The sequence below is a fragment of the Microbacterium sp. C5A9 genome (genome assembly GCF_022627955.1).
Lineage (GTDB): Bacteria > Actinomycetota > Actinomycetes > Actinomycetales > Microbacteriaceae > Microbacterium.
The window spans coordinates 112841-226894 of sequence record NZ_JABXGD010000002.1 but is presented as its reverse complement, the minus strand read 5'-3'; the positions used below and the strand labels follow the sequence as shown (position 1 = coordinate 226894).

Genomic DNA, 114054 nt, shown 5'->3' with positions numbered 1-114054 from the left:
AGCCACCTCAACGTGAATGCCGTCGTCCCCGGCATCACCGCAGAGGTGTTCCAGGAGCTCGCGGCGGACGCCAAGGCGGGGTGCCCGGTGTCGCAGGCACTGGCGGGCATCGAGATCACGCTCGAAGCGACGCTCGCCTGACCCCGGTCAGCGTCGGGAGAGGCGGATCGCCTCACGGATGCTGGCGCGGGCATCCTTGCGACGCCCCGCCGCATCCTGGACCACACCCAGCCGATAGCGCGCTCGCCAGTCATCGGGCGAGGCAGCGGAGTCTTCCGCATACCGCGCGATCAGCGGATCCGCGTCCGAGCGCGCGATCCGGCCGCTCGGGGTGAGCTCGGTCTCGGCTTCGGGCATGCCCCCCTCGGCGTCGAGCTCACGACCGAGCCGATCGGCGGCGAAGCCGAACTGCATCTCGCGGAGGAGCGCCCACCCCCCGATCGGGGCGAGCACGATCAGCGCGATCCCCATCCCGATAGAGATCGGCGTGCCGACGGCGAAGAACATCACCGCGAGCCAGACGCATACGGCGAGGTAGACGAGCAGTGCGCCCGCCATGAGGCCGACGCCGATCCTCGACATCACGAGCGGATGCCGATGTCGATCATGTTCTCCAGCCCGACGACCACACCGGTCGCTGTCGCGGCGAAGGGAACGGCGATCCGGATTCCCGGCGCATAGGCCAGAGCGGGCTCCACCGTGTCGTGCGTGAAGGTCAGCGACTCCCCCGGCCCCGAGAGGATGACCTCCTGCTTGGCGATGACGCCGGGGCGGCGGAGTGAGTGGATCGGCACACTCCCCACCTGCTGTCCGCGGGCACGCTGATCGGCGTGCGGTGCGCTGACGGGCCCCTGGTCAGCCCGCGCGGCCGCGATCAGCTCGGCGGTGCGCACGGCGGTGCCGCTGGGTGAGTCGACCTTCTTCTCGTGGTGGGCCTCGACGATCTCGGCCGAGCCGAAGAACGGGGCCGCGGCAGCAGACAGGGCGGAGCCCAGCACCGAACCGAGCGAGAAGTTCGGGATGAACACGATTCCCGTGCCCGATTCCTCGACCAGAGGCCGCACCAGAGCGATGCGCTCCGCGGACCATCCGGAGGTCGCGACGAGGACGTTGATGCCGCGCTCGACCGCCGCGCGGACGACGTCGACGCTCACCTGCGGCGTGGTCGCATCGATCACGAGATCCGCACCGTCGAGCTCGGCGAGGTCGCTGCGAGACGTGAGCACACGGCTCACCTCGAAGCCGTCGAGGTCATCGACCACTGTGCGGATGATCGAGCCGAGCTTCCCGGTGCCGCCGACGAGTGCTACCTGAGTGGTCATGCGTTCAGTCTATTTCTCGACGACACCCAGCTCTCGCTCCCGCGCGGCGCGGCGGCACGAGCCGGCGCGAGCCGGCGAAGCGGCTCAGACCGGCATGTGGTCGGGAATCCCCGTGCGCAACTCGACAGGCAGATGACCGGTGTCGTTGTGCGTGAGCAGCGTCCACGGGCGGCCCTGCTTCTGGGCGATCACGGTCAGACCGCAGTGCGCCTGGTTCAGAGTCATCCATCGCCACTCCGGTGCCCCGAGCACCTCCCGCACGAACCAGGAGATCACGAAGTTGTGGGTGATGAGGACTTCATGGACATCACCGGGCTTGCGGACGAGGAACTCGTTCACCGCGTCGAACATCTGGGCGCGTCCGGCCTCGATCTCCGCGTCCGTGACCGAGCCGAAGAAGGGCTCGTATGCCGCCGGGGTCTCTTCTGTCATCCCGGTCGGCACGCAGTCGAACAGCAGAGCCGTCGGCTCTGGATCGACCGAGGGCAGCCGTTCGGCGATGGCGCGCGCCGTCTCGTTCGCGCGCAGGAGCGGCGAATGCCACACAGCATCGAGAGGAAGACCCGAGAGGCGGTCGGCGATCAGTTCCGCCTGGCGCTGACCTCGCGGCGAGAGCGGACCGTCGGTGAGGCCGTGCTCGGCATCCTGATGCTCCCCATGCCTGACCAGATATATGTAATGCGTCACTTGCTCGCTCGCTTCATCGACAGCGTCCTCCGGAATCCACTCCACCCTATGCCAGGTATGTGACGGGGATGTGTCGACGCTCAGTTGCCCGCTCGTGTCAGGTCGGCGATCTGTGCGCGCGACAATGCGACCCCTGCGCCCTGCATGAGCTCGTCGACGTGCTCGGCGGCGAAGGTGTTGACGATGGGAGCGACGACGGTCCGCTGGGCGAGCAGCCACGCGATCGACACGGCCGCGACCGGGAGGTCGAGTTCGGCGGCGACCTGGTCGAGTGCCTTGAGGACCTTCGTGCCGCGCCGGTTCAGGTTGCCCCGGAGCTGTTCGCCCCGCACTCCGCGCGAGGCCACGGACTTGCTCCGGTGACGACCGGACAGGAACCCGTGCTCGAGGGCGTGCGACGGTGTGACCGCGAGGTTCTGGGCGCCGGCGACGAGTCGCAGGTCGCCTTCGAAGGCCTGCCGGCGGATGAGGTTGTACGGCGAGTCGATCACCTGGACGCGCGGATACCCGGCGGAAGCGAGGATCCGCGCCTCGACGAGGCGCTCGGGGGCGAAACCGTAGGCGCCGAGAGCACCGACCTTGCCCGCCTCGACGAGCCACTCGACGGTGGCGAGCGTGTCTTCGAGGTTGGTCGTCGCGTCGAGAGTCGCATCGAGGTAGAGGACGTCGACGCGCTCCACACCGAGCCTCGTGAGGGATCCTTCGACGGCTCGGACGAGGTTGGTGGAACCGAGACCCGGGTTGTCGGCGTGGGCGCCGATCCGGACGCTCAGCAGCGCGTTGTCGCGGCGGCCGCGAGAGCGCAGCCACTGCCCGATGATGTGCTCGCTCCGTCCGCCGGAGAAGCCGTCGGCCGTGTGGATCGCATTGCCGCCGAATTCGATGTAGCGATCGAGGATGCCGTGACTGGTCTCGAGATCGACGTTCCAGCCGAACTCGGCGGCCCCGAGCATCAGCGGGAACGTGTCGAAGCCGGTCTCGCCGAGAGGGACGCGGATGCCCTCGCCGACGCCGGGACCGACGATCGGGATGGGAGCGGAAGGGTGCTCTGCGGGCTGCGCCTGCGCGCGCTCGGGTGGCGTCCCTGCGCCTACGCTGAACAACCGCATTTCCTCACCCCCGCGTCGATCGGTGCGAGCCGATCTGCGTCACTGCTCTGGATGCACCCCCCGGTGCGTACTTCGAGGGTATTCGAGAACCGCGAACGCTCCGACCAATCCGTGGAACGGCGGGAAAACTTCCAATAACGGTTTGGTCACATCGGATACGACGAGGCCCGGGTCGTCGTACGGGACGACCCGGGCCTCGTGTGCGGAGCGCTGGCGATTACTCGGCTGCGGCCTCGTCAGCCGGAGCTGCGTCGGCTGCCGGAGCGTCGTCGAGCACGGGCTCGAGCGACAGCTTGCCGCGGTCGTCGATCTTCGTGATCTTGACGAGGATCTTCTGACCGACCGACAGGACGTCGTCGACGTTCTCGACGCGCTTGCCACCGGCGAGCTTGCGCACCTCGGTGACGTGGAGCAGACCGTCCTTGCCCGGGAGCAGCGAGACGAACGCACCGAACGTCGCGATCTTCACGACGGTTCCGAGGAACTGCTCGCCGACCTCGGGGTTGGTCGGGTTGGCGATCGCGTTGACCTGGGCGCGGGCGGCCTCGGCCGAGGGGCCGTCGGTCGCGCCGATGTAGACGGTGCCGTCCTCCTCGATGGAGATCTGCGCACCGGTCTCGTCCTGGATCGCGTTGATCGTCTTGCCCTTCGGGCCGATCAGCTCGCCGATCTTGTCGACCGGGATCTGCACGCTGATGACGCGCGGCGCGGTCGGCGCCATCTCGTCGGGAGCGTCGATCGCGGCGTTCAGGACGTTGAGGATCGTCAGACGCGCGTCGCGGGCCTGGGTCAGCGCGCCGGCGAGCACCGACGACGGGATGCCGTCGAGCTTCGTGTCGAGCTGGATCGCGGTGACGAACTCGCTGGTGCCGGCGACCTTGAAGTCCATGTCGCCGAGAGCGTCCTCCGCGCCGAGGATGTCGGTGAGGGCGGCGTAGCGCGTCTCACCGTCGACCTCGTCGGAGACGAGCCCCATCGCGATACCGGCGACGGCTGCGCGCAGCGGCACACCCGCGTTCAGGAGCGAGAGGGTCGAGGCGCAGACGGAACCCATCGAGGTCGAGCCGTTGGAGCTCAGCGCCTCGGAGACCTGACGGATCGCGTAGGGGAACTCCTCGCGGCTCGGCAGCACCGGCACGAGGGCGCGCTCGGCGAGGAAGCCGTGCCCGATCTCGCGACGCTTCGGCGAACCAACACGGCCGGTCTCACCGGTCGAGTAGGGCGGGAAGTTGTAGTGGTGCATGTAGCGCTTGCTCGTGGTGGGCGACAGCGAGTCGATCTGCTGCTCCATCTTGAGCATGTTCAGCGTGGTGACACCCATGATCTGGGTCTCGCCGCGCTGGAAGATCGCCGATCCGTGGACGCGCGGGATGACCTGCACCTCGGCGTCGAGCGGACGGATGTCCGCCAGACCACGGCCGTCCATGCGCACGCTCTCCGTGAGGATGCGGCCGCGGACGATCTTCTTCGTGACGGACTTGTACGCCGCGGAGAACTCGAGCGGGGCTCCGGCCGGCAGGTTGCCGGCCTCGACGGCTTCGATGAGCTGCGCCTTGACGCGGTCCTTGACCTCGTCGTCCTTGCCCTGACGCTCGAGCTTGTCGGCGATCTGGTAGACGTTCACCAGGTCGTCGTAGGAGCGCTCGGCGACGAAGTCGTAGACCTCGCTGGAGTACGGCGGGAAGACCGGGTACACGCCCGGCTCCTTCGCCGCGGTGGCGGCGAGCTCGGCCTGAGCCTTGACGAGCTGCGCGATGAAGGGCTTCGACGCTTCGAGACCCTGCGCGACGATGGCCTCGTCGGGCTTCGTGGCGCCGGCCTTGATCAGGTTCCAGCTGCCCTCGGTCGCCTCAGCCTCGACCATCATGATCGCGACGTCTTCGGTGCCGTCGGCCTTGGTGACGACACGACCGGCGACGATCAGGTCGAACACGGCTTCGCTGACCTGCTCAGCGGTCGGGAACGCGACCCACTGGTCGGCGTGCTCGCCCTGGCCGGGGATGAACGCGAGACGCACACCGGCGACGGGACCCGAGAACGGGAGACCCGAGATCTGCGTCGACGCGGAAGCCGCGTTGATCGCGAGAGCGTCGTAGAACTCGCCCGGAGCGATCGAGAGAACGGTGATGACGATCTGGACCTCGTTGCGCAGGCCGTCGACGAACGACGGACGCAGCGGACGGTCGATGAGACGGCAGACGAGGATCGCCTCGGTCGAGGGACGACCCTCGCGACGGAAGAACGAGCCGGGGATCTTGCCGGCAGCGTACGAACGCTCTTCGACGTCGACCGTCAGCGGGAAGAAGTCGAAGCCCTCGCGCGGGTGCTTGCCTGCGCTGGTGGCCGAGAGGAGCATGGTCTCGCCGTCGAGGTACGCGGCGACTGCGCCCTGAGCCTGCTGCGCGAGGCGGCCGGTCTCGAAGCGGATGGTGCGGGTGCCGAAGCGGCCGTTGTCGAGAACGGCCTCGGTGGCGGTGATTTCAGGACCTTCCAAGAGGTCTCTCCTTCTTTGTTTAGACTCGCGAATCCGTATGACGCGCGAGCGTGTTCGTGAAGGAGCGGATGCAGCCGGATACGGGCGCGCGGGCAATCCCGCGAATGTCACCTGCGCTGGCCACCAGTAGAAAGCCACCCGACGACCGCGCCGAGGAACCCACCACAGGGGACCAGCTCTCCGCCGATCGCTCCATGAGTCGATATGAAGTTGTGCAGTCGACAGACGTCGACCTCGACCAGCCTACCAGCGGCGCCACAGAATCCCCCCGCGATCGCGCCATCCGGGTGTTCGGTCACGCCACGGCCACGCGGCGTTCACCGGCCGGACGCCGGCGCGTGAGGAGCATCCGGTGTCCTGACACCATGCGCATGTCAGTGATCGGGTGCGGGTACCTCGGTGCCGTGCACGCCGCAGCGATGGCCTCGATCGGACACGACGTCATCGGGATCGACGTCGACGCGCAGAAGGTCGCCGCGCTGGCGAGCGGCACCGCGCCGTTCTTCGAGCCGGAGCTCGGCGAGCTCCTGCAGGAGGGCCTCGCGTCCGGGCGCCTGCGATTCAGCACCGAGATGTCTGACGCGGCCGGGGCGGCGATCCACTTCATCGCCGTCGGAACCCCGCAGATCCCGGGCGGACACAGCGCAGATCTGCGGTTCGTCGACGCCGCAGTGGCCGCGCTGCTCCCCCACCTGAGCCCGGGGGACGTGGTCGCCGGGAAATCCACCGTGCCCGTGGGGACGGCCGAGCGACTCGGCTCGGTCGTCGCCGACACCGGCGCGACCCTGGTGTGGAACCCCGAGTTCCTCCGCGAGGGGTGGGCCGTGCATGACACGATCTCGCCCGATCGCCTCGTGGTGGGCGTGCCGTCGGGCGCCGACGGCGAGCGGGCAACCGCTGCGCTGCACGAGGCGTATCGCCCCGCAGTGGAGGCCGGCACGCCGTTCCTCGTGACGGATCTGGCGACGGCCGAGCTTGTCAAGGGCGCGGCGAACGCCTTCCTCGCCACCAAGATCTCGTTCATCAACGCGATGGCCGAGATCGCCGAGGCGGCAGGCGCCGACGTCGCACTCCTCGCGGATGCACTCGGACACGACACCCGCATCGGACGCCGCTATCTGGGATCTGGCATCGGGTTCGGCGGCGGCTGCCTCCCGAAGGACATCCGCGCGTTCGCGGCCCGCGCCGAGGAGCTCGGACGCGGAGAGGCCGTGGGGTTCCTCCGCGAGGTCGACTCGATCAACCTCCGACGACGCGACAGAGCCGTGCAGCTCGTGGTGGACGCCCTCGGCGGCCTGGTGTTCGGACGGCGCATCGCGGTGCTCGGCGCCGCGTTCAAGCCCTTCAGCGACGACATCCGCGACTCCCCCGCCCTCGACGTCGCTGTACGGTTGCGCGGCCTCGGCGCGGACGTGATCGTCACCGACCCCGCGGCCCTCGACAACGCCGCGGCGGCGCATCCCCAGCTCGGATACGCGACCGAGCGCGACGACGCGCTCCGCGACGCCGACGCCGTGGTGATCGTCACGGAGTGGGACCTGTACCGTCGCGAGATGACGCCCGAGCACGCCGGGTCACTCGTCGCAGGGCGTGTCATCGTCGACGGCCGGAACTGCCTCGACGCCGCCGCCTGGCGGGCCGCCGGCTGGACGTACCACGGCATGGGACGCCGCTGATCGGACGCGCGTCGCACGGGCGAGGTGGTCCCCCGCCCCGCGCCACCCGAGCTGACCGGGCAGGCACCGAATCGTGTCAGCTCACCCGTGCCCCGCTGCGCGAGGGGGATCTGCCCAGGAAGACGTAGTCGTCGTGCTTCGCGCTGCGCCCGTCGCCCGCAGCGCGACCGTGCAGTCGACGCCACACCCAGGGCAGAGCGTGCCGCCGCCACCACAGGCCCGCGCCGATCGGCTCGTGCTCGTGCAATGCGGCGTCGAGAGCGCCGAGCGCGTCCGCGTGCGGGACGGCCAGCACCTCGCCCGCCCGGTACGCGAGGAAGCGGTGACCGCGGCTGCTGAGATGCACGAGATCCTCCCCCCAGTTCGGCCGGTCGGGAAGGGAGGGATGCAGATCGGTGTCGATCAGGATCGCGCCCGTGCGCGCGGCGATGCCCGCGAGCGCTGTGGCGAAGGCCGCGAACCGGCGGGTGTAGATCGCCGCCGCCCGTCGGCGAGGGAGGAACGGCGTGACCAGCACGACATCCGCCCCGATGCCACGGAGTCGCCGCACCGCTTCCTCGAGCTCTGCGGCGAGCGCGGGCACATCGACGGTCGGCTTCACGAGGTCGTTCGCGCCGATGAGGATGGACACGAGATCGGGCTCCAGCGCAAGGGCGCGTGGGAGCTGAACCTCGCAGACGTCCCTGACCCTCTTCGATCGGATCGCGAGGTTCGCGTAGTGCAGACCGCCCTGGGCGGCGAGCAGAAGTGCGAGGCGGTCCGCCCATCCGCGCAGGGCTCCGTCCGGCGCCGGGTCGCACAGACCCTCGGTGAGAGAGTCGCCCAGCGCGATGTAGCGGCGCCAGCGACGGGTGTCGACCGGGGCCGCGATCTCGGGGCGGGTCAGGCGCCGCGCGCGGAGTCCTGCGTCCACGGCGCGGAGAGTCCGCGCCTCGTCGAAGTGGCCGAGCAGCTGGTCGCAGACGCTCGACCAGCTGCGCCCCTGGACGGCCCGGTGTCCCGCGTCGCCGAACGCCCTGCGCTTGCGCCCGTCTCCGGCGAGGTCGGCGACGCGCATGCGCAGGTCGGCCAGGTCGCCCGGACGGTACAGCCATCCGTCGATGCCCATCCGCACGAGGTCCAGCGGACCGCCACGCCCGGTGGCGACGACGGGGACTCCGCTCGCGTGCGCCTCCTGCAGGGTCTGGCCGAACGTCTCGCTCTCCCCCGGGTGCACGAAGACGTCGAAGGATGCCGTGGCCGCAGCGAGCGCGTCTCCGTCGAGGTGGCCGAGGAAGACCGCGTCCGGCATCATCGCCTGGAGCCTCGGACGGCTGGGACCGTCGCCGACGATCACCAGACGCACACCGGGGATCGACCGCAGCACGGCGAGGTCCTCCACCTGCTTCTCGGGGGCGAGGCGGCCGACGTAGCCGACGATGACGCCTCCACCCCAGGCTGCCCGAAGCTGCTCGCTCCGCCGCGAGGGCCGGAATCGATCGGCGTCCACTCCACGCCCCCACCGGCGCACGCGGTCGACGCCGAGTGACGCGAGCTGCCGCGCGGACTCCGCGGATGGTGCGAGCGTGAGAGTGGACCGTCGATGCAGGCGGGCGATGTGCGTCTGCGCGATGCCGGTGGTCGCGGCGATGCGGTACCTCTCCGTGTACGCGGCGACATCGGTCTGATACGCGGCGACCGCGGCGACGTCGAGACGCTCTGCGGCGAGCGCTCCCCGCCAGCCGAGCGCGAAGGGCGACGCGAGGTGCACGACATCGGGACCGAAGCGATGCAGTGAGGCAGCGACGCGGAAGGCGGGTGAGGTCCCCACGCGGACGTTGCGGTACCCCGGGAGAGGAAGACTGGGGATCGCTTCCACCGTGGCTCCGTGCATGTGTGCGGGGATCCCGTCGGCATGCGGCGCGATCACGTGCGCCTCGTGCCCCGTGCGTTCGAGGTGCTTCAGGATCTGCAGGACGGATCCGGTGACACCGTTCATGTGCGGAAGGAAGGACTCTGTCACGATCGCGACTCTCACACGCCCAGGATGCCGTCGACAGCACGGCCGGATGCGCGAAAAGCCCCGGGAGCACCAGAAGTTCACCCGATGCTGGATGACGCGTCACCGGCTATCCCTATGGTGGTTGCCGTTGACCCGCGCCGACCCGTCTGGACCCGTTCCCATCGATCTGCTCACCGGCCCCTGGGCCCTCACCGTCATGAGCGTCCTGGTGCTCGGCGACGCCTTCTTCGTGATCGTGCCCGGCGAGATCGCGGTCACCGCTCTCGGAGCGATCGCATCGGACACCGGAGCCCCACCGCTGTGGGCGGTGGTCGTCTACGCCGGTGTCGCGGCGGCTGCCGGCGACGCGGCGTGTTACCTGATCGGCCGCACTGTGGGCACCGAGCGCTGGCGATGGATGCGAGCACCCCGTGTACGCCGGGCTCTCGAGTGGGCAGGGCGTCGCCTCGACGGGGGCACGGCCGCGGTTCTGTTCACGGCCCGTTTCGTGCCGTTCGCCCGCCTGGCGGTCAACCTGGTCGCCGGCGCCTCCCGCATCCCTGCCGGGCGGTACCTGTGCCTGGTCACGGTGGCGGCATTCGGGTGGGCGGCGTACCAGGCCTCGGTGGGCGCCGTCGTCGCGGTGCTCGTCCCGGGTGGCCCGGTCGTCGCGGTCATGGTGTCGGTGCTGATCGCCGTCGGCCTGGGTGCCGTGATCGATCTCGTCTCCCGCAGGGCGCGGAGGTGATCTCCCGCGTGTCCGAAGCGTGCCCTAGGCTGGCGAACATGAGCACCGAAGAAGGCGCCTCCTCCAGCGAGGAGATGAAGCGCAAGTTCAAGGAAGCGCTCGAGAAGAAGAACGCGCACCACCGGCAGGGTGAGGCCCACCTGGACGGCGACTCCGCCGTCCACGGCGCGCCTGCCCCGCAGACGCGGCGCGAGTTCCGACGCAAGAGCGGTTGACCGCACGGATGCGGGAGCCGACGCCCGTCGGCTCCCGCATCCCTCTTCCGGCCCTGATGCTCAGTTCTGTGCGGCGCGTGCGCGCGCCCGCTCCTCCTTCGCCGCCATCTCGTCCAGTGCGGACTCCTTGAGTCCCTGCACATCGACGGCCTTCTGCTCGTCGGCCATCCCGTGCTCGTCGACCCCGTCGAGCTGCGATTCTTCGAAGGGGAGCGCACCGCTCAGCACCTGCTGCACCCGATCGCGATCGATCTGACGGGTCCAGGTGCCGATGAGCAGCGTGGCGACCGCGTTGCCGGTGAAGTTCGTCAGCGCGCGTCCCTCGGACATGAAGCGATCGATCCCGACGATCACCCCCACGCCGTCGACGAGGTCGGGACGGTAGGCCTGGAGGCCGCCCGCGAGCGTCGCGAGACCTGCGCCGGTCACGCCGGCCGCTCCCTTGCTGGCGATGATCATGAACACCAGGAGGCCGATCTGCTCGCCGATCGACATCGGCTGCCCCATCCCTGTGGCGATGAACAGCGAGGCCATCGTCAGGTAGATCGCCGTCCCGTCGAGGTTGAACGAGTACCCGGTCGGGACCGTGATCCCGACGACCGGCTTCGAGACGCCGATGTGCTCCATCTTCGCGATGAGGCGCGGCAGCGCGGATTCCGACGAGGAGGTGCCGACGATCAGCAGGTATTCGCGGGCCAGGTACTTGACGAGGCTGAAGATGTTCACCCGGGTGACGGCGAACAGCAACGTTCCGAGCACCACGACGATGAACAGGAAGCAGGTGATGTAGAAAGCGATCATGAGCACGCCCAGGCTCCAGATCGCCGCGACACCCGTCTTGCCCACGACTGCCGCGATCGCTCCGAATGCGCCGAGCGGGGCGAGCCACAGGATCATGCCGAGGATGCGGAACACCAGCTTCTGGAGGTTCTTGACCGCATCCATGATCGGGGCGCCCTTGTCACCGAGTCCCTGCAGGGCGAAGCCCACGAGAAGCGCGATGAAGAGCACCTGGAGGACGCTCTCACCGGTGAAGGCCGAGAAGAAGGTCGTCGGGATGATCCCGAGGATGAACTCGGTCGTCGTCTTCGCCTCGGTGTCGGTGGTGTCGTAGTTGGCATTCGCCATGTCGAGACCCGCACCCGGGTGGATGATGTTGCCGACGACCAGGCCGATCGCGAGCGCGAACGTCGACATGACCATGAAGTAGAGCAGCGCGAGGCCGCCGATCTTGCCGACCGTCGCCGCCTTCGCGATCGACCCCACGCCGACGACGATCGTGCAGAAGATGATCGGCGCGATCATCATCTTGATGAGCGAGACGAAACCTTTGCCGATCGGCTCGAGGCTCTGACCGACCTCGGGCCAGATCAGACCGACCGCCGCGCCGAGCACGACGGCGATGATCACCGACACGTACAGCCAGGTGTGCCGGTCCCAGGCCTGCTTGCCTCGCCGCCAGTGGAAACCGGGAAGCGAGAACCCTGTCGTGATGGCCATGTTTTCCTCCTTGATCATGAACGTCGTCGTCTCATGCCCGCAGGCTCCCTCGCCTTCGGTAAGCTCACCGTCGCGGACTTCCTCCGGCAGCACCATTTGTGGTCGTATTGGTCGCCACCGATATCCGGACTCCGCGATCACCGACGATCGAAAGGACGCGATGAGACACGCGCGCGACACGAGGAGCACGGCGTCTCGCGTCTTCCTGGTGCTCCTGGCCGCCGCAGTGGTGGTCGGCGCCATGGTCGCCGTCTTCCTCGTCGTGGATGCACAGCGCGCCACCCATGCCGAGGCGGAGCGGGTGACGGCGGCCACCGCGGTGACACTCGCGTCGTCCCCTCTCGTCATGGACGCGCTCGCGACCGAGGAGCAGGCCGACGCGACCCGCGCACTCGAGCCCTACGCGCTCGATGTGATCGCGGACGCCGATCTCGACTTCGTGACGATCATGACTCCCGACGGCACGCGCCTCACGCACCCCGACGTCGATCAGATCGGCGGAGCGTACCTCGGCACCATCCCCGATGCGCCGCGCACGCTCACCGAGGTCTTCACCGGCACCCTGGGCCCGTCGGTCCGAACCATCGTGCCGGTGGTCGCCTCAGACGGCGAACTGCTCGGCTGGGTGTCGTCCGGTGTGACGATCGAATCCATCTCCGAGACCCTCGTGCGCCGACTGCCGCTCTCGATCGGCATCACCGTCGGACTCGTGGCCCTCGGCGCTCTCGGCGCGTGGATCGCTCGGCGGTTCACCCGCGGCATCGCGGGAGATCTCCCACCCGGCCAGGTGAGAGATGCCGTGTCCTCCTACGAGTCGCTGCGCACCCTGGGCGATGCGCTGCGCGCTCAGACGCACGAGCACGGGAACCGCATGCACACGGCGGTCGCCCTTCTCGAGCTGGGACGCAACGACGAGGCGATCGAGATCCTGACCGAGACCTCGCGCCAGAGCCAGTCACTCGTCGATCAGGTCACCGCACGGCAGGCGGGCGACCCCGCCGTCGGCGCGCTGCTTCTCGGCAAGGCGTCGCAGGCCAGGGAGCGCGGGATCGACTGGCGGGTCCGCATCGACCCTGACACGCCTGCCTCCCCCCTCTCCCCCGTCGACAGCGTCGCCGTGCTCGGCAACCTGATCGACAACGCCATGGATGCCGCGGCCACCGGCACCGAGCGCTGGGTCGAGGTCTCTCTGCGCCCCTCGGACGATGGCGGAATCGTCCTCGAAGTGTCGGATGGCGGCGACGGCATCCCCTCCGAGTTGCACGAGCGTGTCTTCACCCGAGGATTCTCGACGAAGCCGGCAGGGGCACAGGGCCGAGGTGTCGGCCTCGCGCTCGTCAGAGCGGTGGTGGTCGGCGCGGGCGGTACCGTGGACCTCTCCGCTCACCCCACCACGTTCACCGTCGTCCTCCCGCCGACGAGAGGACGAAGGACCCCATGATCCGCACCCTGATCGTCGACGACGACGCACTGACGCTCGAGCTCCACCGCTCGTATCTCGAGAGGATCGACGGCTTCGTCGTCGGCGGGGTGTGCACCGGTGCCCGGGCCGCGCTCACCGCCGTGCTCGAGCAGCCGTACGACGAGGCGTTCGATCTCGTCCTCCTCGACATCACGATGCCCGACGGCTCGGGCATCGATGTGCTCCGCGGGCTCCGCTCCCGCGCCGCGGCTGTGGACGTGATCGCGATCACCGGTGTGCGCGATGCGGACGCCGTCAGGCAGATGGCTGCCCTGGGCGTGTACCAGTACCTCGTCAAGCCGTTCCCCTTCGCGGTGTTCCACGAGCGACTCACCGCGTATCGCACGTACCGTGACCAGGCACGGTCGACGGCAGGCGAGGCGACCCAGTCCGAGATCGACGCGCTTCTCGGACGCACGACAGGGACGATCCCGATTCCGAAGGGGCTGTCGGCCGCGACGCTGCAGAAGGTGACCGCCGAGCTGCGTTCATCCGGCACCGCCGTGTCGGCGACCGAAGCGGCCGCGCGGCTCGGGATGTCACGGGTGTCCGTGCGGAGGTATCTGGAGCATCTCACCGAGTCGGGCATCATCACCCGCAGCGCCCGCTACGGCGCACGAGGACGCCCCGAGACGGAGTACCGCTGGACGCGACGCGCAGGCGCAGACGACTGACGTCAGCGCGGCAGCCGCCCCGCGTGGATCAGCGATTCCGGGTCGGCGGCAGTCCTCATGGAGCGCAATCGATCGAGCGCCGCCGGATCGCCGCAGCGCTCGAGAGTCTCGCCGGGCCCCAGGAAGGTCGGGACCGTGTGCGGGGCGATCGCGTGATCCAGAACCCCGCGGAAGCCCGCCATACTGGCCTCGCCCGGTTCGCTCGGCACCCCGGGGAAGACGGGCACCAGCGCGTGGAGCAGCCAGTCGACGTTCTGAAGCGTCGCGAACCCCGCACGTCGAGGTTCGTCCAGCGCGCCCCCGAGCATCCGGATGTCGATGCCCATGATCGGCCACTGCTCCGGCAGCTCGCGGAAGCGGAACAGGTCGTCGATCGTCGCATCGTCGAGCGATGAGAGCGCGGCAGACACGCCCCTGCCCGGCGTCGGTTCGGTGGGTTCACCGCTCGACGCCGCGACGGTCTTCGGCGACGTGGCGCCCGATACCTCACGATGGACAGTGCCCGCTCGCCTGACGCGCTCGATCAGTTCGTCGGCGGCTCCGACCGTGGACAGTGCCTGCACGGTGAGGAAGCTGCGTCCACGGATCTCGTCGGGAAGCTGAGGAGAATCGGGCATACGCATCGAATTCACGAACAGGTTGAGCGATGCCGGGGCCGCTGCGGAAATGTCTCGGACCGCCCGCATCACCGAACCGGCGTCCGCGGCGTCGAAGGTGAGCTCGGTGCCCCACAGAGTGGGCGCGGGAACCAGATCGATCTCGAGGTCTGTCACGATTCCGACGATGCCGCCTGCGCCGCGCAGCGCCCACATCAGATCCGGGTCGCTCTCGTCGTCGACCCGCTCGTGGGTCCCGTCGCTCCGCAGCACCCACGCGGCCCTGAGGTTGTCGGACCCGAGCCCCGCCGTGCGACTGAACCAGGAATGACCGCCGCCCAGGGTGTAGCCCGCGACGGCGACGGCCGGGCTCGTGCCGGCCGGAGCGACCCAGCCGGTGCCCTCGAGTGCCTCGACGACGGCGCCCCAGCGGACTCCGCTGCCGACGCGCACCACACCGGAACCGAGGTCGACGGACATCTCGTCGAACGCCGCCATGCGGACGATGACGGCGTCGGCCAGGTCCCCGTCGGCGCCATGACCGGTGGGCTGCACGGCGAGCGTCGCACCCGCGTCGCGCGCCGCCTCGAGAAGAGTGCGCAGGTCACGCAGATCGGCCGGAGCGGCCACGGCCGCCGGATGCTGGTCGATCGCCAGGTTCCACGGGCGGCGCGCCCTGTCGAAGGTGTCGTCACCGGGGAGGATGAGGGTGCCGCTCAGGGCATCCCGCGCGGATTCGAGCGCAGAGCGAAGGGCCATGAGGTCACCGTACGACGCCCGTCGGACATCGTCTACGGCCTCATGGCCCTGCATGCGTCCCGGTCAGGGGCGCGGAACGGTCATTCCCCGGCGAGGCCGCCGAGCATGTGACCGAACGACCGCCCCTCGCCCAGGTAGGTGGCCGGATCGTACGGGTCGGCGATCGCGGTCGTCTCGCGCCGCGCGATGGCCTCGGCCAGTTCGCGGGCGCCCCTCTCGACCCGCTTCGCGAGCGGCGCGACGTCGTCTCCGGCCCCACCCCAATCGCTGGATGCCGCGAACACACCGGTCGAGACCGCCTCGGCGTGCAGGTAGGCGAACAGCGGACGGATCGCGTAGTCGATCGCGAGCGAGTGCCGCGCCGTGCCGGCGTTGGCGCCGATGAGCACCGGCTTGCCGGTGAGCGCGTCGGGATCGAGCACGTCGATGAACGACTTGAACAGACCGTTGTAGCTCGTGGAGAAGATCGGCGTGACAGCGATCAGGGCGTCCGCCGACACCACGGTGTTGATTGCAGTCTCCAGAGCGGGCGGGGCGAACCCCGTCAGCAGATTGTTCGTGATGTCATGCGCGTAGTCGCGCAGCTCGATCACGTCGACGGTGGCGTCGATGTCGTGCGCGGCGAGCGCCTTCACGGTCTCGGCCGCGAGACGATCCGCGAGCATCCGCGTCGACGAGGGGTTCGAGAGCCCCGCGGAGACCACGGCGATCCGACGAGTGGCCATCTCAGGCCTCCTTGCGGCTGAGTCCGAAGGCGGCCCCGGCAGGAGCCGGGGTGTCCTGATACGGAGAGTCTCCTGTCAGGTTGTCGCCGCGGTTCGCGCCGGGACGAGCCTGACGCGTGGGGCCGTCGCCGAACTCGGCCCGCACACGCGCGGCGTGCGTCGGCGCGTCGGGGACCGATGCCGGGCGGTCCTTCGCCAGCTCCTTGCGGAGCACCGGCACGACCTCGGAGCCCAGGATGTCGAGCTGCTCGAGCACCGTCTTCAGCGGCAGCCCGGCATGATCGATCAGGAACAGCTGACGCTGGTAGTCCCCGTAGTGCTCGCGCATCGCGGCGTACCGGTCGATGACCTGCTGAGGCGAGCCGACCGTGAGCGGGGTCATCTCGGTGAAGTCCTCCATGCTCGGACCGTGCCCGTAGACCGGGGCGTTGTCGAAGTACGGCCGAAACTGGTTCACGGCGTCCTGCGACTTCGCCGCCATGAACACCTGTCCGCCGAGGCCGACGATCGCCTGCTCGGGCGTGCCGTGACCGTAGTGCGCGTAGCGCTGACGGTACAGCTCGATCAGCCGCTGGTAGTGCTCCTTGGGCCAGAAGATGTTGTTGGCGAAGAACCCGTCACCGTAGTAGGCCGCCTGCTCGGCGATCTCCGGCGTGCGGATGGAGCCGTGCCAGACGAACGGCGCGATGCCGTCGAGCGGGCGCGGAGTCGAGGTGAAGCCCTGGAGCGGCGTGCGGAACTTGCCCTCCCAGTCGACCACGTCCTCCCGCCACAGCTTGTGCAGCAGAGCATAGTTCTCGATCGCGAGCGGCAGACCCTGACGGATGTCCTTGCCGAACCACGGATACACGGGCCCCGTGTTGCCGCGGCCGAGCATGAGGTCCATGCGGCCATCGGAGATGTGCTGCAGCATCGCGTAGTCCTCGGCGATGCGCACCGGGTCGTTGGTCGTGATGAGCGTCGTCGACGTGGAGAGGATCAGACGGTCGGTCTGAGCGGCGAGCGCAGCCAGGAAGGTCGTCGGGCTCGAGGACCAGAACGGCGGGTTGTGGTGCTCGCCGATCGCGAAGACGTCGAGACCGACCTCTTCGCTGTGCGTGGCGATCGCCATCGTCGCCTTGATGCGTTCCTGCTCGCTCGGAGTCACTCCCGTGGTCGGATCGCGCGTGATGTCGCTGACCGACATGATGCCGAACTGCACCGGGACGCCTGACTGCTCGCTCATGATGATTGCTCCGTCTTCTCCGAATCGGGTGTCATCCATCCGGTTCTATTCATTTGAATGTATCTGAGTCAACGCGGTCAGACCAACTTTATTCCCGGCGGTAGCCTCGGAACATGAACAGCGCCGGCGCCGCACCGACGAGCCCTCCTTCCGGCTCCATCCCGAAGCCTCGTCGGCGGGTCCCGTTCTGGGACAACGCCCGGTTCGCCTGCATCGTCCTCGTGGTGCTCGGCCACGCCATCCAGCGCCTCACGTACGACTCGGACATCGCGCTCGCCGCCTACCTGGCGCTCTACGCGTTCCACATGCCCGCGTTCGCGATCATCTCCGGATACTTCTCGAAGTCAGGATCCCCGACGCGGGTGCAGATGGCACGCGTCATCACGGACATCCTGCTGCCGTACGTCATCTTCGAGACGCTGTGGACCGTCACGAAGTGGCTCGTCGAGGGTCAGACCGACCCCAACTTCACGAAGCCGTCGTGGACGCTGTGGTTCCTGCTCGCGCTCGGCATCTTCCGTCTCGTACTGCCCTACCTCGCGCTGTTGCGCTGGCCCCTGCTCTGGACCGTCATCATCTCGATCGGAGTCGGCTACCTGCCGAACGTCGACAGCACGTTCTCCCTGTCGCGCACGCTGGGGCTCCTCCCGTTCTTCACCCTCGGATGGTGGCTCCGCGAGCACGACATCGTCTCGCGGTTCCGACTCCTCGACTTCCGCCCCTGGTGGGTCAGGACCCTCGCGGCGCTCGTGCTGGCGGTCGCGGGGTTCGCGTCGTGGCGCTGGGTCGATGTGTGGGAACAGCTCGACCTGCGCCATTGGCTCTTCTATGAGGACGCCTACGTCGACCTCGGCGGAGGACAGTGGTGGGCCGGAGGCGTCCGCATCACCCTGATGGTGCTCGCGGTGATCCTCAGCGCGGCATTCTTCGTGCTGGTGCCGCGGGGCACGCACTGGTGGACGACCTTCGGCCAGTACACGATGTACGTCTTCCTGCTGCATTCGTTCGTGCTCTATCCGTTCCGGGAGTCGGGCGCGCTGCGCGACCTGGACCCGACCTGGATCTGGCTTCCGCTCGTGACCGCACTGTCGGTGCTCCTCGCGCTCGCACTCGCGACGAAGCCGGTGCGCAGGCTTCTGCGACCGCTCGTCGAACCCCGGCCCCGCTGGCTGTTCGTCGATCCCGCACTCGCGAGCCGTGAAGGGCACCGGAGCGATCCGACCGGATCGCGTCGTCCGCGCCAGAGCACCGCAGAGGGGTCGACCCGGTGACTCCGGCCGCAGAGGTCCGCGATCTGATCGTGCAGCGGACGGAGGAGACGGGCTTCGGCGCCCACGGCCTGCATGTGCTGATCGGCGATGAGATCGCCGAGCACCGGTGGGCACCCGACGATCGCGAGGAGATCCACTCCGTCGCGAAGGCGCTGTGCGTGCTCGCCGCCGGGATCGCCGCGGACGAGGGTGTCGTGTCGCTCGACGACCGCGTCGTGGATCTGCTTCCGATCCCGCGCCCCGGCGCCGATGTGGACCGGGTCACATTGCGACACCTGCTGACGATGTCGAGCGGCGTCGATCTCCCCTACTCGGAGACGATGATGACCGAGTGGCCCGATCTCGCGGAGGAGTTCCTCAGCCGCCCCTCGCGGGGTCGCGTCTTCCAATACTCGAACGCCAGCACGTACACCGCCATGGCAGCACTCGCCGCGCGGGTGGGCGATGTCGCCGACTACCTCGCTCCCCGTCTGTTCACACCGCTGGGCCTCGACGGGATCAGTTGGGAGCGGAGCCCGCGCGGACGCGTCATCGCCGGCGCGGGTGTCTCGTTGCGCACCGAGGAGATGTCCCGGCTGGGACGCCTGATCCGCGACCGCGGCGAATGGCACGGCGAGCGCCTCGTGTCCGCCGCGGTGATCGACGCGATGCACTCCGCGTGGGTCGTCGCGGGCTCCAGTCCCGGATACGATCGCTACGCGCTCGCGGGGTGGGGCGGACCCGGAGACGGCTGGCGCCTACACGGGGCCTACGGTCAGCTCATCGTGTTCGCGGGTGACGGCGTCGTGACCATCAGCGCCGACGACCACTTCGGCGCTGACGCGATGGCGGCCTACGTCGTCGAGTGCCTCACCCGCTGACGACTCCGCACGAGATCAGGCGAAGAGCGCGGCTCCGACGTACGACCCCGGCGCCGCACCCGGCGGGATCGCCCAGATGCCCGAGCCGACGTGGCGGATGTACTCGTTCATCCGGTCGGTGGCCAGCCGACGCTGCAGGGCGATGAATTGCGCCGGATCGCGCTGATACGACAGGAAGAAGAGGCCGGCATCGAGACGGCCGAGCTCATTGTTGCCGTTGACGTAGTTGAAGCCGCGGCGGAGGATGCGGATGCCGTCGTTCTGATCCGGGTGAGCGAGCCGCACATGCGAGTCGGGGTCGATGCGCGACGATGCGAAGTCCGGCGCGGTGAACTCATCGCCCCCGGACAGCGGGGCCCCTTCACCCTTGTCGCGCCCGATGATGGTGTCCTGCTCCGAGAGCCGGACACGATCCCACGTCTCGATCAGCATCGCGATCTTGCGCGCGACGAGGTACGAGCCACCCGCCATCCAGTCCGGCTCGTCGGATGCCGCCACCCACACATGCTCGTCGAGTGCGGCGACGTCATCGGCGAGGATGTTCGCCGTGCCGTCCTTGAAGCCGAACAGGTTCCGCGGGGTCGCCTGGGCCGAGGTGGTGCGCGAGGTCTTGCCGAAGCCCAGCTGCGACCAGCGGAGCTTGGCACGGCCGAACGCGATCCGGCTCAGATTGCGGATCGCGTGCACCGCCACCTGAGGATCGTCCGCGCAGGCTTGGATGCACAGGTCCCCGTGCGAGGCCTCCGGCACCAGGTCGTCGCCGAGGAAGGGCGGCAGCCGCTCGAGTCCGGCCGGACGGAGCGCGGCGATTCCGTAGCGATCGCCCTCGTCGTTCTCGAACAGACCGGGACCGAACCCGAAGGTGATCGTGAGTCCCGATGCCGGCAGTCCGAAGGCCTCCCCCGTGTCATCCGGCGGCACCTCCGGATCACCGCCGACGGCTCCTGTCGCACTCACCTCGAGCCCCTGCACCATGCGCGAGGCGGCGTACGCCCAATCCTGAAGCAGCGTCACGAGATCGTCGCGATCGGTGCGAGGCATCATGTCGAACGAGGCGAAGTGCAGGTGCTCCTGAACAGGGGTCGTGATGCCTGCCTGGTGAGCGCCGAAGAAGTCGTAGGCGGTGTGCGCATCCGCCTCGGCCCTGGCCCGCCCTATCGCGACTCCCCCGGTGATGCCTGCACCGACGCCGACGGCGAGCGAGGCGACACCCCCGCCGAGAGCAAGTCCGAGCAGGCCGCGTCGGCTGAGTCCGGACGGTGCGGCTGACGCCGACTCCTCGGAGGAGCCGGCGTCAGCGCTGGTCGAGCTTTCGTCCACTGCGTGATCGTCCCGTTCCGGTCAGTCGAGAACCGTGCCGGTGAGCTGCGAGAGCGGTTCGGCGAGCGCGTTGATCAGGTCGGTGAACTCGCGCTTGTCGGCATCCGTGAGGTCGGAGTAGCCGACGAACCCGGCGCTGAGCGATCCGTGCGCAGCCAGCGACGCCTCGAGCGCGGTGTAGCCGCCCTCGATCTCGGTGACGAGAGCCTCACCCTCATCGCCCTGGGCGGAGGCGAAGTCCTGCACCAGCGAGAACGCCATCTTGGATCCTTCGACATTCGCCGCGAAATCGTAGAGATCGGTCCCGGACCACCAGTCCTCCTCGCCCGAGATCTTGCCGGTCGCCACCTCATCGAGCAGCGCGATCGCGCCGTTGGAGATGCCTGCGATCCCCTGATCGTCGAGTGCGGTCGTGAAGTCGTCCGAGTGGACGTAGTCGTAGAGCTCCTGCACGTCGGCGAGAAGCTGGTCGCCGTAGCCGACGCGCTCGTCGGCGGTCGACGGCGCCCAGTCCTGCCACGCCGGAGTCTCGCCGTCGGCGTTCAGCGCGTCCTGCGCCGGAACCCACAGGTCCTTCTCGATGCGGTGGAAGCCCGTCCAGTCGAGCTCCTCGGCCACGGCGTCGACCTCGCGGTAGTCGATGCGCGGGTCGAGCGTGCCGAGGGCCTCGGCAACCGGCTCGATGCGCTCGTAGAAGGCGCGCGTCTGCGGGAAGAGCGCGCGGGCGGCCTCATCGTCGCCCGCCTCATACGCGGCGACGAAGTCCTCGACCGAGGGGACCAGCTGGCCGACCTGATCTTTCACGAATGCGGCGTACAGGTCGACGGCCTGCTGCTTCTGCTCGGCGTCCTCCCCCGCGACGGCGACCCTGTCTCCGGTGACCGTGAACTCCGACTTTCCGACGCCCTCGCCGATCATCCCCGGCTTGCACAGCGTGTAATAGGTGCCGGGCTGGGCGACCACGGTGAGAGTGCGCGAGGCCGACGGGGCGATGTTCTCGACCTCGCCGACGATGCGGAGTCCGTCTTCGGCGAGCAGATAGAACTCCGAGGTCTGGCCGCTGTCGTTCACGACGTCGAACGTGAGGGTCCCGCTCTTCGCGGTGGCACCCGAGACGTCGCATGCGGAGTCGGTCGACGAGACGTCGAACGCGGCGCCGGCGGCGACGTCGCTCTTGGCGACGCAGCCGCTCAGGACGAGCGCGGCTGCCCCCGTGGCTGCGACGACACCGAGGATTCGGCGAGAGGTGTTCATGCTGCTCCTTGCTGGGTGAGTGCGGATGCCGACGGGCTCTGCCCTGACGAGGCCGGCTTCGGCGATGTGGGGGTCCGACGGGCACGGAGCCCCCGGACGAAGAAGAACCCGACGACGACCAGGTACAGCGTCCACGCCGTCACCTGCAGCCAGGTCATGCGCGGCATGAAGCCGAGCGTCGCCTGAAGGATCGTCGCGAGAGCCCCGTCGGGGGCGATGGCGCTCGTCACGTCGAAGGCCCAGCCGAAGGGGAACGCGGCCCAGCCCAGCGCCACCGCGCCCGTGGCGGCGTCGAGGGGGGCGGCGGTCGTGAACGGTCCGGGAAGCGCTCCGGCCTCCTGGAGGTCCATGATCGCGTAGGCGAGCACTCCGGCGGCGACGATCACGAGGAAGCCGCTCGTCCAGGCGAAGAAGCGACGGAGGTCCAGCCGCACCGCCCCGCGGGCGAGCAGCCATCCGATGACGACGGCCGCGAGAAGACCGAGAACCGCCCCGAGCAGAGCCGAGGGGGCGTCCCCGAACGACTGCACCATCGACCAGAGCAGGAGCGTCGTCTCGATGCCCTCGCGGGCCACGGAGACGAAACCGATCGCGATCAGCGCCCAGATGCCGCCGTCGGTGAGCGCCCGATCGAGACCCCCTTCGAGGGTCGCCTTCATCGTGCGTCCGGCCTTCTGCATCCAGAAGATCATCCACGTGACCATGCCGACGGCCAGCAGCGACAGCAGACCGCCGATCAGCTCCTGCGCCTCGAACGTGAGCGAATAGGCGCCGAAGGTGAGGACCGCGCCGATGCCGAGCGCGAGCACGACGGCGAGGGCGACGCCCGTCCAGAGCCGGGGCAGCGCATCACGCCGCCCCAGTCGTCGCAGATATGCCACGAGGATGCCGACGACGAGCGCGGCTTCGAGGCCTTCGCGGAGACCGATGAGGAAAGTGGCGAGCACGGACCGAAACTCTCTGAGTGCGACTGAGGTAAGGCATTCCTTACCTCCGAGAGATTACCACCAGATCGACGACGTTCCGGAATACGCGCAGCGGAAGCGGCAGCGGTAATCCGACGCAACACTCGGCCACGCGGCGCCGGAGTCGATCTACGCTCGGTGAATGGCTGATCTCTCGCTCCCCATCCTCGACCTGTCCCAGCTCGACGCCGGCCCCGAGGCCGCCGCGCGGTTCCGCGACGAACTGCGGGCAGCCACGCACGACGTCGGCTTCTTCTACCTGACCGGCACCGGCATCTCCCCCGAGCTCGAAGCCCGCCTGCACCGCGCGGCGCTGGACTTCTTCGCCCTCCCCGAGGAGGACAAGCTGGCGATCGAGAACGTCAACAGCCCGCACTTCCGCGGTTACACCCGCATCGGAGGCGAGCGGACACAGGGCAAGGTCGACTGGCGCGAGCAGATCGACATCGGCCCCGAGCGCGAGCCGATCGACGGCGGCCCCGCATTCAACCGACTCGTCGGCCCCAACCTCTGGCCCGCCGCGCAGCCCGAGCTCAAGGCCGTCGTCACCGAGTGGCATGACACCCTGACCGAGATCGCACGCAAACTCCTGCGCGCGTGGGCGCTCACGCTCGGCGCACAGGAGTCGTACTTCGACGAGCCTTTCCGCGATCCGTCGACCCTGATCAAGATCGTCCGCTACCCGGGCACCCACGAGCCGGAGCCCCAGCAGGGTGTCGGCGCGCACAAGGACTCGGGCGTGCTGACCCTTCTCTGGGTCGAGCCGGGCAAGGGCGGCCTGCAGGTGGAGCGCAACGGCGAGTGGGTGTCGGCTCCGCCCGTCCCCGGAGCCTTCGTGGTCAACATCGGCGAGCTGCTGGAGTACGCGACCGGCGGCTACCTCAAGGCCACCAATCACCGGGTGATCTCCCCCCAGGCACCGGACGAGCGCATCTCGATCCCGTTCTTCTTCAACCCGGCGCTCGACCAGCAGCTTCCTCTGCTCGAGCTTCCTGCGGACCTGGCAGCCGAGGCGACCGGCATCACCGAGGACCCGAGCAACCCCATCCACGCGACCTACGGCGAGAACGCGATGAAGTCGCGCCTTCGGGCCCACCCCGATGTGGCTGCGATCCACCACCCGGACCTGGTCGGCGCGACCGCCTGACTCGAGTCACAACGCCGGGCCGCCTCCGAGCGCGACGATCTCGCGCAGCGCCTGGAGGTGGCCGGCGAAGGCCGCGCGACCGGCCGCGGTCGAGTGGACCCACGTGCGCGGGCGACTCCCGAGGCTGCCTTTCCGTGCGACGACGTAGCCTGCGGCCTGGAGATGCGCGATGGCCTTGCTCAGCGGCGAGTCACCGCACTGGAGGATCTCGCGCAGAGTCGCGAAGTCCAGCTCGATCCCCTCGCCGAGCGATGCCAGGACGGAGAACCGGATCGGCGATGCGAAGTTGTCGTCGAGCCGCGTGCGCGGGTGCGGAACGGACGGAGTGTCAGTCACGCAGATCACGTCCGGGGACGAACGAGACCGCGGTGAGCAGAGCGACGATCCCCAGACCGCTGAGCGCGCCGACGACGACCGGAACCTCGTCGAGCAGCACGACCAGCGATAGCGCGCAGGCCGATGCGGCGAAGGCGGTGACGTGAGGCCAGCGCCATGACGCGCCGACCGTGGGAAGGCCCATCTCCGTGCGCGCGGCCGCGATCCACGCGACCAGCATCAACACGACGAGCAGGGCCAGGACGCTGGTGAGCACGCCGTCCGGTGCGGCACCGAGCGCGGTCAGCACGCCGACGGCGACACCGACGAGGACGGTCCCCCAGCGCGCGCCGCGCGGAAGCGGAACGGGATGCGGTCGTGGAGGGCGTGTGCCTCCGGATGCCCGAGCGAGCTGCACCACTCCGTAGCCGCCGAACCCGATGAGCACGAGCGCGCCCGGGAGCCACATGCCGGCCGCCGGGAATTCCGGATCCCAGACCACGAAGCCGAACACGACGATCGCCGTGACCGTCAGCACGCCGCCGGCGAGCAGCAGCGGCCATCGGGACGCCGTCAGGCGCCACTGCATCCCGTTGCGCTGAGCCATGCCGCTCGCCAGCTGCCCCCACAGGAGGAAGCTGAAGAGGATGACCTGACTCGTCCCCGCGCCGTCGCCGCGCAGGGCCGCAACCATCGCGACGAGGTATGCGGCGGTGATCACGGCATTCGCGATGTGCAGCCTCGCCAGCGCCCGTCGGTCGACGACATGACCGCGGCGACTCACCACGGCATCCGCCTCGTCGAGATAGCGCTGGGCGATGTCAGCGCTCGGCGGCGCGAGCGCCTCCTGTCCGTGGACCGGCTTCTGCTCCATCGTCTGACCTCCGATCACTTTCCTTTAGGAAAGCTCATTACTTTCCTAATGGAAAGCGAGCAGAAGATCAACCCCCGGACATGATGAAGGCCGCCCCACACCTGGGACGGCCTTCTCAAGAATGTTTTGCGCGATTGTACGCTGGGGCGCTCTGCGTTATCGGCGGAGACCCAGGCGTGCGATCAGCGAGCGGTAACGCTCGATGTCGACGCTCTGGAGGTAGCCGAGCAGACGACGGCGCTGACCCACGAGCAGGAACAGCCCACGACGCGAGTGGTGGTCGTGCTTGTGCTGCTTCAGGTGCTCGGTGAGGTCCTTGATGCGCTGCGTCAGCATCGCGGCCTGCACCTCGGGGGATCCGGTGTCACCGGGGTGCGTCGCGTACTCTTCGATGATCGCCTTCTTGACGTCTGCTTCCAGTGCCATAGATTCGATCCCCTCTCTGCTTGTTGCGCGGCGCCCGACGCCTGATGCGAGGGCTCTCTTTATCCGCGGCCGATCAAACGGCAACCTGACGAGTCTACCAGGCACTCACGGGCTCGGGTGACACAGAGAACCCCGAGCCCGTGAGGGCCCGGGGTTCTCGAGAAGCGGAGCCGATCAGTCCTGCTGCAGAGCGCCCTGCAGGTCGAGGCTGATGGTGACGTCCTTGCCGACGAGCACGCCGCCGGTCTCGAGCGCGGCGTTCCACGTCAGACCGAAGTCCTCACGGTTGATGACGGTCTTCGCCGACGCGCCGGCCTTGTAGTTGCCCCACGGGTCGGACCCGAAACCGCCGAAGTCGAGCTCGAAGCTGACAGGCTTGGTGATGCCGCGGATGGTCAGGTCGCCATCGACGAAGAGTTCGCCGTTCTCGGCACGGGCGCCGGTCGACACGAACTCCATGGTCGGGAAGTTCTCGGTGTCGAAGAAGTCACCCGACCGCAGGTGCTGATCGCGCCCCTCGTCCTTCGTGTCGATGGACGTGACGTCGACGCTCGCCTCGACGCGAGCCTCGAGCGGGTTCTCCGGGGCGATCAGCGTGGCGCTCTTGACACCGAAGGTGCCGCGCACCTTCGAGATCATCATGTGGCGCACGCTGAACGTGACCTCGCTGTGGGAGGGGTCGAGAACCCAGGTGCCTGCGCGGTAGCCGGGAATGTCGATGCTGGTCATTGTTTCTCCTCTGGAGAGATCAGCCGCATGTGCGGCGACGGATGAGGGGCCGTGTTCACGGCGTCACACGGAACAACTTACATGCACACGCATATATTCCCCTGAGCGCCTCTTTTCTTCCCCGGGGACGACGAAGGCGCCGAGCCTCATCGGCTCGGCGCCTTCCCGGTGGATCCGCTCAGCCGACCGCGACGAGGTCGATGATGAAGATCAGGGTCTTTCCGGAGAGGAAGTGGCCGCCACCGACGGGGCCGTAGGCGAGGTGCGGCGGGATGACGAGCTCACGGCGTCCGCCGACCTTCATGCCGGGGATGCCGTCCTGCCACCCCTGGATCAGGCCGCGGAGCGGGAACTGGATGGTCTCGCCGCGCCCCCACGAGGAGTCGAACTCCTCGCCGGACTCGAACTCGACACCGGCGTAGTGCACGGTCACGGTGTCGCCGGGCTTCGCCTCGGTGCCGTCTCCCTCGATGATGTCGCGGATCACGAGCTCCGCGGGAGCGGGGCCGGCGGGGGCGTCGAACTCAGGCTTTGTGCGATCAGTCATGTCTTCCATCCAACCGGAGCCCGGTACCTCGGTCAACGCGGGCACGCCTGCTCACAGCGAACACGTCACCCCGTCTGCGGGCAGCGCCCGTCGCGAGAAAGTCTTGACAGAGGGAAGAGCCAGGTGCACCCTGTTCTTAGACCAACTCAGCGCCCGGTAGACATGCAGGCATCGCCGCAGCACCGGGCGCTGAGTCTGTCTTCGGGTGGGTCTGTCCCCCGTCGGTGGCCCCGCTTCCGGGGTCAGTAAGCGAGCAGCGCTGCCCTCGTCGCGCGCGTACGCGCCAGCAGCGCCTGCTCATCGGCGGGAGCCATCGGGTCTCGCCCCGTGACGGCACGCTGGCGGACGGACGCGAGCATCGTCGCATCCTTGATGAACTCGCGCATGAGCGGTCGACGGTCGCCACGCAGCTGCGACGCCCAGCGGAGCCCCGTCTTGCGACCGGACGGTGTCGCGAGCATGACGACCTCTTCGGGAGTGAACCAGCCCGCGGCCGCGTACTCCCCGAGCCGGGCCCGCGTCAGTCGAGCCTCCTCGCGCCGCAGCGCGACGATGCCGAGGATGAAGCCGACGAACAGCGGGACCTGCAGCACGAAGTACAGCAGGAAGAAGTTGGCGAACGACGATCCGTTCCAGAGCGCGTGCAGGACGATCGCGCCGAGCAGGCCGACCAGCCCCGCTCCCAGAACACGACCGGTCGATGCATGACGCCGCGCTGCGAGCCCGATCGCGAGACCCGTGAGCGAGGTGAACATCGCATGGGCGAACGGCGACATGATGGCTCGGAGGATGAAGGTGACGGTGAGCTGCCCGCTGCCGCCCTCGATCAGGCTGATCGCGAAGTACTGGATGTTCTCGGTGAACGCGAAGCCCGCCCCCACCAGCGCGCCGTAGACGACGCCGTCGACCGGACCGTTGAACGACCGGCGGGCGATCAGGAAGACGATGAAGACGCCGACGCCCTTCCAGAGCTCCTCCACGATGGGAGCCTGGATGACGGCGCTCGCCACCTCGCCCCGGTAGCCGAGCACGAGCGTGAGACCGAGATCGACGAGGAGCGTGAGACCGACGGCGGCGATCGCCCCCCAGGCGACCGCGAAGAACACGAGCGACTTGGGCTCCGGCTCCCACCTGTCGATCATGCGGACGACGAGGAACACGATCGCGAGCGGCACCAGTGCCAGGACCAGACCGACGACGGAGGCGAAGGTGCCGAGGAACAGACCGAAGTACGCGATCAGTCCGAGCATCAGCAGCCCGAGGACGGCGAAGAGCACGTACAGGGTGACACGGCCGCCGCGGTGACCGGCGGGCAGGGCGGGAAGTCCCGGAGACGGTGCGGGTGCCACGGGGGCGGGCGGCGAGTACGCCGTCGGCTGCGCGAGCATCGACGCGTATCCGGGGTGCGAGGAGTACTGGGACGGCGTGTAGCTCGAGCGGGCGTACTGCTCGGCCGAGTACTGCGGCGGCTGTTGAGCGGGCGGGGGCGTGTACGGCGACGGCTGGGACGGACCTCCGGAACTCATAGGAACGAGCATATTGGCTAGACGCCCGATCGCAGAGGTCAGGCCGCTTCCTCCCGCCATAACCTCGCGGCACCGGATAGCGTAGGAGCATGCGGTTCGCTCATCTGCGTCGTGCCGACTCCACCGTTGCGAATCTCGCAGTGGTGGAGGGCGCCGACGCCATCCTCGTCTCCGATCTCCTCTCCGACCCACCTGCGACTCTCCAGCAGCTGATCGAGGGCGGCGAGCCGATGCTCGACGCCCTGCGCTCGGCACTGTCGGAGGGAGCCGCGCCGCGGCACCCGCTCGACGGCTGGACCTTCGCCTCGGCGGTCATCGCTCCCCCGGCCGTGCTGGCCGTCGGCCTCAACTACGCGGCGCACTCCAGCGAGCTGGGCCTGAAGACCGACACGGCCCCGACGGTGTTCACGCTCTGGCCGAACTCGCTCACCGGGCACGAGCAGACCACGTCGTGGCCGCGGTCGCTCAGCGAGGCCGTCGACTACGAAGCCGAACTGGGCGTGCTGATCGGCGCGCCCGCGAAGGACGTCACCGAAGACGACGCCCTGTCGCATGTCTGGGGCTATACCGTCGTCAACGACATCACCGCTCGCAACGTGCAGTTCTCCGAGGCTCAGTGGTCGCGATGCAAATCGTTCGACGGATTCAGCCCGACGGGACCTTTCGCCGTCACCGCCGATGAGATCGTCGACCCGCAGGATCTGCACATCTGGGCCGTCGTCGACGGGCAGACCGTGCAGGACGCCAGCACGGGCCAGATGGTGCGATCGGTCGCGACACTGATCGCCCACCTCTCCCAGTCGCTCACGCTGCTTCCGGGAACGCTGATCTCGACGGGCAGCCCCGGAGGCGCCGGGTACTCCCGCGACCCGCAGATCTTCCTCCGCGACCATTCCACAGTCACCGTGGGGATCGACGGCATCGGAGAGCTCACCACCCACTGCCGGGTGCTCGACTGACCCGCACCCTCATCGACGACGACGGCCCCGGCGAAGATCGCCGGGGCCGTCGTGGTGTTCCGATCAGATCTCGATGAGATCCTCCGAGGCGATCACCGGAATCGCCGCCGTGACGGCTTCGAGTCCCGACAGGCGGGCGGGCGAGAGCTGCTTGCTGACCTCGTCGCGCGACATCAGGCCGGCCTCGACGACGAGGTCTGCGACGTTCCGGTTGGTCAGGAGAGCGGTCTTCGCCAGTGCGGCCGCCGCCGCGTAGCCGATGAACGGCGTCAGAGCGGTGATGACTCCGACCGAGGCGCCGACCATCGCGCCCAGACGGTCGCGGTTCGCCGTGATCCCGTCGACGCAGTTGACGCGCAGGGTCCACATGGCCTGACGCATCCACGTGATCGACTGGAAGATCGAGTGCGCGATGACCGGCTCGAAGGCGTTCAGCTGCAGCTGCCCCGCCTCGGCCGCCATCGTCACGGTCATGTCCGCACCTGCGACCGCGAAGGCGACCTGGTTCACGACCTCGGGGATGACAGGGTTGACCTTGCCGGGCATGATGCTGGAGCCCGCCTGCATGGCCGGGAGGTTGATCTCGCCGAAGCCTGCCTGCGGCCCCGACGACAGCAGACGGAGGTCGTTGCAGATCTTCGACAGCTTCATCGCGTTGCGCTTGAGCGTCGAGGAGAACGACATGAAGGACCCGGTGTCGCTGGTCGCCTCGACGAGGTCGCCGGCGGTGACCAGGTCGAGCTGTGTGATCTCCCGGAGGTGCTTGAGCACGGCGGGAGCGTAGTCGATGTGGGTCGTGATGCCCGTACCGATCGCGGTCGCGCCCATGTTGATCTCGAACATCAGGGACGCGTTCTCGGTGAGGCGGGTGTGGTCGTATCCGAGAGTCGTCGCGAAGCCGTGGAACTCCTGACCGAGGGTCATCGGCACGGCGTCCTGCAGCTGGGTGCGGCCGACCTTGAGCACGTCGTGGAACTCGTGCGACTTGTGCAGGAAGGAGATCCGCAGAAGGTCGAGCTCCTCGAGCAGGGAGCGGAGAGTGAGCGAGAGACCGATCTTCACCGCGGTCGGGTAGACGTCGTTGGTCGACTGGCTGCGGTTCGTGTGATCGATCGGCGACAGGTAGGCGTAGTCGCCCTTCTCCCGCCCGGCCATCTCGAGCGCGATGTTGGTGATGACCTCGTTCGCGTTCATGTTCGTCGAGGTACCCGCGCCGCCCTGGATGACGCCGACCGTGAACTGGTCGTGGAACTCGCCGTCGATCACGCGCTGCGCGGCACGATCGATGAGATCGGCCCGCGCGGGGTCGAGCACGCCGATCTCGCGGTTCGCTCTGGCGCTCGCCTGCTTGACCATCGCGAGCGCGATGACGAGATCCGGATAGACGGAGATCGGACGCTTCGTGATGGGGAAGTTCGCGTCGGCGCGGGCGGTGTGGATACCCCAGTACGCGTCGGCGGGGATCTCCATACTCCCGAGAGAATCGGTCTCGGTGCGGGTGGGAGCGGGCGCGGCAGAAGCCATGTCACATCCTTGTGGGTAGTGGCGAGTGTGGACTGCGGGGGATGCCAACAGTCTACGCCCGGGCGCATGCACCGCCGGGGATACGACCGCGCGTCACCGTTTGCGCGAGAACGCCTCGAGCCGCTGCTCGGGACTCAGCGCGGCCATCCGGTCGATCCATTCCTGCGAGAAATGATCGCCGGTGGGCGCGTCGACCACCGGCACCACCGTGTGCGTGATCGTGTCCGGTCGGACGTGCACGAGCTGGAACGCCTGAGCCGCGTCCATGCCGTTCACGTCCGCCGCCGGACGTGCGACGTTCATCGTGTAGCAGGTCGCGGATGCCACACTCACGGGGATGCCCGCGAACATGCCGTGCGCGGAGTAGTGCAGATGCCCGGCGAGGATGCCGCGGACGTCCGTGCCGCGGATCACGGCGGCGAGCTCGTCCTGGTGCTGCAGCTCGAGGATGTCGAACAGCGGCACATGGCTGGGGACGGGTGGGTGGTGCATCGCGAGCAGGGTGCCGTGCGGAGCGGGCTGGCTGAGCACCTCCGCGAGCCACCCGAGCTGGTCGTGGTCGAGGTCTCCGTGATGCCACCCCGGCACGCTCGTGTCGAGGGCGATCAGGCGCAAGCCAGCGAGATCCCACACACCGGTCACGGGTTCGTGAGTCGGCGCCTGATCGAGGAGCTCCTGTCGCAGCGCTGGCCGCTCGTCATGATTGCCCGCCACCCACACGATGGTCGTGCCGAGCGCCTCGACGACCGGTTCGACAGCCGAACGAAGGCGTCGGTAGGCGTCGGGCTCCCCCAGGTCGGCGAGGTCGCCGGTGACGACGATCGCGTCAGGATCCGGGTGCACCGAGGTGATGGCCTCGAGCGTGCGGGCGAAGGTGGATTCGACGTCGTAGCGACCGCCGAGCTTCGCTCCGCCGGCGAGGTAGTGCGGATCGCTGACGTGGATGATGACATGGGACGGCGACTCGTGACGGCCGAAGACGGGAGAACTGCCGGGGGTGGCTGGCATGGCTCCAGCCTAGAGCGCGATGCGCGACCCCGTGCAGCCCCGGCTCAGTGACCGACCACGATGATCAGGATGCCGATGACGACCGCCACCGCGCACAGCGCGAAGCAGCCGTAGGCGCCGAACAGAGCGAGCCGCTTCTGCGCGTCGGTGAGAGGACTCTTCCGCGCGGCTTTCGCGGCCTGCTTGGCCGCGCGCTTGAGCTCCTTCTCGGTGATCACGGTGATCGCATCCGTGAACTCCGCGGGGCTCACGACCGGCGCATGGCCGCTGCGCACCAGGAGCCGCAGGCCGAACGCATAGAAGGTCACTACCGCGCATGCGCCGAGCAGGGCAGCGATGAAGACCTGGACGAACGCGCCCCAGTCGATGTCGACGCTCACTTGGAACCCTCGCTGCTCGTCGTGTCGGAATCCGCAGGCGCGGTGGAGCCGGCCGAACCGTCGCCCGACTGCTTCTTGGTGCCCTTGCCGCTCTTCGCAGCGGACTTCGCCTCGGCCTCTGCCCTGGTGCGCGCCTTCGCCTCTTCACGAGCGGCCGCACGCGCCTTGGCCTCGGCCTTGGCCTGCGCGACCCGCTGCTGACGACGCGTGGGCGGCGGGCTGTCGGGCAGGTCGATCGCCAGACCCGATTCCGCGACATCGCTCATCGCGTTGGCGGAGGTCACCGCATCCTTGCGCGAGCGCAGGAAGAGCCCGATGATCACCGCGAGCGCGAGGACCGCGTCGATCGCGATGCCCCAGAGTCCGAGCCACGTGATGAGCAGCGCCGCGAACGCGCCGACGGCGCCGGCCGCGGGCAGCGTCAGGAGCCAGCCGATCGCGATGCGCCCGGCTGTCCGCCAGCGGACCGTCGATCCCCGACGCCCGAGACCGGAACCGATCACCGAGCCGGAGGCCACCTGCGTCGTCGACAGCGCGAAGCCGAAGGCGCTCGAGGCGAGGATGGTCGCGGCCGTCGAGCTCTCGGCGGAGAAGCCCTGTGCGGGCTTGACCTCGGTCAGACCCTTGCCCAGCGTGCGGATGATGCGCCATCCGCCGAGATACGTGCCGAGTGCGATCGTGACCGCACACGCGATGATCACCCAGAGATAAGGATCGGCCTGCTCGCTGTTCTGCCACCCCACGGTGATGAGCGCGAGCGTGATGACGCCCATCGTCTTCTGCGCGTCGTTCGTTCCGTGCGCGAGCGCCACGAGCGACGACGTGAAGATCTGTCCCCAGCGGAACCCGTCGCGACCGTCGGGCTTGCCGTCGTATCGCCTGGTGATCGAATAGGCGAGCTTGGTGGCGGCGAAGGCGATGATGCCGGCGGTCAGCGGGGCGATGAGCGCGGGCAGGATGATCTTCGAGAGCACCATGCCGAAATCGATGCCGGCGACTCCGACGCCGACCAGCGTCGCGCCGATGAGTCCGCCGAACAGGGCGTGGGACGAGCTCGAGGGCAGACCGAGCAGCCAGGTCAGCATGTTCCAGGTGATCGCGCCGATGAGCCCGGCGAAGATCATCGGCAGGAACGCATCGCCTTGGATCGTGTCCTCGCGGATGATGCCGTGCGAGACGGTCTTGGACACCTCGGTCGAGAGGAACGCCCCGACGAGGTTCAGGACGGCTGCGAGCAGAACCGCCGTCTTGGGCTTGAGCGCGCCGGTGGCGATGGGAGTGGCCATCGCGTTCGCCGTGTCATGGAACCCGTTGGTGAAATCGAAGAAGAGTGCCAGGAGAATAACCAGCACGACGATGAGGGCTGCGGTTTCCACCGTTCGCTTTCGGTCGTTGAGGAAAAGGAAGGTGTCGACGGGATCGACGTGACGAACGAAGAGTTCACCGTGGGTTTGACTTCCGTTAACCGGCCCCGGTAAATCCTCCCACCCGGCCGGGTGCCGGTCAACTCGACCTCGACTAGCGTGGGATGCGTGACTGATGCCCCGATCGCTGCACGACGTTCGACCCTCCGCACCCACCACGGCGACACCTTCGACGATCCGTACGAATGGCTGCGCGACAAGGAATCCGCCGAGGTGATCGCGCACCTCGAGGCCGAGAATGCGCACACAGAGGCCGAGCTCGACCACCTCGCCGATCTCAGGGAGACGCTGTTCCAGGAGATCAAGGGTCGCGTGCAGGAGACCGACCTCTCCGTCCCCACCCGGCGCGGCGACTGGTGGTACTACAGCCGCACCGAGGAGGGCGCGCAGTACGGCATCCACTGCCGCACTGCAGCCGCCGCAGAGGACTGGACTCCCCCGGTACTGGAACCCGGCGTCCCGGTCCCCGGTGAGGTCGTGCTGCTCGACGGCAACGCCGAGGCCGAGGGGCACGAGTTCTTCTCGCTCGGCGCATTCGACACCTCCGACGACGCGACGAAGCTGCTCTGGTCGACCGACTTCGAGGGCGACGAGCTCTACACCGTGCACGTGCGCGACCTCTCGACCGGTGAGGCTCTCGCCGATGAGATCCCGAACACGGCAGGCGCGTTCTTCACACCCGACGGAACAGGAATCCTGTACACGACGCGCGACGACGCGTGGCGTCCGGAGACTCTCTGGCTCCACCGCCTCGGAACCCCCGTCTCCGAGGACGTGAAGCTGTTCCACGAGCCCGATGAGAAGTTCTGGCTCGGCGCCGGGATCACCCGCAGCCGCCGCTACCTGGTGATCGCGGTCGGGTCGAGCATCACCAGCGAGGAGTACCTGGTCGATCTGACCGGAGACCTCACCGTGACTCCCCAGGTCGTCTGGCCGCGGCGCGAGGGCGTCGAGTACTCCCTCGAGCATGCCGTGGTCGACGGCGAGGATCGCCTGTACATCCTGCACAACGACGACGCGCTCGACTTCGAGCTCGTGTCGGTCTCCGCATCAGACCCCCAGGGTCCGCGTCGCGTGGTGCTTCCGCACGAGCCCGGACGCCGACTGCTCGGCATGGATGCGTTCCGTGATTTCGCCACGGTCGAGTACCGTCGCGAAGGGCTCGAACGCGTCGGGATGCTCGACTACGCGACGGATGCCGTCGAGGACATCGTCTTCGACGAGCCCCTGTACTCGGCCGGCGTCAGCGGCAACCCGGAATGGCACTCGCCGTTCCTGCGCCTCGGCTACACGTCGTTCGTGACCCCCGGCACCGTGTACGAGCTCGATCTCGCCACTCGCGAGCTCGTGCTGCGCAAGCAGGTCGCGGTGCTCGGCGGATACGATCCCCAGGAGTACGGCCAGGAGCGCGCCTGGGCCACAGCATCCGACGGCACCCGCGTGCCGATCTCGCTCGTCTGGAAGCGCTCGTTCGGCGCCCCCGGTGCCGCACCCCGCCCGGTGCACCTCTACGGCTACGGGTCGTACGAGCACTCGATCGACCCCGGCTTCTCGGTCGCACGTCTCTCCGAGCTCGACCGCGGCATCGTGTTCGCCGTCGCCCACGTGCGCGGCGGTGGGGAGATGGGCCGCCAGTGGTACGAGGACGGCAAGCTGCTCCACAAGCGCAACACCTTCACCGACTTCATCGCCTGCGGCGAGCACCTCGTCGAAACCGGCGTGACGACGCCTGAGCTCCTCGTCGCCGAGGGAGGCAGCGCCGGCGGGCTGCTCATGGGAGCGGTGACCAACCTCGCGCCCGAGCTGTTCGCCGGGGTCCTCGCGGCCGTCCCGTTCGTCGACGCACTCACCACGATCCTCGACCCGTCGCTTCCGCTCACCGTGGTGGAGTGGGATGAATGGGGCGACCCGCTGCACGGCGCGGACGTCTACGAGTACATGAAGTCCTACTCCCCCTACGAGAACGTGCGCGACGGCGTCGAGTACCCGCGCATCCTCGCCGTCACGTCGCTCAACGACTCCCGTGTCATGTACGTCGAGCCCGCCAAGTGGGTCGCCGCGCTGCGCGTCGCGGGCGCGAAGGACGTGCTGCTGAAGTGCGAGATGGTCGCCGGTCACGGTGGCGTCAGCGGGCGCTACAACTCGTGGAAGGAACGCGCCTTCGAACTCGCGTGGCTGCTCGACACGGTCGGGCTCGCCGAGAGCTGATCCGGCGCGCCGGACGCCAGGTGCCGGTGAGCACCCGTGGCACTGGCGATCCGGGAGTCGGCGCTCGAGCATCGGCTGCCCGATGCGGAGATTGGTGAGCGCGTCACCTGGCAGGGGTCACGCGCTCACCGACTCACGGATGTCGCATCGCGTCTGTCGCATACCGGCCGGACGACCGAATTCGTTCTTCTGATGCGAGCGATCGGAGTGGTGCAGCGAGACTCAGCCGAAGAGCGCGGCGGCCTCGTCGTAGCGGCTGCGCGGAACGGTGTTCAGCTCCCCGAGAGCCTCCGCGAACGGCACGCGCACGATGTCGGTGCCCTGCATCGCCACCATCTGCCCCCACGCGCGGTCCATGATCGCGTCGGCGGCGTGGAGTCCCAGTCGCGTCGCGAGCACGCGGTCGAACGCCGACGGCGAGCCGCCGCGCTGGATGTGACCGAGGATGGTGGCCCGCGTCTCGATGCCGGTGATGCGCTCGATCTCGGGAGCGAGCTGGTCGCCGATGCCGCCGAGACGGGGGCGGTTGAAGGCGTCGAGCCCCTTGTCGCTGTACGCCTCGTCCATTCCCTGAAGAGTGAACCCCTCGGACACGACCACGAGCGGTGCGCGTCCTCGGTCATGGGCGCTGGTGACCAGCGCCGCGATCTCGTCGAGCGTCTGAGGCACTTCGGGGATCAGGATGGCGTGCGCGCCCGCGGCCATGCCCGCGTGCAGAGCGATCCATCCGACATGCCGGCCCATCACCTCGGCGACCATGCAGCGCTGGTGCGAGTCGCCCGTGGTGCGCAGCCGGTCCATGGCATCGGTGGCGATGTTGACGGCCGTGTCGAAACCGAACGAGTAGTCCGTGGCGCGCAGGTCGTTGTCGATCGTCTTGGGGACGCCGATGACGTTGATGCCGTCCTTCGCGAGGCGGTCGGCGGCGGCCAGTGTGCCCTCGCCGCCGATAGCGATGATCCCGTCGATCCGGTGGCCGTACAGCGTCTTGGCGATGTTCTCGGCTCCTCCGCGCTCACCCTCGTAGGGGTTGGTGCGGCTCGTACCGAGAATCGTTCCGCCGACCTTCGACAGGCCCTTCACCTCGTGACGCGTCAGCGGGAAGAAATCCCCGTCGACCACGCCGCGCCAGCCGTCGCGGATTCCCACGAACTCGACGTCGTAGGTGGTGGTGCCCTTCAGCACGATTCCGCGGATGACCGCGTTGAGTCCGGGGCAGTCGCCGCCGCTCGTCAGGATGCCGATCTTCATGCTTGCCTCAGACGGTCAGGGAAAAGGGGGAACAGGCGACACTGCCTGCGATCGACACTAGCGCCCGGGCCGAGCGGGCGCCATTCGAGACGACGAAAATCGCGGATCTTGCGATCGATCGGCGACGATTCGCCGGTTGTTCAGGAAATCGACCTCCTCACGCAGAAATCGGCGTCAAGAACACAGGTTCTTAACGCCGATTCCGGATCCGATGTCAGGCCGTGCCGAGCGCTTCCCGCAGCAGATGCATCAGTGCGCCGAGCTGCACCGGCTCGGCGGCGACCTCGTCGAGGGCTTCGCCGTCGAGCGCCCGAGCCGCAAGGCCCTGCTTCTGATCGATGAGCTCGGCGATCTTCGCGTCGACCGTGTGAGCGGCGATGATGCGCCACGCGGTGACGGGCTCGTCCTGTCCGATGCGATGCACGCGGTCGATCGCCTGCGTCTGCTCGGCCGCGGTCCAGGAGAGCTCCGCGAGCACCACGTTGGATGCCGCCTGGAGGTTGAGCCCGACTCCGGCCGCCGTGAGCGAGCAGACGGCGATGCCGACGCCGGGGTCACCGTTGAAGTCGTCGATCGCCTGCTGCCGGGCTGTCGAGGACTGATCGCCCCTGATCGAGACCGAGCGGATGCCCGCCGAGGCGAAGTGCGCCTCGGCCTGGTCCATGACGTCGATGTGCTTGGCGAAGAAGACGACCTTGCCGACCGAGCGCTGCAGCTGAGCCGCGTAGTCGGCGGCGAGGTGGGCTTTGGCCTGACCGATGCGACGCACCATGGTGAAGACGTTGTCTCCGCCGGTGCCTGCGGCCTTCGACTCCTCGAGCTCGTTCTGCGCCACGAGACGAACGATGTCCTCATCGATCTCGCCCGCAGCGACGCGCGAGGATCCTGTCGAGGCCGAACGGGCATCGACGATGCGGCGGTAGCGAGCGGCGAGCCGCTCGCCCAGCTCGCGTTCCGCCTGGCGGATGCCGCGACCGAACTCGTCGTCCAGCTGCACCGGCAGATCGGCGATGAGCTTGTCAGGCAGGTCGGCGGCGACATCCTTCTTCTTGCGCCGCACGATCCCCATGGAGATCACCGCATCCCGTGCCTCGGGATAGAACGCCTTGTCGGCGGGCGTGAGGCCGGTCGCATCGAGCTTCTCCATGAGCTCGGGGCCCGGCTTCTCCCCCGTCGTCCAGTCGAGGAAGCGCCAGATCGCGTCGAAGTCCTCGACATCGTTGATCAGCGGCGTCCCCGTGAGCGCGAGCAGCAGCGGCTTGCCGCCGGGAGTGCGCTCTCGCACCCGCGAGGCGAGCGTGAGCACGTTCTGCGAGCGCTGAGAGTTCAGGTTCTTGATGAAGTGCGCCTCATCGACGACCATTCCGCGCAGACCGATCGAGGCGAGCCACGACATGTGCCGGTCGAGGATCTCGTAGTTCACGATGAAGACGTCGGCGAAGGCGTCGATGTCGCTGCCGTCGCCCTGGATCACAGTCGCCCGACGCTGCGGCGTCCACCGCTCCACCTCGCGCGCCCAGTTCATCTTCACGACGTTCGGCACGACGACGAGCAGCGGGTAGGCCTCTGCGACCGAGGCGGCGAGCACCGACTGCGCGGTCTTGCCGAGTCCGGGCTCGTCAGCGAGGAGGAAGCTCCGGTGACCGGCGCGGACCGCTTCGAGGAAGCGGGACTGGTGCACCATGATCTCGAGGCCCTTGGGCGACAGGTGGTCGTACTCGGGCGCGGGCGGCAGATCCATGCTCGCCGCCGAGCCCCCTGCGCCGGTCTCGAACGCCTTGTACAGGGGGCCCATCAGCTCCCAGCCGTCCAGACGACGGCGAGGAGTGGTGGCCGCCCGCGGGGTGAGGTCAGGGGCGAGGAACGGGTTGGCCAGCTGACGCGCCTCGACCGAGGGGGGCGTGACCTGACGCTCGGCGATCGCCGCCGGAACCACGGGCATCTGGACCGGCGCGATGTCGGCGATGATCAGCTCCTCGGGAGCGAGCTCCGCGCCGGATTCCAGCAGCCAGTCGCGCCGCATGCGCTTCGCGACCGGCGACGTGGCCTGGTCGGCCTCGAGGAGCTGGATCAGCGAGGTGTCGCGCGCCGCAGTCTTGGCGAGGATCGTCGCCACGCCGTCGAGGCGCTTGAGCAGTTCCGCCCGCGCGCCGTCCGCGATCTCGGAGTCCGCCTTCACGCGTGCGCGCTCCTCGCGGACGAGGAAAGCGATCACCTGGAACTTCACGCGATTGGTCGGCCCCAGCTTGCCTCGCTGCGACTTCGCCTCGATCTCGCGGACCTTGCGCGCGAGGATCGGGATCAGCGGTGCCTCGTCGTCGCGACGAGATGTCTTCTTGCGCCGTGTGGCGGCGGTTGCCGTGGTCGGCATGCTCCTCCTGAGCGTGAAGGCCGGGGCATCCCTGGGATGCGACGACCGTTCTCGATGTCCGCGTGTGGCGTGAGCCAGGACCGTACGAACAGTGGTTCCGGTTCCCGACGATGCGCGAAACGACGCGCGAAGATCATCGGCAACCGTTGCTCATACTACGCCATGGCGCCGAAAGGACGCTGAATCCGTCGCGGAGAGTTGGGACGTTGTTCAGGCGCCACGCGGCGCGAGGACGCGCTCGGCATCGGTGACGTCGGCCGCCATCTGCGACATCAGCTTCTCGACGCCCTCGAACGCGACCATGCCGCGCAGGCGCTCGACGAACTCCACGGTGACGTCGTGGCCGTAGAGATCCAGCTCGGTCTCGCCCAGCACATGCGCCTCGACCTGACGCTCGAGCACGTCGTCGAACGTGGGGTTCGTGCCGACGGAGATGGCCGCGGGGTGCCGGAGCCCGGTCGCATGATCGTCCAGCCATCCGGCGTACACGCCGTCGGCAGGGACGAAGGAGTCGACGGAGGCGGAGAGATTCGCGGTCGGGAACCCGAGCTCCCTCCCCCGCTTCAGTCCGTGCACGACCTCGCCGCGGACGTCGACGTTCCTGCCCAGGACGCGGGCAGCGGTGGTCACGTCGCCGGCGATCAGCAGTTCACGGATCCATGTGGAGGAGACTCGTCGGTCCGAGCCGTCGAGGAAGACGTCGTCGACGACCTCGACCTCGAAACCGTGGAGCGGCCCGAGCTCGCGGAGCAGCGCAGGGGTGCCCGCCCCGCCACGCCCGAAGCGGAAGTCCTCGCCCACGAGGACCGTCGACACGTGCAGGGCGCCGACCAGGATGTCGGCGACGAAGTCCTCGGCGCTTCGCGACGCGAGCTCCGCATCGAAGGTGAGGACCAGCGTGGCATCGAGCTCGAGCTCGCCGAGGAGTTCGAGCTTGCGCTCGACCGTGACCACGTTCTCCGGGCAGCGGTTCGGGCGGAGCACGGCGAGCGGGTTGCGGTCGAAGGTCACGGCCACGGAACGCTCACCGGTCTCGGCAGCCTTCTCTCTCAGCCTGCGGATCACTGCACGGTGGCCCGCATGGACCCCGTCGAACTTGCCGATCGCGACGACCGAGGGACCGAAATCGGCCGGAACATCGCGCGGATCGCGGAAGACGATCACGCCTTCACCTCGATGCGCTCTCCGGCGGGTTCGGAGCGCGCGGGCCGGTGGGTGCGAAGCCACCAGATGCCGAACACCGGAAGCACGAGCGGGATGAACAGATAGCCGCGGCCGAACATCGACCACACGGTGTCGTGCGGGAAGAGCTCGGGGAGGAAGATGCTGAGCGCCCCGACGACGACGACGCCCGTGAGCTCGAACACGATCGCGATCCACGCGACCGTGTACCACCCTCTCTTCGACGCGAGCACCAGCGCGAGCGTGGCGAGCACGTACACCGCGGCGGCGAGGGCCGACAGCGAGTACGCGAGCGGCGCCTCGTCGAACTGGCGGAAGATCTGCACGAAGCTTCGCCCTGTCGCGGCGAGGGCCATGACGGCGTAGACAATCACGAGGACACGGCCGATGCCGGTCATCCGAGAGGAGGAGACGGAGGTGCTCATAGCTCCATACATTCTAGGCGCGGCCCGAGCGTGGCGGATCCGCCCTGCCCGGTGACGGTCACGCGATCTGGACGGTCCAGATGACGTGCATGCGCCACACCATGATCGCCACCGCCACCGCCGCAACCCCCAGGATCACCGTGCTCCATCTGCTGCGTTCCATGAGCGCCCAGAGCACGGCGCCGACGGGCAGCAGCACCGCGGAGACCAGATACACCCAGTACTCGAGGAGGTCGCCGGTGGGCGGGTTGCCGGCGAACGGTGCCACGATCGCCGCGACGACCTGCACGATCAGAAGGAGCTCGACGAGCGCGAGCGCACCCACCGAGTAGTCGCTCGGGCGGCGCCCGACGAGTCCGAGCACGAGGCAAAACAGCCCCGCGGCGACGGCGACGGAGACCTGCACGATGGTCAGCCACAGGATCATCGCGACGACTCCGGCATGTTCATGGCGCTCTTGAGGTCCGCCCCGCGCTTCTCGACGACGCCGACCAGGACCCCGTCCTCGTCGACCGCGGCGGCATGTGCGCCGTGCAGACGAGTGGCCTGCCCCTCGAGGCGCTTGCCGTGCCGCAGATCGGTGGCCTCCGCTGCCGAGACGTCGAGGACATCCAGCACACGGGCAGCCGCCTGTGCAGGAGTCATCAGCGCCGCGTCCACGAGCTCGTCGATGTCGACGGCATCCGCCACGTCGAAATTCCCGACCCGTGATCGTCGGAGTGCGGTGAGGTGACCCCCGACGCCGAGATCTGCGCCGAGGTCACGAGCGAGCGAGCGGATGTAGGTGCCCGAGGAGCAGTCGACGACGACGTCGAGATCGATGAAGCCGGAGCCCTGTCGCTGAGCGAGCACGTCGAACCGCGAGACGGTGACCTCACGCGCGGCGAGCACGACCTCCTCCCCCTCGCGAACCCTGTCATAGGCACGGCGTCCGTCGACCTTGATCGCCGAGACCGAGCTCGGCACCTGCGAGATCACCCCGGTGAGCGCGCTCACACCCGCGGCGATGCCGTCCGCGGTCACCGCGCTCCAGGCGTCGTCCGAGGCGCGGGTCAGGATCTCTCCGTCTGCATCATCGGTGTGGGTGGTCTGTCCCAGTCGGATCGTCGCCTGGTAGGTCTTGTCCGCTCCGACGACATACGTGAGCAGACGGGTCGCGCCTTCGACGCCGATCACGAGCAGCCCCGTGGCCATCGGGTCGAGCGTTCCGGCGTGACCGACCTTCCTGGTGCCGAGCGCTCGACGGGTGCGAGCGACCACATCGTGGCTGGTGAGTCCAGCCGGCTTGTCGACGAGAAGGATGCCGGGTGAGACCATCTCTCCAGCCTACGGTGCCGTCGCCGGTGCCATCGAACGCCGATGGCGGCTCCGAGTTCGCCTAGGCTGGCGTCTGTGCCCTCGAACACGCGTCCCGCCGGTGCGCCGGCTCCGCCGCTGATCGACTGGTACCGGCGAACGGCCAGGGACCTGCCGTGGCGCCGCGCCGAGTTCCACTCGCACTACGGCGCCTGGGGAACCCTCGTCAGCGAGTTCATGCTGCAGCAGACGCCGGTGACGCGGGTGATCCCGCATCTCGAGGCGTGGCTCGAGCGGTGGCCCACGCCGGCCGCACTCGCCTCCGCGACCCCGGCCGAGGTCGTGCAGCAGTGGGCGAACCTCGGCTACCCCCGCCGAGCGCTGTGGCTGCATCGAGCAGCCGTCGAGATCACCGACAGACACGGCGGCGTCGTGCCGCGCGACGTCGAGGCGCTGCTCCGGCTCTCGGGCATCGGCGACTACACCGCCCGAGCCGTGGCCGTGTTCTCGTACGGCGACCGCCATCCCGTCGTCGACACGAACACGCGGCGGGTACTGGCTCGTGCGGTGCTCGGGCAGGCGCATCCGGGCTCGCCCTCACGTCGAGACCTCGACCTCATGGACTCTCTGCTCCCGGAGGCCGACAGCGAATCGGCCGTCTTCAACGCCGCGGCGATGGAGCTGGGTGCCACGGTGTGCACGGCACGGTCGCCTCGGTGCGAGTCCTGCCCGCTGCTCGACACCTGCGCCTGGGTCGCCGCAGGGCGCCCCGACACCGGTGACACGCGACGACGCCAGGCCGCCTTCGAAGGCTCCGACCGTCAGGCCAGAGGCGCGGTTCTGCGCGTGCTCCGTGAGGCGTCGCCCCGGTCGGTCCTGCTCGACAGCGTGATCCCGGACTGGGCCGACCCGCTGCAGCGGGACAGGGCCATCGACTCGCTCATCGCGGACGGCCTGGCAGAAGCCGATGGAGAGCTGCTGTCGCTCCCCCGATGAATGCTGCTCGCGCGGACCGCTCAGACGTACGGGCCGATCCGATGGGCGAGAACCGTCAGCTCGACGCGGGTGCGCACCCGGAGCTTCGAGAAGACTCTGCCGAGGTGGACCTCGACGGTCCGCACCGAGACGTGCAGCGACTCGGCGATGTCGCGGTTCGACGATCCGGCCACAGTGAGCATCGCCACTTCCAACTCGCGAGTCGTCAGCATCGGTTCCCAGATCCGACGAGACGTCGCAAGAGGGTCGGCGCCCGCATCCCGGCCCTCCGCGTCCGCGTGCAGCCGTGCGAGCCGCACGGACACCGCGGACGCCCACGCCGCCGCTCCCGACACCTCCAGCAGACTCCGGGCCGCCTCGAGGTGCTCTCTCGCACGCGCGATGTCGCCCGTGATCACGCACCGACTGCCGATCATCGCCTCGACGCGGCCACGTGTGAACGGCGACGGCAGGGTCCTGGCTGACGCGATGATCGTGTCTCGCTCGTTCCGCCACTCCTCGTCCGAGCAGCTGAGCATGCGCGCCCGAAGGTCCTGCGCGAGCGAGATACCCGGAGGTTCGAGCCGGCGCCGGTGCGACGGACCGTGGTCTCCGACGAGGACGGCTTCTTCGAGTCCCGGCACCGAGAGCGTCGTCTGCGGAGCCCCGGCGTCGCGCCAGAGACGCATGAAGGCGGCTGCCTGCTCGACGGACCCCGCGAGGAACGCCTCGATGCCCCGGTCGACGAGATCGTCGATGCGCATCGCCGGCGGGAGTGTGGCGGTGAGCGACCGTGCGAACGGGCCCAGGTGCCCGAGCACGGCGAGATCGAGCCTGCGTGCGATGACCGCGCCGAGCCCCGCGAACGGGACGACGATCGGCAGGTCGAGCGACGCGCGCATCAGGGTGGTCCTGGCCGTCGCGATGTCTCCGCTCCACATGAGCAGCAGCACCTGGACGATCACCCGATAGGCGCCCACCAACGGACTCCGCTCGAAGCCGGCGACGAAGGGATCGATCTCGGCGCCGATCCCGGACTCGCCCGCCGCGAGCAGCCGGAGGCCGGTGTCGATGTCGCCGTCCATCGCCGCGCGCAGCGCTCGCAGCATCCCGCCGGTGAGCGGACCTGTGCCCCTGGCGTCCGCGTCGACGTCGCGTTCCCCCGCGATCACCCATGCGAGCGCCACGACGGGATCCCGCAGCTCCGCCTCTGCAGCCGTCTTGGCGGCGCCCTCCCGAAGGGCTTCGATCCACGAGCGCATGCCCGCACGGTCGTCACGTTCCGCACAGAGCACCGCAGCGAGGGCCGAAGCCCGGGTCCAGAAGTGCCAGTCGTCCTGCCCGTCCCCGCGCGGGCGGAGCATCTCGGGGTCGATCCGAGGCACCGAGCCCTGCAGGTGCGCCTGCGCGATGAGAAGCGCACCGAGCGACCGCAGACGGGGATTCTCCGCTCCCGCGGGGAACAGCCCGCTCAGACGACTCGCCGCATCGGCGGCGAACCCCGCCGCCATCGCCGACGCCCCGGCGACAGCGGTCGCCTCATCATGCGCGACGCCCGTCGCATGCGCCGCGGCCTCGGACGCGAGCCGCATGGCTCTCTCGTTCGCTCCGGATTCGGCGAGCTCGCGCGCGGCCCTCGTGAGCTCGCCTGCTGTCCCGGGGATCTCGCGCGACGACGCGCGCGCACGGTGCCAGACGGCGTCCACGCGTTCTCCACGTGAACGGAACACCTGAGCGAGGCGCGCGTGCACACGCGCCCTCTCCACCGGCAACGCGGTGGCATGCAGCCAGATGGCGAGGCGCGGATCGACGAGCCTCACCCGTCCTGCATGGATGTCGAGAAGATCCGACACGGCGCAGGCAGCGAGGTCATTCGCGGAGCGCCCGTCGAAGTCGAGCAGCGGCTCGAGGCGGTCGTCCAACCGCATCGTCGCCGCGAGCAGGAGGTCGCGGTCGCGAGGCTCGACCACCACATCGACGAACATCGAGGCGATGGAGTCGACCAGGGGCAAGGGAGACGGCAATGCTCGGAGCCCGTGACGCTGAGGCTGATCGAGTCTCTGCGCGACCGCACGGACGATCGAGGCGTCGGCGGTCACCTCCGCCACGATGCGCGACACCACATGCGGGGCGCACGCGAGACCGTGGGCAAGAAGATCATCGAGGATCCCCTCGATGACAGCCGTCGTCACGGAAGGCGCGATGCGCGCACCAAGAACGTCTATTCCGACCCCCCACAGTCCGACGAGCTTTCACCCGTCAGGCCGAGGGTAGCAAGGCACGCGACCCGATCAGTCGACGTGCTGGTATATCACGCGGAGGTGTCGTCGTCTTCCTGACGCAGGTACGGATCCGCGTCTCCCGCGTGCGATGCCGAGGACGCGAGCTTCGCCACTTCGGCGTCACGCTCCTGCGCCTCACGAAGCAGCGCCGAGATGTGATCGGCGTTCTCCGGCAGGGCGTCGGGGATGAACTCCAGCGTCGGCACCAGGCGGGTGCTCAGCTGGCGGCCCACCTCACTGCGCAGCATTCCCGTCGCCGAGGTCAGGGCGGCCCCGCTCGATACGCGCTCCTCTTCGGTGCCGAGCACCGTGTAGAACACCGATGCATGCTGCAGATCTCCGCTCACGCGGACGTCGGTGATCGTGACGAAGCCGAGGCGCGGGTCTCGCAGCCCCTTCTCGAGTCGCTCAGCGAGGATCACGCGGATGCGGTCAGCCAGACGTGCCTGTCGTTCACCAGCCATTGTTCTCTCCCTCTACGTACCCTTCGGGCGAGGATGCATGACGCACCCTCGCCCGAAGATATCGAACTCGATCAGCCGCGAGGCTTCTCGACCAGCTCAGTGGTCTCGATCTCGTCACCGATCTGGATGTCGTTGTACTTGCCGAGGCCGATACCGGCCTCGTAGTCCGTACGAACCTCGGTGACGTCGTCCTTGAAGCGGCGCAGCGACTCGATGGCGAGGCCATCGGCCAGCACGACGCCGTCGCGGATGACGCGAGCCTTGGCGTTTCGCGTGATCGTTCCCGACCGCACGATGACACCGGCGATGTTGCCGAACTTCGAGGAGCGGAACACCTCGCGGATCTCGGCGACACCCGACTGGACCTCTTCGTACTCCGGCTTGAGCATGCCCTTGAGCGAGCTCTCGATCTCGTCGATCGCGTTGTAGATGACGGAGTAGAACCGGATGTCCACGCCCTCACGCTGAGCACGCTCGCGCGCCTTCGTGTCGGGGCGGACGTTGAAGCCCACGATGATCGCGTTGTCGATCGTCGCGAGGTTGACGTCGGACTCCGTGATCGCACCCACACCGCGGTGGATGATGCGGAGCTGGACCGAGTCGTCGACCTCGATCTTGAGGAGCGACTCCTCGAGCGCCTCGACGGCACCGGAGACGTCACCCTTGATGATGAGGTTGAGCGACTCGACCTTGCCCTCTTCGAGAGCACGGGTGAAGTCCTCGAGCGAGATGCGCTTGCGGGCCTTGGCCAGCTGGGCGTTGCGCTCGACCGCCTCACGCTTCTCAGCGATCTGACGTGCCATGCGGTCCTCTTCGGTGACGATGAAGACATCGCCGGCACGCGGCACCGAGTTGAGACCCTGCACCTGCACCGGACGCGACGGGTAGGCCTCGAGGACCTGCTCGCCGTTCTCATCCGCCATCGCACGAACGCGGCCGTAGGCCGTGCCGGCGACGATCGCATCGCCGATGCGGAGCGTTCCGGACTGGATCAGCACGGTGGCGACCGAACCGCGGCCCTTGTCGAGCTTCGCCTCGATGGCGACACCGCGAGCGGCCTTGTTCGGGTTGGCCGTGAGGTCGAGACCCGCATCTGCCGTCAGCAGCACCGCGTCCAGGAGGTCCTGGATTCCGGTGCCGGCACGAGCCGAGACGTCGACGAACATGACGTCTCCGCCATACTCCTCTGCGACCAGACCGTACTCGGTGAGCTGCTGGCGGACCTTGCCGGGGTTGGCCTCGGGCTTGTCGACCTTGTTCACCGCGACCACGATCGGCACGTTCGCCGCCTGTGCGTGGTTCAGGGCCTCGACCGTCTGCGGCATGATGCCGTCGTCGGCCGCGACCACGAGGATCGCGAGGTCGGTCACCTGCGCACCTCGGGCACGCATGGCGGTGAACGCCTCGTGACCCGGGGTGTCGATGAAGGTGATGGCGCGCTCGATGCCCTCGTGCTCGGTCCAGACCTGGTAGGCACCGATGTGCTGGGTGATGCCGCCGGCCTCGCCCTCGATGACGTTGGTCTGACGGATCGCGTCGAGCAGTCGGGTCTTACCGTGGTCGACGTGACCCATGACGGTGACCACAGGGGGACGGATCTCGAGGTCGTCCTCGCTCTCCGCCTCCAGCTCGGCCTCGAGGTCGAGACCGAAGCCCTCGAGGAGCTCCTTGTCCTCGTCCTCGGGCGAGACCATCTGGATCTTGTAGCCGAGCTCGGCGCCCAGGACCTCGAAGGTCGCCTCGTCCAGCGACTCGGTGGCCGTGGCCATCTCGCCGAGGTTGAAGAGGATCGTCACGAGGGTTCCGGGCTGGACCGTGTATCCGGTCAGCGTCTCGATCTTGTCGGCGAAGTCGGCGATCGATGCGCCGCGACGCATGCGGATGATCTCTCCGTTACCGCGGGTGACGTTGACGCCACCGACGACCGGAGCACTCCGCATCTCGAACTCTTGCCGCTTCGCCCGACGCGACTTGCGCTGCTTGCTCTTGCCGCCGCCCTTGCCGAAGGCACCTGCGGTACCTCCACCGGGACCGCGACCACGGCCGCCTCCGCCACCGGGACGGCCGGCGAAACCGCCGCCGCCGGGACGAGCACCGGGGCCTGCACCGGGTCCACCGGCACCGCCGGGACGACCGGGTCCACCCGGACGCTGCTGGAACGGTGCACCGGGACGACCACCCTGACCGCCGCGCGGAGCGCCGGGACGGGGGGAACCGGGACGAGGAGCACCCGGGCGGGGAGCGCCCGGACGGGGGGCCTGCGGACGCGGGATGTTGCCCGGCGTCGGGCGCTGGCCCATGCCCTGTGCAGATGCGAACGGATTGTTACCCGGACGCGGCCCCGCCGGACGCTGGCCCATGCCCTGCGCCGACGAGAACGGGTTGTTGCCGGGACGCGGAGCGCCCGGCTTCGGAGCAGCGTCGCCGGACGGCTTCGCAGCCGCGCCGTCGTCTGCCTTCGATGCGGCGGGGGCGGCAGGGGCGGCGGGTGCCGGCGTCTCAGCCGGAGCCTCTGCGGGGGCCGCCTCGGCGACCGGCTTGGGGCCGGGCTTCGGGCCGGGCACGGGAGCGCCGGGCTTCGGGGCACGACCGGGTGCGGCCGGCTTCGCGCCGGGGGTCGCCGCCTTGGGGGCGGAGGCCGAGGGCTTCGCTGCCGGAGCAGCGTCGCCGGAGGACTTCAGCGAGGCATCGGACTCGATGGCTGCGCGCAGCTTGCGCGCCACCGGCGGTTCGATGGTCGAAGAGGGGCTCTTGACGAACTCTCCGAGTTCCTTGAGCTTTGCAAGTGCGATCTTGCTGTCGACGCCGAGTTCAGCGGCGATCTCATGTACGCGTGGTTTACCAGCCACAATTCTCCTGTCTGGGGTCGGTCCACCCAGACAGGGCAGACCACTAGTCGCGGACGGGTCTCATTTCGAGCCGTTCACTTTGTTTCCATAGCCGTTCAGCCTTTGTTTCTTGGTGGGTGCTGTTCGATGTTCCGCGTGTCCAGATCGCTGGAGACGCGCAGTGCTCTCCCGAAAGCCCGACGCCGCAGAGCGGCATCCATGCATTCCGGTGTCGGATGGACCCACGCGCCTCTCCCTGGCAGGACGGCTCTCTCATCGATGATGAGTGTGTCGTTCTGGGACACCACTCTGAGAAGAGCGGCGCGGGGAGCACGCGTGCGACAGCCGACGCACATTCGTACGGGTTCCATCTTACACCTGTGTTCCCATACGACTCGCGCCCGGGGGCGCGAGTCGTATGTCACGAGCGGTCAGTCGAGGACGCTGTCCGGCTGGATGTCGATCTTCGCTCCGGTGAGCTTGGCGGCGAGTCGGGCGTTCTGCCCCTCCTTGCCGATCGCGAGCGAGAGCTGGTAATCGGGCACGAGTGCGCGCACCGCCTTGGTGTTCGCGTCGAGGATGAACGAGCTCGTCACCTTGGCGGGCGAGAGCGCGTTCGCGACGAACGCCGCGAGCTCGGGGTCGTGGTCGACGATGTCGATCTTCTCCCCCGCGAGTTCCTCGGTGACGGCACGGACACGGCGGCCCATCTCGCCGATGCACGCGCCCTTGGCGTTGATCGCGGGGTCGTTCGCCCTGACCGCGATCTTCGTGCGGTGACCTGCCTCGCGGGCGAGCGAGACGATCTCGACCAGGCCTGCGGCGATCTCGGGGACCTCCAGCGCGAACAGCCTGCGCACCAGACCCGGGTGCGTGCGCGAGACCGTGATCTGCGGGCCCTTGAGGCCCTTGGCCACGCTGGTGACGTACACGCGAAGGCGCGAACCGTGCGTGTACTCCTCCCCGGGCACCTGCTCCTCGGGGGGCAGGATCGCCTCGACCGAGCCGAGGTCGACATGGATCATGCGGGGGTTCGGTCCCTGCTGGATCACACCGGCGACGATGTCGCCTTCCTTGTCCTTGAAGTCGCCGAGGACGACGTCGTCCGCGATGTCGCGCAGACGCTGGCTGATGACCTGCTTGGCGGCGAAGGCGGCGATGCGACCGAAATCGTCCGGCATCGCGTCCTCCTCGCCGATGATGGCACCCTCTTCATCGGTGACGGCCTGCAGCACGGCGACGTGGCCGGTGCGGCGGTCGAGCTCGACGCGCACGCCCTCGGGGGTCGCGCCATCCGCGGAGATGTGCTTCGAGTAGGCGGTCAGGATCGCCTGTTCGATGATCGCGACGAGTTCGTCGAAGGGGATCGCCTTCTCCTTCTCGATCCCACGCAGCAGGCTCAGTTCGATATCCATGACGGCTCCCTATTCAGCTCTCGTCGCGCAGGTTCTCACGCGCGACATCCGTACCACGATACCCTGTGCCCACCGCCCCCTGCCACGGCGGCCGCCGCGAGTGCGGCGCACGATGCTCAGGAGGATCCCGTGACCACCTACGACACGATAGTCATCGGCGCCGGCATGTCGGGCGTCACCGCTGCGCGCATGCTCGCGGATGAGGGAAGACACGTCGTCGTAATCGAGGCACGGGATCGCATCGGCGGTCGGATGAACACGGACCGATCCGCGGGCTTCCCCGTCGATCTCGGCGCCTCGTGGGTCCACGGCATCGATGACTCGCCTCTATGGGAGCTGGTCCAGGCGCTCGGCATCCCCACGATCGAGTACACGGTCGGGAGCTTCCAGGTCGGCGGGCGACCGATCGAGAACTTCGACCGGGAGGCCACCCGGATGGATTCCGCCGGCGCGGCGCAGTGGGTCTCCGACGTCGAGAGGGTCGACGATCTGCTCGGCGAGGAGATCGCCGCGTCGTCCCCCGGAGACACCTATCGGGATGTGACCGAGCGTGCGCTCGACCGCTCCGGTCTCGCCCCGGAGCGCATCGACGAGATCCGTGAGTTCTTCCGGCACCGGGTGGAGGAGCAGTGCGGGGCATGGATCGGCGACCTCGACGCGCACGGACTCGACGAGGACGCGATCGAGGGCGACGAGGTCATCTTCCCCCGCGGCTACGACGAGGTGCCGCGGCGTATCGCCGCGGGGCTCGACATCCGGCTGAACGAGATCGTGACCCGTGTCGCACGGACGACGAGCGGAGTCACCGTGTCGACCGACCAGGGCGACTACTCCGCGCGGACCGCAGTGGTCACCGTCCCCCTCGGCGTGCTGAAGGCCGGTTCGATCGAGTTCTCCCCCGCCCTCCCCGATCGCATCGCCGGTGCGGTGGACAGACTCGGGATGGGGGTCTTCAACAAGATCTTCCTCCAGTTCCCCGAGCGGTTCTGGGCGGAGGAGAGCTACGTGCTCCGTGCACTCGGCGAAGCCGGCGAGCACTGGCACTCGTGGTACGACGTGTCAGCGGTGAGCGGCCTCCCGACCCTGCTCACGTTCGCGGCGGGCCCGTTCGGACGACGGATGCAGGAGCTGCCCGACGACGAGATCGTCGCGGACGCGCTGGCGGCGCTGCGTGCGCTGTACGGGGATGAGGTCTCCGAGCCGACAGCGCACTGGGTCACGCGCTGGGGGCAGGACCCGTTCGCGAACGGGTCGTACTCGTACCTGGCGACCGGATCGTCGCATCACGACCACGACGACCTCGCCGGCCCCGCAGACGGCGTGCTGCACTTCGCGGGTGAGGCGACCTGGGGCGACGAGCCGGCGACGGTGGGAGCCGCCTACGACTCCGGACGCCGAGCCGCTGAGCGGATCCTCGGACAGGAGGTCGACCTGGCCGCTTTCGCCGCCGCGATCACGCGACGGGAGCAGACTCCAGAGCGTTGATCCCGCCGATGAGCCGGAACAGGTTGCCGACCTGTCGCTGGTCGAGATGCAGCGCCAGACGGGGCAGATGCAGGACGTCGTCGTCGGCGACCTCAGGCGAGCGCGGCGCGGACCGCTCGATCCGGCCGCTCGCCAGCATGCCGGCGAACTGCTCGTTGAGCTGCTCGAGCTCGACATCGGTCGGCGCGACGCGCAACCGCAGCACGAGTGTGTCGCCCACCCAGCGCAGCGAATCGTAGTTCCGCCAGAAGCCCGCGATGACCGCTGCGGCAGACTCGACCGAGTCGGTGATGGTGACCCTGTCGAAGTCGCCCTCCGAGATCACACCCGTCGGGGCGAGATCCTCATCGATGAAGCGCTTGAGTCCGTTCCAGAACGTCCCCCCGGGCTCGTCGAGCAGCACGATCGGGGTCGGCTCGGCCTTGCCCGTCTGCTGCAGGGTCAGCAACTCGAACATCTCGTCGAGGGTGCCGAAGCCTCCGGGAAGGCAGATGAACCCGATCGACTCCTTGATGAGCATCAGCTTGCGGGTGAAGAAGTACTTCATGGCCACGACGTGGTCGCTGCCGGCGACGAGGCTGTTGGCCTTCTCCTCGAACGGGAGCCTGATCGAGACGCCGAGCGACAGCGCCGGCCCCGCACCCTCCGCCGCCGCCTGCATGATGCCGGGGCCGGCCCCCGTGACGACCATCCAGCCATCGGCCGCCAGCGCCTCGGCCACGGCACGGGCCTGGACGTACAGCGGATCGTCCTGACGGGTGCGAGCCGATCCGAACACGGTCACCTTGGGGACGCCCTCGAACGGGGCGAACAGCCGGAAGGCATCGCGCATCTCGGCCAGAGCGGCCGAGGCGATCTTGAGATCGAGCCGGTTCGTGCCGTCCTCTCCGAGCAGGACCGCCGTGCGCATCATGCGCATGACGAGTCGACGATCGGTTCTGACCCCGGCCTCGTCGAGGACGGCGTTGATCTCGGCACTGAGCGATTCCGGCAGCGGTTCGTCGGTCATGCCCCCAGCCTGACATGCACCGCCCGACCGCGGGGCCGCGCAACGCCGCCCCATCATGCGACGGCTGCGCTGTCAATGCCCGTGCGTCGAGACGGCTCCCGCAGCAGAGTGAGGACATGACAGAGATCACAGGCCCCGAAGCACTCGCACGCGTCGCCGAACTCGTGGAGGACATCGATTTCACGATGCTGACGACCATCGACGATGACGGCAACCTCGTGAGCAGACCGATGTCCACCCGGCAGATGGACGACGCCGGAGACATCTGGTTCTTCACCGCCGAGGACACCGAGAAGGTCGAAGAGGCGCGGGAACACCACCACGTCAACCTCTCGTACTGCGACGCGAAGGGCATGCGATACGTGTCGGTCGCCGGCACCGCGTCGATCGTGCACGACCGCGCCAAGATGGAGGAGCTCTACTCCCCCTCACTCGAGGTGTGGTTCGCCGACGGACTCGACACACCCGGAATCACGCTCCTGAAAGTCACTCCCACCGTGACCGAGTTCTGGGAGCCCGCCAAGGGCAAGATCGCCATGGCAGCGGGGGCGCTCAAGGCGCTCGTCACCAAGGACACACCCGATGACGACATCATGAATCACGGACGAATCGTCTGCTGACGGGAACGAACGCGACACGGAGAACGCCGCACCTCATACTCGAGGCGCGGCGTTCTCGGTGTTCTGTTCAGCGGTGTGCGAGTCGGGCGATCGCGTCGGAGATCGAGACGGCGTCGCGGTCGCCGGTGCTGCGGTCCCACAGCTCGACCTGGCCCTCGGCGGCGCCGCGTCCGACGATGACGATCTTCGGGACTCCGACGAGCTCGGCATCTCCGAACTTGACTCCGGGCGAGACCTTCGGACGGTCGTCGTAGAGCACGTCGAGGCCGGCGGATTCGAGCTGTGCCGACAGGTCCGCCGCCACGTCGAAGGCGACCTGGTCGCGACCGGCGGCGACGACCTGCACATCGAACGGAGCGACGGATGCGGGCCAGATGAGGCCCTTCTCGTCGTTGTTCAGCTCGGCGATGATCGCGAGGATGCGCGTCACGCCGATGCCGTACGAACCCATCGTGACGGTGACGAGCTTGCCGTTCTCGTTGAGCACCTTGAGGCCGAGGGCCTCGGCGTACTTCCGGCCGAGCTGGAAGACATGACCGATCTCCATGCCGCGCGCGAGCTCGACAGGGCCTGACCCGTCGGGCGCCGGGTCACCCGCACGGACGTTGGCGATCTCGACGATGCCGTCGGCGAAGAAGTCGCGGCCGGCGACCACCGAGTGCGCGTGCTTCTCATCGAGGTTCGCACCGGTGATCCAGCTCGTGCCCTCGCTCACGCGGGGATCGACCAGGTAGCGGATGCCGGTGGCGGATTCCTCGCCGAGCACGGCCCCCGTGGGCGACCACGGACCGATGTAGCCCTTGACGAGCAGCGGGTTCTTCTCGAAGTCATCGGCCGTGGCGGTCTCGACCTCGGCGGGCGCGAATGCGACCTCGGCGCGCTTCTCGTCGACCTCGCGGTCGCCGGGGATGCCGACGACGACGAGCTCGCGGGTGCCGTCGAGGTGCGTGAGCGCGAGCACGACGTTCTTGAGGGTGTCGGCGGCCGTGTAGTCGCCGTCGAGATGCGCGTTGGAATGCGCCACGAGCGTCTCGATCGTGGGCGTGTTCGGCGAGTCGAAGACCACCGGCGCAGCGTCGGCGTCGAACGCGATCGCGTCGGGAACCGCCGTCGTGAACGCCTCGACATTGGCCGCGTAGCCCCCGGCGCTGCGGACGAACGTGTCCTCTCCGACGGGGGTCGGGTGCAGGAACTCCTCGCTTCGCGAGCCGCCCATCGCCCCGGCATCCGCCTGGACGATGACGTACTCGAGGCCGAGGCGCTGGAAGATGCGCTCGTACGCGTCGCGCTGTGCCTGATAGCTCGCGTCGAGCCCCTCGTCGGAGGCGTCGAACGAATACGCATCCTTCATCGTGAACTCACGTCCACGGAGCAGACCGGCGCGAGGGCGAGCTTCGTCGCGGTACTTGTCCTGGATCTGATAGATCGTCAGGGGCAGGTCCTTGTACGACGAGTACAGGTCCTTCACGAGCAGCGTGAACGCCTCTTCGTGGGTCGGGGCGAGGAGGTAGTCGCCGCCCTTGCGGTCCTGGAGGCGGAACAGCAGGTCGCCGTACTCCTCCCAGCGACCGGTCGCCTCGTACGACTCGCGCGGCATGAGCGCCGGGAAGTGGACTTCCTGGGCGCCCGCGGCCGACATCTCCTCACGGACGACGGTCTCGATCTTGGCCTTGACCCGGAGACCGAGCGGCAGCCACGCGAAGATGCCCGCCGCCTGCGGTCGGATGTACCCGGCGCGGATCAGCAGCTTGTGGCTCGCGACCTCTGCGCCTGCAGGGTCTTCGCGGAGCGTACGGAGGAAGAAGTTCGATAGACGAGTGACCACCGGGCAAGTCTACTGATCGGTGGTCACTCGTTTCGCGATGGGTCAGTTGAGCGCGGGAAGCCCGTTCGGGATCACACCACCTGCATAGAGGCTGGCGGCGAGCTCCTGGACAGCCGTCAGTGCCACACGCTGGGGCAGCGGACCGTACGAGATACGCGAGACACCGAGCTTCTCGTACTCCGATGCGGCGAGGGTTCCGGGCAGTCCGATCACGCTGAGCTTGCCCTCGCCGAGCCCCTCGACGAGCTGACGCGTGGTGTTCGCGTCGAGCATCCCTGGCACGAAGACCGCGGTGGCGCCGGCGTCGAGGAACGCCCGCCCACGCTGGATCGCATCGGCGACGCTCTCGGCGACGGGACGGTGTCCGGCACGCACGAACGCGTCGGTGCGCGCGTTCAGCGCGAACGGCACGCCCTCGGCCTCCGCTGCCTTGACGATCGCCTCGACCGCGGCGACGGACTCGTCGAACGGCTTGAGCCGGTCCTCGACGTTGGCGCCGACGACACCGGCGCCGATAGCCAGGCGCGTGGTCTCGCCCGCGTCGCCGTATCCGTCATCCAGGTCCGCGGTCACCGGCACGGACACGGATGCCGCGATGCGCCCGACCATGTCGATCATGACGTCGCGAGGGATCGTGCCGTCCTCGTATCCGAAGGAGGCGGCGATGCCGTGTCCTGCGGTGGCGATCGCCTTCGTCTCGGGAAGCATCGCGACCGCGCGCGCGGAGACGACATCCCACACATTCACCACCCGGAGGATCTCCGGGGCTTCGTAGAGTCCGATCAGGGTCTGGGCTTTCGCAGCAGAGGTCATGCTCACCACGCTAACGCGCGCGCCTGCGGTCGGGGCCGGACGGACACGGAAATCACAGGTTTTGGAGCGGATGACACGCGCACCGAGACGACCGATCGCTCGCGACGGAGACGTGCGGACACCGTCTCCACGCTCTCGAGCGACATAGTGTGGGGGCATGCCTCAGCGTCGACCCCACGTTGCTCCCTCCGCTGCGCAGACCGAACTCGCTGCAGCGCTGGCCGCACTCCGCGAGTCGGTGGAGGTCCCGATCGATTTCCCCGCCGAGGTGCTCGCCGAGGCCGACGCGGCGACGGCGCTGACTCCGGGGCTCGATCTGCGTGACATCCCGTTCGTCACGCTCGATCCGCTCGGCTCCCGCGATCTCGACCAGGCGTTCCACCTCGAGCGTCGGGGTCACGGATACACGGTGCGCTATGCGATCGCGGACGTGCCCGGATTCGTGCTCCCGGGGGGTGCCGTCGATCTGGAGGCACGGCGCCGCGGACAGACCCTCTACGCGGCGGACGGCACGATCCCCCTGCATCCGCGGGTGCTGAGCGAGGACCGCGCGTCCCTGCTGCCCGACGCGGATCGTCCTGCACTCGTCTGGACCTTCTCCCTCGATGAAGCCGGCGCCGTCGAGGACTTCCGGCTGGAACGAGCGATGATCAGGTCGCGTGCCCGACTCGATTACGCCGACACCCAGGCCGCGCTCGATCGCGGCGAGGGCGGCCCTGCCGCCCTGCTTCCGGAGATCGGCGCGCTCCGGATCGAGCAGGAGCGGCTGCGCGGGGGCGCGAGCCTGAACATGCCGGACGAAGAGGTGATCCGCACGGACGACGGCGCTTACGCGATCGAGCGCCGGCATCCCCTGTCCGTCGAGGAGTGGAACGCCCAGCTCTCGCTCATGACCGGGATGGCGGCGGCATCGCTCATGCTGGACGCGGGCGTCGGCATCCTGCGCACGATGCCGCAACCCGATGAGAAGGCGTTCGACGCGTTCCGGCATCAGACCGAAGCCCTGGGCCGCCCCTGGACGACCGGGCGGTACGGAGACTACCTGCGGGATCTCGACCGGGCCGATCCGCTGACGCTCCCGGTGCTCGAAGCGGCCGCGACGCTCTTCCGCGGAGCGGGCTATGTCGTGTTCGACGGCACCGCCCCGGAGGACACCGTGCAGGCCGCGATCGCGGCGCCCTACGCGCACGCGACCGCTCCGCTCCGCCGACTGGTCGACCGCTGGTCGCTCGAGATCTGTCTTGCTTCGTCGGAGAAGCGCGACGTTCCCGCCTGGGTGCGCGAGTCCCTGCGAGACGTGCCCGCTCTCATGCAGGCATCGGGCCAGCGCGCATCGAGGCTCGACTCTGCGACGATCAACTGCGTCGAGGCCGCTCTTCTGGCACCCCTGGTCGGCACGACGATCGAGGCCACCGTGATCGAGGTACGCGGTGAGCGCGCTGCCGTGCAGATCGCGGAACCCGCCGTGACGGCATCCGCACCGATCCCCGCCGGTGCCGCGCCGGGTGCGGTCGTGCGCCTGCGAGTCATGCGCGCCGACATCGGTCGTGGTGAGGTCGAGTTCGCCGTCTGACATACGCTGGGCCCGTGAGCCATCTCGCTGTCGCCGAACGATTCGTCGCCGCCCACTACCCGGGCGCCGCCGTCGCCGTCGTGGCCGGGAGCACCGCACGGGATGAGCGGACGGCGACCAGCGACATCGATCTCCTCCTCATCGGCGGCCCGCTCTTCGATGTCGACGGACAGACCGGCGAAGCGGCGACGGTCGAGTTCGACGGCGAGATCTTCGAGGTGTTCGCCTACACACCGGCAGGCTTCGCCGAGTGGGCCGATCGCAGCGTCGCCCAGCATCGGCCCGTCATCGTGCACATGCTCCTCGAAGGCATCCCTCTGCGCGACGACGGCAGTCTCCCCGCCCTTCGACAGGAGTGGCAGCAGGTCATCGATGCGGGGCCGAGCCTGAGTGCGCACGAGTCCGCCTTCCGGCGCTATGTCATCACCGACGTGCTCGATGATCTCCGTGACGCCTCAGATCCGGTCGAGCAGCATGTCGAGGCATCCGTCCTGTTCGAGCGCATCGCGGAGCTCATGCTCCTCACCGCGGGGTGGTGGATCGCGACGGGCAAATGGCTGCCCCGGCGCCTTCGCGCGCTCAGTCCCGCGCGGGCCGACCTGCTCACCGCGCCTCTGCTCGCCCAGGATTACGCGACGTTTGCCGATCGAGTGACCGCCGAACTCGAGCTCGCGGGAGGGCGGGTCCAGAGCGGCTTCGTGCGCTGAGCGAGCCCCTCAGGCCGCGGGAACGGCCGTCGTGGTCATCACGAGAAGCTGTGGGTCGGTCAGATCCAACGTCACCGAGATCGAGACGAACTCCGACAGGGATGCGACGTGGGTCCCCCCGCACAGGATCTCCGCCGTGCCGTCCGGGAGCTCGCAGTGCCAGCTGCGGCGGTCCACGATCGTCGGTCCGTCGGTGATCACCCGGCTCGTCGCGCGCGAGGCGACCCAGTCGGCCAATCGCGCGTTGATCGCCTCCTCGCGTGCCGCGAGTGTCGAGGCGAAGCCCTCTGTGTCGAAGCCTGCTCTGCGCAGGCTCTTGCCGAGCCGGTACTCGTCGACGGCGCCGTCCTCATGGATGCGGCTGGACTGATTCGCTCGGGACTCGAAGTTCGGGTTGCCGAGAGCATCGGACCCCGGGTCCTTTCGCCACAGGTCGGCGAGGGCGAGATCGAGAGCCAGGGACGCGAGGTGGCAGGCCGTGTGTCCTCGGCTGAGGCCGGCACGCCGCGGACCGTCGACCGAGAGCTCGACCCGAGCGCCGTCGACGAGCCAGCTCGGCGCGTCACCGTCGATCGGATGCCCGACGAGCCAGGTCCATCCCTCACCACCGCGCTTCACGGGGATGTCCGATCCGACCGCGAACTCGCCCTCGGCAGACACCGCGGCCATCACGGCCTCCGAGACGCGGATGCGCTCTCCGTCGCGGGCGATCTCGCCGCTGTCGCCGGGCTGATCGGGCCATGTGTGGTCCACCGGATGGAACGGGGTCGCGTCCACGATCACGACGGTTCCCCTCGGGGTCGACTCGACACGGGAGACCGTGCTCGAGCCGGTGACGTCGCCTCCCGGGAAGGACACGACCGTCGACGATGTCGTGGGGGTCGTCACGCGCTCAGACCGTGACGACCTGAGCGGTGCCGAGCGGCGCCTCAGGTCCCATCTCGGCTGCGATGCGGTTCGCCTCTTCGATCAGCGTCGCGACGATGTCGGCCTCGGGCACCGTCTTGATGACCTCGCCCTTGACGAAGATCTGCCCCTTGCCGTTGCCCGAGGCGACGCCCAGGTCCGCCTCGCGTGCTTCACCGGGACCGTTCACGACACAGCCCATGACGGCGACGCGCAGCGGCACGGTCATGTCCTTGAGTCCCTCGGTCACGTTCTCGGCGAGCGTGTACACATCGACCTGCGCACGTCCGCACGACGGGCACGAGACGATCTCGAGCTTGCGCTCGCGGAGGTTCAGCGACTGGAGGATCTGGTGCCCGACCTTGACCTCTTCGGCAGGGGGCGCCGAGAGCGACACGCGGATCGTGTCGCCGATGCCCTCGCCGAGGAGGATGCCGAACGCGGTCGCGCTCTTGATCGTGCCCTGGAAGGCGGGGCCGGCCTCGGTCACCCCGAGGTGCAGGGGCCAGTCGCCGCGCTCGGCGAGCTGACGGTACGCCTTCACCATGACGATCGGATCGTTGTGCTTGACCGAGATCTTGAAGTCGTGGAAGTCGTGCTCCTCGAACAGCGACGCCTCCCAGACGGCGCTCTCGACGAGCGCCTCCGCCGTCGCCTTGCCGTACTTGCTGAGAATGCGGCGGTCAAGGGATCCCGCGTTCACACCGATGCGCAGCGAGACACCTGCCGCTTTGGCCGCCTCGGCGATCTTGCCGACATTGCCGTCGAACTCGCGGATGTTGCCGGGGTTCACCCGCACGGCGCCGCATCCGGCGTCGATCGCGGTGTAGATGTACCGCGGCTGGAAGTGGATGTCGGCGATCACCGGGATCTGGCTCTTCATCGCGATGATCTTGAGCGCGTCGGCATCGTCCTGGTGCGGGACGGCCACGCGGACGATCTCGCATCCCGATGCGGTCAGCTCGGCGATCTGCTGGAGCGTGGCGTTGATGTCGGTCGTCTTCGTGGTCGTCATCGACTGCACCGTCACCGGGGCGTCGCCACCGACGAGCACCTTGCCCACCTTGATCTGGCGGGACTTGCGTCGCGGGGCGAGGACTTCGGGGACCTTCGGCATCCCAAGATTCACTGCTGGCACACCCCCAGCCTACGCCGCCTGGATGCACGAGGGCTGGATGCCGTGCGGGGCGCATCGCACCGTCATGCGACCGGGCGGGCACCCGCCGGTGTGATAGTTTTCAGCCCATGCTCGCGAACTTCACCTGGTGGCCCGCCTTCTAGGCGGTGTGTTCGCGTTCCCACGAATCCAGACCGCCTCCGGGGCGGTCTTTTCGTTGAGCCGAGCCGGAGCCACGCACAGGAGACACCGATGACCCTCTCACGTCTTGCCGAGCTCGCAGCAGATCCCACGGCGTCGTTCGTGCTGATCGCACGCGACGGCGCCGACACCGTCGAGCTGCTCACCGGCGAGGTCGTCGACGTCGATCTGCTCGCCGACATCCCGCTCACCGTCGACGGCGCACCGCGCGAGGTGTTCGCGATGGTGCCGTACCGCCAGGTCCGCGAACGGGGGTTCGTCGCACAGGACGACGGCGCCCCGCTGCGCTGCGTCGTGGTGGAGGAGCACCTCGCGCTTCCGACCCCCGCACTCCTCGAGGCGCTTCCGTCGACCCCGGTCCCCCTGCGCGACGGCGGCTTCGACATCGCCGACGACGAGTACGCCTCGATCGTCGAGACAGTGATCGCCGAGGAGATCGGTCGTGGTGAGGGTGCCAACTTCGTGATCCGCCGCGACTACACCGCAGAGATCGACGTGGATGACCGCGTGGCCGCGCTCACCTGGTTCCGTGCTCTGCTCACGCACGAGCGCGGTGCGTACTGGACCTTCGCGGTCGTGACACCAGGGCACATCGCGGTCGGCGCCAGCCCCGAGGCGCACGTCGTCGCCCGAGGCGGCATCGTGACGATGAACCCGATCTCCGGCACCTTCCGCCACCCCGCGGGCGGAGCGACGAAGGAGACTCTCGTCGACTTCCTCTCCTCCACGAAGGAGACCGAGGAGCTGTTCATGGTCGTCGACGAGGAGCTCAAGATGATGAGCGCCGTCTGCTCGGACGGCGGACGCATCACGGGCCCGCGTCTGAAGGAGATGTCGCGTCTCACGCATACCGAGTACATGCTCCGCGGGCGCAGCGCGCTGGATCCCCGTGACATCCTCCGCGAGACGATGTTCGCTCCGACAGTCACCGGCTCCCCCATGCAGAACGCGTGCGCGGTGATCCGCCGTCACGAGACCAAGCCGCGCGGGTACTACTCCGGCGTCGCCGCGCTCTTCACGCCCAACGACGAGGGTGGTCACGATCTCGACGCGCCGATCCTCATCCGCACCGTGTATCTCCGCGACGGATCACTGAACGTTCCCGTCGGCGCGACGCTCGTGCGCCACTCCGATCCGCACGGCGAGGTGTCGGAGACGCACGGCAAGGCCGCAGGCGTGCTCGGAGCCATCGGGGCGATCGACCGCGACAGCGCTGCCGAGGCGCGCGAGGACGCGGATGCGCCCGCTGCGCCCCAGTCGCTCGCCGACGACCCCACTGTCGAGGCGCTGCTGGCCTCACGCAACTCGCGCCTCGCCGAGTTCTGGCTGAACCCACAGGGCGAGGACTTCACCGGTCCCTTCGCCGGGCGCTCGGCCGTGGTCGTCGATGCGGAGGACCGCTTCACGACGATGCTCGCCCACCAGCTCCGGCACCTGGGCCTCGACGTCACGATCAGGCCGTGGAAGGAGACGGCCGATGCCGAGCTCGACGCCGCCGACCTGGTCGTCGCCGGACCGGGCCCCGGCGACCCGCGGGATGCCACCAGCGAGCGCATCGAGCGGATGCGGCAGGTCGTGGCGCGACGCGTCGACGCGGGGGCACCCCTGCTCGCGGTCTGTCTGAGCCACCAGATCCTCAGCCACCGCCTCGGGATCGACCTCGCTCCGCTGGACGCGCCGCACCAGGGCCTGCAGAAGGGCGTGCCGGTGTTCAGCGAGGACGCATCGATCGGCTTCTACAACACGTTCACCGCCCGCGTCGCACCAGGCACGGTGTCGGTCGGATCCGCCGAGGTGTCCGCCGACCCGACGACCGGCGATGTGTACGCACTGCGGGGCGAGCACTTCGCGTCGATTCAGGGCCACCTCGAGTCGATCCTGTCCCGCGACGGCATCCGCACCCTCGAGCGCCTGGTCACCCACGCGCTCGCCTGAAGGCGGGCGGAGAGCCCCGGGCTCGGCCTCAGAAGATGTCGACCGGATTGAACAGGTCGGCGAGCAGCAGCAGCGCCCCCATCGCGATCAGCAGCGTCGCGACGACGACGGTGAGCGGAACGAGCTTGGTGGCATCGACCGGCGCGGGCGGCGGACGACGGAACAGCTTCGCCCACGCTCTGCGGATGCCGTCCCACAGCGCGACGACGATGTGGCCGCCGTCGAGAGGCAGCAGCGGGATCAGGTTGAACACGAACAGCGCGACGTTCAGTGAGCCGAGCAGTCCGAGAAGCACCGAGAAGCGATTCAGCACCGGAGCATCGGTGGCGGCGACCTCGCCAGCGATCCGCCCGACGCCCACGACGCTCAGCGGCCCGTTCGGATCCCGTTCGCTCCCGGTGACCAACGACACGCCCACGTCCCAGATGCGCACCGGGAGAGTCAGGATCATCGACCCGACGCGGGCGACGGTATCGCCCGCCATCTGGGGTCCGGCGGAGAGAGGCTGCGGGACGAAGCCCATCTGCGCGGCCATCCCGACGTAGCCGACCTGCTTCACGACCGGCTCGCCGTCGTCGTCGAGGAGCGGCTGCCCGCTGGCATCCGTCAGCGTGCGCTCGGCCTCGACGGGGGTGATGGTCAGATCCGTGTCCACCCCGTCACGGCGCACGACGAGGTCGAGCTCCTCGCCCGGAGCCGCCTGGACGATGGCGGTCGCCTCGGCGAACGTCGCGACCGGTCGACCGTCGATCGACACCAGCACGTCGCCGGGCTCGATCCCGGCTGCGGCAGCCGGCGTGAGCGGGTCATCGGCAGCGCACTCCGTGGCCGTGGAGTCCGCCGGGAGAACGCACTCGTTGACCGCCGCGATCGTCGTGGTGCCCTGTTGCACTCCGATCCCGGACACGAGCACCGTGAAGATGACCACCGCCAGGATGAGGTTCATGAGCGGTCCGCCGAGCATGACGATCACACGCTTCCACACGGGGAGACGGTAGAAGACCCTGTCCTCCGCGCCCTCCGCGATCGTCTCGTCGTTGGCTGCCCGCGCATCCTGCACGAGCGAGCGGAAGACGCCGCTCGCGGGGCCCGCCCCCTTCGAGGCGGGGTACATGCCCGACATCGAGATGAAGCCGCCCAGCGGCAGCATCTTGAATCCGTACTCCGTCTCGCCGATGCGCTTCGACCACAGTCTCGGCCCGAAGCCGATCATGTACTGGCCGACGCGCACGCCGAAGAGCTTCGCGGGCAGGAGATGACCGACCTCGTGCAGGCCGATCGAGATACCGAGGCCGATCAGCATGAAGAGGATGCCGGCCAGGTAGAGCAGGATTTCCACTCCCCCACGCTAGTGCTCGCCGCCTAGGAATACGCCCCATGGCGGGCCGGGGGCATCCGCGCCCGACCAGTAGGCTGGATCGGTGACCTCCCGCCAGCTGCGACTCCTGCGCGCGGCCTCGGCATCGGCGGTGGCCACGACCCTCGCCGCGGTGTCGCACACGGTGGCGGGCGGGCCCGCTCCGCACCCCCTCCTGGTCGTGGCGATGGCATCGTTCCTCGTGCCGCTCGCCGCGGTTCTCCTCGGAGGGCGAGCATCGCGCTTCCGGGTCGCTGCGACCGTGGCGGTGAGCCAGACGCTATTCCACACGGCGTTCCAGGCGCTGGGCGCCCCCACCGGCGGGACCGTGGTGTCGGGACACCAGCATCATCTCGATCTCAGTGCGCTCGGCACCGTCGCCGCCTCCGCCACGGCGCCGGACGCGGTGATGCTGCTCGGGCACCTGGTCGCCGCTGTACTGACGACCGCAGCACTCTGGCACGGCGAGTCCATGGTGCGTGCCGTCGCGGGGTGGGTCGAGGCGTACCTCCGCCGCGCGACCTCGCCGTTCCGCCCGACGCATGACCCCCTCGCGCTCCCTGTCTTCTCCGCACCGCGGCCCGTCGCCCACGCTCTCTCCTCGTCGGTCTCGCGGCGCGGCCCTCCTGCCCTGGTCTGATTTCTCGCGTCGCCTCCCCATCGAGGCTGCCCCCCTTACCCGCGGACGCCGCGCACACATGCGCGCCCGCACATCAGACACCAGGAGTTCCCCATGCGTTCCACCACCCGTCGCACCCTGACCACCGGCATCGTCGGCGGCGCGATCCTCGCGCTTGCCGTGCCTGCCATGGCCAGCGCTCACGTGAGCGTCACCCCCGACGCACTCGCTGCCGGAGAGCACGGCGTGCTCACCTTCTCGTTCGCCCACGGCTGCGATGGCTCCCCCACCACGGCCCTGACGATCATGATGCCCGACGGACTCGCCTCGGTGGCACCGACCATGGACAGCGACTGGACGATCGGCATCGAACGGGGTGCGGACGGACTCGTCGACACCGTGACCTACACCGCCGTCGCTCCGGTCCCGACCGACCTCCGCGGCGCGGTGAGCATGTCGGTGGGCCTCGACGAGAGCACTCCCGCCACGCTCGCCTTCCCCGTGATCCAGACCTGCGCCGAGGGCAGCACCGAATGGACCCAGCTGGCCGAGGACGGCGAGGACCCGCATGATCTGGAGTCCCCGGCCCCCGTCGTGACCGTCGGAGCCGCAGGCGAGGAGCACGCGGCCCACACCGACGACACGAGCGACGAGTCCACTGCAGCCGACGCGACGGCACCCGACGTCCTGCCCACCGTGCTCGGCGCGAGCGGTCTGGTCGCCGGCGTCGCCGCGCTGGTCGTGTCCGTCCTCGCGTTCCGCCGGCGGGCGTGACCCTGGCGGCGCGTCTCCCGCTCGATACGACCGGTCGGGAGACGCGCCGCACCCGGATTGCGTGCGGCCGTCATGAGATCATGGAAGAGACATGTCGATTGAACAACAACCGAGCCTGCCTCCCGTGCTCCGCCCCGCGAACCCGCCCCGGCGTGAGCTGTCCGAACTCGCATCCCGATTCGCCCGCGACGTCCGCGGCGATCTGACCGGCGTCGCCGTGACGGGGATCACCCTCGCCACGGCCGATCTCCGCGCCGGAGAGGCCTTCGTCGCGATCCGGGGTGTGAACAGGCACGGCGCCGAATTCGCCGCCGCGGCCGCCGAGAAGGGCGCCGTCGCGATCATCACCGATGATGCCGGTGCGGAGATCGCCGCCCCTGCGGGGCTTCCCCTGCTGATCGTCGACGACCCCCGCGGCGTGCTGGGCGCGCTCAGCGCCTGGGTCTACGGCACGGGTGCCGACGACTCTCTCCCCCTGCTCTTCGCGACCACCGGCACGAACGGCAAGACCAGCGTGTCCCACCTGCTCGAGGGCATCCTCGACCAGCTGGGCGTCGTCACCGGCCTCTCCTCCACCGCCGAGCGTCATATCGCCGGAGAGGTCATCGTCTCCCGGCTCACGACTCCGGAAGCGTCCGAGATGCACGCCCTCCTCGCGCTGATGCGCGAGCGTGCCGTCGAGGCCGTCGCCGTCGAGGTCAGCGCGCAGGCCCTGTCGCGACACCGTGTCGACGGCATCCACTTCGACGTCGCCGGCTTCACGAACCTCAGCCACGACCATCTCGACGACTACGCCGACATGGAGGAGTACTTCGAGGCGAAGCTGCCGCTGTTCCGCCCGGACCGCGCCACGCGAGGGGTCGTGTGCGTCGACTCCGTCTCGGGCGCGACCGTCGTCGAACGCGCGGAGATCCCGATCGTCACGGTCGGGACCCCGTCGATCGCCGCGGATCCCGAGGCCGCCTCACGAGCCGACTGGGTCGTCGTCATCGATGATGAGCGCACGACGGGAACCACGTTCACCCTCACCGGCCCGGCCGGATCCCTGACCACCGTCGTCCCGGTGATCGGGCCCCACATGGCGGCGAACGCGGCGCTCGCGATCGTCATGCTCCTCGAGGGCGGCTACGCGTGGGAGCGCATCGTCACCGCGCTCGAGCGAGACGGCGGGATCCGCGCGTACCTTCCCGGGCGCACACAGCTCGTCTCGGGCGACACCGGCCCCGCGGTCTTCGTCGACTTCGGGCACTCCCCCGATGCCTTCGAGAAGACGCTCGCCGCCGTGCGACGCGTCACCCCGGGAAAGGTCCTGATGCTCTTCGGTGCGGACGGCGACCGGGACGCGACGAAGCGGTACGACATGGCTCGCACTGCGGTCGAAGGCAGCGACATCCTGGTCGTCACCGACCACCACCCGCGTTTCGAGGATCCGGACTCCATCCGAGCGACCCTCGTCGACGGCGCCAGGAAAGCACGTCCGGACGCCGAGATCCACGAGTTCTCCCCTCCGGAGGCCGCCATCGTGGCAGCGATCGGTCTCGTCGGCGAGGGAGACGCGATTCTCTGGGCCGGCCCAGGGCATCAGGACTACCGCGACATCCGCGGCGTCCGCACTCCGTACTCCGCCCGCGAGCTGGCACGACGCGCACTGCGCGCCGCCGGGTGGCCCGTTCCGGAGTCGCGATGGCCGGTGCCCTACGCCGACGAGGACTGAGAGGCGGCGCGACGGCACGTCCGTTCGAGCCTGGGTCAGACCCGGCGCTGGGTCAGGCCCGGGCGATCAGCTGATCGGCCGTGCGGCGCGCCCAGGCCTCGGCCTCGGCGAGCGACTCGACCGTGAGACTCTGTGGCGGCTCGTGCGCGTCGATCACCCTCGCGATGGTCTCGACGATCGCGAGGAACGACAGCCGGCCCTCGTGGAACGCGTCGACGGCCTGCTCGTTGGCGGCGTTGTACACCGCGGGGAAGGTCGCACCCGCACGGCCGACGGACTTCGCGAGATCGACCGCCGGGAACGCGGTGTCGTCGAGGGGTTCGAACGTCCACGATGTCGCGGTGGTCCAGTCGAGCGGACGTCCGACACCACCGATGCGGTTGGGCCAGTCGAGCCCCAGCGAGATCGGCAGACGCATGTCGGGCGGCGAAGCCTGGGCGATGGTCGATCCGTCGACGAACTCGACCATCGAGTGCACGATCGACTGGGGGTGCACCACGACGTCGATGTCGTCGTAGGCGATGTCGAACAGCAGATGGGCCTCGATCACTTCGAGGCCCTTGTTCACCAGGGTCGCCGAGTTCGTCGTGACCATCCGCCCCATGTCCCAGGTCGGATGCGCCAGCGCCTCCTGCGGAGTGATGTCGGACATCTGCTCGCGTGTGCGGCCGCGGAACGGACCTCCGGACGCTGTGACGACGAGGCGCCGGACCTCGGCGTGCGTGCCGCTGCGCAGAGCCTGCGCGATGGCCGAGTGCTCCGAGTCGACCGGCACGATCTGCTCGGGCTTCGCTGCGGCGAGCACGAGCTCGCCGCCCACGATCAGCGACTCCTTGTTCGCCAGCGCCAGGGTGCGTCCGGCTTTCAGCGCCGCGAGGGTGGAACCGAGCCCGATCGATCCCGTGATGGCGTTGAGCACCACGTCGGCATCGACATCTCGCACGAGCTGCTCGGCCTCTGCCGCACCGAGGGCCGTGTCCACCACCTGGAAGGCCGCGGCCTGCTCGGCGAGCATCTCCGCGTTGGAGCCGGCTGCGAGACCCACGAGCTCGAATCGACGGGGATTCGCGCGGATGACGTCGAGTGCCTGAGTGCCGATGGAGCCGGTGGAGCCGAGGACGATGATGCGACGCATGCCGCCAGCCTATGGCACGCCCCCGGCTCGCCCGGCGCTACTGGACCTGCTCGAGGGGGGTGGTGCCGAGGATGTCGACCACGAATACGAGGGTCTCGCCGACGAGGTCGTTCTCGTTGATCTCACCTTCGCCGTAGCCGTCCTTCGGAGGCATCGTCACGACGACCTGGGATCCCACCTTCTGCCCTTCGAGAGCGGTCTTGAATCCCGTCACGACGCTCGTGGTCTGGAACTGCGCCGGTGCCGCGTCGCGGCTCCAGCTCGAGTCGAACTCGCTGCCGTCCGACCACTTCACCCCGCGGTACTGCACGGTGACGAGGTCGCCGGATGCGACGACCTCGCCGTCGCCCTCCTTGAGGACCGCGACCTCGGTCTCGGCGGGCGCATCGCCGTCGGGAAGGGTGATCGTGGGCGCTCCGGAGTCGTCGAGCTCGACGGTCGGCATGCCCTCGGTCGCGTCGACCTCGGTGCCCGTCGCGACGGTGGGAAGCTTCTCGATCGTCTCGACGTAGAGCACGCTCGGGTTCGCGCCCTCCTGGGCGGAGGGCAGCGTCAGGACGACGCTCGACCCGACCGGAAGGCACTCCGCGGCCACGGTGAAGACGGTCGACTGCGTGGGGTCGACCATCTGCTGGGACTGCTGGAGTGCGAGCAGAGCAGGCAGGACTCCGTCCGGGCCGCGCTCCGACGTGCTGAGGACCTCGTTGGTCGTGGCGTCCACGAGCTGGTAGCGCAGCGAGACGAAGTCGCCGGGGAGCAGCTCGTCGCCGTCTCCTTCGGTGACCACGGTGCGCTCGGCCTGGGCCAGGTCGGTCCCTTCCGGAACGGTGATCTTGGCGGATGCGCCGCTGCCCTCGACGGACACGGCGTCAGAGCCTGCACCCGAGGGCAGATCCGCGAGACATGATGCGTCGGTCGACGCTCCGGGGGTCGAGGTCGACTCGGGGGTCGCGCTGCCGGAACACCCCGCAAGGAGAAGGGTCGCCGCGGCGACGGTGGACAGGACGATGAGCGGACGCTTGCGCACAGTGAGACCTCAGGATCGCGGGCGGGACACACCATCATCTCGCATCGGCCTTTGCCGAGGCTGGGAGACGCGCGCAGGGTCTTCATTCCCGGTCCGGCATGGATCCGGGGGTAATCTGCTCTGATGACGTCAGAGCAGTCCGTGGAGCCCGAATCCTCGCCCGCAGAGACTGCGAAGCCCCGTCACGCCGGGTTCGCCTACGCGCTCGGCCGCAGCCTCATCACGCCGCTCGCACGCCTGATCTACCGACCGCGAATCGAGGGGCGTGAGAACGTGCCCCGCGAGGGAGCCGTCATCTTCGCCAGCAATCACCTGTCGTTCATCGACTCGATCGCGATCCCGGTCGCTGCGCCGCGCCCCGCGCACTTCCTCGCGAAGTCCAGCTACTTCGAGGGCACCGGCCCCCGCGGCTGGCTCAGCAAGACCTTCTTCGAGTCGATCGGCGCGATCCCGGTGCGTCGCGGTGCAGGACAGGCGGCGCTCGACGCCCTCGACCTCCAGCGCCAGCTCCTCGACGAGGGACTCGCGGTGGCGCTGTACCCGGAGGGAACGCGATCGACCGACGGGCGTCTCTACAAGGGGCGCACCGGCGTGGCGTTCCTCGCTCTGCAGACAGGAGCGCCGGTGGTTCCCGTGGGGCTCATCGGCACCGACAAGGTGATGCCGGTCGGAGCGAAGATGCCGACGCTGAAGGAGCGCATCACCGTGCGCTTCGGCGAGCCGCTGGACCTCTCGCCCCACGGTCCCGCCACGAGCGGTCGCGCACGCCGACTCGCGACCGACGAGATCATGGCGGCCATTCACGCGCTGTCGGGTCAGGAACTCGCCGGCTCCTACAACGAGGCGCCCGCCCAGAACGCGATCGAGAAGATCAAGCAGGTGCTGCCGCACGAGCGGCGCTGAGCACGCCACCTCCCAGCGATCACGCGATCTGCGTGGCGTTCACGCGATCTGCGCGGTGACGGTCGCCTCGTGACGCACGGGGAAGTTCATCGAGTTCGCGATGAAGCACCACTCGTTCGCCTGTGCGTGCGCCCGCTCGGCCGCCTCGATCATCGAGGCGTCGGAGACGACGACCTCGGGGTGGAGCAGCACTTCGACGAATGCTCCCCCGCCGGCGCCGTCCTCTCGCATATACCCCGTCGCGGTGTCGCGATAGGAGACCACGACGACGCCGGCCGTGACGCACGCATGCAGGTAGGACAGGAGGTGGCATTCCGAGAGCGACGCGAGCAGAAGGTCTTCGGGGTTCCATCGCGTCGAGTCGCCTCGGAAGGGCTTGTCCGCAGAGGCGAGGATGCGCGGTTTGCCGTCGACGTCGAGAGTGACATCGCGGCGATAGTCCCGATAGCCGCTGGTCCCCGTGCCGGTGTTCCCGGTCCAGGTCGAGGTGAGGGAGTAGTGGTGCTCGCCGAGAGCCGGGTGACGGTCTGCCATGAAGACAGTCTGCCAGCCCTCGCCGTCGTGCCGATGCCGACGCCGCTCCGGAGGTGAGGCCGGTCGACGGTATCCTTGGCTGGTGCTGGAAACTCTCACCGTGCAGGATGCCGTAGAACTCGCCGTCGTCGAACGGAGCGGATTCGTCGAATCGCGCCACGCCGGAGCGGCCGTGGTCCTCTCTCCAGACGGGGATGTCATCGCCCGCCATGGAAACACAGACGCGCTCATCCTCCCCCGCTCGAGCCTCAAGCCGCTGCAGGCCGTGGCATGCATCACCGCAGGGGCTGTGCTGGAGGGCGAGCAGCTCGCCCTCTCGACGGCGAGCCACACCGGCACGGATCGCCATGCATCGGTCGTGCGAGACATGCTCACCGAAGGCGGTCTGACCGAGGATCACCTCGGTTGCCCGCCCGCCTGGCCCACGGACACCGCGACGCGCGACGAGATGGTGCGCGAGCATGTGGCGCAGGCGCGCATCCGGATGAACTGCTCGGGCAAGCACGCCGCGATGCTGCGCGCCTGCGTCGCGACGGGATGGCCCACCGACGGCTACCTCGATGTCACTCATCCGCTGCAGGCGCACATTCGCGAGGTCATCGAGCGCCTCACCGGCGAGAAGATCGCGCACACGGCGATCGACGGCTGTGGCGCCCCCGTGTATGCGCTCACCCTGACCGGGCTCGCGCGCGCGATCCACCGTATCGGCACCGCATCGGATCGTTCGCCGTTCGCGCTCCATCGTGTGGCAGGGTCTCTCGTCCGAGCGGTACGCGAGCACCCTTGGACCATCGAAGGCCTTGGTCGCCCCGACTCGATCGCGATCGAGAAGCTCGGCGTGTTCGCGAAGGGCGGCGCGGAGGGGGTCATGGTCATGGTCGCCCCGAACGGCACGACGGTCGCACTCAAGATGCTGGATGGCGCCTCGCGCGCGTCGACGATCGTCGCGGCGACGCTGCTGTCCAGGGCAGGCGCCCTGAGCGAGGCGGATGTCGCCGCGCTCGCGACCGCACTGCCCCTCGAAGTCCTCGGCGGTGGCCAGGATGTCGGCACCATTCGCCCCGGAAGCGGAATCTGACGCCGACACGGCGACCGAACGACGCGCGCTCTCATCGCGGCGCGAGAGCGGGGATCACGACACGCCGCGGCAGACCGTCGTCACGGAGCGACCACGCGCGCCCCGCGTGCGGCCTGGCGTAAGGCGGGAGCTGTCGCACACCGACGAGCTGGCGGAGCTCGACCGGGTTCTCTGCACGGATCAGGACCTCCCCCTCGCTGCGGACATGCTGCCACAGGGCCCAATCCCGCTGCCAGGTCTCGGCCTCTCCGACGACGATGACCGGACGGTCGATGCCGTCGGTCGTGGTGTGCTGTCCGGAAGCGATCACGACCGCGCACGACGGGTGAGCGGCGGCGAGGGACTCGGCCACCGCTCTCGCTCCGGTCGTGACGAGGGCAGTCACCCGTGTCGACGGTGCCCATGGCTCCTGCTCTCCCCCGGCCTCCGAGATCGGCGCACCCGGCGAGGAGCGATCGACCGCGGTCCAGGCCAGCTGCACCTCGCGATCGCCGAGCACCGCCCTACCGGCGGGACGCTCACGATCGAACGTGTGCGAGTCTCCGCCGGCCGCGAGATGCTCGACGCGACTCGGCATGCGAAGAAGAGCACGGCGCGGCAGGGAGTCGAGGATGCGTCCGACCGGCCCTGACGCTCTCGATGCGGTGAGGACGAACGTCGTCGCGACCGAACCGCGGATCAGCTGCTCCCAGAGCTGCGCGAGGTGCTGCGCGTGGTCGATCGGCAGATCGCCGATCTGCGCGTCGATGTCGTCGCACAGGACCAGGCTCGGCGCGACGCGGGTCCGCTCGACGAGCCCCGTCACGGCGTCCCACGCGGACTCCGCGTCACGGGGTATCCAGAGCGCATCTGACGACTGCACCGCGAGCATCCGGAGTGCGGAGGTGCGGCCGCTGCCGGGTGCGCCGAGGATCGCCAAGCCACGGTCCGTTCCCGGTCTGAGGACCTCGAGCGGCTGGGACTGACGCTGAGGATCGTCGGCACGACCCAACACGAGCGCTTCCTCGGGCGTCGCATCGGCGATCTCCTCGATCGGGATGAGCTGCGCGAGCGCCGGCAGCCACGGACTCACGGCCCGACTCTCGTGGGACCACTTCAGCGCGGCTCCCCGGAGGTCGCCCGCTCCGGTGAGCGCGACGCGCACTGCCACCGGCTCCTGGTCACGGGGGCGCCGGAGGAAGGCGATCCCGCGGGATTCGAGGCCGCCGGGCAACTCCGACGCCGCTTCGGTGCCGAGCACCAGCCTGCTGTCCGCCGCATCGCTCACTCGCAGACTGAGTCGCAGCGGACAGTTGGCAGCGAGGGCGTCCCGGATGACACCCGAGGCACGCTGGGTGCCGATGATGAGATGCATGCCGAGCGCCCGACCCCGCGCCGCGATGTCCGTGAAGACGCCGCCGAGCTCGGTGTGCTCCTGCAGCAACGCCGCGAACTCGTCGACGACGATGACGAGCCGAGGCATCTCGACGCCATCGATGTCACGAGCTCCGGCGGCAGCGATCACCGACTCACGTCGGCGTAGCTCGGCACCGAGACTGGAGACGCCTCGTCGAGCACCGTCTTCGTCGAGGTCGGTGATCACAGCAGCGACCTGAGGCAGCGCGCGCAACGGTTCGAACGCCGTGCCGCCCTTGAAGTCCGCCAGGACGAACAGGACGCGATCAGGGCCGTACGCGGTGGCCATCGCCGTCACCCATGTCACCAGCAGCTCGCTCTTGCCGGCGCCGGTCGTTCCGGTCACGATCGCGTGAGGTCCGTCATCGACGAGATCCAGCACCATCGTGTCCCGATCCCCTCGCCCGATCGTCACGGGGAGCCCCAACGGCGACGCAGCCTGCGTCAGCTCCGACAGTGCGACCGCATCCGGCAGCACTTCGAGTCCGTCGGCATCGCCGGCACGATTCGCCCCCGCGGCCTCGGCCTGCGCACGCGAGACGCCCTCCGCATCGACGTCGAGGACGCCCTGGGGCGTCCGCACCGTCGCGTGTCTCAGCTGCTGCAGATCGATGACCGTCGTGACGCCTTCGGGCACCTCTGCACCGGTCGTCAGCAGGCAGATCGCGGCGTCGCAGTCCGGCGCAGCACCCCCCTCTCGGACGAGCCCGAGACGGAACGCCCCGCCCCGGGATGCGCGGAGATGAGGGAAGCCGCTCACGCCGATCTCCGAGGCGGCCTCGCCCACCAGAGCCAGGTGTCGCGGACCGAACCTCAGGCACAGTTGAACGACGAGCGCTCTCGCGACCGCCGCGACGATCGGCTCAGGTCCTCTCAGCGCGATTCCGCCACCCAGCGGGACCGTGATCGGGACGCCCGCGATGGTGCCGCATCGGCGGAGGAAATCGCGTTCTCGTTCGCTGTCCCCTCCGGACGCTCGCAGGCCGCTCGGCATGGCACCGCTGCCGACGACGACATCCGTCGCCCCGTCGGGCCGCTCACCGCCCCGCAGTGGCGGCTGCGCGAGGCAGACTGCTGCATCGGGGTTCCGGTGCCAACGCCTCTCCCGCTCCTCGTCGTGTCGCGCGGTCAGCTCGAGCTCAGCATCGGCCCATGCCTTCTCGCCGTCGGCCGCAGCGTCGCGCCGAGCCCGCCGCCGAGCGCGCGCGCCGTCGATGAGCGACGCGAAGACCATGAGAGGGCCGAGCGCCGCGAAGCAGAGCGCGTAGATCGAGCCCGTGATCAGCCAGAGCGCGACCCCGGCAGCGACCGGCACGAGAGCCGCGACGATCGGGATCGGGGGGCGGCGGGGATCGGTAGGGGCCGGAGGGACGGCGATCGGAAGGGAGTCCATGCTCCCAGTGGACAGCACCGCGGGAGCGCGCGGCACGCGTCCACAGCTTCTGAAGCCTTAAGCCTCTTCGTCGTCCGATGTGGAGGAGGATTCCTCAGCGACCTGCACGATCACGAGGGTCACATTGTCGCGCCCGCCGTTCTCGAGGGCGGCAGCCAGCATCGCGTCGACCGCATCGGCCGGATCGGCGTTCTCCCGCAGGAAGTGCTGGATGCCGTAGTCGGTGAGCTCCTTCGTGAGGCCGTCGGAGCAGATCACGAATCGGTCGCCTGCCCGGAGATCGAGCGCCATGTAGTCGGGGGCAGTGAGCTCGCTGGCTCCGACAGCACGGGTGATGACATTGCTGTACGGGTGCCCCTCGGCCTCCTCGGGGCTGATCTTGCCCGAGGCGATGAGCTCCTGCACGACGGAATGATCGGTCGTCACCTGGACGAGTCGATCATCACGAAGCAGATACACCCGTGAATCACCGATGTTGAGCGAGACCCAGTGCGGCTCTCCGTCGGAGAACTCGAGGAAGATCCCGGTGAGGGTGGTGCCCGTGCCTTCGTCGGTGGTCTCCGGATGGTCTGCGATGTCGGCGACGGCGAGCTCGAGGGCTCCCTCGATCGAGGCGCGCTCGACGTTACCTGCAGCGGCGACCGCCTCGAGCCGCTTCACCGTGCTGGAACTCGCGATCTCGCCTCCGGCGTGCCCGCCCATCCCATCGGCGACGATGAACAGCGGATACGCGGCGAGGTATGCGTCCTGATTCGTCTCGCGGCGGCGACCCACGTCGGTCACCCCGGCCCAGGACACCGTCAGTGCGCTCTGAGACACTGTGATGCTGTGGGTCTTCGTCGTCGTCTCAGACACGCGTCGCCTCCGAATCGCCCTCGAACCGGGCGGCCCCAGCATACCCAGTCATCGGCAGAGCAGCCGACGTCGCGGTTCTGCTGTGACCGGTCCCGTCGACGGGGTGAGAGCGCCTCGAACCTGTGGCCGACGCGGGCAGACCGGGTGCGCCGTCACGGCGCTGCGAGGTGACCATGCACCCACGCTATCGCCTTCGGCCACTCTCGTCGCACTTCTCCACCGGATCGACGCACGCACAGAGCCCCCGACCGAGGTCGGGGGCTCTGTGTCGAAAATCAGGCGGGAGGCTGAGTCGGGTCCGTCGGAGGCGCGGGCGGAGCAGCCGGCGGCGCCGACGGAGGTGCCGGTGGAGCAGCCGGCGGTGCCGACGGAGGTGCCGGTGGAGCCGGCGGGACCTGCGGCCCGGCCGGAGGCGCCGAGGGGGCTGCCGGTGGGACACCGGGGCCCTGCGGAGCCGCGGGGCCTGCGGGAGGCGCGTAGCCCGGCTGGGCCGGCGGAGCGTATCCCTGCGGAGCCGGGGGTGCATACCCCTGGGGAGCACCATAGCCCTGAGGCGCACCGTAGCCCTGAGGAGCTGCAGGACGCGGCTGCACGGGAACACCCTGCCACACGGTGGTGTCGGCGAGCAGCTTGTTCGCCGACCACGACGCCGGCGCGATGTTCGGGTTCCACCGGGACTTGTCGAAGGCGTTGATGCCGAGCCAGACGACCGGCAGGAAGAAGTAGAGGATCACCCAGACGGCGTCCTTCTGGAGCTTCAGTCCGACGCGCCACGCCGCGATCAGGTCGAGGATCCTGGCGGCGATCGCGACGATCGGGAGGATCAGGAACCAGCCGAGGAACGGGATGATCGCACCGACCAGAGAACCGCCGAGAACGTAGAGCAGCAGCCAGGGGCTGAGGTCACCGAGCTTGTAGAAGATCATCGAGCTGTACACGGGCACCCACGCGCGCCACTTGCCCTGCACGCCTGCCTTCTCGAAGATCTTCATGTAGAACCATGAGTAGATCGCGTAGATGGCCAGAGGCAAGACCGTATAAAGCAGAATCAGGGCGACCAGAGCGCCGCCCGAGAGCCCGCCGTAACCGTAGTAATCGTCGTACATGATCCCCTCCGGATCCGATGGAGCGGCGCCGTGCGCGCCGCGTCACCCACCATAGCGGTGCGCCGATATGACGAGCAACGACCCATGCCGCGGGCGGACACTCGCGCGGCGAGCACCGTCACTCGGAGACGACGAGCTCCCACACGGAGTCGTCGGCGGAATCCCTCAGCACGACTCCCCGCTCGTGCGCCCAGCTCAGAAGCGCACCTCGGGAGCGGATCCGCGGGTGGTCCTCCGCGAGCGCCCGAACGAGCAGCCCCTTGGACTTCTTGTTGAAGTGGTTGAGCGCACGCCCGTGCTCGGTCACGACCCGCACATAAGCGGAGGGGACGGACGTCGGGACGGGTCCGAGGGCGACATAAGCCTCGCTGCGCAGATCGAGCACGAAGTCTGGTTCCTCGGCAGCGATCGCAGCGCTCGTCGCGCCGGACCAGTGCCTGCGGAGCGCCTGAACGCCCGGCAGCGAGACACCCGCCGCGAGACGGTACGTCGGGATCGGGTCGAGCGCCCCGATCGGACCGAAGGGGGCCGAATGAATCCAGACATGGTTCGAGAGCCACCGGCGCGAAGCGAGCGACAGCGTCGCGGCATCGAGAGCGTCATAGAGAACGCCTGTGTAGCGATCGACCGCCGGCATCGTGGCAGAGACGGCGAGGGCGCGATTGTGCGCGACATCACCGGCCTGCTTGGCACTCAGTTTGAGCACGCGGCGTGAGGCCTCCTCGTCAGCGGCGAGCTCGATGAGGGCATCCACCACAGCCTGACGCTCGTTGAGCAAGCCGGGGAGAGAGAGCGCTTCCAGCTCGAGAGGGGCACCAGCGCCGCCCGGGCGCTTGGTCTCGGAGGGCGGGAGCAGAATCTTCATGGAACCTCGGTCATACAGACGCGTCCGCCTCGACACCCGGGAGGATGTCGAGGCGGACGCGATGAACTGAACTGCTCAGGCGATGAGAGCCGCGTTGCCTGCCACGATCGTCAGAACGTCGCTCTCCATGGAGAGGAATCCGTCCTGTGCGTTGGCGAGCACCTTGGTGCCATCCGTCTGCGTGATGCGGACCTCTCCCTGGGCGAGGATCGCCAGGACGGGCTCGTGGCCGGTCATGAAACCGATCTCACCCTCGACGGTCTTGGCGACCACAAGGCTCGCCTCTCCCGTCCAGACCTCCGCATCCGCGGAGACGAGGCTGACATGCAGCGCCATGGTCAGCCGTTCTCCTTCTGGATCTTCGCCCACTGCTCTTCGACGTCGGAGATGCCACCGACGTTGAAGAAGGCCTGCTCGGCCACGTGGTCGAAGTCGCCGCGGGTGATCGCATCGAAGGACTCGATGGTCTCCTTGAGCGGGACGGTCGAACCCTCGACACCCGTGAACTTCTTGGCCATGTAGGTGTTCTGCGAGAGGAACTGCTGGATGCGACGTGCACGAGACACGACGATCTTGTCCTCTTCGGAGAGCTCATCGACACCGAGGATGGCGATGATCTCCTGCAGTTCCTTGTTCTTCTGGAGGATCTGCTTGACCGTGGTGGCGACGCGGTAGTGGTCCTCGCCCAAGTAGCGGGGGTCCATGATGCGCGACGTCGAGGTCAGCGGGTCGATGGCGGGGTACAGACCCTTCGACGCGATCTCACGCGAGAGCTCCGTGGTGGCGTCGAGGTGGGCGAACGTGGTCGCCGGAGCCGGGTCGGTGTAGTCATCGGCGGGCACGTAGATCGCCTGCAGCGAGGTGATCGAGTGGCCACGGGTCGACGTGATGCGCTCCTGGAGGAGACCCATCTCGTCGGCGAGGTTCGGCTGGTACCCCACGGCGGAGGGCATGCGGCCCAGCAGCGTGGAGACCTCGGAACCGGCCTGCGTGAAGCGGAAGATGTTGTCGATGAAGAGCAGAACGTCCTGCTTCTGCACGTCACGGAAGTACTCCGCCATCGTCAGAGCCGACAGGGCGACGCGAAGACGCGTTCCCGGCGGCTCGTCCATCTGGCCGAAGACGAGGGCCGTCTTGTCGAAGACACCCGCCTCTTCCATCTCGTGGATCAGGTCGTTGCCCTCACGGGTGCGCTCACCGACACCGGCGAACACCGACACACCACCGTGGTCCTGCGCGACGCGCTGGATCATCTCCTGGATGAGGACGGTCTTTCCGACACCGGCGCCACCGAACAGACCGATCTTTCCACCCAGAACGTAGGGCGTCAGAAGGTCGATCGACTTGATGCCGGTCTCGAACATCGTGGTCTTCGACTCGAGCTGGTCGAAGTTGGGAGCCTTGCGGTGGATCGGCCAGCGCTCGGTGACCTCGATGGTCTCGCCGGGCTCGAGGTTCAGGACCTCGCCGATCACGTTGAAGACCTTGCCCTTGGTGACGTCACCGACGGGGACCGAGATGGCCTCACCGGTGTCGCGGACTTCCTGGCCCCGGACGATGCCGTCGGTCGGCTTCAGTGCGATGGCGCGAACGAGGTCGTCGCCGAGGTGCTGAGCGACCTCGAGGGTGATCTCCGTCGACTCCTCGCCGATGACGATCGTGGTCTTCAGCGCGTTGTAGATGTCGGGGATCGAGTCGTGCGGGAACTCGATGTCGACAACCGGACCGTTGACGCGTGCGACGCGCCCGACGACCGCGGTCGCCGGCTGGTCAGCCGTGGCGGTGGTGGTCATTTTCGTCTCTTTCCTGATGGTCTATTTGCTCGACGAGAGTGCGTCGGCGCCGCCGACGATCTCCGCGATCTGCTGCGTGATCTCCGCCTGACGCGCGTTGTTGCGCAGGCGGGTGTAGTCGGTGATGAGCTTGTCGGCGTTGTCGCTGGCCGACTTCATCGCCTTCTGCGTCGCAGCCTGCTTGGCGGCGGACGACTGCAGGAGAGCGTTGAAGACGCGGCTCTGGATGTACACCGGCAGGATCGCGTCGAGGACTGTCTCGGCATCCGGCTCGAACTCGTACAGCGGGTAGACGGCGCTACCTGCTTCGGAGTCATCGGCTTCCGCGATCTCCAGCGGGAGCAGGCGCACGGATTCCGGCGACTGCGTCATCATGCTGACGAAGCGGTTGTACACGAGGTGGATCTCGTCGACGCCACCCTCGTCGGCACCGCGCGAGAAGTCCTCGAGCAGCGTGGCCGAGATCTCCTCGGCCGTGTGGAACGACGGGGTGTCGGTGTCGCCGGTCCACTCCGCAGCCGCCGCGATGCGACGGAACTGGAAGTAGCCGACGGCCTTGCGACCGACGAGGTAGAACACCGGCTCCTTGCCCTGACTGCGCAGGAGCTCCGCCACCTCGAGACCCTCACGGAGGATCTGCGAGTTGAAGGCTCCGGCCAGACCGCGGTCCGACGAGAAGATCACGACCGCGGAACGGCGGATCGTCTCGGGCTCGCGGGTGAGCGGGTGGTCGACGTTCGAGTGCGTCGCGACGGCGGACACGGCCCTCGTCACGGCACGCGCGAAGGGACTGGACGCCTTGACGCGTGCCATCGCCTTCTGGATGCGCGAAGCCGCGATGAGTTCCATCGCCTTCGTGATCTTCTTGGTCGTCTGAGCAGAAGAGATCTTCTGCTTGTAGACCCTGAGTTGAGCGCCCATGAAATCAGTTCCTCACGCGATTACGCGCGACGACCCTTGACGATCTTCTCCTGGTTGACGTCGTCGGCCTCGGCCGCACCGTGCTCCTCGTGGCCGGGAGCGCCGATGGCCTGCCCCTTGCCACCCTGGAACTCCAGGAGGAAAGCGTCCGTGTGCTTCTCGAGCTCTGCGACCGTGTCGTCATCGAGGACGTTGGTCTCGCGCAGGGTGTCGAGCACCGTGGTGTTGCGACGAAGGTAGTCCAGGAGCTCGCGCTCGAAGCGGAGGACGTCCGAGACCTCGATCGTGTCGAGCTTGCCCTTGGTTCCGGCCCAGATCGAGACGACCTGCTCCTCGACGGGGTACGGCGAGTACTGCGGCTGCTTGAGCAGCTCGGTCAGACGCGCACCACGGGAGAGCTGACGACGCGACGCCTGGTCGAGGTCGGACGCGAACATCGCGAAGGCCTCGAGCGAGCGGTACTGAGCGAGTTCGAGCTTGAGCGTTCCCGAGACCTTCTTGATCGACTTGACCTGAGCGTCTCCACCGACTCGCGAGACCGAGATACCCACGTCGACCGCCGGACGCTGGTTGGCGTTGAAGAGGTCGGACTGCAGGAAGATCTGGCCGTCGGTGATCGAGATCACGTTGGTCGGGATGTACGCCGAGACATCGTTGGCCTTGGTCTCGATGATCGGGAGACCCGTCATGGAACCGGCGCCGAGCTCGTCGGACAGCTTCGCGCAACGCTCCAGCAGACGGGAGTGCAGGTAGAAGACGTCACCCGGGTATGCCTCGCGGCCCGGCGGACGACGCAGCAGCAGCGACACGGCACGGTAGGCCTCAGCCTGCTTCGACAGGTCGTCGAAGATGATCAGGACGTGCTTGCCGCTGTACATCCAGTGCTGGCCGATGGCCGAACCGGTGTACGGAGCCAGGTACTTGAAGCCGGCGGGGTCGGAGGCCGGAGCTGCCACGATCGTGGTGTACTCCAGGGCACCGGCCTCTTCGAGCGCGCCCTTCACCGAGGCGATGGTCGAGCCCTTCTGGCCGATCGCGACGTAGATGCAGCGCACCTGCTTGTTGACGTCGCCCGACTCCCAGTTGTCCTTCTGGTTGATGATCGTGTCGATCGCGATCGCGGTCTTGCCGGTCTGGCGGTCGCCGATGATCAGCTGACGCTGGCCGCGTCCGACGGGGATCATGGCGTCGATCGCCTTGATGCCGGTCTGCATCGGCTCGTGCACCGACTTGCGCTGCATGACGCCGGGCGCCTGCAGCTCGAGCTCACGCGAGCCCTCGGTGGCGATCGAGCCGAGGCCGTCGATCGGGTTCCCGAGCGGGTCGACGACGCGACCCAGGTAGCCGTCACCCACGGGCACGGAGAGGACCTCACCCGTACGGGTGACCTCCTGTCCTGCTTCGACACCGGTGAAGTCGCCGAGGACGACCACACCGATCTGGTCCTGGTCGAGGCTCAGCGCGAGGCCCTTGGTGCCGTTCGCGAAGGCCACGAGCTCGTTGGCCATGACGCCGGGCAGGCCCTCGACGTGTGCGATTCCATCCGCTGCGTCGATGACGGTGCCGACCTCGGTCGCCGCTGCCCCGGTGGGCTCGTAGGCGGCGGCGAAGTCCTTCAGCGCGTCACGGATGACGTCGGGGCTGATCGATAGTTCTGCCATTGTCTTCCCTTTGTATCTGGGTGCGCGGTTCCCCGCGCGAAGTCGTGTTAGCCCGCGAGCTTCTGGCGAAGGTCGGCGAGTCGAGCGGAGATGCTGCCGTCGATGACGTCATCGGCGATCTGCACGCGCAGGCCTCCGACGACGGCGGGGTCGAAGACCTCGTTGAGGGATACGTTGCCGTCGTAGCGGCGCGAGAGTGCGGCGCTCAGGCGGGTGCGCTGGGCGTCGGTGAGCGGCTTCGCGGTGTGCACCGTCGCCACCACCCGATCGCCCTGGTTCGCGACGATGCGGGTCGCCCGCGAGAGCATCTGCCGGATGCGGCGCTCTCGCGGCTGGCGGACCAGCGACGAGACGATCAGCGCGGCGGCGTCGCTGACGCCCCCGGCCAGAAGCCTCTCGACGAGAGCTCCCTTCGCGTCCTCTCCTCCGAGGCGGGTTCCGAGCGCGAGCTCGAGATCCGCGTTCGCGGCGATGACCCGGGAGAAGCCGAACAGCTCTCCCCCGATGTCGGCCTGGGGAGCGGCGATCGCCGCGGCACGGATGGCGAGCTCCTCGATACCGTCGACGAGTTGCGACGAGGAGGACCAGCGCTGGGTCACGACGGTCTTCAGGACGTTCTGCACGTCCGGAGAGAATCCGCCGAAGACCGCCGACACGACGTTCTGTCGCGCCTCGGCCGGAGCCGAGGGATCGGTGAGCGCGCCGCTCAGCTGAGACGACTCCGCCACGGTCCTGGCAGCCGCGAACAGCTCCTTGGCCGAGTCGAGAGTGACGTCCTTCGCTGCGGCAAGCGCCTGAGTGGATGCCGCGAGTGCCTGAGTGGTCGCGCTGCCCATTACTGAGCCGCCTTCTCGGATGCCTCGAGGTCGGCGAGGAAGCGGTCCACGACCGCCGTCGCGCGAGCATCGTCCGAGAGCGTCTCGCCGACCACGCCACCGGCGAGGTCGATGGCGAGCGAGCCCACCTCGCTGCGCAGCGAGACGAGAGCGGTCTGGCGCTCGGCCTCGATCTGCGTGTGCGCGGTCGCCGTGATGCGAGCTGCCTCGCTCGAAGCGGTGTCCTTGGCCTCGGCGACGATCTTCTTGCCGTCCTCACGGGCGGCCTCACGGATCTCGCCGGCCTCGGTGCGCGCCTCGGCGAGCTGCCGGGTGTACTCCTCGAGTGCGGCCTCAGCCTGCTTCTGTGCCTCGTCGGCCTTGGCGATGTTGCCCTCGATCGCGGCGGACCGCTTGTCGAGCAGTGCCGTGAACTTCGGAAGGGCGACCTTCCACACGACGACCAGGATGACGAGGAACCACAGACCCGACCAGATGATGTCGTACCACGCGGGGATCAGCGGGTTAGGCGTTTCTCCCTCTGCTGCGAGGTTCGTGACAAGAGCGTTCAGCATCCTGTCTCCTTCAGAAGTCGGTAGAGATTACGGGAAGGGGATGAATCCGACGGCGATGCCGACGAATGCAAGCGCCTCGGTGAAGGCGATACCGATCCACATGAGGACCTGGAGGCGGCCGGCCAGCTCGGGCTGACGAGCGACACCCTCGATGGTCTTGCCGACGACGATGCCCACACCGATGGCCGGGCCGATTGCTGCGAGGCCGTAGCCGACCGAAGCGAGGTGACCGTTGATGTCTGCGAGAACCGTAGTAGCGTCCACGGGTTTTTCCTTTCGTTGGGTGGGCCGGCAGTCGCCGACCCGCTCAGTGCCTAGTGGGCTTAGTGCTCTTCTGCGACCGCGAGCTGGATGTAGACCGCGGTGAGGACGGTGAAGACGTATGCCTGGAGGACGGCGACCAGGATCTCGAAGAGAGTGAAGGCGCCGCCGAAGGCGAGGGTTCCGACACCGAGAGCGGCCCAGCCGCCACCTGCGGTGAAGAAGAAGAACTGGGTGGCCGCGAAGCACAGCACCAGGAGCATGTGTCCGACGACCATGTTCATCAGGAGTCGGAGCATCAGCGTGACGGGACGGATGATGAAGGTCGAGAGGAACTCGATCGGCGTCACGATGATGTAGACCGGCCACGGCACGCCCGAGGGGAACAGTGCGTTCTTGAAGAAGCCCACCGGGCTCTTCTTGATACCGGCGTAGATGAAGGTGATGTAGCTCACGAGAGCGAGCGTGAGCGGAACTGCCGCGATGCTCGTTCCGGCGATGTTCAGGAACGGGATGATTCCCGTGATGTTCATGAACAGCACCATGAAGAAGATCGTGGTGAGGATCGGCAGGAAGCGGTTGCCGTCCTTGCGTCCGAGCAGGTCGTGCGCGATGTTGGTGCGGACGAAGTCCAGCCCCATCTCGACGACACTCTGGAAGCGGCCGGGGACGACCTTCATCCGGCGGGTTCCGAGGACCAGGATCAGAACGACCGCCACGACGGCGATGAACTGCACGAGGTGGATTCGGTGCACGGGAACACCCGCGACTTCGAAGAGGATCTCCGGGAAGAACTCGTCGATCGAAGGTCCGTGGAACTCGCCGTCAGAGGCGAGTTTGGGCATCAGGGTCGCAGCAAGATTGAACAGCGCGGGCTCCAGCTTCGGGGCACCGGTCAGAACCGGGGCGACGATGGTCGGTGTGCTTCAAGCGCAAGCGCTCGCGGGCGAGCGGCGGGCACGTCTCAACACTATCAGAATAAGAGGGTGCCCTAAGACCGCGGGGCCTCTTCGGCGGGGCCTTCCGGGTCGCGGGTCTCGGGGACGATGTGATGCCGCCCCGGAGCGCGGTCCTCGGGCACGACGGTGGGCAGCTGGACGCCGGGTGCATGGTCGGTCGGCGCTTCGGTCGGCAGAGACGCGTCGCTCACGTTCGGCAGCCGCATCCGGGTGATCACGATCACGTCGATCACGAGGGTCGCCACGACGCCTGTGACGATCGACAGGAAGAAGACCATGGGGCTGATCCACGGCTGGCCGCTCAGCACGATCATGATCACGACGAAGAGGCCGAGCTTGAGCAGCCAGCCGCCCAGCACGATCGCGAAGAACAGCTGCACATACAGCGGATCGCCGAACCAGCGGTTGGCGATCAGGATGCTGAGCGCCGTGATGCCGAGGAACAGCATCGCGAGCACCACGCCGAGCAGGCCGCTGATCAGGCCCTCGGTCCCTCCGACGAGCAGACCGATCGCGCCGGCCACGATCGCGAGGATCACCATCGAGACGGCCGACCAGATCAGGGTTCTCCGCAGGATGGGGTTGCTGGAAACGGGGCTCGGGCTCACGGGGACTCCACGGGGTTCGGGTCGGGTTCAGCAGACGCCGCAGTCTTCCGACGGCGCAAGGGATTCAGGGTGATGACGAGGCAGGCGGCGATGCCCACCACGCCGAAGGCGACGCCGGGCAGGTACTGCCCCGGCCAGTCCTCGCGGGCGCCGACGTACATCAGCAGCACGGCGAGCGAGATGACGGCCGTCCAGGCATAGAAGATGAGCACGGCATCGCGATCGCGGTGTCCGAGGTCGAGCATCCGGTGGTGGAGGTGCTTCCGATCGGGCGAGAACGGGGACTTGCCCGCGTTCATCCGACGGAGGACGGCGAGTCCGAAGTCGAGGAGAGGCAGGAGCACGACCAGGAGCGGGAGCAGGATCGGGATGAATGCACCGAGCAGCTGCGAACGACCGAGCCGCTCGAGGTCGAGTGCCGACGGCTCGAGCTGGCCGGTCACGGCGATCGCCGAGGTCGCCATGAGCAGACCGAGCACGAGCGCACCCGAGTCGCCCATGAACAGCTTCGCCGGGCTCCAGTTGAAGGGCAGGAACCCGAGGCACGCGCCGATCAGCACCGCGGCGAGGAACGACGCGAGGTTGAAGTAGCTCGACGCACCGGTGTCGCGGGTCAGGATGTAGGAGTACGCGAAGAAGACGCCGTTCGCGATCAGACACACCCCGGCGACGAGACCGTCGAGACCGTCGATGAAGTTCACGGCGTTCATGACGATCACGATCGCGAACATCGTGATCGTGATGCTCAGCCAGCTGGAGAAGACGATGAGGTCGCCGAACGGCAGTGAGAGGATCTGCAGCCCTCCCCCGACCGTGATGATTCCCGCGGCGAGGAACTGGGCCCCGAGCTTGATCATCCAGTCGAGATCCCACAGGTCGTCGACGACTCCGATCACCGCGATCAGAAGCGCAGCGGCCAGGATCGACCACATCGTCTGGGGCGGCATCCAGATCGTCGCGAAGAACGGGTTCGCCGCCGAGACAGCCATCGTGATGGCGATGCCGAGGAAGATCGCCACTCCCCCGAGACGAGGGGTCGGGGTCGTGTGCACGTCGCGCTCACGGATGCTCGGATAGAGCTTGAAGCGGAGGCTCAGCTTCCAGACCGCCCAGGTCAGCGCGAACGTGATCGCGGCGGTGATGATGACGGTGAAGAGGTACTGCTTCACGAATCCCCGTCCGCGTCCTCCTGCGCAGGAGCGGGCTCGAGCAGATCCCCGAGCACCTCTTCGAGCCGTTCGCGACTGATCGCCCCTTCGCGCAGGACTCGCACCGTGCCGGTGCGGGGGTCGGGCGCACGCGCCACGAGCGAAGTCGCGTCGACGATCGTGGAGGCGATGCCGGTCTCGCTGACGCCGTCGGCGAGGTAGACCGACACGCTGTCGCCGAGCATCTGCTCGGCATCCTCCGCCGAGGTCGCGGCGTCGAGGCCGGTGAGGTTGGCGCTCGACACGGCCAGGGGTCCGGTCTCGGCGAGCAGCTCGAGTGCCACCCGTCCCTCGGGCATGCGCACGGCGACGGTGCCCAGGGTGTCTCCCAGGTCCCAGGCCAGCGACGGCTGAGCAGGCAAGACGATCGTCAGTCCGCCCGGCCAGAAGGCATCGACGAGACGCCGCACGGGCTCGGGTACGGACTCGGCAAGGGCTTCGAGAGTCTCGACCGAGCCGATCAGCACGGGCGGCGGCTGGTTGCGGCCGCGCCCCTTGGCGTCGAGAAGGCGCTGCACGGCCTGCGGGGAGAACGCGTCGGCGGCGACCCCGTAGACGGTGTCGGTGGGCATGACGATGAGTTCGCCGCGACTGATGGCCTGGCGCGCGTGACGCATTCCGGCGAGGAGCTGACCGTCGTCGCCGCAATCGAAGATGGAGGACATGACGACTCGATTCTAGCCGGGGTCTGCCTGAGCACGCGGTGACGGCGCGATCACGGCCGGAGAGCGGTCGTCGCGCGGTCGCGGAGAGTCAGATCACGATGCGTCGCCGCGGCCCTCCATCCCTCACGGGTGAGGATGCTGCGGATCTCCTCCCCCTGCAGCTCGCCGTGCTCGATGACCAGCAGACCGCCCGGTCGCAGCAGCTCGAGTGCGCGCACGCTCAGCACCCGCACGATGTCGAGCCCGTCCTCGCCTCCGTACAGGGCCATCGCGGGGTCGAAGAGACGGACCTCCGGATCGCGCGGGATCGCGGCGTCGGGGACGTACGGCGGGTTGGAGATCACGACCGAGGCGGTGCCGTCGATCTCACGGAACGCCTGCGCGAGATCCTCGTTCACCAGGGTCAGGTTCGCGACTCCCTCGGTGTTGCGCCGTGCCCACGGGAACGCGTCGGGCGAGAGCTCCGTCGCGTACACCCGGGCGTGCGGCACCTCCGTGGCCATCGCCAGCGCGATGGCGCCGCTGCCGGTGCCGAGGTCGACCGCGACCGGTGCGGGATCGGGAGCGGTCAGGAGTGCGTCGATCGCGAACTGCACCACGGTCTCCGTCTCGGGGCGCGGCACGAAGACGCCAGGGCCGACGGCGAGTTCGAGGTGTCGGAACGGCGCGGTTCCCGTGATGTGCTGCAGGGGCTCTCGTGCCGCGCGACGCCCGACGAGAGCCTCCACCGCCGCCTGCTCGTCCTCGCCCACGACGTCACCGCGGATGATCGCCGCCTGCACCTCTCCGCGCCGCGCACCCCGCACGTGCGCCATGAGCAGTTCCGCATCGACGAGCGGATCGGGGACTCCCGCCTCGGCCAGTCGCTGGGCTGCGGCGTGGACGAGGGAGGCGAGGGAGGTCTCAGGCATGTGCTCCAGCGTAGAGCCGGAAAGGCGTCACAATGCCCGGTGCCCGGGGCAGCTCACCTAGGCTGGAGCCGCAGTCCCCCATCACAGGAAGGCCTTCACATGTCCGGCATCCACCCCGACATCACCACCGCGTTCGGCAACACCCCGCTGGTTCGTCTGAACCGTGTCACCGAGGGCCTGGAGGCCACGGTGCTCGCCAAGCTGGAGTTCTACAACCCGGCGTCGAGCGTGAAGGACCGGCTCGGCATCGCGATCGTCGACGCGGCGGAAGCCTCGGGCGAGTTGAAGCCGGGCGGCACGATCGTCGAGGCGACGAGCGGCAACACCGGCATCGCGCTGGCGATGGTCGGCGCGGCGCGCGGCTACAAGGTGATCCTCACGATGCCCGCATCGATGTCGAAGGAGCGGCGCATGCTCCTCAAGGCATTCGGCGCCGAACTCGTCCTCACCGACCCCACGAAGGGCATGACGCACGCGGTCGCAGAAGCAGAGGCCATCGCCGCCCGGACGCCGGGTGCCGTGCTCGCCAAGCAGTTCGCCAACGAGGCGAACCCCGCGATCCACCGCCGGACCACGGCCGAGGAGATCCTCCGCGACACGGAGGGCTCTGTCGACTACCTGGTCGCCGGCATCGGGACCGGCGGTACCATCACCGGCGTCGGCCAGGTGCTGAAGGAACGCGTCCCCGGCGTGCAGATCATCGCCGTCGAGCCCAAGGACTCGCCCATCCTGACCGAGGGACACCCCGGACCGCACAAGATCCAGGGCATCGGACCGAACTTCGTGCCGCCCATCCTCGACCGTGACATCCTCGACGAGGTCATCGACGTCACCTTCGACGATGCCATCCGGGTCGCACGGGAGACCGCGAGCAGAGAGGGCATCCTCGTCGGCATGTCGAGCGGTGCCGCGATCTGGGCCGCTCTCGAGGTCGCGCGACGCCCGGAGGCCGCAGGCAAGACGATCGTCGTGATCATCCCCTCGTTCGGTGAGCGCTACCTGTCGACCGCCCTGTACGAGCACCTGCGCGAATCCTGATCCGACAGATGGGCATGATCGGCCGAATGCGCGAGGACATCGCGGCAGCACGACTTCGAGATCCCGCCGCGCGCAGTGCCGCCGAGGTGGCGCTGCTGTATCCCGGTCTCCACGCGATATGGGCGCATCGCATCTCGCACGCGCTCTGGCGCCGTCGGCTCCGGCTGTTGGCCCGCGCGACGTCGCAGGTCTCGCGCTGGCTCACCGGGATCGAGATCCACCCCGGCGCACAGATCGGTCGGCGATTCTTCATCGACCACGGCATGGGAGTGGTCATCGGCGAGACCGCCGAGATCGGCGACGACGTCATGCTCTATCACGGAGTCACGCTGGGCGGTCGCACTCGCGACCACGGCAAACGGCACCCCACCCTCCACGACGGCGTCGCCGTGGGGGCGGGAGCGAAGATCCTCGGGCCCATCACCATCGGCACAGGATCCGTGGTGGGCGCGAACGCCGTGGTCACCCGCGACGCGCCCGCCGACAGCATCCTGGTCGGGGTCCCGGCGAAAGCACGGGCACGCGTGCTCGGCGAGGACACCAAGGCAGTGCTCACCGCACCCGAATACTCGATCTGAGGGCCTGGAGCGCCTGCCGAGCCCTCAGCGATTCCGCGCCTTGTCGACCTTCTTGCGGAGGAAGATCAGCGGCAGCAGGACGCTGCCGACCGCGGTGATGAGCCAGACGATCACGGCTCCGAGCAGCCACCCGGAGACGTCGACGATGCGCAGCCCGCCGATGGGCAGCAGGACGACGATCACGAGGGCGATGAGGGTGGAGAAGATCCCGATGCCGCCCATGAGCACGGGGGCATAGCGATCGGCGATCTTGCTGACCCACGGCGCCAGTACGCTCTGCAGCACGGCGAAGATCAGGATGCAGACGACGAAGCCCCACCATTTGTCCCACTGGATCTGGAAACCGTCCAGGAGGAGATCGGCGGCGATGAGGCCGAGGCCCGCGGACACGACGTACATGAGAGCGCGGAACAGGAACGTGATCACGCGCTGAGCCTATCGCTCGCGGGCAGCGCCGCGGGGAACCGGTCGTGTCCGATTCCCCGCGGCGCGTCACGGCGCGACGAGCATCACTGGGCCACGAAGAGCGGGATCGCTCCCGACAGGATGCCGACCGCGAGCATCACGAGCGACACGACCGTGGCACGCCAGAGCACCTTGCGGTGGTGATCGCCGAGGTTCACGCTCGCCAGCGAGACGAGCAGCAGGATCGCGGGTACGAGGGGGCTCTGCAGATGCACGGGCTGACCGATGATCGACGCGCGCGCCATCTCGACAGGATCGATGCCGAACGCCGCGGCGCTCTGGGCGAGGACCGGCAGGATGCCGAAGTAGAACGCGTCGTTCGACATGAAGAACGTGAACGGGATCGACAGCAGCCCGGTGATGGGCGCGAGGAACGGGCCGAGCGCAGGCGGGAGGACGTCGGTGATCCACGTGGCCATCGCGTCGACCATCCCCGTGCCGGACAGGACGCCGACCAGGACTCCGGCGGCGATCACCATCGACACGACCCCCACGATGCTCGGAGCGTGCGCGACGATCTCGGATGCCTGGTCCTTGATGCCCCGGAAGTTCACCAGCAGGGCGACGGCGGCGCCGACCATGAAGACGTACGGGAGGGGCATGATGTCGATCACCAGCAGGACCATGACCGCGACGGTGAGCGCGAGGTTGAACCAGATCAGCGAGGGCCGCAGCGTGGGCCGTGCAGGATCGAGCATGGTGTCGGCCATCGCGGTGTCCGCGAGATCGACGCTCGCGGCGGAGACCGGACCGCGTCCGCCCGAGACGACGACGATGTTGCCGGTGCGCAGCGCCGCCCGTGCGCCGGGCTGCGCGTCGGAGCCTCGGAACAGCTTCGGCACGGTCGACAGCGCGCCGCCCTCGGCACCCGCGAGCGATCCGGACGCGTCGAGGCGACCGAGACGACGACGCTCCCCCAGCCCGAGCATCCAGGCGAAGCCGAGAGTCACCACGATTCCCACCCCGAGGGCGGGGAGCATCGGCACGAAGATGTCGGTCGGCTGCAGACCGAGCGCGGTCGCGGCTCGCACGGTCGGGCCGCCCCACGGCACGATGTTCAGCGTGCCGTTCATGAGTCCCGCCACGCAGGTGAGCACCACGGGGCTCATGCCGAGTCGGAGGTAGATCGGCAGCATGGCCGACGTCGTGATGATGAACGTCGTCGAGCCGTCGCCGTCGAGCGACACGGCGCCGGCCAGGATGGCGGTGCCGAGGACGACCTTCGCCGGATCGTCTCCGAGCAGGCGTGTGATCAGGCGGATGAGCGGATCGAAGAGGCCGACGTCGATCATGATCCCGAAGAACATGATCGCGAACATGAGCAGGGCCGCCGTCGGAGCCATGGTGGCGATCGAGTCGAGGATCATGTCGCCGAGACCGAGCCCCGCGCCGGCGAACAGGCCGAACACGGTGGGGACGAGGATCAGCGCGACCATCGGTGTGAGGCGCTTGGTCATGATCAGCGTCATGAACGCCAGCACCATCGTGAACCCGAGGAGGACGAGAAGCCACTCCGGCGGCACGAACGCCACGTCGTACGTGGGTGCCTCTTCGGCGGCCGCGAACAGGCCGGTGAGTGCGTCGGGCATACGGTGACTCCTTCGTCGTCGCACCGTCGTCTGAGACGGATCCTGACGAGACTAGGCAATCCGTCACCCGCGGGTGCGGTATCCCGCATTCCCTGACGTTGTGCGCGTAGCGTGGGTTCTGCGCATATTGCGCGAAGGGAGTCCCATGTCGACGACGACCAGACCGCGGTTCGCGACGCGCGCGCTGCTGCTGCACCTCGCGACCGTCGCTCTCGTCGTCGTGCTGTGCACCGGCGTCTACCTCCTGCTCACCGTCCAGCAGTTGCGCGCGGAAGCCGAGGCGACTGCTCTCGGCATCGCGCGGACGGTCGCTGAGGATCCTGATGTGCGCGCCGAGGTCGCGCGCATCTCCGCGGCGAACGACAGGCCCGATGCCGAGGCGCTCCGGCACGGCGAGCTCCAGAGCATCGCGATGCGCGTCTCCGACCGGACCGGCGCACTGTTCGTCGTGATCACCGACGAGGACGGCATCCGTCTCGCGCATCCCACCACCGCGAGGATCGGCGAAGTGGTCAGCACCCCTTTCGCCGAGGTCCTCGCGGGCAACGAGGTCGTCGACTGGCAGACCGGCACGCTCGGCGAGTCGGCGCGCGCGAAGGTCCCCGTGCTCGACGACGACGGGACGCCGGTCGGAGAGGTCAGCGTCGGGTTCGAGCGCACGGGCGTCTTCGACGATCTCCCGCCGCTGCTCACCGTGATCGGCCTCACAGCCGTCGGCGCGCTGACCCTCGCGGTGCTGACCTTCCTGCTGCTCCGCCGCCGTTGGGAGCGCCTGACCCTCGGCGTACAGCCCGAAGAGCTCGTGGCGCTGGTGCAGAACCAGACCGCCGTGCTCAACGGTGTGGATGACGGAGTGCTGGCGGTCGACACCGACGGGATCGTCCGGGTGAGCAACGACGCCGCCGACCGGATGCTGGGGCTCGAGTCGCCCATCGGACGTGCACTCATCGACCTCGCCCTTCCTGCCGCCGTCATCGAGACCGTGCGCGATTCCCGATCGCGATCCCACGCGGTGGTCGATGAACGCGTGCTGTATCTCGACTCGCGGCCCGTCGTGCGCGCCGGACGGCCGCTCGGCGACGTCCTGATCATCCGCGACCGCACCGATCTGGTCGCCCTGACCGAGCGGCTGGAGACCGTCCGCACCATGACCGCCGCGCTCCGCGTGCAGCGGCACGAGTTCGCGAACCGCATGCACGTCGCAGCAGGGCTGATCGATGCCGACCGGGTCCCTGGCGCACGGGCGTTCCTCGGTGAACTCGTCGAGCGCGGGTCCGTGGCGTTTCCCGTCGACGGCCTCGACGTGCTGAGCGACCCCTTCCTGCACTCGTTCCTCGGCGCCAAGGGCGTCGAAGCGGGTGAGCGGGGCGTCGCGCTGCGCGTTGCCGATTCCTCCCAGCTCATCGGCAGCGTCGCCGAGCCCGAGGACGTCGCCGCCGTGCTGGGCAACCTCGTCGACAACGCGGTGACGGCAGCCGTCGCCGGACCTCGGATCCCCCGCTGGGTCGAGGTGGCGGTGTTCAGCGACGGCGACGCGCTCGTGGTCACGGTGGCGGACTCCGGTCACGGTCTCGGCGACGTCGACCCGCTGTCACCGAGACCCTCGGAGGACGGCGACCCGGACAGCGTCCACGGACACGGCCTCGGCCTCCCGCTCTCGCGCGAGATCGCGCGCCGCAGACACGGCGATCTCTGGATCATCGACCACGGCGGCGCGGAGCACGGCGCGGTGTTCGCCGCTCGCCTGCACGGCGCCGTCTCCGCCCCGACCACAGCTCACGAGGAGCGACCATGACCGACCCCATCCGCGTTCTCATCCTCGACGACGACTTCCGCGTCGGGCAGCTGCACCAGGGCGTCGTCGACGGTCAACCGGGCTTCGCCGCACTCGATCCCGTGCGCTCCATCGCCGAGGCGCGCGAGGGCATCGCCTCGCTGCGACCCGACCTGATCCTGGCGGACGTCTTCCTGCCGGACGGCGACGGCATCGCTCTCGTCCGCGACACCGGGGTCGACGCCATTCTCATCTCGGCGGCCGACGATGCGCCGACCGTGCGCAGGGCGCTGAGATCGGGGGCGGTGGGCTATCTGCGCAAGCCCTTCGACCGACGCGCGCTGACCGCACTCCTCGAGCGCTATGCGCGCTATCGCAACCTCCTCGCCGGAGAGCGTCCCCTCCGTCAGGAGGACGTGGACCGCGCCCTGGCGATCCTGCACGGGTCCGGCGATACGGTCTCGGTCTCCCGCTCCGCGACCGAGCAGCTGGTGCTCGCCGCGCTCGGCGACGGCGAGGCGTCGGCCGCCGAGGTCGGTGACCGCGTCGGGATCTCCCGTGCGACGGCGCAGCGCCATCTCGCCGCTCTCGCCGCGAGGACCGTCGTGGAGGTGCGACTCCGTTACGGAGCCACCGGACGCCCGGAGCACCGGTACGCGGCACGCCGCTGATCGGGCACCGATCGCGCCGACGGGACTCGCCGTCGGCTCAGGACTCCGAGCCGACCGCGGCGAGCCGGGCCTCTTCGTCGGCCTGGATCGCACTCTCGATGATCGGCTCGAGAGCCCCGTCCATCACCTGGTCGAGGTTGTACGCCTTGAAGCCCGTACGGTGATCGGCGATGCGGTTCTCGGGGAAGTTGTAGGTGCGGATGCGCTCCGAGCGGTCCATCCCCCGGATCTGCGACTTGCGGGCGTCCGATGCCGCGGCGTCCAGCTCCTCCTGCTGCTTGGCGAGCAGCCGGGCGCGGAGCACGCGCATCGCCGCCTCGCGGTTCTGCAGCTGCGACTTCTCGTTCTGCATCGAGACGACGATCCCCGTCGGGACATGCGTGATGCGCACGGCGGAGTCGGTGGTGTTCACGGACTGGCCGCCGGGGCCCGAGGAGCGGAACACGTCGATCTTGAGATCGTTCTGGTTGATCGCGATCTCATCGGGCTCGTCGACCTCCGGGAACACCAGCACGCCGGTGGTCGAGGTGTGGATGCGGCCCTGCGACTCGGTCGCCGGCACGCGCTGCACACGGTGCACACCGCCCTCGTACTTCAGGTGAGCCCACACGCCCTGCGCGGGGTCGGTCGAGGATCCCTTGATCGCGACCTGGACATCCTTGTATCCGCCCAGATCGGACTCGTTGCGCTCGAGGAGCTCGGTCTTCCACCCCTTCGACGCCGCGTACTGGATGTACATGCGCAGCAGGTCTGCGGCGAACAGCGCCGACTCGGCGCCGCCCTCCCCCGCCTTGATCTCCATGATCACGTCGCGGGCGTCATCCGGGTCGCGCGGGATGAGCAGACGACGAAGCCTCTCCTGCGCGGCCTGGACGCCGTCTTCGAGGCCGGGGACCTCGTCGGCGAACGCCTCGTCCTCACGGGCGAGCTCGCGCGCGGCCTCCAGGTCGTCGACCGCCGCCACCCACGCGTCGTGCGCCGAGACGATGCGGGAGAGCTCGGCGTAGCGGCGGTTGACGCGCTTCGCCCGAGCGGCGTCGGCGTGCACCGCCGGGTCGGAGAGCTCCTCCTGCACCCGGCGATGCTCGTCGATCAGAGTCTGGACGGACTCGAACACAGCGGCTCCGCTCAGCGGATGTTGCTGTCGTGCCCGTGACCGCCGGCAGGCAGCGTCGGGATCGACTTCTGCATCTGCACCAGGAACTCGACGTTCGAGTGGGTCTCCTTGAGCTTGCCCAGGACGACCTCGAGCGCCTGCTGCTGGTCGAGACCCGCGAGGGCACGACGCAGCTTCCAGGTGATCTTGACCTCGTCGGCGGACAGCAGCATCTCCTCGCGGCGGGTGCTCGACGCGTTCACGTCGACAGCCGGGAAGATGCGCTTGTCGGCCAGCTGGCGCGACAGGCGCAGCTCGCTGTTGCCGGTGCCCTTGAACTCCTCGAAGATGACCTCGTCCATCTTGGATCCGGTCTCGACGAGAGCCGTGGCGAGGATCGTGAGCGATCCGCCGTTCTCGATGTTGCGCGCGGCGCCGAAGAAGCGCTTGGGCGGGTACAGCGCCGACGCGTCGACTCCACCCGAGAGCACGCGTCCAGATGCCGGAGCGGCGAGGTTGTACGCGCGACCGAGGCGCGTGATCGAGTCGAGCAGCACGACGACGTCGCGGCCCAGCTCGACGAGACGCTTGGCGCGCTCGATCGCGAGCTCGGCGACCGTCGTGTGGTCCTCGGCGGGGCGGTCGAAGGTCGAGGCGATGACCTCGCCCTTGACCGTGCGCTCCATGTCGGTGACCTCTTCGGGGCGCTCGTCGACGAGCACGACCATGAGGTGGACCTCGGGGTTGTTCTGCGCGATCGCGTTGGCGATCTGCTGCAGCACGATCGTCTTGCCGGCCTTGGGCGGCGCGACGATGAGGCCGCGCTGGCCCTTGCCGATCGGGGCGACGAGATCGATGATGCGCTGGGTCAGCTTCTCGGGCACCGTCTCGAGACGCAGGCGCTCCTGCGGGTAGAGGGGCGTGAGCTTGCCGAACTCGACGCGGGTGGCGGCGTCGTCGATCGACAGTCCGTTGATCGAATCGACCTTGACCAGGGCGTTGTACTTCTGACGCCCCTGCTGCTCGCCCTCACGCGGCTGCTTGATCGATCCGACGATCGCGTCGCCCTTGCGCAGGTTGTACTTCTTGACCTGTCCGAGCGAGACGTATACGTCGCTGGGTCCGGCGAGGTAGCCCGTCGTACGCACGAAGGCGTAGTTGTCGAGGACGTCGAGGATCCCGGCGATCGGGATCAGGACGTCGTCCTCGCCGATCTCGGTGTCGAACTCGTCGGTCGGAGCTCCGCCGCGGCGCTTGTTGCGCTGACGGTTGCGACCGTTGCCCGACGACTGGTCGTCGTCGGCCGGTGCGCTCTGCTGCTGCTCGGGCTGCGCCGTGGCGTTGCCGTTCTGACCGCGCCCGCGGTTGCGGCTGCGGTTGCGGTTGCGTCCGCGTCCGCCCTGCTCGTCGCCCTCGGCGGAGTCGGCCGATGCCTCGGACGTCTGGTTCGCACCCTGGCCGTTCTCGGCGGGAGCAGCGTCTGCGGTCTTCTCAGCGGCGGGCGCCTCAGCCTCGGCTGCGGGCTTCTTGGCGGTGCGGCGACCGCGGCTCGGCTTCTTCGGCTCGTCCGAGGACTCGCCGCCCTCGGGAGCGGATGCGGCGGCCGGAACAGCGGGTGCCTCGGCGGCGGGCGTGGAGTCGGCCTTCGCTGAAGAGCGCGGTGCGGAATCAGCCTGCGCGGGCGCGGACGCCTCGGACGATCCGGCTTCCGCGGATGCGGCGGGGGCCTCTGCATCGGCCTTCTTGGCGCGGCTGCGGCGCGGCGCCTTCGCCTTCGGAGCCTCTGCGGTCTCCGCAGCGGGCGCATCCGTCGTCGCGGCGGACGCCGACTTCTCCGCCGCAGGAGCGGCGTCGGTCGTCGCCTTCTCGGCCTTCGCGGCAGCGGTGGCGGTGGTCGCGCGGCGCGGTGCGCGCTTGCGCGGGGGCGCCGTCTCGGTCGCTGCGGCGCCGGAGGCGGCGTCGGAGCTGACGGACGTGGCGGGGGCCTCGGCAGCGGGCGCCGCCTGGTCGTTCTGGGTCTCGGAGAAATTCTCCACGAGTACTCCCTCTTTGGTCTCGAAGACATGAGCGGTACGCGCACAACGGGTGCTGCGCGCGATCGCACGGGCTGGCGCTCGGCGCCAGGAAGCCTTGTCACCGGGCCGTCGAAGAGAACTGAGCTCTCAGAAGGAACAGTGCATCAGGGGTTCACGTGCGGGTCTTGCAGAGTTGCAATGGGGCCAGATTCACGCAGTTACGTGGAGCCCTCCGCTCGGTTCCCCACTGTACCACCACGCACGTCGACTGCGAGCAGCAGCGCTTCCCACGGGGTGTCGGTGGTCGATTCGGCCAGCTCCACGGCTTCCTGACGGCTGCCGGGGCCGTCGGCCAGCACCAGGACGCTGGGACCCGCTCCCGACACGACGGCGGCGAATCCCGCGCTCCGCAGCGTCTGCACGAGCCTCTGCGTCTCGGGCATCGCCTCGGCGCGGTAGTCCTGGTGCAGCCGGTCGGCGGTCGCGTCGAGCAGCAGCTCGGGGCTCTGCATCAGTGCCGCGATCAGCAGAGCCGACCGGGAGACGTTGAAGACGGCATCCTCCGTCGAGACGTGGGGCGGCTGCAGCGAACGCGCCTTCGACGTCGACATCGTGTACGACGGCACGAGCACGAGCGGCGACACTCCCCGATGCACGAGCAGCTTCTTGTGCTGCGGGCCGCGCTCCCCCACCCATGCGATCGTGAGACCGCCGAACAGGGCCGGAGCGACGTTGTCGGGGTGCCCTTCGATCTCGGTGGCCAGTCGCAGCATGTCGGCGTCGCTGATGACGACGTCGCCCTCGAGCAGCCCCTTGGCCGCGAGGATGCCGGCGGTCACGGCTGCTCCGGAGGATCCGAGGCCCCGCCCGTGCGGCACGCCGTTCTCGGCGACGATGCGCAGGCCGGGCAGCGGGCGCCCGACATCCGCGTAGACGTGCGCGATCGTGCGCACGATCAGGTTCGAGTCGTCGCGCGGGATCTCCCCCGCACCCGAGCCGGTGACCTCGATCTCGAGCTCTCCCGCGGGGAGCTCGGTCACGAGCAGGGTGTCGTACACGCTGAGGGCGAGACCCAGAGTGTCGAAGCCCGGGCCGAGGTTGGCGCTGGTCGCCGGTACGGTCACCTCGACCGTGCGCCCTGCTGCCACCGTCACTCGCCTTCCACGCGGAGCACGGAGACCACGCGCTCGACGACGGAGCTGTCGGCGAGGGCCGCGACGGTCACGCTCAGCGCCTGATCGGTCGCCCGGTGGGTGCCGATGACGAGGCGCGCCGTGGTCTCGTCCTCACCCTCGACGGTCTGCACCACGGTCGCGACCGAGACGCCTCCGTCGCTGAGGATGCCGGCGACCGTCGCGAGCACGCCGGGGGCATCCGACACCTCGAGGGTGACCTGGTAGCGGGTCGTGACGTGTCCGATCGGGACGACCGGAAGGTTGGCCCTGGTCGACTCGCCGACGCCCACCCCACCGGCGATGTGGCGGCGGGCGGCAGAGACCACGTCACCGAGGACGGCGGATGCGGTCTGGACTCCCCCGGCTCCTGCGCCGTAGAACATGAGCGAACCGGCGGCCTCGGCCTCGACGAACACCGCGTTGTTGGCCCCGTGCACGGAGGCGAGCGGGTGCGACTGCGGGATGAGCGCCGGGTAGACCCGCACCGAGATGGACTCGGTGCCGTTCGCCTCGATGCGTTCGCAGACGGCCAGCAGCTTGATCACGAAGCCGGCCGCACGAGCCTCTTCGATCATCGATGCCGTGACCGAGGTGATGCCCTCGCGGTGCACCGCGTCGAGCGGGACCGCGGTGTGGAACGCGAGGCTGGCGAGGATCGCCGCCTTCTGCGCGGCGTCGAATCCCTCGACGTCGGCGGTCGGGTCCGCCTCGGCGTAGCCCAGACGCTGCGCGTCGGCGAGCACGTCGCCGAAGTCGGCGCCCTCGGTGTCCATCCGATCGAGGATGTAGTTGGTCGTGCCGTTCACGATGCCCATGATGCGCACGACTCGGTCGCCGGCGAGCGAGTCGCGCAGCGGGCGGATGATCGGGATCGCTCCGGCGGCTGCGGCCTCGTAGTAGACGGACGCGCCGACACGGTCAGCCGCCTCGAAGAGCTCGGGGCCGTGTGTGGCGAGGAGCGCCTTGTTCGCCGTGACGACGTCGGCGCCGGAGCCGATCGCCTGCAGGATGCTGGTGCGGGCCGGCTCGATGCCGCCGATGAGCTCGATCACGATGTCCGACCCGAGGATCAGCGACTCGGCGTCGGTCGTGAAGAGATCCTTCGGCAGATCGGTGTCGCGTGGAGCGTCGAGGTTGCGCACCGCGATGCCTGCCAGCTCGAGCGATGCGCCCGCGCGGTCCGCGAGCTCGTCGCCGTGGCGCAGCAGGAGGGCGGCGACCTGGGAGCCGACCGCTCCGGCGCCCAGCAGCGCCACGCGAAGTCGTCGGTACTCAGTCGTCATTGCTTCTCCTTCGGAGGGTGGTTCGGTGATGCGTCGTCGGATCGCGCGGGTCGCGGATCCGACTCAGCGGTGTCGTGTCTCTGCCGCGGCCGGGTCGACCCCGACATCGCGCGACAGCACATCGGCGATGGTCTCGCCGCGCACGATGACAGTGGATCGTCCCTCGCGCACCGCCACCACGGGCGGGCGGGGAACGTGGTTGTAGTTGCTCGCGAGCGGCGCGCAGTAGGCACCCGTGGCGGGAACGGCCAGCAGGTCGCCGGGCGTCACGTCATCGGGGAGGTACTCGTGATCCACGACGATGTCGCCGGACTCGCAGTGCTTGCCGACCACGCGGCTCAGCTGCGCCGGCCCCACTCCCGCACGGGAGGCGAGACGGGCCGAGAACTGAGCGCCGTAGAGCGCGGTGCGGGCGTTGTCGCTCATGCCGCCGTCGACGCTGATGTACCGACGTGTGCCGGCGGCGCCGAGTGCGACGTCCTTGGTCGTGCCGACTTCGTACAGCGTGACCCCCGCGGTGCCGACGATGGCGCGCCCCGGCTCGAACGAGAGTGCGGGAACGGAGATCCCTCGCGCGGCGCAGCCCTCTGCCACGGCCGCAACGATCTCGCCGGCGAGCGTCTCGATGGGTGTGGGGTCGTCGACGCTCGTATAGGCGATGCCGAACCCGCCGCCGAGATTGAGCTGCGGCACGGGCCCCCCGTCGAGCAGGGCGGCGTGCAGTTCGAGCACCCTCTCCGCGGACTCGCGGAATCCCGCGACGCCGAAGATCTGCGAGCCGATGTGGCAGTGGAGCCCGGCGAAGTCCAGACTCTCGAGCTCTCGGATGCGCGCCACGGCCTGCTCCGCCTCGGGAAGCGGGAAGCCGAACTTCTGGTCTTCATGGGCGGTGGCGAGGAAGTCGTGCGTCTCGGCGTGCACGCCGCTGATCACGCGCACGAGCACGCGCTGGGTGGCGCCGGTCCGCGCTGTGATCGCCGCGAGTCGCTCGATCTCGATGGCGCTGTCGACGATGATCGTCCCGACGCCGACTTCGACCGCCCGAGTGAGTTCCGCGACGGACTTGTTGTTCCCGTGGAAACCCAGCGATGCGGGGGCGACACCGGCGGCGAGAGCCACCTCGAGCTCCCCGCCCGTGCACACGTCGACGCGCAGACCCTCATCGACGACCCAGCGGGCGACGATCGTGCTGAGGAACGCCTTTCCCGCGTAGTAGACCTGCGCGGTCGTGCCGTGGTCGGCCGCTGCCCTGTCGAACGCCGTGCGGAACGCGCGTGCCCGACCGCGGATCTCGTCTTCGTCGAGCACCAGCAGCGGGGTGCCGTACGTCTGCGCGAGGGTCGTCGCGGCGATGCCGGAGAGCGTGAGCGCTCCGTCGGCGTCGCGTCCGGCGGAGGCCGGCCACACCGCGTCGGGGAGATCGTTCACGTCGTCGGGCACGACGAGCCATTCCGGGGCGAGCGAATCGGCAGGGGAAAGCAAGGGACACCAATCGTGGGACGGTTTCGGCGCGAGGGCGCAGCGCGAGGTTGACCCGATTCTAGGGCACCCGGTATGCCTCACCCGTCATGGTGACCCTCTGCGTCAACCCCCTGTGAACACCCCCTACCGCCTCCTAAGGTGGGACGTGATGAGCACTGATTCCGCGTCCCAGAATGCCCAGCCTCCCGGCCTGATCGCTCGGGTGAGCGCGAAGGCGATCCGTTGGGCTCTCGAGCGCCGCCCCGTGCGCGCCTTCCTCCTCTACAGCGAGCGGCGGGGTCCCATGCTCGCCGATAGCGTCACCTACCGTGCGCTGTTCAGCGTGTTCGCCGGTGTTCTGCTCGGGTTCTCGATCGCGGCGCTCTGGCTGGCGGGCAACCCGGAGGCGTGGCGGGCCATCATCGACGCCGTGCAGTCGGTGGTGCCGGGCCTCATCGGCGAGGGGGGCGTGATCGACCCTGACGACCTGCGGGTCCCGCTGTCGCTCTCGATCGCCGGGATCGTCTCGGCCGTCGCCCTCACCGGATCGGCACTCAGCGCTGTCGGCTCGCTCCGCACCGCGGTACGCCTGATCTCGGGGACCGCGCAGGACGACATCCTGTTCATCTGGGTCCTGCTGCGCAACCTCCTGCTCGCGCTCGGCGTCGCGGTGCTCTTCGTCGCCTCGGCCGCGGTGACCTTCGTGGGCAGACTCGGCATCACCTGGATCACCGGGCTCCTCGGACTCGACGAGGACTCCGCGGCCGCGACGTGGAGCGTCAGGATCGTGTCGCTCCTCGTGGTCCTCGCGCTCAACACCGTGCTGATCGCCGGTGTCTTCCGTCTGCTCTCCGGTGTCGCCGCGTCGCCCCGCTCACTCTGGACCGGCGCGCTGATCGGCGGTGTCGGCCTGCTCGTGCTGCAGGAGCTCTCGAGCCTCTTCATCGGCGGAGCCACCAGCAATCCGCTGCTGGCCTCGTTCGCGTCGCTGCTGGCGCTGCTCATCTGGCTCAACCTCTCGACCCAGGTCATGCTCATCGCTTGCGCCTACATCGTGACGTCGGAGGACGAGCGGCACGACCGGGTGCACGCCCGCTTCGGCGCGAAGACCTTCGAGCAGCGGCGTGTGCAGCGGGCCGAAGCCGAGGTCGCTCTCGCCACCGCGACGCTCAGGACCGCGCAGGAAGCCGAGCGCGCGGCGCGCGGGGTCGAGCAGAAGACCGACTGAGGATCAGCTCTGCGGGCAGACGCCCGGCTGCTGAAGGGTCTCGTCGGTGACGATCGCACCGTCGACATCGACGTCGATCACAGCGACGCTCCCGTCGATCTGGAGATCTGACAGTGTGAGCCCTGCAGGGAGCCGGTCGGCGATGCAGACCCGCTGAGTCTGGGTGAGGTTCGCCCCGAGTGCACCGAGCGAGGACCCGACCTGCTCGGCATCGATCTCGAGGCCGCCCACGGTGAGACCGACCGGGGTGAGCTCCAGGTCGCCGTCCGCGACGCCCGGCGTCACCGTGAGCGAGATCGGGATCGCGACGCCCAGGACGCTGACAGACCCCGACACCGTGGCGTTCGGCGCCTCGAAGGCGACCGCGTCGACCGGCAGCTCGGTGCCCGAGAGCAGTTCGGTGAACTGGGACTCGTCGACGCGGATCGTGCCGGACGCTCCGTCGAGATCGCCTCCGCGCAACGGCACTCCCTCGGCCGTGACATCGACCGCGCCGGTGATGCCCTCGAGCGTGACCGAGTCGGTCGAGAGCTGCAGGCTGTCGAGGCGGCCGCCGATCAGCTGCGGCAGCAGGATGCCGTCAGCCGTCACGTCGAGCTGCTGATCGGCGGGCAGATCGAGCTGCTCGATCACCATCGAGCGGACGACGCCGGGGAGCACCGCTCTCGCGATGAACTCCGCGGCCACCACGAGCCCGACCAGCACCACGAGCACGATCGCGACCACCCACGGCCACCGCTTGCGACGGCGCGGTGCCGGCGCATCCGCTCCCTCACCCGGGATCACGAGCGTCGGGTGCTCGGAATCGGCGGCGGGATACGGCAGCGTGTGATTGTCGTCGCTCATGGTGCCATCCTGCCGTACGCCGGATCGGCGGACCGACTACATCCGCTCGGGTGCCGAGACTCCCAGAAGGTCGAGGCCGTTGCGGAAGACCTGTCCGGCCGCGTCGTTGAGCCAGAGACGCGTGCGGTGCACGGTCTCGATCGGGTCGTCGCCCTGCGGGATCACGCGGCAGTTGTCGTACCAGCGGTGATACAGGCCCGCGAGTTCCTCGAGGTACCGAGCCACGCGGTGCGGCTCGCGCACCTCGGCCGCGAAGGCGACGATGCGCGGGAACTCCTGCAGCGCTCCGAGCAGAGCGGCCTCTGTCTCGTGCGTGAGGGTCTCGGGCGCGAACTCCGAACGGTCGACGCCCGAGTCGCCGGCGTTGCGCGCGACGTTGTGGGTGCGGGCGTGCGCGTACTGCACGTAGAAGACGGGGTTGTCGTTCGTGCGCTTCTGCAGCAGCTCGGGGTCGAGGTCCAGCGGCGAGTCGGCAGGTGAGCGTTCGAGCGAGTACCGCAGCGCGTCGGTGCCCAGCCAGTCCAAGAGGTCATCCATCTCGATGATGTTGCCCGCGCGCTTGCTCAGACGCGCGCCGTTGATGGACACCATCTGGCCGATCAGCACCTCGACGTTCTCCTGCGGGTCTTCCCCGGCCGCTCCCGCGACCGCCTTGAGACGATGCACGTACCCGTGATGATCGGCCCCGAGGAGATAGATCTTCTTGGTGAAGCCGCGGTCGCCCTTGTTGAGGTAGTACGCGGCGTCGGCTGCGAAGTAGGTGTACTCGCCGTTCGAGCGGCGGATCACACGGTCCTTGTCGTCGCCGAAGTCGGTCGTGCGCACCCAGACGGCGCCCTCGTCATCGAACACGTGCCCCTGCTCGCGGAGCCGGTCGACGGCCTGGTCGATCAGGCTGGAACCGGACGGGTCCTTCGCGTGCAACGTGCGCTCGGAGAACCACACATCGAACGGCACGTTGAAGCGGCTGAGCGAACTCTTGATCTCGGCGAGCTGGAACCCGTAGGCGGCTTCGCGCGCGACCACCAGCTGCTCGTCCTCCGGAAGCTGCAGCAGGTCCGGGCGCGCCTGGAGCACGCGGCCCGCGAGCGTCGTGATGTACTCCCCCGGATATCCGCCCTCCGGTGTCGGCTCGTTCTTCGCTGCGGCGAGCACCGAGACGGCGAATCGCTCCATCTGAGCGCCCGCGTCGTTGATGTAGTACTCGCGGACGGCGTGCGCACCACTGGCGAGGAGCAGGCGCACGATCGAGTCGCCGAGCGCTGCCCACCGGGTGTGAGCGATGTGCAGAGGTCCGGTCGGGTTCGCCGACACGAACTCCACGTTCACGCTGACGCCGGCCTGCGACGTGTTGGTCCCGTACTTCTCCCCCGCGTCGACGATGACCTTCGCGAGTGCCCCTGCGGCGGCGGCATCCAGGCGGATGTTGATGAACCCGGGCCCGGCGACCTCGGCGCTCTGCACGCCGTCGACCTGCGCCAGCCCGTCGACGATCTGCTGCGCCAGCTCACGAGGGTTCGTGCCGAACGGCTTCGCGAGGCGCATCGCGATGTTCGAGGCCCAATCGCCGTGATCGCGGTTGCGCGGACGCTCGAACACGATGTCGGACGCGGTGACGGCGAGCGGCTCGCCGGGACGTCGTTCCTCGGCGATCGGTGCGAGGACGGCGAGAAGGGCTTCGGCGAGCGTTTCAGGGTTCATAGGCATCCCAGTTTACGGCTCGTCACGCGCGGGAATTTGCGCCGGGGGAATCGTGATCTACAGTCATGCCATGACCCCCGCCACCGCCCGCCGCCACCTGCCCGTCGCAGGGGTCGCGATCGCGGTGATCCTGGCCGTCGCGGCCGTGGTCCTCGGGGTGTGGAGACCATGGACGTCGTCGCCCACGACCGCACCGGTCGGCGCGGCATCCACCGATGCGAACACCGTCGCGATCTCCCCCGCTCCCCTGCTGCTGCCGGAGGATCCGACCGTGCTCGTCTTCGGCGATTCCTGGACCTACGGCTCGGCAGCGACCCTCCCCACCGAGGGGTACGCGTACCTGCTCGCGGATCTGCTCGGCGGAGAGACGATCGTGAACGGCGTGCGCGGCAGCGGCTACCTCAAGCCCGGCATCGACGGCCCGACCTTCGGGGAGCGGATCGCCGCCCTCGATCCGTCGCTCTCCCCCGACCTCATCATCATGCAGGGGTCGATCAACGACCGAGAACAGGGCGAGGCGGGCTATCGCGACGCGGTGACCGCCGCCTGGGACGCCATGTCGGCCACATACCCCGAGGCCACGATCGTGGTGCTCGGCCCCGCTCCGCACGAGCTTCCCGTGGGCGCGGGCACCGCCCGCATCGACAAGGATCTGGGCGAGCTGGCCGCCGCGCGCGGATGGTGGTATATCTCCCCCATCGCCCAGAGCTGGATCACCGAGCAGAACTACCTCTCGGTGATCGACGTCGATCTCGGACGCAAGCATCCCTCGACAGACGGTCACCGCTACCTCGCCGAGAAGGTCGCCGCGGCACTCGCCGAGCTCGGCGACGCGCCCGTGACTGAGGCCGGGTCGGAGACCACCGCCGAGCAGTGATATTGTCGACCGGTACGCCTCCGTAGCTCAGTGGATAGAGCGCCGGTTTCCGGTACCGTAGGTCGCAGGTTCGACTCCTGTCGGGGGCACATCACATCGGGTTCGCACGAGTCACGATTCGTCCGGAACCCCTTCGCAGAAGAACGGCCGCCTGAGATCAGGCGGCCGTTCTCCTTTCTGCGGCCGAGCTAGCGGCGATCGACGGCCGGCACGGATCGCCGCGACCGGGATCGGACGACGACGCGGAGCACGAGGTCGACGGCGAGGAATCCGACGAGGGTCCAGCCGACCGTCGGAAGCCAGATCCCGATCACAACGCCGGCGGCCGCGACGGCGGTGACACCCCACCACGGTGCCTCGCGAAGAGCGGGACCGGGCACGCTGCCGACGCGACGATCGGGGCGACCGGCGGGCCGGCGCTTCCACCACATCGCGTAGCCGATCACGACCATGGCCACGAGCGCGATGGCGATGAGGAACAGGACGATCTGATTGGCGAAGCCGAACAGCACGCCCATGTGGAGATTGATGCCCCAGCTGGCGAGTTTGGCGGTGAGAGGGAGATCGGCGAAGTCGATCCGGTCGACCACCTGCATGGTGGTGCCGTCGATGGCGAGCGAATCGCCCTCGGTGGGGAAGCCGGTCTTGATCTCACGGATCGTCCAGGCCGTCCCCGGCTGCGCGGGGGGCGTGATCTCGACCTGTCCGGTGTTGACGTTCGCGCGGTGCGCGATGGCGAGGATCGCGTCGAAGGTCGCCGGGTTCGCGGCGCCGGTGGGTGCGCTCTGGGCACCATGGTGGTGCGCGTGCTCGTCGGCATCCGCCGCCTGCCCGTCGAGGTCGGTGACGAGAGCGGGCGTACCCCCGTCGAACGATGCGCGGAGCGCGGAGACGTTCGCGCCGGCGAACTGCGACCAGGTGATGCCGGTCGCAGAGAGGAAGAGCGCGCCGAGCAGCACCCAGATGCCCACGGAGGTGTGCCAGCCGAAGAGGCGGCGGTAGCCCCGGTGTGCAGGGTTCGGGCGAAGGAGGTCCTTCTTCACACGCGCGCGGCGGATCCGGATGATCCAGAGGGCGAGGCCGGCGACGGCCACGATACCGAGCCACGACGCGGCGAGCTCGCTGTACACCCGCCCCGGCTCGCCCAGGTGGAGGTTGCGGTGGAGAGTGCTGATCCAGGTGCGCAGCGGAGTGGATCCGCTGGTGCCGTACACGACGAGGTCCCCACGGATCTCCCCGGTTCCTGGGTCGACGAACACCGCACGGGACTCGCTCGCCCCGAGCCCCTCCTCGGCGTACATGATGCGGGTCGTGTCGCCGTTCTCCGGCGCGGGACGCACGGCAGACAGAGCCGCATCCTCACCCAGATAGTCGTCTGCCGCCTCGATCTGCGCGGCCAGGGTGAGGGTCGTGTCGCTCTTTGGGGCATGGAGCTCGTGCGCGTACACCGCCTGCTCGAGCTGCGGCGTGAGCGCGTAGAGCGCACCGCTGAGCGCGGCGATGAGGATGAAGGGTCCGACGAGGATGCCCGCGAAGAAGTGGAGTCGCAGCAGCAGCGGGCCGAACCAGCGGCGAGCACGAGGGGCGGAGGGGACGGACGGCGGTGGCGCGTGGGTCTCGGTGAGGGTCATGGGGTGCTTTCAGGTGAGGAGGGTGTCGCCGATGAAACCGTCGTCGCTGCATCCCGGCGGGACGGCGAAGACGGCGGAGCCGATGGGCGTGGTCCACTCGTTGAGCAGGTCGAGTTCGTCGAGGCGCTGCTGCATGGGTGTGAACTGCCGGGCGATGTCGGCTTGGAAGGACACGAAGATGAGGCCGGAGTCCGACACCTCCGCGCCGAGGGGACGCTCGTCGTAGTTGTACCCACGACGGAAGATGCGTCGGCTGCCGTCGCCGCGTGCTCGGCGGATGTGCGCGAACTGCGGGATGACCGGGAACCCGATGGCCGTCGTCGCCTCGAAGTCGGGCTCATCGAACTCCGCCGAGCCCGTGAGGGGCGCACCGTTCGCGAGTGTGCGGCCCACGGACGCGTCACGCCCGCTGCGGTCGAGACGATCCCACTTGTCGAGATCCATCCGGATACGGCGGACCACCATGCCGGTGCCTCCCTCGAGCCAGCCGCCCCCGGACCAGACGATCTCGTCGAAGTCCGTCGTGCCCGGCTGCGGATTGGTGGTGCCGTCGACCTGACCGAACAGGTTGCGCATGGTCGTGCCAGGACGCTCGGTGCCGTATGCGCGACGGAAGCCCTGCTGCGTCCAGCGGATGCCGGCGAATCCCCGCGCATCCTTCAGGAGCATCCTCGTCGCATGCGCGACCGTGAGCGGATCGTCGCCGGCGATCTGCAGCAGCAGGTCGCCGTCGGAGAACTCCGGGCGCAGCTGATCCACGCGGAACGCCGGCAGCGGCGCCAACCAGTCGGGCGCGGCACCCCCGGCCCGCTCGACGAACCCCGGCCCGAAGCCGAACGTCACCGTGAGGCGCGCCGGTGAGAGCGCGAGTTCGGGTTCGGAGTCGGCGAGGGCCGGGATTCCCTGGGTCAGGCGGGCCGCGTCATCGGTGAGGATGCGCATGAGCCGGGTGAGTGCTCCGCGGTCGACGCCGTCGTGCAGATCGAGCGCGACGAAGGTGCCGTGCGCCTGCGCCGACGTGTCGACGCCGGCCTGGTGGGCGCCGAAGAAGGGAACCGTCTCCTCGCCGTTCATCGGTGTCGCGGGCGCGGGGGCCGGTGTGCGGGTGTTCAGGGCGATGTCCGCACCGACCGCCGCGACCGCGCCGACGCCGGCGACAGCCCCTCCGAGGAGGAACTGTCGCCGGGTCGACCCGGTGCGACGGGAGCGGGCGCCCTCAGCGGGCGCAGGCATCAGTGGTCCATGCCCTCGTGGTCGTCGCCCGACTCGTAGTTCTCGTTCGCGCCCGAGTAGTCCTTCACCGGCGCGGTGAAGTCCGACGTCGACTCGTCGGAGAACGTGAGCGTGAAGGTGACCTCGTCGCCCGCTTGCAGCGGAGCGGCGAGATCCATGAGCATGATGTGGTCGGCGCCGGGCTCGAGGGCGAGCTCGCCGCCGGCAGGGATCACGAAGCCCCCCTCGATCTCGCGCATGACCATCTCGCCGGACTCGTTCTCGACGGTCTCGTGCAGTTCGAGCATGCTCGATGCGGCGGACGTCACCGCGACGACGGTGACGTCGTCGTCGCCGGTGTTGACGAGCGTGCCGAATGCGGCGGACATCCCCTCGTCGGCCGACTTCACCCAGGCATCGTCGATCGTGACGGCGTCAGCCGCGGGGACCCCTGCGTCGTCGACGGGGGCGCTCTGCGGAGCGCACCCGGTCAGAGCGAACAGCGAGAGCGCCGCGACGGCGAAGATGCCGGCGACGGGCGCCGTGCGGGCGGTGCGGGTCGTGCGGGCGGTGAGTGTTGTGGTTGTGGTGTTCACGGTGGAACCTCTCAGAGATCATCTGCCGCGGAATCGCCGGTCTCCGGCGTCACGGCTGTCGTACGAGGACGACGAAGGAATCGGAAGACGGCGAGGAGCAGGACGGCGACAGCCGCCCCGATCCCGCCGACGAGCAGCACGCGCACGGCGCCGCTCGATTCGTCTGCGATCTGATCTGACACGGTCGTCGACGCATCGGGCGTCGACGGCTCACGTGCGTCCGAACTCGATCCGGTCACCATCGGCTCGGCGTCTCCGATGGCGAACGGGATCACACCGGAGATCGGGTGCCCGTCTTCCGAGACGACCTGCCACCGCACCTGATAGCCGGCGACCGGCATATCGGGCTTCAGCTCGGCGGTGACCTCGTTCCTCGACACCACCACCGAACCGGTGGCCCAGTCGGTGCCGGCCTCGTCGACGACGAGCACCACGGCGCCCGTCGTCGATTCATCGAGCACGAGGAGCTCTCCGGAGAAGGTCATCGAGACGCTCGACGGGGCCGCAGCGAGCTGCTCCCCTTCGGCCGGGGTGCTCGAGATCAGTTGATCGTGAGCGGATGCCGGCACCGCGGTCGCGACCACCGCGACCGCCGCCAGCATCAGCCCCGCCGCACAGGCGCGGAAAGAAGACATGGGTCAAGACCTCTCGACGGGCGCCGCCAGGGGCGCCGTTGCTGCGTTCGGATGCCGCGCACGACGTGCGCGGCGACGACGCACCGGCGCCCGGACAGGGCATCGGCGCGACTCGGTCGGATCAGATCGCGAGAGAGGCTGGCGGGGCACGACCGCGCAGCGATGCCAGGTGAGGAGAGCCTCGGCCGGGTGCGGCGACGAGGAATGCGCCGTGCAGCCGGCGTCGAGCGCGCGGGGCGAGGGCGACGACCGTGACGGAGGCGCGCTGACGCAGCCACCGGACCGCCTGGACGGCGAGTGCACGTGTCGCGTGCACCAGTCGTTCGCCCCAGTGCAGCGCCGCGATGGTGATGAGCGCCGCGCACAGGTGTCCGACCCACATGGGGCCGTGTGCGGCGACGGCATCCGGCAGCGCGGCACCGACGCCGGGCGGGAGGACGAGTGGCGCTCCGTGCACGTGCTCCGGCAGCGATGCACCCGAGGGGGTGACCGTGCCGAGCACGAAGAGTGTGTGGAAGAGGACCTGGCTCACGCCGACCGAGAGGGCGAGCCTCACGAGCGAGAGCCTTCTGCCCGCGAGGAGCGTGCAGAGCATCAGCGACAGGATCCAGGGCACGACGATCCCGAGCGGTCCGGGCATCTGCCCTCCGCCGGAGACGTGACCGGAGAGTGCTACGAAGGTCGCGAGAGTCGACGACGCGAAGCCGCGGACGACGGCCGGCTTGCGGGACTCCTTCACGCCTTCAGTCTGCCATGCTCTCGCCCCCCGCATTTCGCGAGTCTTCGGCGGCGATCCACCGGCGATGGCCCTGGGTGCGCTCAGCTCTCGGTGTCCCGCGGCAGCACCGTGAGCACGCGTTCGATGTGATCGCGGAACTCGGACATGAACGCCTGCAGGAACGTCGCGGTGCCCTGGTTCGTCACGGTGCCGTCGTCGGCGTAGTCGTCAGGGACGAACTGGATGTAGGCCTCGGGCGCCGTCATCTGACGGGCGTTGCAGAAGCTCAGCACGCCCCGCAGACTCTGCTGGGCGACCGCCGTGCCGATCGCGCCGACCGACGCCCCGATCACCGCCGCGGGGATGTGATCGAAGGAGTTCTGCCCCCACGGCCGTGATGCCCAGTCGATCGCGTTCTTGAGGCCGCCCGGGATCGAGCGGTTGTATTCCGGGGTGACGAACAGCACCGCGTCCGCCGAGTCGATGGCTTCTTTCAGCTCGACCGCGACCTCCGGATAGTCGTCGTCGTAGTCCTGGCTGTACAGGGGAAGGTCTCGGATGGGGATCTCGAAGAACTCGAGATCCTCGGGAGCCAGCCCGATCAGCGCGGTCGCGAGGACGCGGTTGATGGATGTGGAGGAGAGACTTCCGACGAAGTATCCGACGCGGTATGTCATGACTGTTCCTCTTCTCGTGGGGTGTCGCCTTCGGCGCTGCCTTCAGTCTCGCCCTGCGCCTCGGGCGCGTCCACCCCTGCGCGCGACGCGCGAGCGGCGAGCACCTGCGCGTGCGCGATCTCGAGCGAGCCGATCACGTCAGGACCACGCCTTTGCCCCCGACGGCTCCCGCCTCCATGTCACGGTGCGCCTCGACGATCTCGTGCATGGCATAGACGCGACCCACGGGGATCCGCGCCACTCCCTCAGCCACGGCATCGAGATAGGTCTGGAGCACCGGCGCGTCGAGGTCGGCGGCCTCGCCCGAGTACGCCGTGAGGCGCACCCCGTTGGGCAGCCAGTCCATCGGATAGAACTCCGGAATCGTCCACACGTCGGACAGCATCCCGGTGAAGCACACCGTGCCGCCCGTGCGCACCGACCGGAGGGTGTCTCGCATGACGTTCGCACCGACGAGCTCGATCGCACCGTCGACACCCCCGGGAACGAGCTCCCGCACCTGGGCGGCGACCTCGCCGTCGTCGATGATGACGTGGTCGACGCCGAAGGACTCGAGCAGCGGCCGCGCGCTCTCGCGACGAGTCGTCGACAGGACGGTGAGCCCGCGCAGCTGGGCGAGCACGGCGGCGGCGAGTCCCACCGACGACGTGCCGCCGCGGATCAGCACCGACTGCCCCGGCTGCGCCTGCAGACCGATCTCGAGCGATCCGTTCGCGGTCTGCAGCATCTCGGGAACCGCTCCCAACTGCTCCCACGGCAGGGCGCTCCGGAACGGGATCACCTGCGCGGCAGGCACCACGACGAACTCGGCGTATCCGCCGTCGAACTCGCGCCCCATGCCGCCCATCATCGTCATCACCTGGACTCCGGCTGCGAACTCTCCTCCCGGAGCGGCGGCGACGACCCCGGCCGCCTCGATGCCCGGGATGCGCGGGAAGCTTCCGCTGTATGCGGCACCGCGGCGGAAGTGCAGCTCCGAGCGATTCAGACCGAACGCCTTCACCCGGATCAGCACCTCACCGGTCGCGGGTGTCGGCACCGTCACCTCTCGGAGCTCGAGCACCTCGGGACCGCCCGCCCGTTCGACCACCACAGCACGCATCATGTCGCTCACGATCCGCTCCGTTCTGCGGACGTGGCGAGTCTCGCCTGAAGCGTGGCGAGGAGGGCCGTCACCGCGGTGACGTCGATGTCACCGACCATGCGCTCGAGAGAACCGGCGAGAGCATCCTCCCCGTCGACCCTCGCCCGCTCCCCTGCCCGGGTGAGGGCGAGGAGAGACGACCGGCGATCGTCGGGATGCGGCGCGCGTGCCGCGAGACCGTCCCGCTCGAGCCTGTCGACGAACTTGCTCGCGGCACCGATCGTGATTCCCAGGTCTCGACTCAGCTCGTTGACCCGCGCCGTCGGGGCGTGATTCGCGATGACACGCAGCGCCTGCAGCGTGCCGAGTCCCGTGCCGGTCTCCCGCGAGACCTCGCGCTCGATCGCGTTCCAGAGGTCGGTCTCATATCGCACGAGTGCGTCGAAGAAGTTTATGTGATCAGCAACCATCATCCTAGGAATTATATTCCTAGGAAGCTAGATTCCGGGATGACGATCTCGGATGATGGATCTCATCCCTTCCAGACGATGTGCGCACCGTCGAGAGGGCGCGACAATGACCGTACGCCCGACCAGGAAAGGCAGCACCATGACCGCATCCTCCCCCGCCGTGACGTACGAGAACTTCGCGCGCATCGAGACCCTGCGGATGTTCACGGCGATCGCCGGCAGCGCTGGCGGCGCCAACCGCTGGAATCACTTCCGCGTGCCCACGCCGATCGATCAGCAGACGGTGATCCGCATGAACCGCGACACGCTCTACAGCGCCGCGATCATCGATGTGTCGCAGGGCGCGACGCTGACGATCCCCGACGCCGGCGACAGGTACGTCTCGGTGATGCTCGTGAACGAGGATCACTACATCAATCGAATCCTGCACGAGCCGGGCACGCATGCACTGAGCGCTGATGACCTCGGCTCGGACTTCGTCCTCGCGGCGGCGCGGATGCTGGTGGATTCCGAAGATCCGGACGATGTCGCCGCGGTCAACGCACTGCAGGATCAGCTCGCGCTGTCCTCGGCAGGAGGTCGCGAGCTCGCGCCGCTCGAGTACGACGCGGCCTCGTTCACGGAGACGCGGGACGCCGTGCTCACACTGGCGGAGGGCATGTCCGATTTCGAGCGGGCGTTCGGCCGCGCGGAGGACGTCGACCCGATCCGCCACCTGCTCGGGACCGCCGCCGGATGGGGCGGGCTCCCCGAACACGAGGCGTATTACCTCAGCGTGGAACCGGGCCTCCCGCCCGGTGAGTACACCCTGCGGGTGGGAGACGTGCCCGTCGACGGGTTCTGGTCGATCTCGCTGTACAACGCCGACGGCTACTTCGAGCCGAACGACGCAGACCGCTACAGCGTGAACAGCGTCACTGCGGTGCGTGACCCCGACGGCGACGTCACCGTGCGGTTCGGTGGCGACCCGTCGGTGCCGAACTCCCTCCCTGTCAGCCAGGGCTGGAACTACCTGGTGCGGCTGTATCGACCGCGTCCCGAGATCCTCGACGGGTCGTGGACGTTCCCGACCATCGCCGAGTGAGGCGCGGACGCACCGAACCGCTCAGCCGGTCGCCCTCACACGTGCGACAGCGCGCGGGCCTTGATCCGCTCGTACTCGTCGGGCGTGATGGTGCCGTCATCGAGCAGGCTCTTCGCCTTGGCGATCTCATCGCTCGGACTCGACCCCGCGACGGTGCGGATGTAATGGTCCGTCGCGTCGGCGGTCGCCTGCACCTGCGCGGCGCTGCGTTCGGCCATGCCCTGCCCTCGTGCGATCAAGTAGACGAGTGAGGTGAGGAACGGCACGAAGATCAGGAAGATCACCCACACCGCCTTCCACCAGCCGCTGAGCTTTCGGTCTCTGAACAGGTCGCCGATGATCGCGAACAGCGCGAACAGGTACGAGATGAAGACGAACGCCCAGAAGAACCACCAGATGATGTCCCAGAACCCCTGCCAGAAACTCAT

At 68.7% G+C, this 114054-nt stretch carries 107 protein-coding genes and 1 tRNA gene (1 of these 108 running past the window's edge); 30 read left to right on the top strand and 78 right to left on the bottom strand.

Annotated elements, in window-relative coordinates; genetic code table 11:
- On the top strand, nucleotides 1-141 hold the 3' end of the coding sequence (locus HWD99_RS04215) for an OsmC family peroxiredoxin (RefSeq protein ID WP_241794996.1). The gene continues 285 nt to the left of window position 1, outside the view; the window shows 141 of its 426 coding nt (coding positions 286-426); its start codon lies off the left edge, out of view; it ends in the stop codon at nucleotides 139-141.
- A gap of 6 nt (nucleotides 142-147) precedes the next feature.
- Here the strand turns inward: HWD99_RS04215 and HWD99_RS04210 are convergent, their stop codons facing one another.
- From HWD99_RS04210 to HWD99_RS04190, 5 genes are all read right to left on the bottom strand, one after another.
- A complete protein-coding gene (locus HWD99_RS04210) occupies nucleotides 148-582 on the bottom strand; it encodes a hypothetical protein (RefSeq protein ID WP_241794995.1) in 435 nt (144 codons plus the stop codon).
- Nucleotides 582-1322, bottom strand: a complete 741-nt coding sequence (gene dapB / locus HWD99_RS04205) for a 4-hydroxy-tetrahydrodipicolinate reductase (RefSeq protein WP_241794994.1) — start codon at nucleotides 1320-1322, stop codon at nucleotides 582-584. The genes HWD99_RS04210 and dapB overlap by 1 nt, the downstream gene beginning before the upstream one ends.
- Before the next feature lie 84 nt (nucleotides 1323-1406).
- Entirely contained in the window at nucleotides 1407-2009 is a 603-nt protein-coding gene (locus HWD99_RS04200; protein ID WP_241794993.1) for a histidine phosphatase family protein, read from the bottom strand.
- Between the two features lie 80 nt (nucleotides 2010-2089).
- Nucleotides 2090-3118 carry an aldo/keto reductase gene (locus tag HWD99_RS04195; RefSeq protein ID WP_241794992.1) on the bottom strand — a complete coding sequence of 343 codons (1029 nt, stop codon included), beginning with the start codon at nucleotides 3116-3118 and terminating at the stop codon, nucleotides 2090-2092.
- A 217-nt stretch (nucleotides 3119-3335) separates the two neighbouring features.
- Nucleotides 3336-5612, bottom strand: a complete 2277-nt coding sequence (locus HWD99_RS04190) for a polyribonucleotide nucleotidyltransferase (protein WP_241794991.1) — start codon at nucleotides 5610-5612, stop codon at nucleotides 3336-3338.
- 365 nt (nucleotides 5613-5977) lie between these two features.
- Here HWD99_RS04190 and HWD99_RS04185 point away from each other — a divergent pair, with 365 nt between their 5' ends.
- Complete coding sequence (locus HWD99_RS04185; protein ID WP_241794990.1) at nucleotides 5978-7288, top strand: UDP-glucose/GDP-mannose dehydrogenase family protein; 1311 nt, start codon at nucleotides 5978-5980, stop codon at nucleotides 7286-7288.
- Nucleotides 7289-7364: 76 nt separating this feature from the next.
- Here HWD99_RS04185 and HWD99_RS04180 read toward each other — a convergent pair whose 3' ends face one another.
- Entirely contained in the window at nucleotides 7365-9290 is a 1926-nt protein-coding gene (locus HWD99_RS04180) for a GDSL-type esterase/lipase family protein (protein ID WP_241794989.1), read from the bottom strand.
- Nucleotides 9291-9417: 127 nt separating this feature from the next.
- Here HWD99_RS04180 and HWD99_RS04175 point away from each other — a divergent pair, with 127 nt between their 5' ends.
- Both HWD99_RS04175 and HWD99_RS04170 read left to right on the top strand, forming a co-directional pair.
- The gene (locus HWD99_RS04175) at nucleotides 9418-10017 is read left to right on the top strand and encodes a DedA family protein (protein WP_241794988.1); all 600 of its coding nucleotides are present in this window, start codon (nucleotides 9418-9420) and stop codon (nucleotides 10015-10017) included.
- Between the two features lie 38 nt (nucleotides 10018-10055).
- Nucleotides 10056-10232, top strand: coding sequence for a DUF5302 domain-containing protein (locus tag HWD99_RS04170; RefSeq protein ID WP_091232420.1), 177 nt, complete (start codon nucleotides 10056-10058; stop codon nucleotides 10230-10232).
- A 60-nt stretch (nucleotides 10233-10292) separates the two neighbouring features.
- On the opposite strand, the gene HWD99_RS04165 is transcribed toward HWD99_RS04170, so the two are convergent.
- Nucleotides 10293-11732 carry a cation:dicarboxylate symporter family transporter gene (locus HWD99_RS04165; protein WP_241794987.1) on the bottom strand — a complete coding sequence of 480 codons (1440 nt, stop codon included), beginning with the start codon at nucleotides 11730-11732 and terminating at the stop codon, nucleotides 10293-10295.
- 160 nt (nucleotides 11733-11892) lie between these two features.
- On the opposite strand from HWD99_RS04165, the gene HWD99_RS04160 reads away from it, so the two are divergent.
- Nucleotides 11893-13173 (top strand): ATP-binding protein, encoded by a 1281-nt coding sequence (locus HWD99_RS04160; RefSeq protein WP_241794986.1) that lies wholly within the window; start codon nucleotides 11893-11895, stop codon nucleotides 13171-13173.
- Nucleotides 13170-13868: a response regulator gene (locus HWD99_RS04155; protein WP_241794985.1), complete on the top strand. Its 699-nt coding sequence runs from the start codon at nucleotides 13170-13172 to the stop codon at nucleotides 13866-13868. Before HWD99_RS04160 ends, HWD99_RS04155 begins: the two co-directional genes overlap by 4 nt.
- Before the next feature lie 2 nt (nucleotides 13869-13870).
- On the opposite strand, the gene HWD99_RS04150 is transcribed toward HWD99_RS04155, so the two are convergent.
- The 3 genes from HWD99_RS04150 to HWD99_RS04140 form a co-directional block, all read right to left on the bottom strand.
- Nucleotides 13871-15223 carry an FAD-binding oxidoreductase gene (locus HWD99_RS04150; RefSeq protein WP_241794984.1) on the bottom strand — a complete coding sequence of 451 codons (1353 nt, stop codon included), beginning with the start codon at nucleotides 15221-15223 and terminating at the stop codon, nucleotides 13871-13873.
- An 80-nt stretch (nucleotides 15224-15303) separates the two neighbouring features.
- Nucleotides 15304-15948, bottom strand: a complete 645-nt coding sequence (locus tag HWD99_RS04145) for an FMN reductase (protein WP_241794983.1) — start codon at nucleotides 15946-15948, stop codon at nucleotides 15304-15306.
- 1 nt (nucleotide 15949) lies between these two features.
- A complete protein-coding gene (locus HWD99_RS04140; RefSeq protein WP_241794982.1) occupies nucleotides 15950-17173 on the bottom strand; it encodes an LLM class flavin-dependent oxidoreductase in 1224 nt (407 codons plus the stop codon).
- 113 nt (nucleotides 17174-17286) lie between these two features.
- Here HWD99_RS04140 and HWD99_RS04135 point away from each other — a divergent pair, with 113 nt between their 5' ends.
- Nucleotides 17287-18444 (top strand): acyltransferase family protein, encoded by a 1158-nt coding sequence (locus tag HWD99_RS04135; protein ID WP_241794981.1) that lies wholly within the window; start codon nucleotides 17287-17289, stop codon nucleotides 18442-18444.
- A complete protein-coding gene (locus tag HWD99_RS04130) occupies nucleotides 18441-19304 on the top strand; it encodes a serine hydrolase (RefSeq protein WP_241794980.1) in 864 nt (287 codons plus the stop codon). The genes HWD99_RS04135 and HWD99_RS04130 overlap by 4 nt, the downstream gene beginning before the upstream one ends.
- Nucleotides 19305-19319: 15 nt before the next feature.
- Here HWD99_RS04130 and efeB read toward each other — a convergent pair whose 3' ends face one another.
- The 3 genes from efeB to efeU are packed head-to-tail and all read right to left on the bottom strand — an operon-like array spanning nucleotide 19320 to nucleotide 22825.
- Nucleotides 19320-20624 carry an iron uptake transporter deferrochelatase/peroxidase subunit gene (gene efeB / locus HWD99_RS04125; protein WP_241794979.1) on the bottom strand — a complete coding sequence of 435 codons (1305 nt, stop codon included), beginning with the start codon at nucleotides 20622-20624 and terminating at the stop codon, nucleotides 19320-19322.
- A 21-nt stretch (nucleotides 20625-20645) separates the two neighbouring features.
- On the bottom strand, nucleotides 20646-21878 hold the full coding sequence (efeO, locus tag HWD99_RS04120) for an iron uptake system protein EfeO (protein WP_241794978.1): 1233 nt from the start codon (nucleotides 21876-21878) through the stop codon (nucleotides 20646-20648).
- Nucleotides 21875-22825, bottom strand: a complete 951-nt coding sequence (efeU, locus tag HWD99_RS04115) for an iron uptake transporter permease EfeU (protein WP_241794977.1) — start codon at nucleotides 22823-22825, stop codon at nucleotides 21875-21877. Before efeU ends, efeO begins: the two co-directional genes overlap by 4 nt.
- 160 nt (nucleotides 22826-22985) lie before the next feature.
- On the opposite strand from efeU, the gene HWD99_RS04110 reads away from it, so the two are divergent.
- Complete coding sequence (locus HWD99_RS04110; protein WP_241794976.1) at nucleotides 22986-23990, top strand: isopenicillin N synthase family oxygenase; 1005 nt, start codon at nucleotides 22986-22988, stop codon at nucleotides 23988-23990.
- A 6-nt stretch (nucleotides 23991-23996) separates the two neighbouring features.
- On the opposite strand, the gene HWD99_RS04105 is transcribed toward HWD99_RS04110, so the two are convergent.
- The 6 genes from HWD99_RS04105 to HWD99_RS04080 form a co-directional block, all read right to left on the bottom strand.
- On the bottom strand, nucleotides 23997-24326 hold the full coding sequence (locus HWD99_RS04105) for a transcriptional regulator (protein ID WP_241794975.1): 330 nt from the start codon (nucleotides 24324-24326) through the stop codon (nucleotides 23997-23999).
- The gene (locus tag HWD99_RS04100; RefSeq protein WP_241794974.1) at nucleotides 24319-25179 is read right to left on the bottom strand and encodes a hypothetical protein; all 861 of its coding nucleotides are present in this window, start codon (nucleotides 25177-25179) and stop codon (nucleotides 24319-24321) included. Before HWD99_RS04100 ends, HWD99_RS04105 begins: the two co-directional genes overlap by 8 nt.
- A 156-nt stretch (nucleotides 25180-25335) precedes the next feature.
- Nucleotides 25336-25605 (bottom strand): 30S ribosomal protein S15, encoded by a 270-nt coding sequence (gene rpsO / locus HWD99_RS04095; RefSeq protein ID WP_241794973.1) that lies wholly within the window; start codon nucleotides 25603-25605, stop codon nucleotides 25336-25338.
- Nucleotides 25606-25779: 174 nt separating this feature from the next.
- Nucleotides 25780-26334, bottom strand: a complete 555-nt coding sequence (locus tag HWD99_RS04090) for a YceI family protein (protein WP_241794972.1) — start codon at nucleotides 26332-26334, stop codon at nucleotides 25780-25782.
- A 178-nt stretch (nucleotides 26335-26512) separates the two neighbouring features.
- Entirely contained in the window at nucleotides 26513-26881 is a 369-nt protein-coding gene (locus HWD99_RS04085) for an FKBP-type peptidyl-prolyl cis-trans isomerase (RefSeq protein WP_241794971.1), read from the bottom strand.
- Between the two features lie 242 nt (nucleotides 26882-27123).
- On the bottom strand, nucleotides 27124-28407 hold the full coding sequence (locus HWD99_RS04080; protein ID WP_241794970.1) for a PrsW family intramembrane metalloprotease: 1284 nt from the start codon (nucleotides 28405-28407) through the stop codon (nucleotides 27124-27126).
- 89 nt (nucleotides 28408-28496) lie between these two features.
- On the opposite strand from HWD99_RS04080, the gene HWD99_RS04075 reads away from it, so the two are divergent.
- A complete protein-coding gene (locus HWD99_RS04075; RefSeq protein ID WP_241794969.1) occupies nucleotides 28497-29366 on the top strand; it encodes a fumarylacetoacetate hydrolase family protein in 870 nt (289 codons plus the stop codon).
- Between the two features lie 63 nt (nucleotides 29367-29429).
- On the opposite strand, the gene HWD99_RS04070 is transcribed toward HWD99_RS04075, so the two are convergent.
- From HWD99_RS04070 to HWD99_RS04055, 4 genes are all read right to left on the bottom strand, one after another.
- The gene (locus HWD99_RS04070; RefSeq protein WP_241794968.1) at nucleotides 29430-30890 is read right to left on the bottom strand and encodes an aspartate ammonia-lyase; all 1461 of its coding nucleotides are present in this window, start codon (nucleotides 30888-30890) and stop codon (nucleotides 29430-29432) included.
- 93 nt (nucleotides 30891-30983) lie between these two features.
- Nucleotides 30984-31898, bottom strand: coding sequence for a metallophosphoesterase (locus HWD99_RS04065; protein WP_241794967.1), 915 nt, complete (start codon nucleotides 31896-31898; stop codon nucleotides 30984-30986).
- 44 nt (nucleotides 31899-31942) lie between these two features.
- A complete protein-coding gene (locus HWD99_RS04060) occupies nucleotides 31943-32278 on the bottom strand; it encodes a peptidase (protein ID WP_241794966.1) in 336 nt (111 codons plus the stop codon).
- The gene (locus HWD99_RS04055) at nucleotides 32275-33654 is read right to left on the bottom strand and encodes an inorganic phosphate transporter (RefSeq protein WP_241794965.1); all 1380 of its coding nucleotides are present in this window, start codon (nucleotides 33652-33654) and stop codon (nucleotides 32275-32277) included. The genes HWD99_RS04060 and HWD99_RS04055 overlap by 4 nt, the downstream gene beginning before the upstream one ends.
- Before the next feature lie 156 nt (nucleotides 33655-33810).
- Here HWD99_RS04055 and HWD99_RS04050 point away from each other — a divergent pair, with 156 nt between their 5' ends.
- Complete coding sequence (locus HWD99_RS04050; protein ID WP_241794964.1) at nucleotides 33811-35910, top strand: S9 family peptidase; 2100 nt, start codon at nucleotides 33811-33813, stop codon at nucleotides 35908-35910.
- 222 nt (nucleotides 35911-36132) lie between these two features.
- Here HWD99_RS04050 and HWD99_RS04045 read toward each other — a convergent pair whose 3' ends face one another.
- From HWD99_RS04045 to truB, 6 genes are all read right to left on the bottom strand, one after another.
- Nucleotides 36133-37161: an ATP-dependent 6-phosphofructokinase gene (locus HWD99_RS04045; RefSeq protein WP_241794963.1), complete on the bottom strand. Its 1029-nt coding sequence runs from the start codon at nucleotides 37159-37161 to the stop codon at nucleotides 36133-36135.
- 214 nt (nucleotides 37162-37375) lie between these two features.
- Nucleotides 37376-39532, bottom strand: a complete 2157-nt coding sequence (locus tag HWD99_RS04040) for a DEAD/DEAH box helicase (RefSeq protein WP_241794962.1) — start codon at nucleotides 39530-39532, stop codon at nucleotides 37376-37378.
- Between the two features lie 210 nt (nucleotides 39533-39742).
- Nucleotides 39743-40696 (bottom strand): bifunctional riboflavin kinase/FAD synthetase, encoded by a 954-nt coding sequence (locus tag HWD99_RS04035; protein ID WP_241794961.1) that lies wholly within the window; start codon nucleotides 40694-40696, stop codon nucleotides 39743-39745.
- Nucleotides 40693-41112, bottom strand: a complete 420-nt coding sequence (locus HWD99_RS04030; RefSeq protein ID WP_241795432.1) for a hypothetical protein — start codon at nucleotides 41110-41112, stop codon at nucleotides 40693-40695. Before HWD99_RS04030 ends, HWD99_RS04035 begins: the two co-directional genes overlap by 4 nt.
- A gap of 85 nt (nucleotides 41113-41197) precedes the next feature.
- Nucleotides 41198-41566 (bottom strand): hypothetical protein, encoded by a 369-nt coding sequence (locus HWD99_RS04025; protein WP_241794960.1) that lies wholly within the window; start codon nucleotides 41564-41566, stop codon nucleotides 41198-41200.
- A complete protein-coding gene (gene truB / locus HWD99_RS04020) occupies nucleotides 41563-42456 on the bottom strand; it encodes a tRNA pseudouridine(55) synthase TruB (protein ID WP_241794959.1) in 894 nt (297 codons plus the stop codon). Before truB ends, HWD99_RS04025 begins: the two co-directional genes overlap by 4 nt.
- Nucleotides 42457-42531: 75 nt before the next feature.
- On the opposite strand from truB, the gene HWD99_RS04015 reads away from it, so the two are divergent.
- Nucleotides 42532-43431 (top strand): A/G-specific adenine glycosylase, encoded by a 900-nt coding sequence (locus tag HWD99_RS04015; RefSeq protein ID WP_241794958.1) that lies wholly within the window; start codon nucleotides 42532-42534, stop codon nucleotides 43429-43431.
- Between the two features lie 20 nt (nucleotides 43432-43451).
- On the opposite strand, the gene HWD99_RS18655 is transcribed toward HWD99_RS04015, so the two are convergent.
- The 5 genes from HWD99_RS18655 to nusA form a co-directional block, all read right to left on the bottom strand.
- Nucleotides 43452-45602 carry a helix-turn-helix transcriptional regulator gene (locus HWD99_RS18655; protein ID WP_241794957.1) on the bottom strand — a complete coding sequence of 717 codons (2151 nt, stop codon included), beginning with the start codon at nucleotides 45600-45602 and terminating at the stop codon, nucleotides 43452-43454.
- A 119-nt stretch (nucleotides 45603-45721) separates the two neighbouring features.
- Entirely contained in the window at nucleotides 45722-46156 is a 435-nt protein-coding gene (gene rbfA, locus HWD99_RS04005; RefSeq protein WP_241794956.1) for a 30S ribosome-binding factor RbfA, read from the bottom strand.
- 71 nt (nucleotides 46157-46227) lie between these two features.
- On the bottom strand, nucleotides 46228-49005 hold the full coding sequence (infB, locus tag HWD99_RS04000) for a translation initiation factor IF-2 (RefSeq protein ID WP_241794955.1): 2778 nt from the start codon (nucleotides 49003-49005) through the stop codon (nucleotides 46228-46230).
- Between the two features lie 95 nt (nucleotides 49006-49100).
- Entirely contained in the window at nucleotides 49101-49340 is a 240-nt protein-coding gene (locus HWD99_RS03995) for a YlxR family protein (RefSeq protein WP_241795431.1), read from the bottom strand.
- 75 nt (nucleotides 49341-49415) lie between these two features.
- A complete protein-coding gene (nusA, locus tag HWD99_RS03990; RefSeq protein ID WP_241794954.1) occupies nucleotides 49416-50399 on the bottom strand; it encodes a transcription termination factor NusA in 984 nt (327 codons plus the stop codon).
- Nucleotides 50400-50528: 129 nt separating this feature from the next.
- On the opposite strand from nusA, the gene HWD99_RS03985 reads away from it, so the two are divergent.
- Nucleotides 50529-51884 carry an FAD-dependent oxidoreductase gene (locus tag HWD99_RS03985; protein WP_241794953.1) on the top strand — a complete coding sequence of 452 codons (1356 nt, stop codon included), beginning with the start codon at nucleotides 50529-50531 and terminating at the stop codon, nucleotides 51882-51884.
- On the opposite strand, the gene HWD99_RS03980 is transcribed toward HWD99_RS03985, so the two are convergent.
- Complete coding sequence (locus tag HWD99_RS03980; protein WP_241794952.1) at nucleotides 51853-52893, bottom strand: TIGR00730 family Rossman fold protein; 1041 nt, start codon at nucleotides 52891-52893, stop codon at nucleotides 51853-51855. The two genes, HWD99_RS03985 and HWD99_RS03980, sit on opposite strands and share 32 nt — an antisense overlap.
- 116 nt (nucleotides 52894-53009) lie before the next feature.
- On the opposite strand from HWD99_RS03980, the gene HWD99_RS03975 reads away from it, so the two are divergent.
- Nucleotides 53010-53513 (top strand): pyridoxamine 5'-phosphate oxidase family protein, encoded by a 504-nt coding sequence (locus HWD99_RS03975; protein WP_241794951.1) that lies wholly within the window; start codon nucleotides 53010-53012, stop codon nucleotides 53511-53513.
- 67 nt (nucleotides 53514-53580) lie between these two features.
- Here HWD99_RS03975 and HWD99_RS03970 read toward each other — a convergent pair whose 3' ends face one another.
- The gene (locus HWD99_RS03970) at nucleotides 53581-55338 is read right to left on the bottom strand and encodes a proline--tRNA ligase (RefSeq protein ID WP_241794950.1); all 1758 of its coding nucleotides are present in this window, start codon (nucleotides 55336-55338) and stop codon (nucleotides 53581-53583) included.
- Nucleotides 55339-55380: 42 nt separating this feature from the next.
- Entirely contained in the window at nucleotides 55381-56151 is a 771-nt protein-coding gene (locus HWD99_RS03965) for an isocitrate lyase/phosphoenolpyruvate mutase family protein (protein WP_241794949.1), read from the bottom strand.
- Between the two features lie 157 nt (nucleotides 56152-56308).
- Between HWD99_RS03965 and HWD99_RS03960 the strand changes: the two genes are divergently transcribed.
- Together HWD99_RS03960 and HWD99_RS03955 are read left to right on the top strand one after the other, a co-directional pair.
- On the top strand, nucleotides 56309-57724 hold the full coding sequence (locus HWD99_RS03960; protein ID WP_241794948.1) for an RNB domain-containing ribonuclease: 1416 nt from the start codon (nucleotides 56309-56311) through the stop codon (nucleotides 57722-57724).
- Between the two features lie 14 nt (nucleotides 57725-57738).
- On the top strand, nucleotides 57739-58431 hold the full coding sequence (locus tag HWD99_RS03955; protein WP_241794947.1) for a nucleotidyltransferase domain-containing protein: 693 nt from the start codon (nucleotides 57739-57741) through the stop codon (nucleotides 58429-58431).
- A gap of 9 nt (nucleotides 58432-58440) precedes the next feature.
- Here the strand turns inward: HWD99_RS03955 and HWD99_RS03950 are convergent, their stop codons facing one another.
- Nucleotides 58441-59319, bottom strand: coding sequence for a hypothetical protein (locus tag HWD99_RS03950; RefSeq protein ID WP_241794946.1), 879 nt, complete (start codon nucleotides 59317-59319; stop codon nucleotides 58441-58443).
- A gap of 4 nt (nucleotides 59320-59323) precedes the next feature.
- Entirely contained in the window at nucleotides 59324-60454 is a 1131-nt protein-coding gene (gene ispG / locus HWD99_RS03945) for a flavodoxin-dependent (E)-4-hydroxy-3-methylbut-2-enyl-diphosphate synthase (protein WP_241795430.1), read from the bottom strand.
- A 252-nt stretch (nucleotides 60455-60706) separates the two neighbouring features.
- Here ispG and HWD99_RS03940 point away from each other — a divergent pair, with 252 nt between their 5' ends.
- Complete coding sequence (locus HWD99_RS03940) at nucleotides 60707-62590, top strand: chorismate-binding protein (protein WP_241794945.1); 1884 nt, start codon at nucleotides 60707-60709, stop codon at nucleotides 62588-62590.
- Nucleotides 62591-62618: 28 nt separating this feature from the next.
- Here the strand turns inward: HWD99_RS03940 and HWD99_RS03935 are convergent, their stop codons facing one another.
- Complete coding sequence (locus HWD99_RS03935) at nucleotides 62619-63929, bottom strand: RIP metalloprotease (protein WP_241794944.1); 1311 nt, start codon at nucleotides 63927-63929, stop codon at nucleotides 62619-62621.
- A gap of 82 nt (nucleotides 63930-64011) precedes the next feature.
- Between HWD99_RS03935 and HWD99_RS03930 the strand changes: the two genes are divergently transcribed.
- The 3 genes from HWD99_RS03930 (at nucleotide 64012) to HWD99_RS03920 (ending at nucleotide 67054) form a co-directional block, all read left to right on the top strand.
- On the top strand, nucleotides 64012-64587 hold the full coding sequence (locus tag HWD99_RS03930; protein WP_241794943.1) for a hypothetical protein: 576 nt from the start codon (nucleotides 64012-64014) through the stop codon (nucleotides 64585-64587).
- 93 nt (nucleotides 64588-64680) lie between these two features.
- Complete coding sequence (locus tag HWD99_RS03925; RefSeq protein ID WP_241794942.1) at nucleotides 64681-65340, top strand: YcnI family protein; 660 nt, start codon at nucleotides 64681-64683, stop codon at nucleotides 65338-65340.
- A 91-nt stretch (nucleotides 65341-65431) separates the two neighbouring features.
- Complete coding sequence (locus tag HWD99_RS03920; protein ID WP_241794941.1) at nucleotides 65432-67054, top strand: Mur ligase family protein; 1623 nt, start codon at nucleotides 65432-65434, stop codon at nucleotides 67052-67054.
- Between the two features lie 52 nt (nucleotides 67055-67106).
- Here HWD99_RS03920 and dxr read toward each other — a convergent pair whose 3' ends face one another.
- On the bottom strand, nucleotides 67107-68189 hold the full coding sequence (gene dxr / locus HWD99_RS03915) for a 1-deoxy-D-xylulose-5-phosphate reductoisomerase (protein ID WP_241794940.1): 1083 nt from the start codon (nucleotides 68187-68189) through the stop codon (nucleotides 67107-67109).
- Nucleotides 68190-68226: 37 nt separating this feature from the next.
- The gene (locus HWD99_RS03910; RefSeq protein WP_241794939.1) at nucleotides 68227-69216 is read right to left on the bottom strand and encodes an FKBP-type peptidyl-prolyl cis-trans isomerase; all 990 of its coding nucleotides are present in this window, start codon (nucleotides 69214-69216) and stop codon (nucleotides 68227-68229) included.
- A 123-nt stretch (nucleotides 69217-69339) separates the two neighbouring features.
- Between HWD99_RS03910 and HWD99_RS03905 the strand changes: the two genes are divergently transcribed.
- On the top strand, nucleotides 69340-70119 hold the full coding sequence (locus tag HWD99_RS03905) for a 1-acyl-sn-glycerol-3-phosphate acyltransferase (RefSeq protein ID WP_241794938.1): 780 nt from the start codon (nucleotides 69340-69342) through the stop codon (nucleotides 70117-70119).
- Between the two features lie 39 nt (nucleotides 70120-70158).
- On the opposite strand, the gene HWD99_RS03900 is transcribed toward HWD99_RS03905, so the two are convergent.
- Nucleotides 70159-70653, bottom strand: a complete 495-nt coding sequence (locus HWD99_RS03900; protein ID WP_241794937.1) for an OsmC family protein — start codon at nucleotides 70651-70653, stop codon at nucleotides 70159-70161.
- Nucleotides 70654-70735: 82 nt separating this feature from the next.
- Between HWD99_RS03900 and HWD99_RS03895 the strand changes: the two genes are divergently transcribed.
- A complete protein-coding gene (locus HWD99_RS03895) occupies nucleotides 70736-71731 on the top strand; it encodes an asparaginase (RefSeq protein WP_241794936.1) in 996 nt (331 codons plus the stop codon).
- A 31-nt stretch (nucleotides 71732-71762) separates the two neighbouring features.
- On the opposite strand, the gene HWD99_RS03890 is transcribed toward HWD99_RS03895, so the two are convergent.
- The 16 genes from HWD99_RS03890 to prmC all read right to left on the bottom strand — a co-directional run bounded on the left by HWD99_RS03890 (nucleotide 71763) and on the right by prmC (nucleotide 87722).
- Nucleotides 71763-74519, bottom strand: a complete 2757-nt coding sequence (locus HWD99_RS03890; protein WP_241794935.1) for an FtsK/SpoIIIE domain-containing protein — start codon at nucleotides 74517-74519, stop codon at nucleotides 71763-71765.
- A gap of 57 nt (nucleotides 74520-74576) precedes the next feature.
- Complete coding sequence (locus tag HWD99_RS03885; protein ID WP_241794934.1) at nucleotides 74577-75374, bottom strand: PP2C family serine/threonine-protein phosphatase; 798 nt, start codon at nucleotides 75372-75374, stop codon at nucleotides 74577-74579.
- 275 nt (nucleotides 75375-75649) lie between these two features.
- Nucleotides 75650-76480: a large exoprotein gene (locus HWD99_RS03880; RefSeq protein ID WP_241794933.1), complete on the bottom strand. Its 831-nt coding sequence runs from the start codon at nucleotides 76478-76480 to the stop codon at nucleotides 75650-75652.
- A gap of 118 nt (nucleotides 76481-76598) precedes the next feature.
- Nucleotides 76599-77345 carry a YaaA family protein gene (locus HWD99_RS03875; RefSeq protein WP_241794932.1) on the bottom strand — a complete coding sequence of 249 codons (747 nt, stop codon included), beginning with the start codon at nucleotides 77343-77345 and terminating at the stop codon, nucleotides 76599-76601.
- Nucleotides 77346-77420: 75 nt separating this feature from the next.
- Entirely contained in the window at nucleotides 77421-77681 is a 261-nt protein-coding gene (locus HWD99_RS03870) for a F0F1 ATP synthase subunit epsilon (RefSeq protein WP_056308253.1), read from the bottom strand.
- A gap of 2 nt (nucleotides 77682-77683) precedes the next feature.
- Nucleotides 77684-79138 carry a F0F1 ATP synthase subunit beta gene (gene atpD / locus HWD99_RS03865; protein ID WP_194764264.1) on the bottom strand — a complete coding sequence of 485 codons (1455 nt, stop codon included), beginning with the start codon at nucleotides 79136-79138 and terminating at the stop codon, nucleotides 77684-77686.
- Nucleotides 79139-79159: 21 nt separating this feature from the next.
- Nucleotides 79160-80059, bottom strand: coding sequence for a F0F1 ATP synthase subunit gamma (locus HWD99_RS03860; RefSeq protein WP_241794931.1), 900 nt, complete (start codon nucleotides 80057-80059; stop codon nucleotides 79160-79162).
- A 20-nt stretch (nucleotides 80060-80079) separates the two neighbouring features.
- Nucleotides 80080-81720 carry a F0F1 ATP synthase subunit alpha gene (gene atpA, locus HWD99_RS03855; RefSeq protein WP_241794930.1) on the bottom strand — a complete coding sequence of 547 codons (1641 nt, stop codon included), beginning with the start codon at nucleotides 81718-81720 and terminating at the stop codon, nucleotides 80080-80082.
- 47 nt (nucleotides 81721-81767) lie between these two features.
- Nucleotides 81768-82556 carry a F0F1 ATP synthase subunit delta gene (locus HWD99_RS03850; protein WP_241794929.1) on the bottom strand — a complete coding sequence of 263 codons (789 nt, stop codon included), beginning with the start codon at nucleotides 82554-82556 and terminating at the stop codon, nucleotides 81768-81770.
- Nucleotides 82556-83110, bottom strand: coding sequence for a F0F1 ATP synthase subunit B (locus HWD99_RS03845; protein WP_241794928.1), 555 nt, complete (start codon nucleotides 83108-83110; stop codon nucleotides 82556-82558). The genes HWD99_RS03850 and HWD99_RS03845 overlap by 1 nt, the downstream gene beginning before the upstream one ends.
- 27 nt (nucleotides 83111-83137) lie before the next feature.
- The gene (gene atpE / locus HWD99_RS03840) at nucleotides 83138-83374 is read right to left on the bottom strand and encodes an ATP synthase F0 subunit C (RefSeq protein WP_042541851.1); all 237 of its coding nucleotides are present in this window, start codon (nucleotides 83372-83374) and stop codon (nucleotides 83138-83140) included.
- 59 nt (nucleotides 83375-83433) lie between these two features.
- Nucleotides 83434-84216, bottom strand: coding sequence for a F0F1 ATP synthase subunit A (atpB, locus tag HWD99_RS03835; RefSeq protein ID WP_241794927.1), 783 nt, complete (start codon nucleotides 84214-84216; stop codon nucleotides 83434-83436).
- Between the two features lie 146 nt (nucleotides 84217-84362).
- Nucleotides 84363-84938, bottom strand: a complete 576-nt coding sequence (locus tag HWD99_RS03830) for a hypothetical protein (RefSeq protein WP_241794926.1) — start codon at nucleotides 84936-84938, stop codon at nucleotides 84363-84365.
- Nucleotides 84935-86107 carry an MraY family glycosyltransferase gene (locus HWD99_RS03825; RefSeq protein WP_241794925.1) on the bottom strand — a complete coding sequence of 391 codons (1173 nt, stop codon included), beginning with the start codon at nucleotides 86105-86107 and terminating at the stop codon, nucleotides 84935-84937. The genes HWD99_RS03830 and HWD99_RS03825 overlap by 4 nt, the downstream gene beginning before the upstream one ends.
- A complete protein-coding gene (locus tag HWD99_RS03820) occupies nucleotides 86104-86811 on the bottom strand; it encodes an L-threonylcarbamoyladenylate synthase (protein WP_241794924.1) in 708 nt (235 codons plus the stop codon). Before HWD99_RS03820 ends, HWD99_RS03825 begins: the two co-directional genes overlap by 4 nt.
- A 50-nt stretch (nucleotides 86812-86861) precedes the next feature.
- Nucleotides 86862-87722, bottom strand: a complete 861-nt coding sequence (prmC, locus tag HWD99_RS03815) for a peptide chain release factor N(5)-glutamine methyltransferase (protein ID WP_241794923.1) — start codon at nucleotides 87720-87722, stop codon at nucleotides 86862-86864.
- Between the two features lie 99 nt (nucleotides 87723-87821).
- On the opposite strand from prmC, the gene cysK reads away from it, so the two are divergent.
- Both cysK and epsC read left to right on the top strand, forming a co-directional pair.
- Nucleotides 87822-88760 carry a cysteine synthase A gene (gene cysK, locus HWD99_RS03810; RefSeq protein WP_241794922.1) on the top strand — a complete coding sequence of 313 codons (939 nt, stop codon included), beginning with the start codon at nucleotides 87822-87824 and terminating at the stop codon, nucleotides 88758-88760.
- An 8-nt stretch (nucleotides 88761-88768) separates the two neighbouring features.
- Nucleotides 88769-89338, top strand: a complete 570-nt coding sequence (gene epsC / locus HWD99_RS03805; RefSeq protein WP_241794921.1) for a serine O-acetyltransferase EpsC — start codon at nucleotides 88769-88771, stop codon at nucleotides 89336-89338.
- Between the two features lie 24 nt (nucleotides 89339-89362).
- Here epsC and HWD99_RS03800 read toward each other — a convergent pair whose 3' ends face one another.
- Nucleotides 89363-89764, bottom strand: a complete 402-nt coding sequence (locus HWD99_RS03800) for a hypothetical protein (RefSeq protein ID WP_241794920.1) — start codon at nucleotides 89762-89764, stop codon at nucleotides 89363-89365.
- Between the two features lie 83 nt (nucleotides 89765-89847).
- Nucleotides 89848-91392 carry a CitMHS family transporter gene (locus HWD99_RS03795; RefSeq protein ID WP_241794919.1) on the bottom strand — a complete coding sequence of 515 codons (1545 nt, stop codon included), beginning with the start codon at nucleotides 91390-91392 and terminating at the stop codon, nucleotides 89848-89850.
- 145 nt (nucleotides 91393-91537) lie between these two features.
- Between HWD99_RS03795 and HWD99_RS03790 the strand changes: the two genes are divergently transcribed.
- Nucleotides 91538-93187, top strand: a complete 1650-nt coding sequence (locus HWD99_RS03790; RefSeq protein WP_241794918.1) for a sensor histidine kinase — start codon at nucleotides 91538-91540, stop codon at nucleotides 93185-93187.
- Nucleotides 93184-93837, top strand: coding sequence for a response regulator (locus HWD99_RS03785; RefSeq protein ID WP_241794917.1), 654 nt, complete (start codon nucleotides 93184-93186; stop codon nucleotides 93835-93837). The genes HWD99_RS03790 and HWD99_RS03785 overlap by 4 nt, the downstream gene beginning before the upstream one ends.
- Before the next feature lie 37 nt (nucleotides 93838-93874).
- Here HWD99_RS03785 and prfA read toward each other — a convergent pair whose 3' ends face one another.
- From prfA to lysA, 5 genes are all read right to left on the bottom strand, one after another.
- The gene (prfA, locus tag HWD99_RS03780) at nucleotides 93875-94954 is read right to left on the bottom strand and encodes a peptide chain release factor 1 (RefSeq protein ID WP_241794916.1); all 1080 of its coding nucleotides are present in this window, start codon (nucleotides 94952-94954) and stop codon (nucleotides 93875-93877) included.
- An 11-nt stretch (nucleotides 94955-94965) separates the two neighbouring features.
- The gene (rho, locus tag HWD99_RS03775) at nucleotides 94966-96969 is read right to left on the bottom strand and encodes a transcription termination factor Rho (RefSeq protein ID WP_241794915.1); all 2004 of its coding nucleotides are present in this window, start codon (nucleotides 96967-96969) and stop codon (nucleotides 94966-94968) included.
- Between the two features lie 197 nt (nucleotides 96970-97166).
- Nucleotides 97167-98102, bottom strand: coding sequence for a homoserine kinase (thrB, locus tag HWD99_RS03770; RefSeq protein ID WP_241794914.1), 936 nt, complete (start codon nucleotides 98100-98102; stop codon nucleotides 97167-97169).
- The gene (locus HWD99_RS03765; protein WP_241794913.1) at nucleotides 98099-99406 is read right to left on the bottom strand and encodes a homoserine dehydrogenase; all 1308 of its coding nucleotides are present in this window, start codon (nucleotides 99404-99406) and stop codon (nucleotides 98099-98101) included. Before HWD99_RS03765 ends, thrB begins: the two co-directional genes overlap by 4 nt.
- Nucleotides 99407-99469: 63 nt before the next feature.
- Nucleotides 99470-100888 carry a diaminopimelate decarboxylase gene (lysA, locus tag HWD99_RS03760; RefSeq protein ID WP_241794912.1) on the bottom strand — a complete coding sequence of 473 codons (1419 nt, stop codon included), beginning with the start codon at nucleotides 100886-100888 and terminating at the stop codon, nucleotides 99470-99472.
- A 148-nt stretch (nucleotides 100889-101036) separates the two neighbouring features.
- Here lysA and HWD99_RS03755 point away from each other — a divergent pair, with 148 nt between their 5' ends.
- Nucleotides 101037-102095, top strand: coding sequence for a YihY/virulence factor BrkB family protein (locus HWD99_RS03755; RefSeq protein WP_241794911.1), 1059 nt, complete (start codon nucleotides 101037-101039; stop codon nucleotides 102093-102095).
- 3 nt (nucleotides 102096-102098) lie between these two features.
- Here the strand turns inward: HWD99_RS03755 and HWD99_RS03750 are convergent, their stop codons facing one another.
- Nucleotides 102099-102941, bottom strand: a complete 843-nt coding sequence (locus tag HWD99_RS03750) for a DUF2993 domain-containing protein (RefSeq protein ID WP_241794910.1) — start codon at nucleotides 102939-102941, stop codon at nucleotides 102099-102101.
- Between the two features lie 36 nt (nucleotides 102942-102977).
- Entirely contained in the window at nucleotides 102978-104642 is a 1665-nt protein-coding gene (argS, locus tag HWD99_RS03745) for an arginine--tRNA ligase (RefSeq protein ID WP_241794909.1), read from the bottom strand.
- A 70-nt stretch (nucleotides 104643-104712) separates the two neighbouring features.
- Between argS and HWD99_RS03740 the strand changes: the two genes are divergently transcribed.
- Both HWD99_RS03740 and HWD99_RS03735 read left to right on the top strand, forming a co-directional pair.
- Complete coding sequence (locus HWD99_RS03740) at nucleotides 104713-105519, top strand: SGNH/GDSL hydrolase family protein (protein ID WP_241794908.1); 807 nt, start codon at nucleotides 104713-104715, stop codon at nucleotides 105517-105519.
- 16 nt (nucleotides 105520-105535) lie between these two features.
- Nucleotides 105536-105608: transfer RNA gene (locus HWD99_RS03735), tRNA-Arg, on the top strand.
- A 99-nt stretch (nucleotides 105609-105707) separates the two neighbouring features.
- On the opposite strand, the gene HWD99_RS03730 is transcribed toward HWD99_RS03735, so the two are convergent.
- The 9 genes from HWD99_RS03730 to HWD99_RS03690 all read right to left on the bottom strand — a co-directional run bounded on the left by HWD99_RS03730 (nucleotide 105708) and on the right by HWD99_RS03690 (nucleotide 112545).
- Nucleotides 105708-107150 carry a PepSY domain-containing protein gene (locus tag HWD99_RS03730; protein ID WP_241794907.1) on the bottom strand — a complete coding sequence of 481 codons (1443 nt, stop codon included), beginning with the start codon at nucleotides 107148-107150 and terminating at the stop codon, nucleotides 105708-105710.
- A gap of 9 nt (nucleotides 107151-107159) precedes the next feature.
- The gene (locus tag HWD99_RS03725; RefSeq protein ID WP_241794906.1) at nucleotides 107160-108383 is read right to left on the bottom strand and encodes a Dyp-type peroxidase; all 1224 of its coding nucleotides are present in this window, start codon (nucleotides 108381-108383) and stop codon (nucleotides 107160-107162) included.
- Nucleotides 108383-108958: a copper chaperone PCu(A)C gene (locus tag HWD99_RS03720; protein WP_308220677.1), complete on the bottom strand. Its 576-nt coding sequence runs from the start codon at nucleotides 108956-108958 to the stop codon at nucleotides 108383-108385. Before HWD99_RS03720 ends, HWD99_RS03725 begins: the two co-directional genes overlap by 1 nt.
- Before the next feature lie 11 nt (nucleotides 108959-108969).
- The gene (locus HWD99_RS03715) at nucleotides 108970-109593 is read right to left on the bottom strand and encodes a copper resistance CopC family protein (RefSeq protein ID WP_241794905.1); all 624 of its coding nucleotides are present in this window, start codon (nucleotides 109591-109593) and stop codon (nucleotides 108970-108972) included.
- Nucleotides 109594-109714: 121 nt separating this feature from the next.
- Nucleotides 109715-110332, bottom strand: a complete 618-nt coding sequence (locus HWD99_RS03710) for a hypothetical protein (protein WP_241794904.1) — start codon at nucleotides 110330-110332, stop codon at nucleotides 109715-109717.
- 80 nt (nucleotides 110333-110412) lie between these two features.
- Nucleotides 110413-110988: an NADPH-dependent FMN reductase gene (locus tag HWD99_RS03705; protein ID WP_241794903.1), complete on the bottom strand. Its 576-nt coding sequence runs from the start codon at nucleotides 110986-110988 to the stop codon at nucleotides 110413-110415.
- Nucleotides 110985-111125 (bottom strand): hypothetical protein, encoded by a 141-nt coding sequence (locus tag HWD99_RS03700; RefSeq protein ID WP_241794902.1) that lies wholly within the window; start codon nucleotides 111123-111125, stop codon nucleotides 110985-110987. Before HWD99_RS03700 ends, HWD99_RS03705 begins: the two co-directional genes overlap by 4 nt.
- Nucleotides 111122-112093 (bottom strand): zinc-binding dehydrogenase, encoded by a 972-nt coding sequence (locus HWD99_RS03695; protein ID WP_241795428.1) that lies wholly within the window; start codon nucleotides 112091-112093, stop codon nucleotides 111122-111124. The genes HWD99_RS03700 and HWD99_RS03695 overlap by 4 nt, the downstream gene beginning before the upstream one ends.
- Before the next feature lie 5 nt (nucleotides 112094-112098).
- Nucleotides 112099-112545: a MarR family winged helix-turn-helix transcriptional regulator gene (locus HWD99_RS03690; protein WP_241794901.1), complete on the bottom strand. Its 447-nt coding sequence runs from the start codon at nucleotides 112543-112545 to the stop codon at nucleotides 112099-112101.
- A 136-nt stretch (nucleotides 112546-112681) separates the two neighbouring features.
- On the opposite strand from HWD99_RS03690, the gene HWD99_RS03685 reads away from it, so the two are divergent.
- On the top strand, nucleotides 112682-113626 hold the full coding sequence (locus tag HWD99_RS03685) for a DUF1214 domain-containing protein (RefSeq protein WP_241794900.1): 945 nt from the start codon (nucleotides 112682-112684) through the stop codon (nucleotides 113624-113626).
- A gap of 35 nt (nucleotides 113627-113661) precedes the next feature.
- On the opposite strand, the gene HWD99_RS03680 is transcribed toward HWD99_RS03685, so the two are convergent.
- Nucleotides 113662-114054 (bottom strand): SHOCT domain-containing protein, encoded by a 393-nt coding sequence (locus HWD99_RS03680; RefSeq protein WP_241794899.1) that lies wholly within the window; start codon nucleotides 114052-114054, stop codon nucleotides 113662-113664.

What these genes read in the sequence shown, in the direction of transcription:
- HWD99_RS04210 (WP_241794995.1), bottom strand. Translation starts at nt 582, where the DNA reads ATGTCGAGGATCGGCGTCGGCCTCATGGCGGGCGCACTGCTCGTCTAC.
- dapB (WP_241794994.1), bottom strand. Translation starts at nt 1,322, where the DNA reads ATGACCACTCAGGTAGCACTCGTCGGCGGCACCGGGAAGCTCGGCTCG.
- HWD99_RS04195 (WP_241794992.1), bottom strand. Translation starts at nt 3,118, where the DNA reads ATGCGGTTGTTCAGCGTAGGCGCAGGGACGCCACCCGAGCGCGCGCAG.
- HWD99_RS04185 (WP_241794990.1), top strand. Translation starts at nt 5,978, where the DNA reads ATGCGCATGTCAGTGATCGGGTGCGGGTACCTCGGTGCCGTGCACGCC.
- HWD99_RS04170 (WP_091232420.1), top strand. Translation starts at nt 10,056, where the DNA reads ATGAGCACCGAAGAAGGCGCCTCCTCCAGCGAGGAGATGAAGCGCAAG.
- HWD99_RS04165 (WP_241794987.1), bottom strand. Translation starts at nt 11,732, where the DNA reads ATGGCCATCACGACAGGGTTCTCGCTTCCCGGTTTCCACTGGCGGCGA.
- HWD99_RS04160 (WP_241794986.1), top strand. Translation starts at nt 11,893, where the DNA reads ATGAGACACGCGCGCGACACGAGGAGCACGGCGTCTCGCGTCTTCCTG.
- HWD99_RS04155 (WP_241794985.1), top strand. Translation starts at nt 13,170, where the DNA reads ATGATCCGCACCCTGATCGTCGACGACGACGCACTGACGCTCGAGCTC.
- HWD99_RS04150 (WP_241794984.1), bottom strand. Translation starts at nt 15,223, where the DNA reads ATGGCCCTTCGCTCTGCGCTCGAATCCGCGCGGGATGCCCTGAGCGGC.
- HWD99_RS04145 (WP_241794983.1), bottom strand. Translation starts at nt 15,948, where the DNA reads ATGGCCACTCGTCGGATCGCCGTGGTCTCCGCGGGGCTCTCGAACCCC.
- HWD99_RS04140 (WP_241794982.1), bottom strand. Translation starts at nt 17,173, where the DNA reads ATGAGCGAGCAGTCAGGCGTCCCGGTGCAGTTCGGCATCATGTCGGTC.
- HWD99_RS04135 (WP_241794981.1), top strand. Translation starts at nt 17,287, where the DNA reads ATGAACAGCGCCGGCGCCGCACCGACGAGCCCTCCTTCCGGCTCCATC.
- efeO (WP_241794978.1), bottom strand. Translation starts at nt 21,878, where the DNA reads ATGAACACCTCTCGCCGAATCCTCGGTGTCGTCGCAGCCACGGGGGCA.
- HWD99_RS04110 (WP_241794976.1), top strand. Translation starts at nt 22,986, where the DNA reads ATGGCTGATCTCTCGCTCCCCATCCTCGACCTGTCCCAGCTCGACGCC.
- HWD99_RS04100 (WP_241794974.1), bottom strand. Translation starts at nt 25,179, where the DNA reads ATGGAGCAGAAGCCGGTCCACGGACAGGAGGCGCTCGCGCCGCCGAGC.
- rpsO (WP_241794973.1), bottom strand. Translation starts at nt 25,605, where the DNA reads ATGGCACTGGAAGCAGACGTCAAGAAGGCGATCATCGAAGAGTACGCG.
- HWD99_RS04090 (WP_241794972.1), bottom strand. Translation starts at nt 26,334, where the DNA reads ATGACCAGCATCGACATTCCCGGCTACCGCGCAGGCACCTGGGTTCTC.
- HWD99_RS04085 (WP_241794971.1), bottom strand. Translation starts at nt 26,881, where the DNA reads ATGACTGATCGCACAAAGCCTGAGTTCGACGCCCCCGCCGGCCCCGCT.
- HWD99_RS04080 (WP_241794970.1), bottom strand. Translation starts at nt 28,407, where the DNA reads ATGAGTTCCGGAGGTCCGTCCCAGCCGTCGCCGTACACGCCCCCGCCC.
- HWD99_RS04075 (WP_241794969.1), top strand. Translation starts at nt 28,497, where the DNA reads ATGCGGTTCGCTCATCTGCGTCGTGCCGACTCCACCGTTGCGAATCTC.
- HWD99_RS04070 (WP_241794968.1), bottom strand. Translation starts at nt 30,890, where the DNA reads ATGGCTTCTGCCGCGCCCGCTCCCACCCGCACCGAGACCGATTCTCTC.
- HWD99_RS04065 (WP_241794967.1), bottom strand. Translation starts at nt 31,898, where the DNA reads ATGCCAGCCACCCCCGGCAGTTCTCCCGTCTTCGGCCGTCACGAGTCG.
- HWD99_RS04045 (WP_241794963.1), bottom strand. Translation starts at nt 37,161, where the DNA reads ATGAAGATCGGCATCCTGACGAGCGGCGGCGACTGCCCCGGACTCAAC.
- HWD99_RS04040 (WP_241794962.1), bottom strand. Translation starts at nt 39,532, where the DNA reads ATGCCGACCACGGCAACCGCCGCCACACGGCGCAAGAAGACATCTCGT.
- HWD99_RS04030 (WP_241795432.1), bottom strand. Translation starts at nt 41,112, where the DNA reads ATGACCGGCATCGGCCGTGTCCTCGTGATTGTCTACGCCGTCATGGCC.
- HWD99_RS04025 (WP_241794960.1), bottom strand. Translation starts at nt 41,566, where the DNA reads ATGATCCTGTGGCTGACCATCGTGCAGGTCTCCGTCGCCGTCGCCGCG.
- truB (WP_241794959.1), bottom strand. Translation starts at nt 42,456, where the DNA reads ATGGTCTCACCCGGCATCCTTCTCGTCGACAAGCCGGCTGGACTCACC.
- rbfA (WP_241794956.1), bottom strand. Translation starts at nt 46,156, where the DNA reads ATGGCTGGTGAACGACAGGCACGTCTGGCTGACCGCATCCGCGTGATC.
- HWD99_RS03995 (WP_241795431.1), bottom strand. Translation starts at nt 49,340, where the DNA reads ATGTGCGTCGGCTGTCGCACGCGTGCTCCCCGCGCCGCTCTTCTCAGA.
- nusA (WP_241794954.1), bottom strand. Translation starts at nt 50,399, where the DNA reads ATGGATATCGAACTGAGCCTGCTGCGTGGGATCGAGAAGGAGAAGGCG.
- HWD99_RS03980 (WP_241794952.1), bottom strand. Translation starts at nt 52,893, where the DNA reads ATGACCGACGAACCGCTGCCGGAATCGCTCAGTGCCGAGATCAACGCC.
- HWD99_RS03975 (WP_241794951.1), top strand. Translation starts at nt 53,010, where the DNA reads ATGACAGAGATCACAGGCCCCGAAGCACTCGCACGCGTCGCCGAACTC.
- HWD99_RS03965 (WP_241794949.1), bottom strand. Translation starts at nt 56,151, where the DNA reads ATGACCTCTGCTGCGAAAGCCCAGACCCTGATCGGACTCTACGAAGCC.
- HWD99_RS03960 (WP_241794948.1), top strand. Translation starts at nt 56,309, where the DNA reads ATGCCTCAGCGTCGACCCCACGTTGCTCCCTCCGCTGCGCAGACCGAA.
- ispG (WP_241795430.1), bottom strand. Translation starts at nt 60,454, where the DNA reads ATGCCGAAGGTCCCCGAAGTCCTCGCCCCGCGACGCAAGTCCCGCCAG.
- HWD99_RS03940 (WP_241794945.1), top strand. Translation starts at nt 60,707, where the DNA reads ATGACCCTCTCACGTCTTGCCGAGCTCGCAGCAGATCCCACGGCGTCG.
- HWD99_RS03925 (WP_241794942.1), top strand. Translation starts at nt 64,681, where the DNA reads ATGCGTTCCACCACCCGTCGCACCCTGACCACCGGCATCGTCGGCGGC.
- HWD99_RS03920 (WP_241794941.1), top strand. Translation starts at nt 65,432, where the DNA reads ATGTCGATTGAACAACAACCGAGCCTGCCTCCCGTGCTCCGCCCCGCG.
- dxr (WP_241794940.1), bottom strand. Translation starts at nt 68,189, where the DNA reads ATGCGTCGCATCATCGTCCTCGGCTCCACCGGCTCCATCGGCACTCAG.
- HWD99_RS03905 (WP_241794938.1), top strand. Translation starts at nt 69,340, where the DNA reads ATGACGTCAGAGCAGTCCGTGGAGCCCGAATCCTCGCCCGCAGAGACT.
- HWD99_RS03900 (WP_241794937.1), bottom strand. Translation starts at nt 70,653, where the DNA reads ATGGCAGACCGTCACCCGGCTCTCGGCGAGCACCACTACTCCCTCACC.
- HWD99_RS03890 (WP_241794935.1), bottom strand. Translation starts at nt 74,519, where the DNA reads ATGGACTCCCTTCCGATCGCCGTCCCTCCGGCCCCTACCGATCCCCGC.
- HWD99_RS03880 (WP_241794933.1), bottom strand. Translation starts at nt 76,480, where the DNA reads ATGTACGACGATTACTACGGTTACGGCGGGCTCTCGGGCGGCGCTCTG.
- HWD99_RS03875 (WP_241794932.1), bottom strand. Translation starts at nt 77,345, where the DNA reads ATGAAGATTCTGCTCCCGCCCTCCGAGACCAAGCGCCCGGGCGGCGCT.
- HWD99_RS03870 (WP_056308253.1), bottom strand. Translation starts at nt 77,681, where the DNA reads ATGGCGCTGCATGTCAGCCTCGTCTCCGCGGATGCGGAGGTCTGGACG.
- atpD (WP_194764264.1), bottom strand. Translation starts at nt 79,138, where the DNA reads ATGACCACCACCGCCACGGCTGACCAGCCGGCGACCGCGGTCGTCGGG.
- HWD99_RS03860 (WP_241794931.1), bottom strand. Translation starts at nt 80,059, where the DNA reads ATGGGCGCTCAACTCAGGGTCTACAAGCAGAAGATCTCTTCTGCTCAG.
- atpA (WP_241794930.1), bottom strand. Translation starts at nt 81,720, where the DNA reads ATGGCAGAACTATCGATCAGCCCCGACGTCATCCGTGACGCGCTGAAG.
- HWD99_RS03850 (WP_241794929.1), bottom strand. Translation starts at nt 82,556, where the DNA reads ATGGGCAGCGCGACCACTCAGGCACTCGCGGCATCCACTCAGGCGCTT.
- HWD99_RS03845 (WP_241794928.1), bottom strand. Translation starts at nt 83,110, where the DNA reads ATGCTGAACGCTCTTGTCACGAACCTCGCAGCAGAGGGAGAAACGCCT.
- atpB (WP_241794927.1), bottom strand. Translation starts at nt 84,216, where the DNA reads ATGCCCAAACTCGCCTCTGACGGCGAGTTCCACGGACCTTCGATCGAC.
- HWD99_RS03820 (WP_241794924.1), bottom strand. Translation starts at nt 86,811, where the DNA reads ATGTCCTCCATCTTCGATTGCGGCGACGACGGTCAGCTCCTCGCCGGA.
- prmC (WP_241794923.1), bottom strand. Translation starts at nt 87,722, where the DNA reads ATGCCTGAGACCTCCCTCGCCTCCCTCGTCCACGCCGCAGCCCAGCGA.
- cysK (WP_241794922.1), top strand. Translation starts at nt 87,822, where the DNA reads ATGTCCGGCATCCACCCCGACATCACCACCGCGTTCGGCAACACCCCG.
- epsC (WP_241794921.1), top strand. Translation starts at nt 88,769, where the DNA reads ATGGGCATGATCGGCCGAATGCGCGAGGACATCGCGGCAGCACGACTT.
- HWD99_RS03795 (WP_241794919.1), bottom strand. Translation starts at nt 91,392, where the DNA reads ATGCCCGACGCACTCACCGGCCTGTTCGCGGCCGCCGAAGAGGCACCC.
- HWD99_RS03790 (WP_241794918.1), top strand. Translation starts at nt 91,538, where the DNA reads ATGTCGACGACGACCAGACCGCGGTTCGCGACGCGCGCGCTGCTGCTG.
- HWD99_RS03785 (WP_241794917.1), top strand. Translation starts at nt 93,184, where the DNA reads ATGACCGACCCCATCCGCGTTCTCATCCTCGACGACGACTTCCGCGTC.
- HWD99_RS03765 (WP_241794913.1), bottom strand. Translation starts at nt 99,406, where the DNA reads ATGACGACTGAGTACCGACGACTTCGCGTGGCGCTGCTGGGCGCCGGA.
- HWD99_RS03755 (WP_241794911.1), top strand. Translation starts at nt 101,037, where the DNA reads ATGAGCACTGATTCCGCGTCCCAGAATGCCCAGCCTCCCGGCCTGATC.
- HWD99_RS03750 (WP_241794910.1), bottom strand. Translation starts at nt 102,941, where the DNA reads ATGAGCGACGACAATCACACGCTGCCGTATCCCGCCGCCGATTCCGAG.
- argS (WP_241794909.1), bottom strand. Translation starts at nt 104,642, where the DNA reads ATGAACCCTGAAACGCTCGCCGAAGCCCTTCTCGCCGTCCTCGCACCG.
- HWD99_RS03740 (WP_241794908.1), top strand. Translation starts at nt 104,713, where the DNA reads ATGACCCCCGCCACCGCCCGCCGCCACCTGCCCGTCGCAGGGGTCGCG.
- HWD99_RS03730 (WP_241794907.1), bottom strand. Translation starts at nt 107,150, where the DNA reads ATGACCCTCACCGAGACCCACGCGCCACCGCCGTCCGTCCCCTCCGCC.
- HWD99_RS03725 (WP_241794906.1), bottom strand. Translation starts at nt 108,383, where the DNA reads ATGCCTGCGCCCGCTGAGGGCGCCCGCTCCCGTCGCACCGGGTCGACC.
- HWD99_RS03715 (WP_241794905.1), bottom strand. Translation starts at nt 109,593, where the DNA reads ATGTCTTCTTTCCGCGCCTGTGCGGCGGGGCTGATGCTGGCGGCGGTC.
- HWD99_RS03705 (WP_241794903.1), bottom strand. Translation starts at nt 110,988, where the DNA reads ATGACATACCGCGTCGGATACTTCGTCGGAAGTCTCTCCTCCACATCC.
- HWD99_RS03695 (WP_241795428.1), bottom strand. Translation starts at nt 112,093, where the DNA reads ATGATGCGTGCTGTGGTGGTCGAACGGGCGGGCGGTCCCGAGGTGCTC.
- HWD99_RS03690 (WP_241794901.1), bottom strand. Translation starts at nt 112,545, where the DNA reads ATGATGGTTGCTGATCACATAAACTTCTTCGACGCACTCGTGCGATAT.
- HWD99_RS03685 (WP_241794900.1), top strand. Translation starts at nt 112,682, where the DNA reads ATGACCGCATCCTCCCCCGCCGTGACGTACGAGAACTTCGCGCGCATC.
- HWD99_RS03680 (WP_241794899.1), bottom strand. Translation starts at nt 114,054, where the DNA reads ATGAGTTTCTGGCAGGGGTTCTGGGACATCATCTGGTGGTTCTTCTGG.